105 protein-coding genes and 2 pseudogenes (2 of these 107 only partly in view) are annotated in these 113625 nt (G+C 67.6%); 73 read left to right on the top strand and 34 right to left on the bottom strand.

The annotated features are described in order from the left end of the window. The 13 genes from ABIB26_RS01630 to ABIB26_RS01690 form a co-directional block, all read left to right on the top strand. On the top strand, window positions 1–923 hold the 3' portion of the coding sequence (locus tag ABIB26_RS01630) for an MFS transporter (RefSeq protein ID WP_354238953.1). The gene continues 448 nt to the left of window position 1, outside the view; only the last 923 of its 1371 coding nucleotides appear in the window; the start codon falls outside the window, past its left edge; the stop codon is at window positions 921–923. A 45-nt stretch (window positions 924–968) separates the two neighbouring features. Continuing rightward, window positions 969–2231, top strand: a complete 1263-nt coding sequence (locus tag ABIB26_RS01635) for a M20 family metallo-hydrolase (protein WP_354238955.1) — start codon at window positions 969–971, stop codon at window positions 2229–2231. Continuing rightward, window positions 2228–3670, top strand: a complete 1443-nt coding sequence (locus ABIB26_RS01640; RefSeq protein WP_354238957.1) for an amidase — start codon at window positions 2228–2230, stop codon at window positions 3668–3670. The genes ABIB26_RS01635 and ABIB26_RS01640 overlap by 4 nt, the downstream gene beginning before the upstream one ends. Window positions 3671–3718: 48 nt before the next feature. Beyond that, window positions 3719–5401, top strand: coding sequence for an ABC-F family ATP-binding cassette domain-containing protein (locus tag ABIB26_RS01645; RefSeq protein ID WP_354238959.1), 1683 nt, complete (start codon window positions 3719–3721; stop codon window positions 5399–5401). 296 nt (window positions 5402–5697) lie between these two features. Continuing rightward, on the top strand, window positions 5698–6891 hold the full coding sequence (locus ABIB26_RS01650; protein ID WP_354238961.1) for an MFS transporter: 1194 nt from the start codon (window positions 5698–5700) through the stop codon (window positions 6889–6891). 16 nt (window positions 6892–6907) lie between these two features. Next, a complete protein-coding gene (locus tag ABIB26_RS01655; RefSeq protein ID WP_354238963.1) occupies window positions 6908–8404 on the top strand; it encodes a bifunctional phosphatase PAP2/diacylglycerol kinase family protein in 1497 nt (498 codons plus the stop codon). Between the two features lie 199 nt (window positions 8405–8603). After that, entirely contained in the window at window positions 8604–9548 is a 945-nt protein-coding gene (locus ABIB26_RS01660) for an ABC transporter ATP-binding protein (protein WP_354238965.1), read from the top strand. A 3-nt stretch (window positions 9549–9551) separates the two neighbouring features. Then, complete coding sequence (locus tag ABIB26_RS01665) at window positions 9552–10460, top strand: ABC transporter permease (protein WP_354238966.1); 909 nt, start codon at window positions 9552–9554, stop codon at window positions 10458–10460. Window positions 10461–10506: 46 nt separating this feature from the next. Continuing rightward, entirely contained in the window at window positions 10507–11793 is a 1287-nt protein-coding gene (locus tag ABIB26_RS01670) for a sensor histidine kinase (RefSeq protein WP_354238968.1), read from the top strand. Window positions 11794–11807: 14 nt separating this feature from the next. Beyond that, on the top strand, window positions 11808–12524 hold the full coding sequence (locus tag ABIB26_RS01675; protein ID WP_354238970.1) for a response regulator: 717 nt from the start codon (window positions 11808–11810) through the stop codon (window positions 12522–12524). A gap of 246 nt (window positions 12525–12770) precedes the next feature. Then, the gene (locus ABIB26_RS01680) at window positions 12771–14192 is read left to right on the top strand and encodes an amino acid permease (protein WP_354238972.1); all 1422 of its coding nucleotides are present in this window, start codon (window positions 12771–12773) and stop codon (window positions 14190–14192) included. Window positions 14193–14448: 256 nt separating this feature from the next. Further along, window positions 14449–15363, top strand: a complete 915-nt coding sequence (locus ABIB26_RS01685) for an intradiol ring-cleavage dioxygenase (protein WP_354238974.1) — start codon at window positions 14449–14451, stop codon at window positions 15361–15363. 14 nt (window positions 15364–15377) lie between these two features. Further along, window positions 15378–16691, top strand: a complete 1314-nt coding sequence (locus tag ABIB26_RS01690) for a M18 family aminopeptidase (protein WP_354238976.1) — start codon at window positions 15378–15380, stop codon at window positions 16689–16691. Window positions 16692–16754: 63 nt separating this feature from the next. On the opposite strand, the gene ABIB26_RS01695 is transcribed toward ABIB26_RS01690, so the two are convergent. Further along, complete coding sequence (locus tag ABIB26_RS01695) at window positions 16755–17438, bottom strand: DUF1345 domain-containing protein (RefSeq protein ID WP_354238978.1); 684 nt, start codon at window positions 17436–17438, stop codon at window positions 16755–16757. A gap of 307 nt (window positions 17439–17745) precedes the next feature. Here ABIB26_RS01695 and rpsF point away from each other — a divergent pair, with 307 nt between their 5' ends. The 4 genes from rpsF (at window position 17746) to rplI (ending at window position 19519) form a co-directional block, all read left to right on the top strand. Next, window positions 17746–18051, top strand: coding sequence for a 30S ribosomal protein S6 (gene rpsF / locus ABIB26_RS01700; protein WP_232084085.1), 306 nt, complete (start codon window positions 17746–17748; stop codon window positions 18049–18051). 56 nt (window positions 18052–18107) lie between these two features. Next, the gene (locus ABIB26_RS01705; protein ID WP_354238980.1) at window positions 18108–18683 is read left to right on the top strand and encodes a single-stranded DNA-binding protein; all 576 of its coding nucleotides are present in this window, start codon (window positions 18108–18110) and stop codon (window positions 18681–18683) included. 126 nt (window positions 18684–18809) lie between these two features. Then, window positions 18810–19049 carry a 30S ribosomal protein S18 gene (gene rpsR / locus ABIB26_RS01710; protein ID WP_003800144.1) on the top strand — a complete coding sequence of 80 codons (240 nt, stop codon included), beginning with the start codon at window positions 18810–18812 and terminating at the stop codon, window positions 19047–19049. Between the two features lie 17 nt (window positions 19050–19066). Then, window positions 19067–19519, top strand: a complete 453-nt coding sequence (gene rplI / locus ABIB26_RS01715; RefSeq protein ID WP_354238982.1) for a 50S ribosomal protein L9 — start codon at window positions 19067–19069, stop codon at window positions 19517–19519. A gap of 102 nt (window positions 19520–19621) precedes the next feature. On the opposite strand, the gene ABIB26_RS01720 is transcribed toward rplI, so the two are convergent. After that, complete coding sequence (locus tag ABIB26_RS01720; protein ID WP_354238984.1) at window positions 19622–20044, bottom strand: DUF1801 domain-containing protein; 423 nt, start codon at window positions 20042–20044, stop codon at window positions 19622–19624. Window positions 20045–20180: 136 nt separating this feature from the next. On the opposite strand from ABIB26_RS01720, the gene ABIB26_RS01725 reads away from it, so the two are divergent. After that, window positions 20181–20804: an FMN reductase gene (locus ABIB26_RS01725; RefSeq protein WP_354238986.1), complete on the top strand. Its 624-nt coding sequence runs from the start codon at window positions 20181–20183 to the stop codon at window positions 20802–20804. A 277-nt stretch (window positions 20805–21081) separates the two neighbouring features. On the opposite strand, the gene ABIB26_RS01730 is transcribed toward ABIB26_RS01725, so the two are convergent. Together ABIB26_RS01730 and ABIB26_RS01735 are read right to left on the bottom strand one after the other, a co-directional pair. Further along, window positions 21082–21657 (bottom strand): hypothetical protein, encoded by a 576-nt coding sequence (locus ABIB26_RS01730; protein WP_354238988.1) that lies wholly within the window; start codon window positions 21655–21657, stop codon window positions 21082–21084. A 3-nt stretch (window positions 21658–21660) separates the two neighbouring features. Next, a complete protein-coding gene (locus ABIB26_RS01735; protein WP_354238989.1) occupies window positions 21661–22128 on the bottom strand; it encodes a hypothetical protein in 468 nt (155 codons plus the stop codon). Between the two features lie 701 nt (window positions 22129–22829). On the opposite strand from ABIB26_RS01735, the gene dnaB reads away from it, so the two are divergent. Continuing rightward, a complete protein-coding gene (dnaB, locus tag ABIB26_RS01740) occupies window positions 22830–24209 on the top strand; it encodes a replicative DNA helicase (protein ID WP_354238991.1) in 1380 nt (459 codons plus the stop codon). A gap of 50 nt (window positions 24210–24259) precedes the next feature. On the opposite strand, the gene ABIB26_RS01745 is transcribed toward dnaB, so the two are convergent. Together ABIB26_RS01745 and ABIB26_RS01750 are read right to left on the bottom strand one after the other, a co-directional pair. Next, window positions 24260–25234 carry an acyl-CoA thioesterase gene (locus ABIB26_RS01745; protein WP_354238993.1) on the bottom strand — a complete coding sequence of 325 codons (975 nt, stop codon included), beginning with the start codon at window positions 25232–25234 and terminating at the stop codon, window positions 24260–24262. 141 nt (window positions 25235–25375) lie between these two features. Continuing rightward, on the bottom strand, window positions 25376–25810 hold the full coding sequence (locus ABIB26_RS01750; protein WP_354238995.1) for a DoxX family protein: 435 nt from the start codon (window positions 25808–25810) through the stop codon (window positions 25376–25378). A 190-nt stretch (window positions 25811–26000) separates the two neighbouring features. Between ABIB26_RS01750 and ABIB26_RS01755 the strand changes: the two genes are divergently transcribed. The 3 genes from ABIB26_RS01755 (at window position 26001) to ABIB26_RS01765 (ending at window position 28398) form a co-directional block, all read left to right on the top strand. Next, the gene (locus ABIB26_RS01755) at window positions 26001–27341 is read left to right on the top strand and encodes an MATE family efflux transporter (RefSeq protein ID WP_354239280.1); all 1341 of its coding nucleotides are present in this window, start codon (window positions 26001–26003) and stop codon (window positions 27339–27341) included. Window positions 27342–27350: 9 nt separating this feature from the next. Continuing rightward, the gene (locus ABIB26_RS01760) at window positions 27351–27944 is read left to right on the top strand and encodes a hypothetical protein (protein WP_354238997.1); all 594 of its coding nucleotides are present in this window, start codon (window positions 27351–27353) and stop codon (window positions 27942–27944) included. Between the two features lie 85 nt (window positions 27945–28029). Then, the gene (locus ABIB26_RS01765; protein WP_354238998.1) at window positions 28030–28398 is read left to right on the top strand and encodes a hypothetical protein; all 369 of its coding nucleotides are present in this window, start codon (window positions 28030–28032) and stop codon (window positions 28396–28398) included. 52 nt (window positions 28399–28450) lie between these two features. Here the strand turns inward: ABIB26_RS01765 and ABIB26_RS01770 are convergent, their stop codons facing one another. Beyond that, a complete protein-coding gene (locus ABIB26_RS01770; protein WP_354239000.1) occupies window positions 28451–28993 on the bottom strand; it encodes a CGNR zinc finger domain-containing protein in 543 nt (180 codons plus the stop codon). Between the two features lie 207 nt (window positions 28994–29200). On the opposite strand from ABIB26_RS01770, the gene ABIB26_RS01775 reads away from it, so the two are divergent. Next, entirely contained in the window at window positions 29201–30163 is a 963-nt protein-coding gene (locus tag ABIB26_RS01775; RefSeq protein ID WP_354239281.1) for an EamA family transporter, read from the top strand. 203 nt (window positions 30164–30366) lie between these two features. Beyond that, entirely contained in the window at window positions 30367–30639 is a 273-nt protein-coding gene (locus ABIB26_RS01780; RefSeq protein ID WP_354239002.1) for a DUF2277 domain-containing protein, read from the top strand. 26 nt (window positions 30640–30665) lie between these two features. Here ABIB26_RS01780 and ABIB26_RS01785 read toward each other — a convergent pair whose 3' ends face one another. From ABIB26_RS01785 to ABIB26_RS01820, 8 genes are all read right to left on the bottom strand, one after another. Next, complete coding sequence (locus tag ABIB26_RS01785) at window positions 30666–33071, bottom strand: heavy metal translocating P-type ATPase (RefSeq protein WP_502913605.1); 2406 nt, start codon at window positions 33069–33071, stop codon at window positions 30666–30668. A 121-nt stretch (window positions 33072–33192) separates the two neighbouring features. Next, window positions 33193–33423: a heavy-metal-associated domain-containing protein gene (locus ABIB26_RS01790; RefSeq protein WP_354239006.1), complete on the bottom strand. Its 231-nt coding sequence runs from the start codon at window positions 33421–33423 to the stop codon at window positions 33193–33195. A gap of 64 nt (window positions 33424–33487) precedes the next feature. Further along, on the bottom strand, window positions 33488–33832 hold the full coding sequence (locus ABIB26_RS01795) for a metal-sensitive transcriptional regulator (RefSeq protein WP_354239007.1): 345 nt from the start codon (window positions 33830–33832) through the stop codon (window positions 33488–33490). 306 nt (window positions 33833–34138) lie between these two features. Next, window positions 34139–34651, bottom strand: coding sequence for a universal stress protein (locus tag ABIB26_RS01800; protein WP_354239009.1), 513 nt, complete (start codon window positions 34649–34651; stop codon window positions 34139–34141). A 39-nt stretch (window positions 34652–34690) separates the two neighbouring features. Then, entirely contained in the window at window positions 34691–34933 is a 243-nt protein-coding gene (locus ABIB26_RS01805) for a hypothetical protein (protein WP_354239011.1), read from the bottom strand. Between the two features lie 369 nt (window positions 34934–35302). Then, complete coding sequence (locus ABIB26_RS01810; RefSeq protein WP_354239013.1) at window positions 35303–36595, bottom strand: TrkH family potassium uptake protein; 1293 nt, start codon at window positions 36593–36595, stop codon at window positions 35303–35305. 104 nt (window positions 36596–36699) lie between these two features. Next, a complete protein-coding gene (locus ABIB26_RS01815) occupies window positions 36700–37518 on the bottom strand; it encodes an APC family permease (RefSeq protein WP_354239015.1) in 819 nt (272 codons plus the stop codon). A gap of 102 nt (window positions 37519–37620) precedes the next feature. After that, window positions 37621–38118, bottom strand: a complete 498-nt coding sequence (locus ABIB26_RS01820; RefSeq protein WP_354239017.1) for a hypothetical protein — start codon at window positions 38116–38118, stop codon at window positions 37621–37623. A 362-nt stretch (window positions 38119–38480) separates the two neighbouring features. Here ABIB26_RS01820 and ABIB26_RS01825 point away from each other — a divergent pair, with 362 nt between their 5' ends. From ABIB26_RS01825 to ABIB26_RS01845, 5 genes are all read left to right on the top strand, one after another. Then, entirely contained in the window at window positions 38481–39395 is a 915-nt protein-coding gene (locus ABIB26_RS01825) for an ABC transporter ATP-binding protein (protein WP_354239019.1), read from the top strand. Next, window positions 39395–41014, top strand: a complete 1620-nt coding sequence (locus tag ABIB26_RS01830) for an ABC transporter permease (RefSeq protein ID WP_354239021.1) — start codon at window positions 39395–39397, stop codon at window positions 41012–41014. Before ABIB26_RS01825 ends, ABIB26_RS01830 begins: the two co-directional genes overlap by 1 nt. Before the next feature lie 78 nt (window positions 41015–41092). After that, complete coding sequence (locus tag ABIB26_RS01835; RefSeq protein WP_354239023.1) at window positions 41093–43666, top strand: DUF4118 domain-containing protein; 2574 nt, start codon at window positions 41093–41095, stop codon at window positions 43664–43666. Further along, window positions 43663–44346: a response regulator gene (locus ABIB26_RS01840; protein ID WP_354239024.1), complete on the top strand. Its 684-nt coding sequence runs from the start codon at window positions 43663–43665 to the stop codon at window positions 44344–44346. The genes ABIB26_RS01835 and ABIB26_RS01840 overlap by 4 nt, the downstream gene beginning before the upstream one ends. Before the next feature lie 160 nt (window positions 44347–44506). Further along, window positions 44507–46483, top strand: coding sequence for an APC family permease (locus ABIB26_RS01845; RefSeq protein ID WP_354239026.1), 1977 nt, complete (start codon window positions 44507–44509; stop codon window positions 46481–46483). 621 nt (window positions 46484–47104) lie between these two features. Here the strand turns inward: ABIB26_RS01845 and ABIB26_RS01850 are convergent. Further along, window positions 47105–47296 carry a hypothetical protein gene (locus ABIB26_RS01850; RefSeq protein WP_354239028.1) on the bottom strand — a complete coding sequence of 64 codons (192 nt, stop codon included), beginning with the start codon at window positions 47294–47296 and terminating at the stop codon, window positions 47105–47107. 264 nt (window positions 47297–47560) lie between these two features. Between ABIB26_RS01850 and ABIB26_RS01855 the strand changes: the two genes are divergently transcribed. The 6 genes from ABIB26_RS01855 to ABIB26_RS01880 all read left to right on the top strand — a co-directional run bounded on the left by ABIB26_RS01855 (window position 47561) and on the right by ABIB26_RS01880 (window position 51229). Then, on the top strand, window positions 47561–48241 hold the full coding sequence (locus ABIB26_RS01855; RefSeq protein WP_354239030.1) for a Pr6Pr family membrane protein: 681 nt from the start codon (window positions 47561–47563) through the stop codon (window positions 48239–48241). 412 nt (window positions 48242–48653) lie between these two features. Continuing rightward, complete coding sequence (locus ABIB26_RS01860) at window positions 48654–49010, top strand: YegP family protein (protein WP_354239031.1); 357 nt, start codon at window positions 48654–48656, stop codon at window positions 49008–49010. A 50-nt stretch (window positions 49011–49060) separates the two neighbouring features. Next, complete coding sequence (locus ABIB26_RS01865) at window positions 49061–49390, top strand: TfoX/Sxy family protein (RefSeq protein WP_354239033.1); 330 nt, start codon at window positions 49061–49063, stop codon at window positions 49388–49390. An 88-nt stretch (window positions 49391–49478) separates the two neighbouring features. Beyond that, on the top strand, window positions 49479–49679 hold the full coding sequence (locus ABIB26_RS01870) for a hypothetical protein (protein ID WP_354239034.1): 201 nt from the start codon (window positions 49479–49481) through the stop codon (window positions 49677–49679). 110 nt (window positions 49680–49789) lie between these two features. Beyond that, window positions 49790–50935 carry a WD40/YVTN/BNR-like repeat-containing protein gene (locus tag ABIB26_RS01875; protein ID WP_354239036.1) on the top strand — a complete coding sequence of 382 codons (1146 nt, stop codon included), beginning with the start codon at window positions 49790–49792 and terminating at the stop codon, window positions 50933–50935. Between the two features lie 6 nt (window positions 50936–50941). Next, a complete protein-coding gene (locus tag ABIB26_RS01880) occupies window positions 50942–51229 on the top strand; it encodes a MoaD/ThiS family protein (RefSeq protein WP_354239038.1) in 288 nt (95 codons plus the stop codon). 5 nt (window positions 51230–51234) lie between these two features. Here the strand turns inward: ABIB26_RS01880 and ABIB26_RS01885 are convergent, their stop codons facing one another. Next, entirely contained in the window at window positions 51235–51471 is a 237-nt protein-coding gene (locus ABIB26_RS01885) for a hypothetical protein (RefSeq protein WP_354239040.1), read from the bottom strand. Window positions 51472–51676: 205 nt separating this feature from the next. On the opposite strand from ABIB26_RS01885, the gene ABIB26_RS01890 reads away from it, so the two are divergent. Continuing rightward, the gene (locus ABIB26_RS01890; RefSeq protein WP_354239042.1) at window positions 51677–52834 is read left to right on the top strand and encodes an ATP-dependent DNA ligase; all 1158 of its coding nucleotides are present in this window, start codon (window positions 51677–51679) and stop codon (window positions 52832–52834) included. Between the two features lie 159 nt (window positions 52835–52993). Here the strand turns inward: ABIB26_RS01890 and ABIB26_RS01895 are convergent, their stop codons facing one another. Next, a complete protein-coding gene (locus ABIB26_RS01895; protein ID WP_354239044.1) occupies window positions 52994–54313 on the bottom strand; it encodes an MFS transporter in 1320 nt (439 codons plus the stop codon). Window positions 54314–54538: 225 nt separating this feature from the next. On the opposite strand from ABIB26_RS01895, the gene ABIB26_RS01900 reads away from it, so the two are divergent. The 12 genes from ABIB26_RS01900 (at window position 54539) to ABIB26_RS01955 (ending at window position 66301) form a co-directional block, all read left to right on the top strand. Continuing rightward, window positions 54539–55387 carry an IclR family transcriptional regulator gene (locus tag ABIB26_RS01900; RefSeq protein ID WP_354239046.1) on the top strand — a complete coding sequence of 283 codons (849 nt, stop codon included), beginning with the start codon at window positions 54539–54541 and terminating at the stop codon, window positions 55385–55387. A gap of 155 nt (window positions 55388–55542) precedes the next feature. Further along, a complete protein-coding gene (locus ABIB26_RS01905; protein ID WP_354239048.1) occupies window positions 55543–56424 on the top strand; it encodes a shikimate dehydrogenase in 882 nt (293 codons plus the stop codon). Beyond that, window positions 56424–58370 carry a bifunctional sugar phosphate isomerase/epimerase/4-hydroxyphenylpyruvate dioxygenase family protein gene (locus ABIB26_RS01910; protein WP_354239050.1) on the top strand — a complete coding sequence of 649 codons (1947 nt, stop codon included), beginning with the start codon at window positions 56424–56426 and terminating at the stop codon, window positions 58368–58370. The genes ABIB26_RS01905 and ABIB26_RS01910 overlap by 1 nt, the downstream gene beginning before the upstream one ends. A gap of 42 nt (window positions 58371–58412) precedes the next feature. Continuing rightward, window positions 58413–59309, top strand: coding sequence for a protocatechuate 3,4-dioxygenase subunit beta (pcaH, locus tag ABIB26_RS01915; protein WP_502913600.1), 897 nt, complete (start codon window positions 58413–58415; stop codon window positions 59307–59309). Further along, window positions 59302–59916: a protocatechuate 3,4-dioxygenase subunit alpha gene (gene pcaG, locus ABIB26_RS01920; RefSeq protein WP_354239052.1), complete on the top strand. Its 615-nt coding sequence runs from the start codon at window positions 59302–59304 to the stop codon at window positions 59914–59916. The genes pcaH and pcaG overlap by 8 nt, the downstream gene beginning before the upstream one ends. Next, on the top strand, window positions 59913–61475 hold the full coding sequence (locus tag ABIB26_RS01925) for a lyase family protein (RefSeq protein WP_354239054.1): 1563 nt from the start codon (window positions 59913–59915) through the stop codon (window positions 61473–61475). The genes pcaG and ABIB26_RS01925 overlap by 4 nt, the downstream gene beginning before the upstream one ends. Beyond that, window positions 61468–62286: an alpha/beta fold hydrolase gene (locus ABIB26_RS01930; protein ID WP_354239056.1), complete on the top strand. Its 819-nt coding sequence runs from the start codon at window positions 61468–61470 to the stop codon at window positions 62284–62286. Before ABIB26_RS01925 ends, ABIB26_RS01930 begins: the two co-directional genes overlap by 8 nt. Next, window positions 62283–62750 carry a 4-carboxymuconolactone decarboxylase gene (pcaC, locus tag ABIB26_RS01935; RefSeq protein WP_354239057.1) on the top strand — a complete coding sequence of 156 codons (468 nt, stop codon included), beginning with the start codon at window positions 62283–62285 and terminating at the stop codon, window positions 62748–62750. The genes ABIB26_RS01930 and pcaC overlap by 4 nt, the downstream gene beginning before the upstream one ends. Window positions 62751–62831: 81 nt before the next feature. Next, window positions 62832–64091, top strand: a complete 1260-nt coding sequence (locus tag ABIB26_RS01940) for a thiolase family protein (RefSeq protein ID WP_354239059.1) — start codon at window positions 62832–62834, stop codon at window positions 64089–64091. Next, window positions 64076–64735 (top strand): 3-oxoacid CoA-transferase subunit A, encoded by a 660-nt coding sequence (locus ABIB26_RS01945; protein WP_354239061.1) that lies wholly within the window; start codon window positions 64076–64078, stop codon window positions 64733–64735. Before ABIB26_RS01940 ends, ABIB26_RS01945 begins: the two co-directional genes overlap by 16 nt. A 1-nt stretch (window position 64736) precedes the next feature. Continuing rightward, window positions 64737–65429, top strand: coding sequence for a 3-oxoacid CoA-transferase subunit B (locus ABIB26_RS01950; protein WP_354239063.1), 693 nt, complete (start codon window positions 64737–64739; stop codon window positions 65427–65429). Window positions 65430–65479: 50 nt separating this feature from the next. Beyond that, window positions 65480–66301 carry an IclR family transcriptional regulator domain-containing protein gene (locus ABIB26_RS01955; RefSeq protein WP_354239065.1) on the top strand — a complete coding sequence of 274 codons (822 nt, stop codon included), beginning with the start codon at window positions 65480–65482 and terminating at the stop codon, window positions 66299–66301. A 3-nt stretch (window positions 66302–66304) separates the two neighbouring features. Here the strand turns inward: ABIB26_RS01955 and ABIB26_RS01960 are convergent, their stop codons facing one another. Next, window positions 66305–66544 carry a hypothetical protein gene (locus tag ABIB26_RS01960; RefSeq protein WP_354239067.1) on the bottom strand — a complete coding sequence of 80 codons (240 nt, stop codon included), beginning with the start codon at window positions 66542–66544 and terminating at the stop codon, window positions 66305–66307. Between the two features lie 230 nt (window positions 66545–66774). On the opposite strand from ABIB26_RS01960, the gene ABIB26_RS01965 reads away from it, so the two are divergent. Next, window positions 66775–67713, top strand: coding sequence for a diacylglycerol/lipid kinase family protein (locus ABIB26_RS01965; RefSeq protein ID WP_354239069.1), 939 nt, complete (start codon window positions 66775–66777; stop codon window positions 67711–67713). Here ABIB26_RS01965 and ABIB26_RS01970 read toward each other — a convergent pair. Both ABIB26_RS01970 and mscL read right to left on the bottom strand, forming a co-directional pair. After that, window positions 67710–68576, bottom strand: coding sequence for an ACT domain-containing protein (locus tag ABIB26_RS01970; protein ID WP_354239071.1), 867 nt, complete (start codon window positions 68574–68576; stop codon window positions 67710–67712). The two genes, ABIB26_RS01965 and ABIB26_RS01970, sit on opposite strands and share 4 nt — an antisense overlap. A 53-nt stretch (window positions 68577–68629) precedes the next feature. Then, window positions 68630–69166 (bottom strand): large conductance mechanosensitive channel protein MscL, encoded by a 537-nt coding sequence (mscL, locus tag ABIB26_RS01975; RefSeq protein ID WP_354239073.1) that lies wholly within the window; start codon window positions 69164–69166, stop codon window positions 68630–68632. 223 nt (window positions 69167–69389) lie between these two features. On the opposite strand from mscL, the pseudogene ABIB26_RS01980 reads away from it, so the two are divergent. The 3 genes and pseudogenes from ABIB26_RS01980 to ABIB26_RS01990 all read left to right on the top strand — a co-directional run bounded on the left by ABIB26_RS01980 (window position 69390) and on the right by ABIB26_RS01990 (window position 72624). Beyond that, window positions 69390–70468, top strand: a pseudogene (locus tag ABIB26_RS01980) (FUSC family protein). Between the two features lie 92 nt (window positions 70469–70560). Next, complete coding sequence (locus ABIB26_RS01985) at window positions 70561–71340, top strand: IclR family transcriptional regulator (RefSeq protein ID WP_354239074.1); 780 nt, start codon at window positions 70561–70563, stop codon at window positions 71338–71340. Window positions 71341–71433: 93 nt separating this feature from the next. Next, window positions 71434–72624 carry a 4-hydroxybenzoate 3-monooxygenase gene (locus tag ABIB26_RS01990; protein ID WP_354239076.1) on the top strand — a complete coding sequence of 397 codons (1191 nt, stop codon included), beginning with the start codon at window positions 71434–71436 and terminating at the stop codon, window positions 72622–72624. Window positions 72625–72627: 3 nt separating this feature from the next. Here the strand turns inward: ABIB26_RS01990 and ABIB26_RS01995 are convergent, their stop codons facing one another. The 3 genes from ABIB26_RS01995 to ABIB26_RS02005 form a co-directional block, all read right to left on the bottom strand. After that, on the bottom strand, window positions 72628–74400 hold the full coding sequence (locus ABIB26_RS01995; protein WP_354239284.1) for an ABC transporter permease: 1773 nt from the start codon (window positions 74398–74400) through the stop codon (window positions 72628–72630). Window positions 74401–74447: 47 nt separating this feature from the next. After that, a complete protein-coding gene (locus ABIB26_RS02000) occupies window positions 74448–75515 on the bottom strand; it encodes an ABC transporter ATP-binding protein (protein WP_354239078.1) in 1068 nt (355 codons plus the stop codon). 89 nt (window positions 75516–75604) lie between these two features. Next, entirely contained in the window at window positions 75605–76705 is a 1101-nt protein-coding gene (locus ABIB26_RS02005) for an extracellular solute-binding protein (protein WP_354239080.1), read from the bottom strand. A 264-nt stretch (window positions 76706–76969) separates the two neighbouring features. Between ABIB26_RS02005 and ABIB26_RS02010 the strand changes: the two genes are divergently transcribed. After that, window positions 76970–78013, top strand: coding sequence for an FAD-dependent monooxygenase (locus ABIB26_RS02010; protein ID WP_354239082.1), 1044 nt, complete (start codon window positions 76970–76972; stop codon window positions 78011–78013). 29 nt (window positions 78014–78042) lie between these two features. Here the strand turns inward: ABIB26_RS02010 and ABIB26_RS02015 are convergent, their stop codons facing one another. Next, a complete protein-coding gene (locus ABIB26_RS02015) occupies window positions 78043–78714 on the bottom strand; it encodes a histidine phosphatase family protein (protein ID WP_354239084.1) in 672 nt (223 codons plus the stop codon). After that, complete coding sequence (gene purB, locus ABIB26_RS02020; protein ID WP_354239086.1) at window positions 78711–80153, bottom strand: adenylosuccinate lyase; 1443 nt, start codon at window positions 80151–80153, stop codon at window positions 78711–78713. Before purB ends, ABIB26_RS02015 begins: the two co-directional genes overlap by 4 nt. Before the next feature lie 202 nt (window positions 80154–80355). Here purB and ABIB26_RS02025 point away from each other — a divergent pair, with 202 nt between their 5' ends. Together ABIB26_RS02025 and ABIB26_RS02030 are read left to right on the top strand one after the other, a co-directional pair. Next, entirely contained in the window at window positions 80356–80676 is a 321-nt protein-coding gene (locus tag ABIB26_RS02025; protein ID WP_354239088.1) for a hypothetical protein, read from the top strand. Beyond that, complete coding sequence (locus tag ABIB26_RS02030) at window positions 80676–82169, top strand: alpha/beta hydrolase family protein (protein WP_354239089.1); 1494 nt, start codon at window positions 80676–80678, stop codon at window positions 82167–82169. Before ABIB26_RS02025 ends, ABIB26_RS02030 begins: the two co-directional genes overlap by 1 nt. A gap of 12 nt (window positions 82170–82181) precedes the next feature. Here the strand turns inward: ABIB26_RS02030 and ABIB26_RS02035 are convergent, their stop codons facing one another. Beyond that, window positions 82182–82610 (bottom strand): phage holin family protein, encoded by a 429-nt coding sequence (locus ABIB26_RS02035; protein ID WP_354239091.1) that lies wholly within the window; start codon window positions 82608–82610, stop codon window positions 82182–82184. A 107-nt stretch (window positions 82611–82717) separates the two neighbouring features. Here ABIB26_RS02035 and ABIB26_RS02040 point away from each other — a divergent pair, with 107 nt between their 5' ends. From ABIB26_RS02040 to ABIB26_RS02060, 5 genes are all read left to right on the top strand, one after another. Further along, entirely contained in the window at window positions 82718–83836 is a 1119-nt protein-coding gene (locus ABIB26_RS02040) for a histidinol-phosphate transaminase (RefSeq protein WP_354239093.1), read from the top strand. 147 nt (window positions 83837–83983) lie between these two features. Continuing rightward, complete coding sequence (locus ABIB26_RS02045; protein WP_354239095.1) at window positions 83984–85264, top strand: thiamine pyrophosphate-dependent dehydrogenase E1 component subunit alpha; 1281 nt, start codon at window positions 83984–83986, stop codon at window positions 85262–85264. Continuing rightward, window positions 85264–86244, top strand: coding sequence for an alpha-ketoacid dehydrogenase subunit beta (locus ABIB26_RS02050; RefSeq protein WP_354239097.1), 981 nt, complete (start codon window positions 85264–85266; stop codon window positions 86242–86244). Before ABIB26_RS02045 ends, ABIB26_RS02050 begins: the two co-directional genes overlap by 1 nt. Window positions 86245–86293: 49 nt before the next feature. Next, on the top strand, window positions 86294–87829 hold the full coding sequence (locus ABIB26_RS02055; protein WP_354239099.1) for a dihydrolipoamide acetyltransferase family protein: 1536 nt from the start codon (window positions 86294–86296) through the stop codon (window positions 87827–87829). A 210-nt stretch (window positions 87830–88039) separates the two neighbouring features. Next, window positions 88040–89647, top strand: a complete 1608-nt coding sequence (locus tag ABIB26_RS02060; RefSeq protein ID WP_354239101.1) for an AMP-binding protein — start codon at window positions 88040–88042, stop codon at window positions 89645–89647. A 32-nt stretch (window positions 89648–89679) separates the two neighbouring features. Here the strand turns inward: ABIB26_RS02060 and ABIB26_RS02065 are convergent, their stop codons facing one another. The 3 genes from ABIB26_RS02065 to ABIB26_RS02075 all read right to left on the bottom strand — a co-directional run bounded on the left by ABIB26_RS02065 (window position 89680) and on the right by ABIB26_RS02075 (window position 92167). Then, window positions 89680–90111, bottom strand: coding sequence for a universal stress protein (locus tag ABIB26_RS02065; protein ID WP_354239103.1), 432 nt, complete (start codon window positions 90109–90111; stop codon window positions 89680–89682). Between the two features lie 57 nt (window positions 90112–90168). Further along, on the bottom strand, window positions 90169–91476 hold the full coding sequence (locus ABIB26_RS02070; RefSeq protein WP_354239104.1) for an aminotransferase-like domain-containing protein: 1308 nt from the start codon (window positions 91474–91476) through the stop codon (window positions 90169–90171). 127 nt (window positions 91477–91603) lie between these two features. Further along, complete coding sequence (locus tag ABIB26_RS02075; protein ID WP_354239106.1) at window positions 91604–92167, bottom strand: NAD(P)H-dependent oxidoreductase; 564 nt, start codon at window positions 92165–92167, stop codon at window positions 91604–91606. 123 nt (window positions 92168–92290) lie between these two features. Between ABIB26_RS02075 and ABIB26_RS02080 the strand changes: the two genes are divergently transcribed. From ABIB26_RS02080 to ABIB26_RS02105, 6 genes are all read left to right on the top strand, one after another. Then, entirely contained in the window at window positions 92291–92959 is a 669-nt protein-coding gene (locus ABIB26_RS02080) for a TetR/AcrR family transcriptional regulator (RefSeq protein ID WP_354239108.1), read from the top strand. Between the two features lie 361 nt (window positions 92960–93320). Next, window positions 93321–94307: an ABC transporter permease gene (locus ABIB26_RS02085; RefSeq protein ID WP_354239109.1), complete on the top strand. Its 987-nt coding sequence runs from the start codon at window positions 93321–93323 to the stop codon at window positions 94305–94307. A gap of 2 nt (window positions 94308–94309) precedes the next feature. Next, the gene (locus ABIB26_RS02090) at window positions 94310–95281 is read left to right on the top strand and encodes an ABC transporter permease (RefSeq protein WP_354239110.1); all 972 of its coding nucleotides are present in this window, start codon (window positions 94310–94312) and stop codon (window positions 95279–95281) included. Beyond that, entirely contained in the window at window positions 95278–97566 is a 2289-nt protein-coding gene (locus ABIB26_RS02095; RefSeq protein WP_354239111.1) for a dipeptide ABC transporter ATP-binding protein, read from the top strand. The genes ABIB26_RS02090 and ABIB26_RS02095 overlap by 4 nt, the downstream gene beginning before the upstream one ends. A 68-nt stretch (window positions 97567–97634) precedes the next feature. Next, complete coding sequence (locus tag ABIB26_RS02100; RefSeq protein ID WP_354239112.1) at window positions 97635–99338, top strand: ABC transporter family substrate-binding protein; 1704 nt, start codon at window positions 97635–97637, stop codon at window positions 99336–99338. Between the two features lie 160 nt (window positions 99339–99498). Continuing rightward, on the top strand, window positions 99499–100554 hold the full coding sequence (locus tag ABIB26_RS02105; protein ID WP_354239113.1) for a Gfo/Idh/MocA family protein: 1056 nt from the start codon (window positions 99499–99501) through the stop codon (window positions 100552–100554). A gap of 83 nt (window positions 100555–100637) precedes the next feature. Here ABIB26_RS02105 and ald read toward each other — a convergent pair whose 3' ends face one another. Continuing rightward, window positions 100638–101756, bottom strand: a complete 1119-nt coding sequence (gene ald / locus ABIB26_RS02110) for an alanine dehydrogenase (protein ID WP_354239114.1) — start codon at window positions 101754–101756, stop codon at window positions 100638–100640. A 246-nt stretch (window positions 101757–102002) separates the two neighbouring features. Here ald and ABIB26_RS02115 point away from each other — a divergent pair, with 246 nt between their 5' ends. The 3 genes and pseudogenes from ABIB26_RS02115 to ABIB26_RS02125 all read left to right on the top strand — a co-directional run bounded on the left by ABIB26_RS02115 (window position 102003) and on the right by ABIB26_RS02125 (window position 106298). Next, entirely contained in the window at window positions 102003–103223 is a 1221-nt protein-coding gene (locus ABIB26_RS02115) for a PucR family transcriptional regulator (protein WP_354239115.1), read from the top strand. A gap of 112 nt (window positions 103224–103335) precedes the next feature. Then, a pseudogene (locus ABIB26_RS02120) lies at window positions 103336–104169 on the top strand (PAS domain-containing protein); the annotation flags it as partial. Between the two features lie 71 nt (window positions 104170–104240). Further along, window positions 104241–106298 carry a putative bifunctional diguanylate cyclase/phosphodiesterase gene (locus tag ABIB26_RS02125; RefSeq protein ID WP_354239116.1) on the top strand — a complete coding sequence of 686 codons (2058 nt, stop codon included), beginning with the start codon at window positions 104241–104243 and terminating at the stop codon, window positions 106296–106298. A 65-nt stretch (window positions 106299–106363) separates the two neighbouring features. Here the strand turns inward: ABIB26_RS02125 and ABIB26_RS02130 are convergent, their stop codons facing one another. The 3 genes from ABIB26_RS02130 to ptsP form a co-directional block, all read right to left on the bottom strand. Beyond that, on the bottom strand, window positions 106364–106657 hold the full coding sequence (locus tag ABIB26_RS02130) for a hypothetical protein (protein WP_354239117.1): 294 nt from the start codon (window positions 106655–106657) through the stop codon (window positions 106364–106366). 74 nt (window positions 106658–106731) lie between these two features. Continuing rightward, complete coding sequence (locus ABIB26_RS02135) at window positions 106732–107154, bottom strand: helix-turn-helix domain-containing protein (RefSeq protein WP_354239119.1); 423 nt, start codon at window positions 107152–107154, stop codon at window positions 106732–106734. 57 nt (window positions 107155–107211) lie between these two features. Beyond that, window positions 107212–108897 (bottom strand): phosphoenolpyruvate--protein phosphotransferase, encoded by a 1686-nt coding sequence (ptsP, locus tag ABIB26_RS02140; RefSeq protein WP_354239121.1) that lies wholly within the window; start codon window positions 108895–108897, stop codon window positions 107212–107214. Between the two features lie 173 nt (window positions 108898–109070). On the opposite strand from ptsP, the gene ABIB26_RS02145 reads away from it, so the two are divergent. The 4 genes from ABIB26_RS02145 to ABIB26_RS02160 all read left to right on the top strand — a co-directional run. Continuing rightward, window positions 109071–109799, top strand: a complete 729-nt coding sequence (locus ABIB26_RS02145; protein WP_354239123.1) for a TetR/AcrR family transcriptional regulator — start codon at window positions 109071–109073, stop codon at window positions 109797–109799. A gap of 58 nt (window positions 109800–109857) precedes the next feature. Beyond that, window positions 109858–111909: a PTS mannitol transporter subunit IICBA gene (locus tag ABIB26_RS02150; protein WP_354239125.1), complete on the top strand. Its 2052-nt coding sequence runs from the start codon at window positions 109858–109860 to the stop codon at window positions 111907–111909. Beyond that, window positions 111909–113057 (top strand): mannitol-1-phosphate 5-dehydrogenase, encoded by a 1149-nt coding sequence (locus tag ABIB26_RS02155; protein ID WP_354239127.1) that lies wholly within the window; start codon window positions 111909–111911, stop codon window positions 113055–113057. The genes ABIB26_RS02150 and ABIB26_RS02155 overlap by 1 nt, the downstream gene beginning before the upstream one ends. A gap of 170 nt (window positions 113058–113227) precedes the next feature. Continuing rightward, window positions 113228–113625, top strand: partial view of a GNAT family N-acetyltransferase gene (locus tag ABIB26_RS02160; RefSeq protein WP_354239129.1) — the 5' portion only. 136 nt of this gene lie beyond the right edge of the window; the window shows 398 of its 534 coding nt (coding positions 1–398); the start codon lies at window positions 113228–113230; its stop codon lies beyond the right edge, outside the window.

The raw sequence follows: 113625 nt of genomic DNA on the forward strand, positions 1-113625 counted from the left end.
GGCTCATCCAGGGCTTCTCGGCGGGCGGCGAATCCGTGGGGGCGCCGTCGTTCGTCTTCGAGCATGCCCCCGTCAAAAGCCGCGGGTTCTGGCTCAACATCACCATCGCCGCCACCGCACTGCCCTCGGTGGTTGCCGGTTCGATGATCCTCATCCTGAGCCAGTCCATGTCCAACGAAACCTTCATGGCGTGGGGCTGGCGCCTGCCGTTCCTGCTGGCCCTCCCGCTCGCCCTGTTCGGCGTCTGGATCCGCAGCCGGACGGTGGAAAGCGACGCGTTCAATGAGGCCAAGGCTGCCCGGACCAAGGAATTCAGCCCGGTCCGCGAAGCCTTCCGCGAAAACCGGCTCCGTATGGTCCAGGTCATCTTCGTCATGGGCCTCACCGCCATGGGCTTCTACTTCCTCTCGGCCTATTTCGTCTCCTATGTCCAGACCACGGGCCACCTGAGCCGTGAGCAGTCCCTCCTGGTCAACGCCGCCGCCCTCGCCCTCTACGCCGTCCTGCTTCCCCTTGGCGGCCGGCTGGGCGACCGATTCGGCCGCAAACCAATGCTCATTGCGGGTTCAGCCGCGCTGGCCCTGCTTTCGGTGCCGAGCTTCATGCTGGTGACCAGCGGAAGCCTCCCCCTCGCCCTCCTGGGCCAGTCCCTCTTCGTGGTGGCGCTCTGCATCTACGGCGGCGGCTGCTACACGTTCTTCGTCGAAATCTTCACCACCCGGACGCGCTTCACCTCGGCGGCAATCAGCTACAACGGCGCCTACGCCCTCTTCGGCGGCACCGCACCGTTCATCGGCACCGCCCTCGTCGGCGGCACCGGGGTGCCCCACGCGCCCGGCTTCTACATGGCCGCGGCTGCCGCCGTCGTGCTCCTCCTGGTGCTGTTCACCAAGGTTCCCGAGACGCGCGGCCGCATGGGCTAAGCCCGCCGCCCCACCCTCTCCACCGCAACATACAAAGGACTTCCCATGAACTCAGCAGCTTTCCTCGAAGACTTCCACCACGTGGCCACCATCGGCGCCACGCCCGACAACGGCGTCGACCGCCAGGCGGCAACCCCGGAGGACGCGCAGACCCGCCACTGGTTCGCCGGGTGGGTGCGCGACGCCGGATGGGAACTCCGGGTGGACGGGATCGGCAACATGTTCGGGCTGCTGGAGTGGACGCCGGGGGCGCCCTATGTGCTGATCGGATCCCACCTGGACAGCCAGCCGCTCGGCGGCCGGTTCGACGGCGCCTACGGTGTGGTTGCCGCCCTGCACGCGGCCCGGCGGCTGGACACCGAGGTTGCGGAGGGCGGGGCCGCGCCGCGCTTCAACCTGGCGGTGGTGAACTGGTTCAACGAGGAGGGCGGCCGGTTCGCCCCGAGCATCATGGGAAGTTCGGTGTTTGCGGGACTCCTCCCGCGCGAAAAGATGCTGGAGGTAACGGACCTGCACGGCATCACGGTCCGTGAGGCGCTGGACGGCATCGGGTACCTCGGCACGTGTGAGGGCCCCGAGGCCGCCGGCTACGCGGAGATCCACATCGAGCAGGGCCGGATCCTGGAACGCGAAGGGATCTCGATCGGCCTGGTGGACAGCAGCTGGTACACCCAGAAGCTGGACATCGAGGTGCTGGGCGAACAGTCGCACACGGGAGCGACGGCCATGGCCGACCGGCACGACGCCCTGGTTGCAGCGTCCAAGATCATCCTCATGGTCCACGACGTTACGAAGGATTTCGCCGACGAAGCCCTCGTCTCCTCCGTGGGGCAACTGACCTTGGAGCCGAACTCACCCATTGTGGTGGCCCGAAGGGTTCACCTCGTCGCGGACCTGCGCTCCGGCGATCCGGACATCGTCAAGGCGGCCCGCGCAAAACTCATCGGGGACATCGACGTGCTGGCGCGCGAGCACGACATCAAGGTCAACATCAAGGACTTCGACATCCGGCCCGTCCGCCGCTTCCCCGAAGCCGGCCTGGAACTCGCGGACAAAGCGGCGGCTGACCTGGGGCTTTCCTCGCGTCGGATCCAGACCATGGCCGGCCACGATTCCGTTGCCATGAACACCGTGGCGCCGTCCGTCATGCTCTTCATCCCCAGCGTGGACGGCGTCTCGCACTGCGAACGCGAATTCAGCACCGACGCCGACATGGTTGCCGGCGTGGACATGCTCACCGGTGTGGCCCGGGAGCTGGTTGCCGGTGCCCTGGCCGAAGCCTCCTCCCGGCCGGCGGCCGCGGCATGACCGAGCTGCACTACCTCGACGCAGCCACTGCGCTGCAGCTCTTCCGCTCCCGGGAACTCTCGCCCGTGGAGCTCATGGACGCAGTGATCGCCCGGACCGAGGACGTCAACGGGGGCATCAACGCCCTGACGGAAACCCTGTTCGAAGAGGCGCTGCCTGCTGCCCGGCAGGCAGCTGCCAGGTATGCCCGTGGCCGGGACCTGTCACCCCTGCTGGGACTTCCGGTAGCCGCAAAGGAAAAGCACGGGCTCAAGGGACGCACCCTTTCGCAGGGACTCGTGGCCCGCAAGGGGGAGCTGGCCCAGGCGGACCATCCCGTCGTCGACCGCATCCGGCGCGCCGGCGGAATCATCCACGCACGGACCACCACGCCCGAATACAGCTGTGCAACCGTCACCCACAGTCCTCTGTGGGGGGTCACGCGCAACCCCTGGGACCGGCAGTATTCCCCGGGCGGCTCCTCCGGCGGTTCCGGGGCGGCACTGGCCGCCGGGCTGGCGCCGCTCGCCACCGCCTCCGACATCGCCGGTTCGACCCGCCTGCCGGCGTCGTTCACCGGGACCGTCGGCTATAAGGCACCCTACGGAAGGATTCCCGGCCTGGCCCCGCTCTCCGCGGACCACTACCGCAGCGACGGCCCGATGGCACGGACGGTGGCGGACGCGGCCCTGCTGGCGAACATCATGGCGGGCCGTCATCCAGGCGACCACACCTCCCTCGCCGGGAGTCCGGCGCTGTCCGTCCCGCCGGCAGCCGACGCCGCCTCGTCAGTGGCCGGGCTGCGGATCGCGCTGTGCATCAGGCTGGGGAACTATCCCGTCGCCGCCGACATCGAGGCCAATACGCGCGCCGTGGCAGAAGCGCTGCGTGACGCCGGAGCCGTGGTGGAGGAGATCGAGCTGCCCTGGACCACCGAGCACATCGGCCGGACGATGTTCACCCATTTCGGCTACCTCTTGGGTCCGGCCATGGAGGACGAGACCGCAGAGTCTCCAGAGCTGCTGGCCCCCTACACTCGGCGGTTCATGGCGGACGCGCGGAAAGCCGCCGCGGAGAACCGCTTCATCGATGGCATCCGGGCGGAAACCCGCATCCAGGCCGAGCTTGCCGCGGCGATGTCCGGCTTCGACGCCCTGATCTGCCCCGCTTCGGCCGTCGCCGCGCTGGATGCGGACGGCATGTACCTCGACGGTATCGACGCAGCGGGTGGCGTGCGGCTCGACCACTACTGGCAGGGGCACATGACGGCACCCTTCAACATCACCAACCGCTGCCCCGTCCTTGCCGTGCCGAGCGGCATGGCCGGCTGCGGCATTCCCACGGGCGTGCAGATCGTGGGCCATCCCTTCGATGACGCCGCAGTCTTCACCGTGGGCGCCGCCGTGGAGGCGGTGCGGCCCTGGGCAGGGCGCCGTCCGGCCCTCCTGGTGAACAGCTAGCCGCCCGGCCCCCGGCCGGCACGTCCGTCCGCGTGGGAGGATGGAAACGTGGCTCATATTGACGTTTCCAGCATCGATTACTTCCTGTCCGACGGCACCCAGCTGCTCAACGGCGTGACCTTCAAGGTCCCGGACGGCACCAAAACGGCGCTGATCGGGCCCAATGGAACCGGCAAGACGACGCTGTTCCGGATCATCTCCGGCGACCTCGTCCCGGACGAAGGTGTGATCGGCCGCTCCGGAAACATGGGCATCATGCGCCAGTTCGTCGGCCAGGTCCGGGATGATTCCACGGTCCGTGACCTGCTGGTCTCGGCCGCGCCGCCGGCCCTGGCGGCCGCCGCCCGCGCCGTGGATGAGGCCGAGCTGGCCATGATGGAGCACGACGACGAGCCCACCCAGATGGCCTACGCCCAGGCGATCGTGGACTGGGGCGACGCCGGCGGCTACGACGTCGAGACCGTCTGGGACGAGGTCTGCATGGCCGCGCTGGGCCTGCCGTTTGACCGCGCGCAGCACCGCCCGGCGTCGAGCCTCTCCGGCGGTGAGCAGAAGCGGCTGGTGCTCGAGGCGCTCTTCGCCGGCCCGGACGAACTGCTGCTCCTCGACGAACCGGACAACTACCTCGACGTCCCGGGCAAGCGCTGGCTCGAGGCCAAGCTCAACGAGTCGAAGAAGACCGTGTTCTTCATCAGCCACGACCGGGAACTCCTGAACAACGCCGCCGGCCGGATCGTCACCCTGGAACCGGGCATCAACGGCGCCGGTGCCTGGGTCCACGGCGGCGGCTTCGGCTCCTACGTGGAGGCCCGCGCGGACCGGAATGCCCGGTTCGAGGAGCTCCGCAAGCGCTGGGACGAGGAGCACGTGAAGCTCAAGGAACTCGTCAACATGTACAAGAACAAGGCCGCGTTCCGCTCAGACATGGCCAACCGCTACCACGCCGCGCAGACCCGGCTGGCGAAGTTCCTGGAAGCCGGGCCGCCCGAGGCCCTGCCGATCGAGCAGAACGTGCACATGCGGCTCAAGGGCGGCCGGACCGCCAAACGCGCCATCGTGGCCGAAAAGCTGGAACTGACCGGGCTCATGCGGCCGTTCTCCACCGAGGTGTGGTTCGGCGACCGCGTCGGCGTCCTGGGCTCCAACGGATCCGGGAAGAGCCACTTCCTGCGCCTGCTCGCCACCGGCGGCACCGACCCGGAACGCGAACACCTGCCGGTGTCCGACGTCGAGATCGCGGAGGTGCCGCACGAGGGCACCGTGAAACTCGGCGCCCGGATCCGGCCCGGCTTCTTCGCCCAGACCCACGTCCGGCCCGACCTGCTGGGCAAGACCCTGCTGGAAATCCTGCACCGGGGCGACGAACACCGCTCCGGGATGGGCCGCGAAGCCGCGGCCGGGGCGCTGGACGGCTATGGGCTGGCCGCGCAGTCGGAGCAGAAGTACGAATCCCTCTCCGGCGGCCAGCAGGCGCGGTTCCAGATCCTGCTGCTGCAGCTGTCCGGTGCCACCCTGCTGCTGCTGGACGAGCCCACCGACAACCTGGACCTGCACTCCGCCGAGGCCCTGGAACGGGCGATCGACCACTTCGAGGGCACCGTCCTCGCCGTCACGCACGACCGCTGGTTCGCCCGGACCTTCGACCGCTTCCTGGTCTTCGGCTCCGACGGCAAGGTCTACGAGTCCGCCGAACCCGTCTGGGACGAAAAACGCGTCGAACGCGCCCGGTAGGACACCACCCTCCCTCAGGTCCTGCGGGTTTTTCCGGACCCTCCCTCAGGTCCTGCAGGTTTTTTCCGGACCCTCCCTCAGGTCCTGCGAGGATCCCCCGAACCCTCCCTCACCTCTCGTGAGGGAGCGTCCAGTGTTTCAGGACGGGAGGTGAGGGAGCGTCGGGGGTTTTGACGCGGAAGGTGAGGGAGCGTTGAGTCACTTGTATGTCTGGCGCTTGCTCTCCGTGCCGTCCTGCGCTTAGCTGATCCATTCGCCCCCGCGGGACGGGCGAGGCCCGTCGCTAGAGTGGTGGCATGACTTCGATCCCTGCCGCAGCCCGCACGGCGCAGCTGAAGGCCGCGGCCGCGGCGACGTTCCTGATCTTTGGGATCAACGGGCTCGTGTTCGCGAGTTGGGCCGCCCGCATCCCGGCGGTGACCGAGATCCTGCACATCACGTCCGGACAGATGGGAACGCTGCTGCTGTGCCTGGCGGCCGGTTCGCTGATCGCCCTGCCGACGGCGGGTGCCGTGGTCGGCAGGATCGGGACGGCCAACACCGTTCGCGCTGCCGGACTCCTGGCTGCTGCCGCCGGCGTGGGTGTCGCGCTGTCCCTGGCTGCCGCAGCCGTTCCGGGCACCGCGATCTCGCTGTTTTTCTTCGGCATCGGCATCGGGCTGTGGGATGTATCGCAGAACATTGAAGGGGCCGACGTCGAGCACAAGCTGGGCCGCACGATCATGCCGCAGTTCCACGCCGCCTTCAGTGGCGGCGCCTTCGTCGGCGCCCTGATCGGCGCCGGGCTGTCCAACATCGGCGTCGGGCTTCCGGCTCACCTGCTGGTGATCGTTGCCGTCGTGGCGGCGGCAACCCTGCTGGCGCCGAAGTACTTCCTCGAGCATGTTCCGGCGGCCGAACCGCTGGCCGGGGAAGCCAAGCCCCGGGCCGCGAGTGCCTGGCGGGATGGCCGCACCCTGCTGATCGGCGTCGTGGTCCTCGGCGCCACGCTCACCGAAGGCGCGGGAAACGACTGGATCGCCAAGGCCGCCGTGGACGGGCTCGGCGCCACCGAGTCCACCGGCGCCCTGCTGTTTGCCGCGTTTGTCCTGGCCATGACCGCCATGCGCTTCTTCGGCGGCCGGGCCATCGATGCATACGGCCGGGTGGCCGTGCTCCGGGCCAGCATGGCCGCGGCGGCCCTGGGGCTGGGACTCTTCGTGTTTGCCGGCGATATCTGGCTCGCCACGGCCGGCGCCGCGCTGTGGGGCACCGGGGCGGCCCTCGCGTTCCCGGTCGGAATGTCCGCGGCTGCGGATGATCCCAAGCACGCCGCCGCCCGGGTCTCGGTGGTGTCCACCCTGGGCTACATCGCCTTCCTCGCCGGACCTCCGTTGCTGGGCTACCTGGGCGACGTGACCGGCATCAGGATGGCCCTGCTGGCGATCGGGATCCCGATTCTGGGTGCACTTCTGCTCGCCGGCGCCGCGAAGCCCCTGCGCGCCAGGTGAGCAGTAGGGTGGTCAGATGCGAAGCACACTGAGGAAAGCGCCGGGGCGGCTGGCGAGGTTCGACCGGAAACTGGTGAGGGCCGTGTCTGCCTTCCCGGGCGGCGGCCATGACGAGGTCTTCCGGCAGCTTTCCGCAGCGGCGAACAAGGGAAAACTGTGGTTCGGCATCGCCGCCGTGATGGCACTGTTTCCCGGCACGACCCGGCGCGCCGCCCTCCACGGCCTGCTGGCGCAGGGCGTTGCGTCCGGCATCACCAACCTGGGTTTCAAGACACTGCTGCCGCGGGCCCGGCCGCTTCCCGAGCATCTTCCGGCGTTCCGGTTTGTCCACCCCCAGCCCACCAGTTCCTCCATGCCCTCGGGCCACTCCGCCTCGGCCGTGGCCTTCGCACTCGGTGTGGGACTGGTCCGCCCGGCGCTCGGCGCCGCACTGGCCCCCGTCGCGGCCGGAGTGGCTTACTCCCGGGTCCACACGGGAGCGCACTGGCCATCGGATGTCCTCTTCGGCTCGGCCATCGGCGCTGGAGCAGCCCTGGCCGCGAGGAAGTGGTGGCCGGTCCGGCCACCCTTCCCGGAGACCCGTCGCACACCGGTGAAAGCCGCGGAACTGCCCCAGGGGCGTGGCCTCGGGATCGCCGTGAACACGCTCGGGGGCTCCTATTCCACGGAGACCGCCGCCGCCCTCCAGAATGTATTCCCGGAGGCGTACATAAAGGAAATCGGCCAGAACGAGGACGTCGCCGCAGAAATCACAGCGGTGGCCAGCCGCCCCGGGATCGTGGCGCTGGGCATCTGGGGCGGCGACGGAACGATCGGCACGGCGGCCGCGGTCGCCGTCGAACGTTCCCTTCCGCTGCTGGTACTGCCTGGCGGAACTCTTAATCACTTTGCCCGGGACGCCGGTACGCCGGCACTGGAGGACGCCGTCAAAGCAGCCACCCGGGGCGAGGCCGCAGCGGCCGACGTCGGCCAGGTGGCCGTGGAGCGCGGGCTTTCGGACAGCCCAGAGCGGCTGCAGCTCAGCATGCTGAACACGGCCAGCATCGGGCTCTACCCCAACCTGGTCCGCCGCCGGGAACATCTGCAGCCGGCGCTGGGGAAGCCCCTCGCCGGTGTCGTCGCCATGTTCCGGACCTTCGCCGCGGGGACCCCGACCACGCTGATCGTGAACGGGGTGCGGCACAAGCTCTGGATCCTCTACATCGGCCGCGGCCGGTACTACCCCCGCGACCACGCCCCGATCGTGCGGCCAGTGCTGGACGACGGCGTCTTCGACCTGCGGATGATCACCGCCGACGAGTCGTTCGCGCGGCTGCGCCTGCTGTGGGCGGTGCTGACGGGAACCGTGGCCTCGTCCCGGATCACGCATCTGAGCGAAAGCAGCCGGATCCGGGTCGAAGCGGCGGACACGAACTTGGTAATGGCGGTCGACGGCGAAGTCATGCCGGCCGTCCGTGCCGTCGAATTCACGGTGCAGCCGGCCGCGCTGACGTACTACTCGCCCGCGCCCTGAGCTGCTCTCCCGAAGCGGGACGCGCCCCTGAGCGCCTCTCCCGCAGGCTGCCGTCATCCTCCCGGACTACCCTGATTGGACTCTGAATCATCCCTGAGACCGGCGAAATCCGGTGTCCTCGTCGGTAGCGTGGGGTGTGCACCCGGACCTGGAATGAACGCCCGGTCCTGACAACCCCCGCTACCAAAGGAACGCTTCCATGATCGAAGCACGAGGCCTGACCAAGGTTTACGGCGAAAAGACCGCCGTCGCCGGTGTCAATTTCACTGTCGAAGCCGGCCGGGTCACCGGCTTCCTGGGCCCCAACGGGGCCGGTAAATCCACCACCATGCGCATGATCATGGGACTGGACCGGCCGACGTCGGGCACCGTCACCGTCAACGGCGCCCCGTTCGCCCGTCACGCCGCGCCGCTGCGCGATGTCGGCGCATTGCTCGACGCCAAAGCCGTGCACACCAGCCGCTCGGCCTACAACCACCTCCTCGCGATGGCCGCCACGCACAGCATCGCCAGGAAGCGCGTGCACGAAGTCATCGAGATGACTGGGCTGGCCGACGTCGCCAAGAAGAAGGTCAAGGGCTTCTCGCTCGGCATGGGCCAGCGGCTCGGCATCGCCGCGGCGCTGCTCGGCGATCCGCAGACCATCATCCTGGACGAGCCCGTCAACGGCCTCGACCCGGAAGGCGTCCTCTGGGTCCGGAACCTGGTCAGGTACCTGGCCTCGGAGGGCCGCACCGTGTTCCTCTCCAGCCACCTGATGAGCGAAATGGCCGTCACCGCCGACCACCTGATCGTGATCGGCCGCGGCCGGATCATCGCCGACGCCCCGATCCAGGACATCATCAACGGCAAGGGCCAGAGCCGCACCCGGGTCCGCACCGACCAGCCGGAGCAGCTGATGCACCTGCTGGCCGGCACCGGCATCTCCGTGGAGCTGAAGGAAACCGAACTGCTGGAGGTCACGGGCCTTGACCCGCGGCAGATCGCCCGGGCCGCGCTCGAAAGCCACGTCATCATCTACGAACTCACCCCGCTCCAGGCCAGCCTCGAGGAGGCCTACATGGAACTGACCAAGGATGAGGTCGAATACCACTCGCTGATCACCACGGGCGCACCCGCCCCCGTCCCGTCCGGAGGCAACTAAGCCATGAGCTCAACCACCCTCGAACCCACTCCCGCGCGCCGCGGAGCCCACGCCGGAACCGGCGACACCCCGGCCGGCAAGCTGTCCGGCAACGGCACCAGCACCGGTCCCGGCCCGTCCTTCCTCCGGGTACTGAACTCCGAATTCATCAAGTTCCGCACCCTGCTGTCCACCCTGATCCTGCTCGGCTCCACCGTCCTCGTGGTGGTGGGCTTCGGCGCCCTCTCCGCGTGGGGCACCGGACAGTTCGCCCAGGCCGCATCGACGGACCCGCAGGCGGCCGCAGCGTTCGCCGCCCAGGGCGGGGATCTCGCCATCGGAGTCCCCACCTCCGGCATCGCCTTCGCCCAGCTGATCCTGGGCTCGCTGGGCGTGCTGCTGATGAGCTCGGAGTTCACCACCGGCATGGCCCGCTCCACCTTCGCGGCCGTGCCACGGCGGACACCCGCATTTGCCGCCAAGCTGCTCGTGGTCATGGTGACCGCCTTCGTCCTGACCGCCGTCTCCGTGTTCCTGGCCGGCCTGGTGTCCCTGCCGATCCTGGGCAACTACGACCTCAAGCTGGACCTCGGCAGCTCCCATTCGGTCAAGCTCCTGCTGGTCAACAGCCTCTACATCGCAGCCGTGGCCGCGATCGGCCTGTCCCTCGGTGCCCTCATCCGCAACTCCGCCGGCGGCATCATGAGCCTGGTGGGACTGTTCTTCGTGGCCCCGATCGCGTTCCAGCTGATCCCCAGCGACTTCTTCGTGGAGGCCCGGAAGTACCTCCCCGGCAACACCGTGGAGCCGCTGACCGCCGTGGAGCACCTCCCGGACACCCTCGAAGCCTGGCAGGCCGCCCTGGTGCTGGGCGCCTGGGTGGTCACCCCGGTGGTGCTCGCCGCGGTTCTGCTGAAGAAACGCGACGTCTAGGCCGGCCATCAGGCCCACGGTCAGGCGCACCGTCTAGGCTCAGAGCATGACCGATGCAGTACCCGTGAAGGACGCGCCGGCCGGCCAGGCTGACGCGTCCTTCGCCGAAATCACCGCCCGCCGGCGCGGCCGGCTCCGGCGTTACCTGTTCCAGCACCCCCGCATCATGGACGCCGTCGTGGTGCTGTGCTACCTGGTCCTCGTCACGCCCACCGCGGTGGAATCCGTGGCCGACGGCGTCTGGCCGGCCGCCGTGCTTCTCGCGGCGACGGCCGCGGCCCTGGTCTTCCGGCGGGCCCACCCGGTGCCAGTGGTGGTGGCGGTGGCGGTGCTGGAGGTGGCGGTCACCCTGCTGCACCCGTGGGGCTCCAACGTCTCCGCCGGCCTGTGGTTCTCGCTGTACTCGGTGGCCGTCGTCCGGAGCCGTCGCTTCGCCTTCATCACTCTGGCCGCGGCCACGGCCCCGCTGGCGCTCCTGTACTTCTTCATGGCGGTGGGCCCGCTGGACGGCCGCCTCCCGGACACGGCCCGCAGCACGCCGGAGAACTTCCAGCTCGTCATGAGCATCGCGGCCGGGGTCAGCATCACACTGTCCAACGTCATTGCGACCGGAATCGGCATCTCGGTCCGGCAGCGGCGCGAGCACGAGCACGAGATCGCCGCCTGGGCCGCGCGGACCGCACGGCTCGGTTCCGTCAACGAGCGCAACCGCATCGCCCGGGAAATGCACGACGTGGTGGCGCATTCGCTGACGGTCATGATCAGTCTCTCGGACGGGGCCGCCGTCGTGGTCCGGAAGGACCCGGAGCGGGCCGCCGACGTCCTCGGCGAACTGTCCCGCACGGGGCGCCACGCGCTGGCGGACATGCGGCGCGTGCTCGGGGTGTTGCGCGACGACTCGGCCGCGGGAAAGGCTCCGCGCGAACCGCTCGTGGCCGGTGACAACCTGGCCAAGCTGCTGGAGGGATTCCGGACCGCCGGCCTCCCGCTGCACTACACCCACACCGGCCCGTCGCTGCCGGAGGACGCGGCGTTCCAGCTGACCGTGTACCGGATTGTGCAGGAATCGCTGACCAATGTGCTGCGCTACGGCCGCTCGCTGGGACGCGTGGAGGTGGATATTGTGCGCGACGGCGGCACCGTCAGCATTGACGTGCTCGACGACGGGAAAGGCACCGTGGAGTCCGGCGGGTTCGTGGGCACGGGACAGGGCCTGGCCGGGATGCGGGAACGGGCCCGCATCTACGCGGGCAGTGTGGAGGCCGGGCGCACCCTCGACGGCGGCTGGCGCGTGCACGCCGTCCTGGACTGCAACGGCGGCAACGGGAATTGACACAAAGGAAAATGATGAGCGAAGCCGCACCGATCCGCATCCTGCTGGTCGATGACCAGCCGCTCCTCCGGATGGGCTTCCGCCTGATCCTGGAGGGCGAGGATGACCTGTGCATCGTGGGCGAGGCATCCGACGGCGCCGAGGGGGTGCGCCAGGTCCGGGAGCTCAGCCCCGACGTCGTGCTGATGGACGTGCGGATGCCGGTGCTGGACGGGATCGAGGCGACGCGGGCCGTCACGGCGTCCGGGTCCTGCGCGAAAATCATCATCCTGACCACCTTCGACCTGGACGAGTACGCCTTCGCGGGCCTCCAGGCCGGGGCTTCTGCGTTCCTGCTCAAGGACGTGGCCCCGGCCGAACTGATCAGCGCCGTCCGGGTGGTGGCCAGCGGCGACGCCGTGGTGGCACCGCGGATCACCCAGCGGCTCCTCGAGACCTACGTCCGGGGCGCCGGCCCGGTCCCGGGCAACCAGGCCGCTCCCGCCGCCGTCGCGCGCCCGGCGAGGGACCCGCTGCTGGAGGACCTGACCCCGCGCGAGACCGAAATGCTCGGCGCGATGGCCGAGGGCCTCTCCAACGCCGAGATCGCGCACCGCTACTTCCTCTCCGAGGCGACGGTCAAGACGCATGTGCGGCGGATCCTCACTAAACTCCACCTCCGCGACCGGGTGCAGGCCGTGGTCTACGCCTATGAAACCGGCCTGGTGGTGCCGAGCAACCCGGATTACTGACGCCAGGAGCCTGAAACAGTGGTTTCAGGCACATTCCGGATTTGCCTGTGAGGCAACTTTAATTGCCTGGTGCGCCTCCATGTTGGAGTCCCGCCCGGTCTGGCCCGGCGTCAGCTGTGGGATTGCACAGAACAGACGGGGGACGGCCCGGTCTAGGGTGAAGCGACACTGTGGTCCGTCGCACATCATGCCAGGCATCGCCGGCAAGGGGGCACGGGCCGACACCCCCACGAAGGACGTCGCTTAATGCAGGCTGACCAGCAACTCTCGAAATCCCTTAAACCCAGGCATCTGTCCATGATCGCCATCGCCGGCGTGATCGGCGCCGGACTCTTTGTGGGTTCCGGCGCCGCCATCCAGCAGGCCGGTCCCGGCATCCTCCTTGCCTACACGGCGGCGGGCCTCGTCGTCATCCTTGTCATGCGCATGCTCGGCGAAATGGCCGCGGCCAACCCGGAAACCGGCTCCTTCTCGACCTACGCGGACAAGGCCCTGGGCCGCTGGGCGGGCTTCAGCATCGGCTGGCTTTATGCCTGGTTCTGGATCATCGTGCTCGGCATCGAGGCCACGGCAGGGGCGGCCATCATGCACCGCTGGGTGCCGGGCATCGACCAGTGGGTCTGGGCCCTCATCCTGATGGTGCTGCTCACGCTCACCAACCTGGGGTCCGTGAAGTCCTATGGCGAGTTCGAATTCTGGTTCGCCTCCATCAAGATTGCCGCGATCGCGCTGTTCCTGCTCTTCGGCGCCGCGGCGATCCTCGGCCTGGTCCCCGGTGTCCCCGCCCCGGGACTGAGCAACCTGATCGAAAACGGCGGGTTCCTGCCCAACGGTCCGGGGGCTGTCCTGGCGGGCATCCTGGTGGTGGTGTTCTCCTTCTTCGGCGCCGAAATCGCCACCATTGCCGCCGGTGAATCCGAGAACCCGGTCGATGCCGTGAAGAAGGCCGTGAAGTCCACCGTCTGGCGCATCCTGGTGTTCTACATCGGCTCCATCGCCATCGTGGTCACCCTGCTGCCCTGGAACTCCGCCTCCGTGGCCAAGAGCCCCTATGTCGCCGTGATCGAGCTCTTCGGCATCCCCGGTGCCGGCACCATCATGGACATCGTGGTTCTCACCTCCGTGCTGTCCTGCCTGAACTCCGGCCTGTACACGGCCAGCCGCATGCTGTTCTCGCTCTCCCGCCGCGGCGACGCCCCCAAGTCCTGGATGCGCATCTCCAAGCGCGGCGTCCCGGCCGCCGCGGTCCTGGCCTCCACGGTGGTCGGCTTCATCACCGTAGGCCTGAACTACATCGCCCCGGACACTGTGTTCCTCTTTCTGGTCAACACGTCCGGCGCCATCGCACTGTTCGTCTGGCTCGTCATTGCCGGCTCGCAGCTGATCCTTCGCCGCCGGATGGGCGCCGCTGCCAAGGACCTCCAGCTGAAGATGTGGCTCTTCCCGCACCTGACCTGGGTGGCCATCGTAAGCATCGTCGCCCTGCTGATCGGCATGGTGATCCTGGAATCGACCCGGGAGTCGCTGCTGCTCTCGCTCGCCCTCGCGGCTGTCGTCGTCGGGATTGGCCTCTGGCGATACCGGCCGGCCGGCGGGAAGTCCGCCGTCCACCCCGGCGAGGAAGTGGCCGCAGAGGAAACCGGCGTCGGCGCCGGCACGGGGTCGTAGGCGCCCGGCCCCACCGCCCCCCCGGGACATGCCCAGCCCTAGCGCCCAGGGATGGACATAGCGCCAATATGTCCACTCCCCGCAGCCAGGGGAGGGCATGTCCGGGGCGCACCGGGGGACATGTCCGGTCCTTGGCGCGTGGGGAGGGCATGTCCGGTGGCGGGGTCCTCGATCATCAGACACCTCAAGCACCGGGCACAGCGCCCTCACAGCGAGGCCCTAGCCACGGCATAGCGGGCCGGGGTTCTATGGATCCATGGACACACTGCCCCAGCCCCCGCACGAGCCGCACCCCGATCACGACCGCGGCCTGGAATTCGACCTCTCCACCCTGCTGAGCCGCCGCTCGCTGGGCATGTTCCTCGGGGCCGGCACGGCGGCCGCCGCCCTCGCGGCCTGCACCCCGGGCGGGTCTGCCGGATCCGGAAGCACGACGTCGGCGTCCCCGGCACCGACTCCGGCCGCCGCCGGCAGCGCCGGCACAGCCAGCACGGCGCCGTCGGCCTCCGCCTCGCCCACCCTGACACGGGCGATCGCCGAATGCGGCGTCGAAATCCCGCAGGAAACAGCCGGACCGTTCCCCGGTGACGGCTCCAACGGCCCCAACGCGCTGTCGGCCTCCGGCGTCGTCCGCCAGGACATCACCTCCAGCTTCGGAGCCTCGAGCACCACGGCCGACGGCGTGCCCCTGACCGTCACGCTCACCCTGCTGGATAACTCCAATGGCTGCACGCCGCTGGCCGGTGCCGCGGTCTACGCCTGGCACTGCGACAAGGACGGCAGGTACTCCATGTACGATTCCGGCCTCAAGAACGAGAATTATCTCCGCGGCGTCCAGGAGGCCGACGCGAACGGCCAGGTGACTTTCAAGACCGTCTACCCGGGCGCCTACAGCGGCCGCTGGCCGCACATCCACTTTGAAGTCTTCGAGTCCATGAGCAACGCGACGGCGGCGGGGCAGGTCCTCGCCGTCTCGCAGATCGCGCTGACCGAGGCGGCCTGCAGGGACGTCTATGCCTCCGCCGGCTACGAGACCAGCGCGGCGAACTTCCCGCGCACCACGCTGAAATCGGACAACGTCTTCGGCAACGACGGCGGCATCTACCAGCTGGCCACGATGGCCGGCTCGGTGTCCGCGGGCTACACGGCCGGACTCAATGTCACGGTATAGCTAGACTCGGTGCCATGCCTTCACACCCCAGTGCCGCGGCCCACATCCAGGACCTCGGCGCCTACGTCACCGCCTCGCCCTCCAGCTTCCATGCCGTCCACGAGGCCGCCCGCCGGCTGGACGAGGCGGGCTTCACCCCCCTGGACGAACTGCAGCCCTGGGACGGCGCCGCAGTCAAGACCGGCAAGCATTACATGGTCCGGGACGGTGCCCTCATCGCCTGGGTGGTGCCTGGGACGGCCGGCCCCACCGCCGGCTTCAACATCCTGGGCGCTCACACCGATTCGCCGTCGTTCAAACTCAAGCCCAAACCCACCACCGGCAAGTTCGGCTGGCTGCAGGCCGGCGTCGAGGTCTACGGCGGACCCCTGCTCAACTCCTGGCTGGACCGCGAACTGCAGCTTGCCGGACGCCTCGTGATGCTCGACGGCACCCAGCACCTCACCGCCACCGGACCGCTGCTGCGCTTCCCCCAGCTGGCCATCCACCTGGACCGCTCCGTGAACGAGGGCCTGGCCCTGGACAAGCAGCAGCACATGAACCCCGTTTACGGCCTCGGCGAGCCCGCGGACGGGGACCTCCTGGCACTGCTCGCCGGGCGCGTAAAGGGCAAGAACGTCGATCCGGCGCAGATCGGCGGCTACGACGTCGTCATTGCGGACACGCAGGCGCCCGCCGTCTTCGGGGCGAAGGGCGAGTTCTTCGCCTCCGGCCGGCTGGACAACCTCTCCGCGACGCATGCCGGCCTCGAGGCACTGATCGCGCACGCCAAGGGTCCGCTGCCGGAAGGCACACCGATCGCCGTCCTGGCCGCCTTCGACCACGAGGAAATCGGCTCCGCCTCCCGTTCCGGTGCGTGCGGGCCTGTCCTCGGGGACGTCCTGGTGCGCATCTCCGAGGGGCTGGGCGCCTCGGCGAGCCAGCGGCGGCAGGCTCTGGCAAGGTCGTTCTGCGTCTCGGCCGACGCCGGGCACGCCGTGCACCCCAACTACCCCGAGCGGCACGATCCGGCGAACCGGCCGGCCCTCAACGGCGGCCCGCTGCTCAAGATCAACGCCAACCAGCGCTACGCCACGGACGGCCCCGGCGCCGCCCTCTGGGCACGGCTCTGCACCGACGCCGGCATCCCGTACCAGGAGTTCGTCTCCAACAACGTGATGCCCTGCGGCTCCACGATCGGCCCGCTGACGGCCACCCGGCTCGGGATCAGGACGGTCGACGTCGGCGTGCCCCTGCTCTCGATGCACTCCGCCCGTGAGCTCTGCGGCGTCGAAGACCCCTACCGGCTGGCGAGGGTGACGGAGCTGTTCTTCCGCACGGCGGCGTAGGCCTTCCGGGCTGGTGCCGGGCCAGCCGGCCACGGTCCCCGGTCCCAAAGCCTTCCGTCCGGACTATGCGGCGAGACCGACCACGAGGTTGATGGTGGCAGCCAGGATGACTGTCCCGAAAACGTACGACAGCAGGCTGTGCTTGAGGGCCTCGGCCCTGATGCCATGGTTCTGCAGGGCGGTGTCCGAGACCTGGTAGGTCATGCCGAGGCTTGTGGCCAGGTAGGCGAAATCGGTGTACTGCGGCGGCCGGCTCTGGTTGAAGTCGATGCCGCCCACCTCGGAGCCGGCTTTCCGGCCCGTGCGGTAGTACAGCTGGGCGTAGCGCAGCGTGAATAGCGTCTGGACCAGCATCCAGGACAACGCCACCGAGGCCAGGGCCAGCAGTCCGCCGCCGAGCCGGGACGGAGTGTCGGCAGTGTTGTGGGAGTCCACCACCACGGCTGCCGCCGCCGCCAGGCTGGCGACGTTTGCGGCCAGGATCAGCAGGTCGGTGGTGCCGCGGGACGGATCCTCGGCCGTGGCGTGGGACCGTGTCTCCGCGGGATCCAGCCGCCCGACCACCAGCCAGACCCAGACCACGTACGTCAGCGCGGCGGCGCTCCAGCCGATTGCCGGAGCCTGCACCCAGCGCCCCGCCAGGCCGGCGGCCGTCCCGGCAAGCAGTCCGGCCAGCAGCATGACGACGAAGCGCAGCCGGCTGCGCCGGATGGTGCGGGCGGCGCGGGACGGGGATCCGGTGTTCATTCCCTGATCATGGCATGCCGGCGGCGTCCACCCCGCCTGCGTCCACCCCGTCTGCGTCCACCCCGTCTGCGTCTTCCCCGAACGGGGCGGTTGTCCACATGGCCGCCGGCGCTCTTCCGCCGCCTGCTGCGCGGCCTTATGGTGGGGACACGGAATCGCGAAATCTGGCCCGGATGCACTAAGCTATTGAAGTCTGTGCTGCGACCTGCCTCCGTTCCGGGGGTGTTGCGAGGCACATGGCACCGCAAATGAACCTCCTGTTACGGAAATGCCGTAACCGCTTAGCCCAAAGGAGGTGGGTTCACATATGCGTCCTTATGAATTGATGGTAATCATCGACCCCGAGGTCGAAGAGCGTACCGTTGAGCCAACGCTTCAGAAGTTCCTGAGTGTCATCACCAACGATGGTGGAACCATCGAAAAGGTTGACATCTGGGGCCGTCGTCGCCTGGCTTACGAGATCCAGAAGAAGTCTGAAGGTATCTACGCCGTGGTGAACTTCACCGCCGAGCCGGCTACCGCCAAGGAACTTGACCGCCAGCTGAGTCTCAATGAGACCATCATGCGCACCAAGATCACCCGCCCCGAAGTACAGAAGGTTGTTGCTGAGTAATTTCAGCTCCCGATTTTCACTCTTCATCCCCGCAGGAACGAACAAGGAGGCAGTAGATGGCAGGCGAAACCACTATTACGGTCATCGGTAATCTCACCAATGACCCCGAACTGAGGTTCACACCGTCAGGTTCGGCAGTAGCGAATTTCACCATCGCTTCTACGCCCCGCACCTTCGACCGCCAGTCCAATGAGTGGAAGGACGGGGAAACCCTGTTCCTCCGCGCGTCGGTATGGCGCGAAGCAGCCGAAAACGTCGCCGAATCCCTGACAAAGGGCATGCGCGTGATCGTTTCCGGTCGCCTGAAGAGCCGTTCCTACGAAACAAAAGAAGGCGAGAAGCGCACCGTCATCGAGCTTGACGTCGACGAAATCGGCCCGAGCCTGCGCTACGCCAACGCCAAGGTCAACCGCACCCAGCGCTCCGGCGGTGGGGGTGCCGGCAACGGTGCCCAGGGCGGCTTCGGCGGCGGCAACAGCGGTGGCGGCTCTGGTGCAAGCCAGGGCGGCAACTCCGGCGGAACCTGGGGCGGCAACCAGCCCGCGCAGCAGGATGACCCCTGGGCCACGCCCGGTGTCAGCAATGCGGGCGGAACCTGGGGCAACGGCCCGGATTCCGAACCTCCCTTCTAAACAACATCTAAGGTTCGACGACGGAACCCGCCGGAACGCCGCAAGGCGGACGGGTGCAGACCGACGTCGGATCACCACCATCCCGTGGATCAATATCCACGGGCTCCATCGAATAGGAGCTCCACGATGGCTAAGGCTGAACTCCGTAAGCCCAAACCAAAGTCCAACCCCTTGAAGGCCGCTGACATCACTGTCATCGACTACAAGGACGTAGCATTGCTGCGCAAGTTCATTTCCGACCGCGGAAAGATCCGCGCCCGTCGCGTCACTGGCGTCACGGTGCAGGAACAGCGCAAGATCGCCCAGGCAATCAAGAACGCCCGCGAAGTTGCTCTGCTGCCTTACTCCGGCGCTGGCCGCGGCTAAGGAAGGGATTAACTAACATGGCAAAGCTCATTCTGACCCACGAAGTAACCGGTCTCGGTGCTGCTGGCGATGTTGTCGAGGTCAAGGACGGTTACGCGCGTAACTACCTGCTGCCCCGCAACTTCGCCCTGACCTGGTCCAAGGGCGGCGAGAAGCAGGTTGAGTCCATCAAGACTGCCCGCGCTGCCCGCGAGCACGCTTCCCTGGAAGACGCTCAGAAGCAGGCTGCTGCACTCTCCGCCAAGCCGGTCAAGCTCGTCGTCAAGGCTGGCGAGACCGGACGCCTGTTCGGCACCGTCAAGCAGGGCGACGTAGCCGATGCTGTTGAGGCCGCTGGCCTTGGCAAGATCGACAAGCGCAAGGTTGAACTGCCGGCACACATCAAGTCGGTTGGTTCCTACCAGGCCAACGTCCGTCTGCACGCCGACGTTGCCGCTGTGATCGAACTCGACGTAGTGGCAGGCAAGTAGCCCTTACCGGCTATGCAGTCCTGAACTGTTGGAAGGCCCCCGCCTTCGGATTCCTCTAGGAACCGGAAACGGGGGCCTTCTGCCGTTAACTCCAACGCGGGGTCAGCCCTGGTGCAACAGGGTGGTCACGTGCCCGTAGCCGACGCGGACCAGCTCGGTCAGCACGGCCTCGTCGACGTCGTCGAGCTTGTTGACGTACAGGCAGCCCGCGCCGGTCCTGTGCTTGCCAAGCCTGCCCAGCAGTTGGGCGGAGTCCGGGCCGTATGTGAGGCCGTAGAGCGAGAGGCTTGCCTTCCGGGTGGAGAAGCCGACCGCCGGCGCGTCCCCCTCCCGGCCGCTTTCGTACCTGTAGTGGTACCGGCCGAACCCCACTATGGTCGGCCCCCACATCTGCGCCTGCTGGCCCGTGGCCCCGGTCATGAGGTCCAGGAGCCGGTATCCGTCCTGGCGGCGGACCGGATGCTCCACGGCGGCCAGGAAGTCCTCCACGGAGGCCCCGGTGGCCTGAGTCTTGTTTTCAGTCATGTGGGCAGTGTGCCAGACGGCCGCGTCCCTGTCAGCCACTCGATGGGGAATAAACGGCGCGGCCTGCTGCTTCTAAAGGTAGATGCAAACGCATGCAGTACGGTCTGACAGACCAATCTCACCCAAGGAGCACCCTGTGGAAACCCGCCGCATCACCGTTCTCTCCGCCGGACTCGGCGTCCCCTCATCGAGCCGTCTGCTGGCGGACCAGCTGGCAGCCTCGGCTGAACGGCAGCTCGCGGCCTCAGGCTACGCCGTGACTGTGGACGTCGTGGAACTGCGGGACCTCGCCGTGGACATCGCCAACAACTTCGTGACCGGCTACGCGGCCCCGCGGCTGGCCGAGGTGATCGCCGGCGTCGAGGGCTCTGATGGCATCATTGCCGTCAGCCCCGTCTTCAGTGCGTCCTACAGCGGTCTGTTCAAGTCGTTCATCGACGTGCTGGACCCGAAGTCGCTGGAGGGCAAGGCTGTCCTGCTGGGTGCCACCGCCGGCACGGACCGGCACCAGATGGTCCTGGACTTCGCCATGCGGCCGCTGTTCACCTACCTGCGCACCCGGGTTGCCGCCACCGCGGTCTTCGCGGGTCCCCAGGATTGGGGAACCAACGACGACGGCGGCTCGCCCCTCTCCGCGCGGACCGACCGCGCAGCGGCCGAGTTCGCCCGTCTGCTTCAGGGCACCCAGCCGCAGCAGAAGCCGGCGGCGCTGGAGTCGCTGCCCTTCGAACAGCTGCTCGCGGGGATTTCCCGCGGATAGTAGCCCGGGGGCGCCGAGCGGCCCGCCGGCCCCGGCCCTAACGGCTTGGCCCGGGCATGTTCCGCCGCCGCTCTACAATGTCGACCCGCGCCGGGACGACCGCCGCTACGACGACCGCCGGGACCGGCCCCGTTACGATCAGCCCCAATATGACGGCCGCCGCGCCAAGAAGAAGGAAGGCTGGCTCGGGGAGCTGTTCGACTTCTAGCGGCAGAACCCAGGCCGGCAGACCCCCGGCCGGTGAAAGCCGGCCGTGGTCAAGTCCGCCGTCGGGAAGTCAGTCGTCAAGCAGAGCGATGAACTCGCGGGCCTGCTTCATGGAGATGTCCGAGTGGCGGGTCAGGGCGGTCGCTGCCGCTTCGGCGTCGCCGCTCTTGGCGAGCGTGCGGATCCTGCCGTAGATCTCATCGTTGAGCATGTTGCTGCTGACCTCGCGGGTCACGTCGCCCTTGCTGGCGATCGCCCGGTAGCGGTACGGGAAACGCTGCGGTGTGTCGTCTTCCTCGTCCCCGGGGGCTTGCTGCGAAGCTGCCGGCCGGAACGGCTGGGGGTGGGCTGCAAGGGCCCCGACGGCGTCGCGGGAGGCCCGCAGGCCCTCGCCGGTGCTGTCGAAGTAGAGCTTGATAGCAGCCATGGCCTGACCCTGCGCGATCAGCGCGTACAGGCGGCGGTGCTGTTCCTGGCTCAGCTTGGCCGCTGCCGCGCGGGCCAGCTCGACGGGATCGCGCTCGGGCTGCGGTGCGGCCGACCCGGGGCGGGCGTGGGCCCCGCGCCGGCCGAGCGCGCGGGCCATCAGCAACACGCTGGCCCCGACGATTGCCAGAATCAGAATGGGGATGATCAGGGATTCCATGTACTACAGCCGATCTACATAATTCTTGGCGGTCAAGAGATCTGAATGGGTTGCCTGGCGCAGCAGCCTGATGGCCTGGATCTTCTTGCCGTTCCGGGCCAGCGACTGCAGCTGGAGGGCGAACTGGGGATTCAGCTGTCCGCCCGGCAACACGGACCCTTGGTAGCCAGGCTGTCCCACGGCCGGCGCCGAGCCGGACTGGGCGCGCAGGGCTGCGCGGGCGTGATCGGCCTGCTGAGACTGCTGTTGTTCGTTCTGGCTGGGCCGGGTGACGGCGTCAACCCGTGCCCGCGCTGCGGTGGCGGCCTGGACCTGCGCCGCGTAGTGCGCCTGGGAGCGGACGGCCAGCTCGAGCTGATATCGCTCCGCGTCCGACACGCCGGAATCCCGCGGTTTGAGGGCTGTAACGAACGCCCAGAGGACTGCCGTCAGGATGAGGGCAGGCACTATGACCAGCAATACATCGCCCATGCTTAGAGCTTATGCCAGATTGCGGTTATCCACAGCATATTCCGCACGACGCACACGGTGCGCCGATTAAGGCGTCAATATCCCGTCAACGCCGTGATGCCCCTCACGAAATGCGACTATTTTGCCCCAAATGTGGCACCCGACCCGCGGTGTATCCCCAGCCACAGAGTGCAAGCTGTGGATGAAGCTTGCGGAAATTAGTTTTGTGTCCACAAGGTGAACCGTGTGTTTCCGCAGGTCAGCGGCACATTATCGGGGCAACAAATTTTCTATCCACAGCTGTTCCCACAGGCTGTGCACAAGCAGGCGACGGTAGTGCACAGCTTATCCACAGGGGTGCCGTCCTGCCGGGTTGGTGCCTGCCCGATGGGGGGATAACGTAGCGGGATATCGAGCCGTGGATACGGAAATCCGATGATCGCCGAACGACGCCTTCCGTAAATTCGGAACGGCGCCCCGCCGGCATCGACGCTGTGGATAACGGCAGCGCAGGACGGCAGGCAAACTGTCGGAGCCGGCTGATAGGACTAAACCAGTCGGCATACGCCGGGATGGACGCCACAAGCAGTTGGCGTCACGGGCAGTTGGCGTCACAGAAGTTAACGTCACGTGCAGTTAACGTCACGTGGCATCAAGGCACATGGCTTACGCGTCGCCGGCGAACGGATATCCGCCGCGGCACACAATGGAGGACGGCAGTTTTGTCAGTTACGCATCTGGACTCATTCGAGGGCACGCGGGGATCCGAAGGAAGCCGCAAGCCGCCGCAGGACATACCCGCGGAGCAGTCCGTCCTGGGTGGCATGATGCTGTCCAAGGATGCCATTGCCGACGTCGTCGAAATCCTGCGTGGCCAGGACTTCTACCGCCCCGCGCACGAGACGATTTACGAGGCCGTCATCGACCTCTACGGCCGCGGCGAACCCGCCGACGCCGTCACCGTCTCGGATGAGCTGACGAAGCGCGGAGAGATCAACCGCATCGGCGGTCCCGCCTACCTGCACGAGCTGATCCAGACCGTCCCGACCGCGGCCAACGCCGGCTACTACGCCGAGATCGTCGCCGAACGCGCGGTCCTGCGCCGCCTGGTCAATGCGGGCACCAAGATCGTCCAGCTCGGCTACGGCGCGGACGGCGAGGTCGAGGACCTGGTTAACCAGGCGCAGGCCGAGATCTATGCCGTCGCCGAGCGCCGGACCGCCGAGGACTACGTCGTCCTCAAGGACGTCATGGAATCCACGGTCGACGAGATCGAGGCCTCCGGCCACCGCGGAGAAGGACTGACCGGCGTGCCCACCGGCTTCTACGAACTGGACGAACTGACCCACGGCCTGCACCCGGGCCAGATGATCGTCATCGCGGCCCGCCCGGCCGTGGGTAAGTCCACCTTCGCGCTGGACTTCGCCCGTTCCGCCGCCATCAAGAACAACCTCGCCACCGTCATGTTCTCCCTGGAAATGGGCCGGAACGAGATCGCGATGCGCCTGCTGTCGGCCGAGGCCACCATCGGCCTTCAGGACCTCCGCAAGGGGACCATCAAGGACGAGCAGTGGTCCAAGATCGCCACCACCATGGGACGGATGAACGATGCCCCGCTGTTCATCGATGACAGCCCCAACATGTCGCTGATGGAAATCCGCGCCAAATGCCGCCGCCTGAAGCAGCAGCATGACCTCAAACTCGTGATCCTCGACTACCTGCAGCTCATGAGCTCTGGCAAGAAAGTGGAGTCACGCCAGCAGGAGGTCTCCGAGTTCTCGCGTGCGCTGAAGCTGCTCGCCAAGGAACTCCAGGTGCCCGTGATCGCGCTCTCGCAGCTGAACCGCGGCTCCGAGCAGCGCCAGGACAAACGGCCCATGGTCTCGGACCTCCGTGAGTCCGGTTCCATCGAGCAGGACGCCGACATGGTCATCCTGCTGCACCGCGAAGACGTCTACGACAAGGAATCCCCGCGCGCCGGCGAAGCGGACATCCTCATCGCCAAGCACCGTAACGGCCCGACCAAGGACATCGTGGTGGCGTTCCAGGGCCACTACTCGCGGTTTGCTAACATGGCGGCCGACGCCGGAGGCGGATTCTAGCCGGCCGCCAGCGGCAGGCCGCCCGGGCGTAGAGGGCCAGCGTTGGCCCGCTACGGGCCGCCGGCCGGGAGCAGATGGTTGGGCAGCCGGTTTCCGGGTGCCATCCCCCGGATCTCCAGCAGCTCGCGGGCGTGGGCGTGCAGCCGCTTGTCTTCCTCTGACACCGGCACCCATTGCGGGATCCGGACCGAGGTGCCGTGCTCGTCGCGGGCCACCATAACGGTCAGGCAGTAGGTCGTGAGGTTCAGTTCGCGTCCCCTAGGATCCCCCGAGCGGACATGAACGGCGATGTGCATGCCCTTGGTGCCGGTGTAGACCAGCCGGGCCTCCACCTCCACCAAGTGGCCGATCAGCAGCGGCCGGTAAAACCGCACGCCGCCGGAGAAGACGGCCACCGTGTCCTTCCCGCAGTAGCGGGAGGCGCAGACGTAGGCCGCCTCGTCGATCCACTTCATGACGATGCCGCCGTGGACCTTGCCGCCCCAGTTCACATCCGTGGGTGCGGCCATGAACCGCAGGACCACGCGGTCGGCGGTGCCGGCGTCGGTATATTCCTGGGCGCTCATGGCCTGGACGATGTCCTCGCGGACCTTGATCCGCGCCAGCGCGTGGTCGCGCTGCTCGATCTGTTCCGCCGTCACCGGTTCAAACTGCGGCACCGGAATGGGTTTGCCGTCCACGCCCACTGCCACAAAGATCACCATGCACTGGCTGCGCATCGTCGCGACCCCGCCCTTCGGGTCGCCCGAGGACACGACGGTGCGGATGTGCATGGAGGAACGCCCCGTGTAGACGATGGTGGCCTCCACTTCCACCATGTCGCCGCTGTTGACCGGATCTGCGAAATGGATGTTACCCACATACGCCGTCACGCAATAGGACTTCGCCCAGCCGACGGCGGCGGCATAGGCCGCCTTGTCCACCCACTCCAGCACGGTGCCGGCGTCGACCGAGCCGCTGTGGCCCACATCGGTCGGGGCCGCAAGGAAGCGCAGGGTCACGGAATTGGCGGCAGTCTCACTCATGCTGTGAGTTTACTGACCGGCCGCGGAAGCGTCCCGGGCCCCGACACAAATGCCGTCCGGGACGGCATAAGGGGGCAGGAACGACGGCGGGCGGCCACCTGAGGTGACCGCCCGCCGTCGCGCGCTTTTCCGGATTGGCGACTAGGCCAGGACGCGGAGCTTCGAGTTGGCGCGGCCGAACAGCACCTTGTCCACGGAAACTTTGCCCGCGCCGACGAGGGCCACAGCCAGGGCCGCGGCGGCCAGCAGCAGCACCAGTTCGTAGCCGCCGTTGGTGGCAAAGACGCCCGCCGGGGCGTGGACCAGGAACAGGGCGCCCAGCATGTCCACGGCGAGGACGACGGCGAACACGCGGGTCAGCACGCCCAGGATCAGGGCGACGCCGCCGACCAGTTCCAGGGTCGCGATCACCGGGGCGGCAACTTGCGCCGCCGGAACACCCATCTGGGCGAAGGAAGCCTGAGTGCCGGCGATGGTGAATTCATTGAATTTCTGCCAGCCGTGGGCGGCGAAAAGGAAGCCGACGACGATGCGCAGGATGGTGCGGGCCGAGGTGGTCAGGGCGGGCTGGTTCATGGGATCTACCGTTTCGTAAGGGGGAGCTGCGCGGCTGTCGGTGCTGACGCTGCAGCGGTTGGGTTCAAGATCAAGTCTGCCCGAAATTACTTGAAATGTCAACTAATTACGCACCGACCGCCTCCCGCCCCGCCTCCCGCCTCCCGGTTAGGGTTGTTCCGTGCCAGCCTCGTCCCCGACTCCCGCCGCCCTGCCCGCCGCGCTGCCGTCCGCGACAAGCCGGAAGCGGGAAATCCTCCGCCTTGCCGTCCCCGCCTTCGGCGCCCTGATCGCGGAACCGCTGTTCCTGCTTGCCGATTCGGCAATTGTCGGCCACCTCGGCGTGGCCCAGCTCGCCGGCGTCGGACTGGCCTCGGCGGTGCTGCATACGGCGGTGGGCCTGATGGTTTTCCTGGCCTACTCGACCACCCCGGCCGTGGCGCGGGCGATCGGTAACGGCCAGCTGGCCAAGGCCCTCGCGGCCGGGCGCGACGGCGTCTGGCTGGCCCTGCTGCTGGGGAGCATCCTCGCCCTGGCCGGATTCCTAGCCGCCGGACCGCTCCTGGAGCTGATGGGGGCCCGTGGCGAGGTGCTGACCTTCGCCGTGGACTACCTGCGCTGGTCGATGCCCGGACTCGTCGCGATGCTGCTGATTTTCGCGGGCACCGGAGTCCTCCGGGGGCTGCAGGACACCCGGACCCCGCTCGCGGTCGCCGCCGCCGGGTTCACGCTGAACATCGGGCTGAATCTCTTCCTGGTCTACGGGCTGCAGCTCTCCGTCGCCGGCTCCGCGATCGGCACCAGTATTGCGCAGTGGGCCATGGCGCTGGTCTACGTGCTGATGGTCCGGCGCAACGCCCGTAGCCACGGCGTGCCGCTGCTGCCGGACTGGCGCGGCATCCGTGCCATGACCCGGGTGGGCTCGTGGCTGATGCTGCGGACGCTTAGCCTGCGCATCGCGATCCTGGCCACTGTCGTTGTGGCCACAGCCCAGGGGCCGGTCAATCTGGCCGCCCACCAGCTTGCGATGACGGTCTTCACCTTCCTGGCGTTCGCCCTGGACGCCCTGGCCATCGCGGCGCAGGCCCTGATCGGCAAGGAGCTCGGCGCGGCCCATCCGGAGGCGGCGCGCGAACTCACCCGCACCATGGTCCGCTGGGGACTCGGCTTCGGGGTTCTCACCGGCGTGCTGCTGGCCGCCGCCGCCCCCTGGGCGGGGTTCCTGTTCACCTCCGACCCGGACGTCCGGGCCGCGCTCACGCTCGCCCTGTGGGTGCTGGCGGCCAGCCAACCCGTCGCCGGCTACGTCTTCGTGCTGGACGGGGTGCTGATCGGGGCGGGGGACGCGAAATACCTGGCGATCGCCGGCGTCGTGAATCTGGCCCTCTACCTGCCGCTCTTGTTCGCGGTCCGGTTGTCCGGGGCCGACGGCGGAGCGGGGCTGCTCTGGCTGTGGGCGGCGTTCTCGCTGGGCTACATGCTGGCCCGGGCGCTCACGCTGGGCCTGCGCGCGCGGACGGACCGGTGGATGGTGCTCGGCGCTTCGCACTAAACTGGACGCGTGACTCTCCCCGCAAGCCCTGACGCGTCCACCGCCCTGCCCGCCGCCGCGGACCTCTGGAAGCCAGTGCTCGTCCGGGCCGCCGTCGCGCTCGGCTTCGGTGCGCTGACCGTCTTCTGGGCCTCCCCCTCCGACGTCGGAATGGGCTGGGCCGGCGGACTCTACCTGCTGGCCACCGGGGCGGTGCTGATCTGGAGCGTCAAGAAGACGGGACTACGGGGCGGCACCGGCTCCGCCAAAGTCCTGTCCGCCGCGGGGTCGGTGCTGGCCGGAACCGGCGCCGCCGTCGGGCTGATCTCCGGAAGCCTCGTGTTCGCAGTCATCGCGACGCTCGGGCTCGGCCTGGCCGGCGCCGCGGAACTCTACCTCGGCCTCACCGGGCGGGGCCACACCGTGCTGGCCCGGGACTGGATCGCCTCCGGCGTGATCGGGCTCGGCACGGCGGCGGCACTTCCCTTCTTCATCGAGCTGGGGCCGCACGCGCTCCTGGGCGTCGCCGGCGGCGGGGCAATCATCAGCGGCGTGCTGTGGATGCTGGCCGGCCTGACGCTGCGGCACGATGCGCGGGGCGATTCGACGGAGGCCGTAAACTAGTACGGACAGGTTCTACCGTGCGTAGAACAATTGCGGTAATAAAACTGCCACGCCGGCCCGGCGTCGGCTGCAGGAGGAAAGCACCTTGGCACAGCAGAAATCCGGCGAACCGCGCAGCCTGCGGACCTCGGTCAAGGGACCCCTCATGTTCTCCGCATTCTGGGCAGTGCTGGCCTTCTTCGCCGTCCTGATCTTCGCCTCCGGCGGCAGCGCCAAAACACCCCGGTTTGATCTGGCCTTCACGGGCGCCGGCATCGCCTTCATCGTCACCCTGGTCCTGGCCGCCATGCTTTCGATGAGCCACAAGGAGAACGCCGAGGACCTCGGCAAGGGATCCGGCGTGAACCTCAGCTCCAGGAAGTCCCCTTCCGGCCACGGCGGCCACCCGGCACAACCGGGTTCCGACGACCCGGACGAAAACTCCGGCGGCACGCCCCGGGACGACCTCCGTTAGCCAGCCCGTCACGCCCGGCGTCCTGAGCCGGTCTAGGTTCAGGACGCACGGTTCAGGACGCTGCTTTGCGTGCCCGGTAGGCAGCCACGTGCGCCCGGTTGGCACAGTTTCCGGTGTCGCAGTACCGCTTTGAGCGGTTCCGGCTGAGGTCCAGCACGACGGCGTCGCAGTCCTCGGCGGCGCAGACCAGCAGCCGGTCCATCTCCTTGCTGCGGATCACGTCGACCAGGGCCATCGCCGCCTCTGTGCTCATCCGGTCCGCCAGCGGAGCCTCCGGCGTGGTGGCGTGCAGGTGCCAGTCCCACTGATCGTGCCTGACCAGCTGGGGGAGCGCCCGGGCCTCCCGCAGGAGCCTGTTCAGCGTCTCCACGGCCGCGGACTCGCCGGCGAGCCAGAGCTCGGCGAGTTCCCCGCGGAGCCGGTGCACACTGGCCAGTTCGGCGGCGTCCCGGGTCCGGGAGCCCGTGAAGCCCTCGGCTGCCAGGAAGCGGTCCAGGTCCGCAGGCGTGGCCAGCTGCTCGTCGCCGTTGGCGCAGGTGTTGATGAGGTCGACCACGGAACGCAGCGCAACCTCCGTGTCAGGGGCAAAAACCATCTTGACTCCTTACGGCCGCTTGGCGTACTGTCATGACCATAACCCTACTTTACTCCTGACAGGAGGCAGCCCGTGTCTGCCGCACGCCGTTCCGCCGATGCACCGGTCCAGAATCCCGCGGATATCCACGGTGCCGGAACACGCAGCCCCGGACAAAGTACCCCCGGAAAAAGCGGTCTGCGGGCGACCGGCGCAGCGTCAGGGTTCATGGCCTCGGGACTGGGGGTTGCACTGTTTTCCTCTGCCGTGTTCGGACTCTCCGGATCGTTCGCAAAGGCGCTCCTGGAAACGGGCTGGACCCCCGGCGCCGCGGTCACGGCCCGCCTCACGGGGGCGGCGCTGATCCTGGCAATCCCCGCCATTCCCGCCCTCCGCGGACGCTGGCACCAGCTCCGGGACAACTGGCTGACCATCGTGCTGTTCGGCCTCATCGGCGTCGCCGCCTGCCAGCTGTTCTACTTCAACGCCGTGTCCAGGCTCTCGGTCGGCGTCGCCCTGCTGCTGGAATACCTGGCCCCCGTGCTCATTGTGCTCTGGATCTGGGCTGCCAGCCGGAAACGGCCGAGCCCGCTGACCATCGCCGGTACGCTGCTGTCCCTGGGTGGCCTGGGCCTGGTCCTGGATCTCACCGGAGCCGTCAAAATCGACCTCATCGGCGTGCTGTGGGGGATCGCGGCCGCCGTCTGCCTGGCAATCTACTTCTTCATCACGGCGAAGGAGAACGACACCCTGCCGCCGATCGTCCTGGCCTCCGGCGGGCTCATGGTGGGTGCAGTTGTCATGTGGCTCGCCGCGGCAACCGGTCTGCTGCCGATGGCTTTCAGCACCGCCGACACCCGGCTGGGCCCTTGGGTCACGCCCTGGTGGGTGGCGCTGGGCGGTCTCGTGGTGATGGCCACCGTTCTGGCCTATGTCGCGGGCATCGTCGCCGCGCGGGCGCTCGGATCCAAGGTGGCGTCTTTTGTCTCGCTCACGGAGGTGCTGTTCGCCGTCATCTGGGCGTGGCTGTTGCTCGGAGAACTGCCCGGGCCCATCCAGCTCCTGGGCGGGCTGCTGATTGTCGGCGGCGTGCTGCTGGTCAGGCTGGACGAGCTGAAGACCCCGTCCATCGCCGGTGCGGCGCTGCAGGCGGCGCTGGTCCACGCGAACGACGTCGAACCGGTCCCCTGAGCTTACGGGCGCTCCGCCGAAACCTGTCGATGGGCACCCCTCCCATCCCCACGCCGATGCCCTATCAGTTGCGGTCCGTATCATGGCCCGGAAGCAACCACAACTGATAAGGCAACGGGTTTGGTTCCGGTTCCGCTCCTCGGGCAGTGAAATTCGCACCCGGGGCCCTCGATCCCGGGCGCGGAGGCACCTAGCATGGAGATATGTGCCGAAATATCCGGACCCTCCACAATTTTGAACCCCACGCCACCAGCGCCGAGGTGGAGGCTGCCGCACTGCAATACGTGCGCAAGATAAGCGGCAGCACCACGCCGTCCAAGGCCAACGAAGAGGCCTTCAAGCGGGCTGTGCATGAGATTGCCCACGCCACGCAGCACCTGCTCGACTCCCTGGTGACCCACGCCCCGGCAAAGGACCGCGCGGAGGAAGCCGCCAAGGCCAAAGCCCGGGCTGCGGTCCGCTTCGGCACGGTCTGAGGGAGGGCGCCGGCGCGAAGGCCGCCCTACTTGCCGAAGCTGCGCAGCCGCAGCGAGTTGGCCACCACCAGCACGGAACTGGCGGCCATCGCGGCGCCCGCGATCATCGGATTCAGCAGCCCCAGGGCCGCCACCGGGATGCCGACCGCGTTGTAGAAGAAGGCCCAGAAAAGGTTGGTCTTGATGGTGGCGAGGGTCCGGCGGGACAGCTCGATGGCCTGGGCCACCTGCCCGAGGTCGTTGCCCATCACGGTGAGGTCCGCGGCCTCGATGGCGACGTCGGTGCCCGAGCCCATCGCGATGCCCAGGTCCGCCTGTGCCAGCGCCGCGGCGTCGTTCACGCCGTCTCCGGCCATGGCCACGGTGGCGCCTCCTGCCTGCAGCTTCCGCACCGCCTCGACCTTGCCTTCGGGCAGCACGCCCGCAAAGACGTCTTCCGGGCTGATCCCGACGGCGGCCGCCACCTGGGCAGCCACCGCGGCGTTGTCTCCGGTCAGCAGGATCGGCCGCAGCCCCAGCTCCCGGAGCCTGGCGATCGCCGCCGCGGAGCCGTGCCGGAGCGTATCGCGCAGGCTGATGATGCCGGCCGCTTCGCCGTCCACGGCGAGCCAGATGGCGGTGGCGCCTGATTCCTCGGCCTCGCGGAGGAGGTCCTGCTGCCCGGGCGTGATGGTGACCCCGTTTTCCTGCAGCCAGCCCGTCCGGCCGGCGGTGATCAGCCGGCCGTTGACGGTGCCCTGGACACCGCCGCCGGGGGCGGAGCGGAAGCCGACGACGGCGGGCAGCCGGCCGCCGTCGTCGGCGTCATTCTGCTGTTCCGCCGCAAGCGCCGCTGCCGCAATGGCACGGGCGATGGGGTGTTCGGACGCGGCCTCGACGGCCCCGGCAACGCGCAGGACCTCGGCCCGGCTGAAGGGGGCAAACGGCAGGGTGCGGTCCACGGCGAGGCGGCCGGTGGTCACGGTGCCGGTCTTGTCCAGCACGATGGTGTCCACGGTCCGCGTGTCCTCCAGAACCTGCGGGCCCTTGATGAGGATCCCCAGCTGGGCGCCCCGGCCGGTGCCGGTGAGGAGTCCGACGGGCGTGGCGAGGCCCAGGGCGCAGGGGCAGGCGATGACCAGTACTGCAACAGCTGCCGTGAAGGCGGCGCGGAGCTCGGCGCCGCTGATGACCGGTCCGGCGCTGAGCAGCCACGCGGCGAAGGTGGCGGCGGCGATGGCCAGGACGACGGGCACGAACACGGAGCTGATACGGTCCGCGAGGCGCGCGATCGGAGCCTTCCCGGTCTGTGCCTGGGAGACCAGCCGGCCCATCTGGGCCAGGGTTGTCTCCGCGCCGACCCGGGTGGCGCGGACCAGGATCCGGCCGGAGGTGTTGATGGTGGCGCCGGTGACGGGGCTGTCCGGGCCGACTTCCACCGGTACCGATTCGCCGGTCACGAGGGAGGCGTCCACGGCCGAGGAGCCGCCGACGACGACGCCGTCGGTGGCGATCTTCTCGCCGGGGCGGACCACGATCACGTCGCCCACCTCAAGTTGGTCCGCCGGGATCTTGTGTTCGCTGCCGTCGCGGAGGACCGTGGCGTCCTTCGCGCCCAGATTCAGCAGGGCCTTCAGCGCGTCGCCGGCCTTGCTCTTGGCGTTGGCCTCCAGATAGCGGCCCAGCAGCAGGAACGTGGTGACAACGGATGCGACCTCGAAGTAGAGCCCGCCGGCCATGCCCTCCATGCTGGCGTGCTCCGTCATCCGCGGGTCCGCAAGCAGCTGCCAGGCCGAAAAGATGTACGCGGCGGTCACCCCGATGGACACCAGGGTGTCCATCGTGGACGCAAAGTGCCGGGCGTTGACGGCGGCGGCCCGGTGGAACGGCCACGCAGCCCAGCTGACCACCGGCAGGGCGAGGGCACCGGCGGCCCAGCCCCAGTTCGCGAACTGGAACGCCGGGAACATCGACATCAGGAAGACCGGGATGGTGAGGACGGCGGCGACGATGACCCGCGGGCGGATGCGGTTGGCTGCTGCGTTCGACGGCGTTCGGTCGCCGGGGTGTGCCCCCGTGTGGTCACCAGCCGCGACGCGACCGGCCACATGCTCCGCGTGCTCGGTCGTTCCTCCCTTAGACGCACGCTTCCGCGTGTCCCCGGCGCCGCCGCTCGCGGGTATGTCACCCTTGTTTCCGCCGGTGGTGGGGTTTGTCGACACCCCAGCGCCGTCCGGGGCTTCGGCCGGCTCAGTCAGTCTGCTTGGATACCTTGGTGGGCGGACTGTGGCCTTGTAGCCGGCGGCGGCTACTGTGGCCGTGATTTGTTCGTCGGTGACGCCGGCGGGGACGCTGACGTGGGCGGACTCCAGGGGAAGGTTGACCGAGGCTTCGACGCCGCCGAGCTTTCCGAGCTTGCGTTCGACCCTGCTGACGCAGGACGCGCAGGTCATGCCCTCGATATCGAGTTCGATCACCCGGCCTCCGGGCTGGTCCAGCAGTTGCTCGTTACTCACGGTTTTCCTTGTCCTGGTGGCGTGCCCGGTGGAGTTCCGGCTGGTGGCGGGGTGCTGTTCAGGCTTCGTTGGCCACCACCATGTAGCCCGCCTCGGCAACGGCCTCGCCGATCTCGGAGGCGGACAGCGCCGCGGTGGAGGTGATGGTGACGGTGGAGACGCCGCCGGCGTTGAGGTCGACGTCGACCTTCTCGACGCCGGCCAGCGCCTCCAGCTCTTCGCTGACGGAGGACACGCAGTGGCCGCAGGTCATGCCGGAAACGCTGACGCTGGTGGAAACGGTGCTCATGGCTGCTCCTTGTTGGTGGACTGCCTGGTGAGGCAGGCCGATCGTGTGGTGAGTGGTGTTGCCGCTACCGCAGCAGGCGCCCGATGGCATCGGTGGCCTCCTTGACCTTGAAGTCGATCGCTTCCGCCCGAAGACCCGGATCCGGCTCGGACGCTGCTCCGATGACGCAGTGGCCGATGTGTTCTTCGACCAGTCCCAGGCTGACGGCGTGCAGGGCCTTGGTGACGGCGGCGACCTGGGTGAGGATGTCGATGCAGTACTTGTCCTCGTCGACCATCCGGGCGATGCCGCGCACCTGGCCTTCGATCCGCTTGAGCCGCCGGAGGTACGCGTCCTTGTTGGAGGTGTAGCCGTGCTGCGGGTGTTCGGCATCGGCAGCTGCCAGGACGGGGAGCTCAGACTCGTTCATGAACTCAACATATACCCCCTAGGGGTATAGCGCAAGTACCCTGTGGGGGTATGGGCGGTCCGGACTGCGGAACCTGTCCGGGCGTTAAAGAGCTCCGGAGTGCGTTATTGGGGGATACGCACTCCGGAGCAGCTATGGGGTAGGCCCTCCATCGGGCTACGGCATTAAGCTTACTCGGCGGCAGTCCAAGAAAGCGAGCACCCCGGATAAGTACTTTCGCTTTACTTTCCCCGCGGCGGTTTTCCCCGCAATCCACCGGCCGGCCAGGATCGGACTGCGGTCCACGGGAAGGTCCACGGGGCCCCGTCAGGAGCCGCGCGGCGGGCGGCCAGGTTTCGCGACGGGGGCCGGGACGATCAGGATCGGATGCTCCTGATGGTGGCTGAGCCACGCGGCGACCGAACCGTTGAGCGCGGCGGAAAGGCGGTGCCCCAGCCCGCGTTCGGGGGTGCCCACGATGATCATTGCCGCGCCGGCCTCCGCCGCCAGCCGGCCGAGCGCCCGGGCCGGGTCGCCGGCGAGGGTCCGCAGGGCCCAGTTGACCCCGAGCTTGTCGCAGGCTGCCCCGACGACGGACCGCAGCTCCTGGGTCACGGCCCGGATGTCGGCGTCGTCCGCGTCCGGATGCAGGGACAGGCGGTGCGCCGACCGTGCCGGATCCCACTCCACCAGGTAGCTTGCCTCGTCCACGTAAGCGCAGATCAGGGGCGCGGAAAGAGCGTCCGCCAGCGACGCGGCGGTCTGCAGCACTTCCGGGTACTGTCCCGGCAGGACGCCGAGCAGGAGGGGCGCAGGACCGGTGAAGGGCTCGTCGGACATACTCAATTGTTGCCCCGGCGCGCCGGCCTGAACAGGGCACTACTCCCCGGACCTTCCGCCGGGCCTTCCGCCGGGCCTTCCGGCGGTTCTGCCGGCGGGTCTGCCTGCGAGGGACGCCGCCGCGATCAGGGCTGCGAGGCCGGCGGCCGCCGCCACGTCGAAGCCCATCGCCGTGTAGCTGGCGAGCCAGGCGGCGAGCAATGGCCCGGCAGCAGGTGCCAGGGCAGTCACCGCGGTCAGTGGCGAGGCGAAGGTCTCCTGCAGGGCTCCAAGGTTGGACATGCCCCAGCGCCCGGCCACGATGGTGGCCTGCAGCAGCGTTTGGCAGTCACGCCGCAGACGATCAGCAGTCCCGGAGGTCCCTGCACGACGGCGAGCGAGAGGACCGCGCCGGCCGCTGCCCGGTGATCGTGGCCAAGCGGGCTGCGGCAAAGATCGCGGCAAAGAGCAGGCGTCCCGCGACCTGCCCCGCGCCCCCAGGCCCAGGCCCAGCAACACCAAGAGCGCCTGGAGACCCAGGAATTCCGGGCTGTGGCTGATCGCCCGCACCCGGATCCGGGCACCGGCGGCCCGCCCCGGGTGCGTTCCCGGCGGCCACGTGCCGTCGAGGAAGTGGGCTGAGTCCATCAGCTCGCGGAACCGATCACCGCGTCAGCCGATGATGGGTCTTTCCTCGGGCAGCTGGTACAGCCTCGGCCGCGACGAAAGGGCAAGCGATGAGGCCACGGTGATGGTGCCGATGCGGCCGGTGAACATGAGGGCCATCAGTACCCACTGGGCGCCGGGTGCAAGGTTGTAGGTGATCCCGGTGCTGAGGCCGACGGTGCCGAAGGCGGAAATGGATTCGAAGAGCACTTTTTCAAGGCTGTAGTGGGTGAACATGAGGAGCAGCAGGGTGCCGCTGATCACCGCGGCTACGCCGAGCAGGGCGACTGTGAGGGCCTGCCGCTGTGAGGAGGAGCTGATGGAGCGGTGTGCGATGGTGACTTGATCGCGGCCGCGGATTTCGTTCCAGATCGCAAAGAACAGGACCAGGAACGTGGTGATCTTGATGCCGCCGGCGGTGCCGGCACTGCCGCCGCCGATGAACATCAGAATGTTGGTGACCATCAGGGTGTCCGGGGACGCGGCACCGTAGTCGATGCTGTTGAACCCGGCGGTGCGCGGGAAGACACCGCCGGCCAGGGATGCCACCACTTTTCCTCCGAGGCTCAGAGGACCGAGGGTTTCGGGGCGGTTCCACTCGAACGCTGCGAACAGCGATATACCGACCACCAGTAGCAGGATGGTGCCGTAGATTGTCAGTCGGAGGTGGACGCTCCAGTTTTTGATTCTGGTATTGCGTCTGAAGAGCTGGATGAGGACCGGGAAGCCGAGGCCTCCGGCGATCACGGCGCCGCAGATGGGGACGATGATCCAGGGGTCGTCGGCGAAGCCGATCAGGTTGTCGCTGTAGAGGCCGAAGCCGGCGTTATTGAACGCGGAGACAGCGTGGAATGCCCCGTGCCAGAGTGCGGTCGCCAGGTTGTCGTCGTAGGCGATCCAGAAGCGGGCTGTCAGGACCAGGGCGGTGGCTGCCTCGAACGCTGCCATGATTCTCGCAACCCGAAACAGCACTGCCCTGACGTCGCCGAAGTTCAGGGTGTGGGTTTCTGATTGCGCGACGAGCTGGCCGCGCAGGCCGATGCTTTTGCGGACGAGTAGCGCCAGCAGGGTTGCCAGGGTCATGATGCCGAATCCGCCGACCTGGACGAGCCCGAGGATTATCCCTTGGCCGAACGGCGTCCAGAACGTGGCGGTGTCAACGGTGACCAGGCCCGTGACGCAGACGGCGGAGACCGACGTGAAGAACGCGGTGATGACCGTGTCGGCCCCGGTGCCGGTCCGTGAGGCCGGGAGCATCAGCAGCCCGGCACCGAGAATAATGACCGCCAGAAATGCCAAGGGAACTGACCGGACGGGGTGCAGTAGCCCGTCTCTTATCCGCCGGCTTCCGCCTTCTTTGGCTTTGGTCCGCAAAGGGTTCCGGTGAACGATCCGGCGCTCGATCACGCCCCACCGCCTTCCAAGGTTTCCGGTTCTGTTTCTGCTTCTGCTGCGACGTTGCGGATGCCGCGGGGCCGCCCGGCTCTGGACCACGCCCGATAGAGGATGCCGGCGATGGCGAGGGAAGCGGCCAGGCTGACGATGGGAAGGCCGCGGGACAGGTTGGCGATCAGGGTGAACGCGACGACCACCGCGCCTGCGATGTTCATGATGAGGTAGCCGCGGCGGCGGTCGCGGTGGGAGAACACGGCCATGGATACCAACCCGGCGAGGAAGCTGAGGAACACCGAGACGGCGTAGAACAGGACGAGCTCCTGGTCGTTGCCGCCGGCGGCGGCCGTGACGGCTCCGGCGAGGAGGATGAACAGGGCGACGCCCCAGTAAGGCGTGTGATGGGTGTTGGTGTGGCCGAGCCGGCGGGAGAGGATGCCGATGGTTTCCCCGTGACGGCTGGTGCGCCGGGCGAGGGCCTTGAGCAGGCCCGGGCCGGCCTGGAAAGAGGAGCTCGCCGCGGCGAGGAGCAGCAGGGCCGTGACGAGCTGGAACGCGGCAAAAACCGGTTCGGGGGCGGCCAGACGTGCGAGCTCGGCGATCTGGGTGCTGTCTTCCGGGGGGACGCCTACCCGCAGGTGGGCCGCTTCCACAGCCAGGCCAAGCGTAATGGCTCCGACGATGGCGAGCGTGAGCCAGAGAGTGACCCGCCCGAAGCGGCTCCGGCCCGCGTTGTCCAGCTGGCCCAGCTGCGCGATCGCCGAGGACGGGGCCTCGACACCTGTGGCCAGGGCCATCGCGACAGGAAAGGCCAGGACCACGGCAAGCACCGGCGGCTGCCCGGGCGCGTCAGTGACGGTCCCGATCTGCTGGGGGGGTGGCGCCCAGGCCGTAGAGCAGGACGACGGCGGCGACGAGGATGAACGCAACGGTCATCGCGGCGAAGACCAGCCGTCCCAGGTGCCCGAACCACGTGATTGCCCCGACGAGGACGACCAGCCCGAGCGCGAGCGGCAGCCGCCACGGCGCCAGGCCGGGAAGTACGCGATGGCCGCGGACGCTCCAGCGGAGACGCTGATGGCGATGGTGAGGACGAAATCGACCACAAGTGCGCCGATGGGAATGAAGGACCAGCGGTCGCCGAACGCCTCGCCGGTGGCTGCGGAGGCACCGCCGCCTTGCGGGTAGCGGATGACCAGCTGCCGGTAGTTCAGGATCACTAGGGCGATGATCGCGACGACGAGGATCATCGTGGGGATCAGCAGCGCGAGGTCACCGTTCAGGGCACGGAGGGCCGCTTCGATGGCGTAGGCGACGGAGGAGACGGGGTCGGCCATCACCGCAAATGCGAAGGCCAGCAGCAGGGCGGTGCGGGACCGAAGTGCCCCGGCGAGGCCGCGGCGCGGGTCGGCCCTGTCAGTTGCCGGCATCAGATTTTCCTTCCATTTTGTCTTCTCCCAAGGTCGGTCTTTCCGAAACGTGCCCGGGTCCGCCCGGTAGGAGCGCACGCGAGCCTAACACCGGACATCCGGCATATCAGGGAGTGAAGGCTGGTCTTAACGAATTCTTTACGCCCTCGGATCTTGACCCGAGACGATGTCCGGGTGACAGAATGCGTGGCTCGCTGTGCACGCATGCCACCCGGGGACGCGGCTCTTCCTCGCGGGTGCGGGCGCTTGTATGCTGTGGATCGGAGAGCCGGGAAGCCTGGTCGGCCCGCGGGTGATTGCCCGCGGAACGCCCCGGCGACCGCCTCGGGCGTTCACGTGACGACCTGAGGAACTGGCAGACCATGAACGCAGCATCACATCCGGTGATTGAGACGACCCGGCTGGTGAAGGATTTCGGCAGGACCCGGGCCCTGGACGGCCTGGAGCTGAGAGTCGCCGCCGGTGAAGTCCACGGATTCCTTGGCCCCAACGGTGCGGGAAAGTCCACCACCCTACGGGTCCTGCTGGGACTCATCCGCCCCACGTCCGGTATGGCCCGGGTATTCGGATTCGACCCGTGGGCGGATCCGGCAAGGACGCACCGGGACATGGCGTATGTCCCGGGAGATGTGAGTCTGTGGCCGAACCTCAGCGGCGGGGAAGTCATTGACCTGCTCACCGGCCTGCGCGGCGGTGCGGACGAGGGCCTGCGCCGCGACCTCATTGAGCAATTTGAATTCGACCCGCGGCGGAAGTCCCGGACCTATTCCAAAGGCAACCGGCAGAAGGCGGCCCTGATCGCCGCGTTCGCCCGCCCGGCCCGCCTGTATCTTCTGGACGAACCCAGCGCGGGACTGGATCCGGTGATGGATTCCGTGTTCCGCCGCCAGATCCAGCGCGTCCGCCGGGATGGGGCGACGGTCCTGCTCTCCAGCCATATCCTCAGCGAAGTCGAACAGCTGTGCGACCGGGTCACTATTATCCGTTCCGGAACGGCCGTCGAAACGGGAACGATGGCCGAACTCCGGCACCTGAAACGTACGCATTTCCGGGTCATCGGACTGGCCGAGCCCGCACGGCTGGCTGCGCTGCCGGGCGCACACGCGGTCAGCATCGACGGGGCAGCCGCCGAGTTCGACGCGGATCCCGCTGACTTGGGCGCTGTCCTGGCCGGCATCGCCGAGCCGGGGCTCAGCGGTCTCACGGTGGCTCCGCCCTCCCTGGAGTCCTTGTTCCTGAGCCACTACAGCGACGGCAGCGGCAGTGAGGTGAAGTGATGCGTGGCGTGCTGCGCCTGGCACTGTTCCAGGCCGGGCGGGACCGGGTGACGCTGCCCGTCTGGATCCTGGGCATTGCCCTGCTCGGCTACGCGACCTCCAATGCAGTCGTTACTCATTTCGGGGACGAGACGGCGCGGACCGCGATCATCACCCTGGCGGCGTCGAACCCGGCGTTCCTCTTCGTCCGCGGCCTGCCCGACGGCACCGGCACCGGCGCCGTCGTGTTCTTCCAGGGCTACGCGTTCACGGCGGTGCTGGCCGGGCTGATGAGCACCTTCCTGGTCGTGCGGCATACCCGTGCCGATGAGGAGCTCGGACGGGCCGAACTCCTCGGCTCCGTCCCGCTCCCGCGGGCAGCATCCCTCGGGGCGACCCTTCTGCTGGGCGCGGCGGCGAACCTGGTCCTGGCCGTGTCCGTTGCCGCAGGTTTCACCGTGGCCGGGCTGCCCATTTCCGGGGCGGTGGGGGCCGGGGCGGCCGTCGGCGCTGTCGGTGTGTTCTTTGTGGCCACAGCGGCGGCCGTTGCCCAGATCATGCCGTCGGGCGGGAGCGCGAACGGTGCCGCTGCCGGCCTCGTTGGGGCCGCCTATCTCATTCGGGGTACCGGCGATGCCTTGGGGACGCCGGCGGCGGACCTGCTGCACGTGACCAATGCGTGGCCGTCGCTGCTGTCACCCATCGGCTGGGGCCAGCGGTCCCGGCCGTTCACCAGCCCCGACCCGGCCCCGTTGCTGGCGCTTCTGGCAGCTGCGCTCATCCTAGCAACGGCTGCCGTGCTGATCCGGGAACGGCGGGACCTAGGGGCCAGCCTGCTGCCCCAGCGCGAGGGCCGGGAGCGCGCCGGAGCGTTCGGCACGTCGTTCGTGGGCCTGGCTTGGCGGCTGCAGCGCTCCACTCTGGCCGGATGGTGCGTCGGGGCCGCGACCCTGGGAGCCGTGGCCGGGTTGCTGGGGCCTCTGGTCACGGAGACGGTCTCAGGTGTCGCGTCGCTAAAGGAGCTCATCACCCGGCTCGTGCCGGGTGGGCGGGCGGAGCTGATCGACGTGTTCATCACTGCCCTGCTCGGCATGGCCGGTGTTTTCGCCGCGGCCGCGGGCATTCAGGCGGTGCTTCGGCTGCGCGCTGAGGAGGTCGAGGGCCGGGCCGAACTCCTTCTCGCCGTACCGAGGTCCCGGGCGCGCTGGCTCGGCGCGAACCTGTTCATCGCCGCGGGCTCCGCGGTCGTGATCTCCGGAACCGCCGGCGCCGCGGCCGCCATCGGCCTGGGCATCTCGGGGGCGGCCAACGGCCCCGCCGGAATGTTGGTGCCGGCCGCACTGGCACACGTCCCTGCCGCTCTGGTGTTCCTGACAGCGACGTCGCTTGTTTTCGGGGCGGCCCCGCGGCTGAGCATTCCGCTGGGCTGGGGGATGCTGGCTGTCGGGCTTATCCTGGGCGAATTCGGGGACTTGTTCGGCCTGCCGGTGTGGCTGCAGGACCTGAGCCCGTTCCGGCACTCTTCTGCCATGCCCGTTGAGCCCTTCGACCCGGCCGGGGCCTTGGCGATGTCCGTTGTCGCAGTCGGCCTGGCCGCGCTGGCGAGCTTCTGTCTGCGGAGACGCGAGCTCACGGCGTGACGGCAACCGGAGTAGGCCGGCAAGTACGCTGAGGAACCCGGCGGGCTGGACGGGGTTGTGAGCTGACAGACTGTGGATATGACAAGGGGAACTCTTCGCATATTTCTGGGCGCGGCGCCGGGAGTGGGCATGACTTTTGGCATGCTGCAGGAGGCCCACCAGTTGCGGGGCAGCGGCCGGGATGTTGCTGTCGGCATTGCCTTGGACCATGGCCGGTTGGAAACGCGGCAACTCATGACAGGGCTGGAGGTAATTACCCCGCGACTCGTGGAGCCCCACGGCTTCGATGTGCAGGAGATGGACGTCGATGCCGTGTTGGCCCGGCATCCCCAGGTCGCCGTCGTTGATGAGTATGCGCACGCCAACGCACCCGGGAGCCGGAATCGTCAGCGGTGGCAGGACATCGAGGAGCTCCTCGGCGCAGGCATTGATGTGCTCTCCACCGTCAGCGTCCAGCACCTTGCCTCTTTGGAAGACGTCGTGTCCGCCATCACCCAGGTGCCCCAGAAGGAAACGGTGCCCGATGAGATCGTGCGCCGGGCAGATCAGATCGAACTCGTGGACATTTCTCCGGAACTGCTGCGCCAGCGGCTCTCTGATGGAAACATCTATCCCAGAGACAGGGTTGACGCTGCCCTGGCAAATGAATTCCGGCTCGGCAACCTCTTCGCACTGCGGGAGGTCGCCCTGATCTGGCTGGCAGACAGAGTCGACGAAGGGCTGGCGAAATACCGGGCCAGCCAGGGCATCACAGCGAACTGGCCGGCACGGGAACGCGTGGTCGTCGGCCTCACCGGAGGCCCTGAGGGCGAAGTGCTCATCCGGAGAGCATCGAGGATTCTGTCGAGGGTCAATGGCGGGGATCTTTTGGCTGTTCATGTCCGCCTTTTTGACATCCGGCCTGGGGAGTCGCCGCTGGCTCTGGAGGCTCAGCGCCAGCTTGTCACCGATCTGGGCGGCAGCTACCACACGGTGTCCGGCGGCGACGCAGCAGAGACTTTGCTGGAGTTTGCCCGTAACGTCAACGCAACCCAGATCGTCGTGGGAGTCTCCCGGGGCCGACTTACCAGCCGGCTGCTGGGCAGCGGCGTCGGGTCCAAGGTCGTCCGGGGATCCGGCGACATTGACGTTCACATGGTTTCCCACCCCCTGGGCAGTCGCGGACTGCCCAGGGCCACCTCCGGGGGACTGGGCCGCGCCAGGACAACCGCGGGCTTTGTCCTGGCGGTACTCATCCCCGTCCTCGCCACCGGGATACTGTCGCTTGCCCCGGAGCTGAACTTCGCCACCCATGTGCTGGTCCATCTGACCGGAGTAATGGCGGTGGCGTTCATCGGAGGTCTCTGGCCCGCTGTGCTCGCCGCGATTCTGGACTCGTTGCTGCTCAACTACTTCGAGACAGACCCCGTGGGGACCTTCAGCATCAATGACCCGCAGAATCTCTTCGCCTTGCTCGTGTTCCTGGGTGCCGCGATTGCGGTGTCCCTCCTCGTGGGCCTCTCGGCCAAGCGGGCACAGGAGGCTGCCCGTGCCCGCGCGGAGGCGGCGACCCTGGCGGATCTGGCCAGGGACGCCCTGATCGCAGACGACACCATTGCGGCATTTCTGGATAAGGTCCGTGAGACCTTCCAGGTCCGCTCCGCGGGACTGTTTACCAGAGCAGACACCGGCGGCGGATGGGAACTTCAGGCCCACTCAGGAAAAGCGCCGCCTCCGGCCCCGGGGGCGGATGAAGCCGGCACCGATGCTTATGAAATGGCAGATCCGCAGACCGCTCTGGTGGTCTCCGGCAGAACCCTCACAGCCGGGGACCGGCGGCTGCTAACAGCGCACGGGGCCCATCTGCTCTTACTCCGGCAGCGTCATGCACTCCAGCTCAGGCTCAAGAACACCACGAAACTGGCTGAGGGCAACAGCATCCGGACATCCATTCTGCGTGCCGTCAGCCATGACCTTCGGACGCCGCTGGCCGGAATCAAGCTTGCGGTCACCGCCCTGCAGCGCCGGAAGCGACGGCTTCCCGACGAGATACAGGATGAAATGCTCGACACCATCGACTCCTACGCTGACCGCCTCGACTCCTTGATCGGCAATCTCTTGGACATGTCCCGAATATCCAGTGGATCCACCGCCCCGCTCACATCTCCGGTGACCTGGCGCGATGCCATCGAAGACGCGCTACGGGGACTACCCGGAGCAGTTATCCGGATCGATCTGGCCCCCAACATGCCGGCCATCGATGCCGACCTGGGCATGCTGGAACGCGTTATCGCCAACATCGTCGAGAACGCCCTGAAATACGCTCCCGGCTCGGACATCGTCATCGTCGGACCCTCCAGCGGATCAGCGGTCGCCACCATCAACGGACGCCCCTGCGGAGAACTCCGGATCGTGGACCACGGCCATGGCGTGCCCGCGGCGGACGTGATCGCCATGTTTCAGCCGTTCCAACGGCTCGATGACGCGCCGGAAGGCCTCGGCATAGGACTGGGGCTGGCCGTCGCGAAAGGCTTCACCGAAGCGATGGGCGGGCAGTTGACGGCAGAACCGACGCCAGGAGGTGGGCTGACGATCATGATTCGGCTCCCTCTTTCCGCCGGCCCTCAGCTCACGCGCCCTGAAACGCGTGATGCGGACCGTAGCGCGCCATGAGAACCGTACTTGTCGTGGATGATGAGCCCCAGCTCCTGCGCGCGTTGCAGGTAAACCTGCACGCTGAGGGGTACCAGGTGCTGACAGCCCTGGACGGGACGACGGCCCTCCAGCACGCCGCGAGCAACCATCCCGATCTCATCGTTCTGGATCTGGGACTGCCGGACATCAATGGCGTGGACGTCATCACCAAGATCCGCCGCACCAGCAGCACGCCCATCATCGTCCTCTCAGCCCGGCACGGGTCCGTGGACAAAGTCCGGGCCCTCGACGCTGGGGCCGATGACTATGTCACCAAACCCTTTGGACTGGACGAGCTCCTGGCGCGGTTGCGCGTCGCCGAACGCCGCCTTGGCACGTCCGACGGAGGCGAACAAGCCCTGACTATCGACGTCGGGGACTTCGAAGTGGACCTCGCAAACCGTAAAGTGACCCGCGACGGCGCCCCCGTGCGGCTCACCCCGCGGGAATGGGCAATCCTGCAACTGCTGGTCCGCAACCCGGGACGGCTCATCACCCAGCAACAAATGCTGGCCAAGATCTGGGGCCCGGGTTACGACGGCGAAACCCATTACCTGCGCGTCTACATGGGACAGCTGCGCCGCAAACTCGAAGCCGACCCGGCCCGGCCCCGGCACCTGCTCACTGAAGCCGGAATGGGGTACCGCTTCGAGCCTTAGCCCACGCCGGACCGCACTCCGGCAAAGGGGTCGGACGGGTCATTCCGGTGCGCGGGCGTAAATGATTCGTCAAGAAAAACGCCTTTCACGGTTCACGGCTTTTCGCCGGTGTTAGTTTCGGCTGTGACCGCGGTGCGCTGTGCCGCGCGGAAAGGAACCCATGACCACGTTGAGCAGGCCGCCGGCTGACCCCTCGGCCCCCAAGCCGGCCGGTAAAGCAGCCCTGAAAAACTGGCTGCTGTTCGGGCTCCAGGACAGCAAGGGCACCCACCAGGGCCCCGGCGCGGTGAGCGACGCACACCTGAAGAAGCATTCGTGGTGGCAGGTGATGTGCCTGACCGGTGTCGATTACTTCTCCACCCTGGGTTACCAGCCCGCCATCGCAGCCCTCGCGGCCGGCGCGATTTCCCCGCTGGCCACCCTGGTGCTGGTCATCGTGACCCTCCTCGGCGCCCTGCCGGTCTACCGGCGTGTGGCCGGTGAAAGCCACCGCGGCGAGGGCTCCATCGCCATGCTCGAACGCCTGCTGCCGAAATGGGGCGGCAAGCTGCTCGTACTCGTCCTGCTCGGGTTCGCGGCAACTGACTTCATGATCACCATGACCCTCTCAGCCGCGGACGCCACAGCGCACGTCATCCAGAACCCGCTGGTCTCCGGGTCGCTGGAGGGACAGAACGTCCCGGTCACGCTGTTCCTGCTGGCCCTGCTGGCAGCCGTGTTCCTGCGCGGGTTCAAGGAAGCCATCGGCGTTGCCGTGACCCTGGTCGCCCTGTATCTGACCCTGAACGTGGTCGTCGTGGTCACCTCGCTGTTCCAGGTGTTCACCCACCCCCTCGCCGTCGGCGACTGGTGGCAGGCCCTGTCCACCTCGCACGGCAACCCGCTCATGGCGGTCGGTTTCGCGCTGCTCGTCTTCCCCAAACTTGCACTTGGACTGTCCGGCTTCGAGACCGGGGTGGCCGTGATGCCCCAGATCCGCGGCAACGCTGACGACACCGAGGACAACCCAGTCGGCCGCATTCAGGGAACACGGCGGCTGCTGACCACTGCCGCCGTGATCATGAGCAGCTTCCTGATCACCTCCAGCTTCACCACCGTCGTCCTCATCCCGGAACAGGAATTCCAGCCCGGCGGCCAGGCCAACGGCCGTGCCCTGGCCTTTCTGGCCCACGAATACCTCGGCGTCGGCTTCGGAACCGTCTACGACATCAGCACCATCGCCATCCTGTGGTTCGCCGGTGCCTCGGCGATGGCAGGACTGCTGAACCTCGTCCCGCGATACCTGCCCCGCTACGGAATGGCCCCAGGCTGGGCCAAAGCCGTCCGCCCCCTGGTCCTTGTGTTTACCCTGGTCGGTTTCCTTATCACCTACCTTTTCGAGGCTGATGTGGATGCACAGGGCGGCGCGTACGCCACCGGTGTCCTGGTGCTGATGACCTCGGCAGCCGTTGCTGTCACCCTCTCGGCCCGCCGCCGGAAGCAGCGCAAACGGACCGTCGGATTCGGGGTGATCGCCGTGGTGTTCACCTACACCACCATCGCCAACATCTTTGAGCGCCCCGAAGGCATCAGGATCGCCGCAGTCTTCATCCTGGGCATCATCGTGATCTCCCTGCTCTCCCGTGTACGCCGCTCCTTTGAATTGCACGCCACCCACGTCCACCTGGACCGGCAGGCGCTGGAGTTCATGTCCTCCACCCTCGATGGACCCATCGCGATCATCGCCCACGAGCCGCTTCGGCTCAGCGCCGACGCGTACCGGGAGAAGCTCACCTCCGCGATCGAGGTCAGCCACCTGCCCGTGGATTACCAGGCGTTGTTCCTGGAAGTCATCGTGGACGACTCCTCCGATTTTGAGACCGAGCTTGAGGTGCGCGGCGTGAACCGCCACGGGTACCAGATCCTGGAAGTACACGGCCCTGTCGTCCCGAACACCATTGCCTCCGTGCTCTTCCATATCCGTGACGTGACCGGTCTGATGCCGCACATCTACTTCCGCTGGACTGAAGGGAACCCGGTCATCAACCTCCTTAAGTTCCTGTTCCTCGGCGAAGGCGAGATCGCCCCCGTCACCCGGGAAGTGCTGCGCGAAGCCGAACCCGACGTCACCAAACGCCCCTGGGTCCACGTCGGCTGACCATGGAGCACCACGTTCGATCACCCTTGACCTGGGCAGCTTCAGGGGCGCTGTCCTGTTTTCCGGGGGAACGACCGCCTTGGCGATCTGGCTTGTGGTTCCCCTCATTCGTTCAACCAAGTAGAGGCGGAGCTTGCGGATGAGCTGGCATCAAGGAGATGCAGAGGGCGGGGTCAGGTTTGCTGCGCCGCCAGGCGCGGTGGAGGGTTACGGTGGCCGCGGAGTGGAGGGCGCTGCATATTGCCCGCCGGCAGGCTACCTCTTCAGGGACGAGGCCGGTGACACCTGGTGGTTTATTTTCCAGATAGCTCCTGACACGGTTTCTCACGGATCCCAAGTTCGCGGAGATGTCCTGGGCTGCAGCGCATCGTACGACGAGCTTGTTCACGTGCGAGTGCTGGCCTCCGGCGTGCTCCGTGTCGACGCTGACGCTGCCTTCCGGCAGAGCGCGCCATTCAGCTATGAGGAAGCTGTTGAGGTTGCCTCCCGGATCCCCCGAGCTGGAATGTAGTCCCCGTTTCCGTGAGGACGAAAGGCAGCGCGGCCCCAACAAGGACGCTCCAGTCCAACTTTTTGGGAATCGTTCAGTACCGTCGTCATTGCAGCGTCAGCTGGTTAGTTTCAGGAGTTTGGATCCAGGTACAGCGAGAAGCCTATGATCTCGTCGTTCTCGTTCATTTCGATGTTCAGCTCGTCGTCGTCTGCGCTACCGCCAGCTTCTGCGCGGGCCACAAAGCGCTTGAGATCCCCGAACGTGGCACGTTGCCCGTCAGGTCCAGCGAACTCGATATCTAGTTTCAGTCCGATAGCCATGGCAGACAGTATGTCAGTCAGTCAGATCAACAGTCCGTACCTCAGAGTTGCGTCTGTGGATGAGTTGAGGCCCGCAGGCTCTTCGCACGGCACCCCATTAGGACTAAGGCATAAACGGCCGTTCATAAGACACCTTCGAATCTGTCCGCCCTGTGACCGTCAACTTCGTTTGGCGGCTAAAAAGTCGGCACCCCTGCACGTTGACCCGGCGCCGACACTGCCAACCTCACGACCCCGACGTTCCCGGCCCCATAGGATCCCTATATGACACCCAATCGAGGGCTCGCGATCTTCAGGTTCTGGTTTGCCCTGCTCGGATTTATGGCCATACTTTTCCAGCTGACACACCTGCTCCAGAACGTTCCCGGCGCCTCCGCGGGGAACTTCTTCAGCTACTTCACCATCGAATCAAACGTCATCGCCGTCATCGCCCTGGCGATCGCCGGCCGGTACGCCTGGAAAGGCGAAAGCCCACGCTGGCTTGAACTCCTGCGCGGAGCTGCGACCATCTACATGACCATCACCGGGATCGTTTACAACGTTCTGCTGAGCGACATCGACGTCAACACTCCAATCCCCTGGATCAACGTCGTGCTGCACTACACCATCCCGACGATCATGGTGATCGACTGGCTTGTTGACCTGCCCAAAACCAGGGTCCCTGTCCGCACCTCGCTGATCTGGCTCGCGTTCCCCCTGCTTTACCTGATCTACAGCCTGATCCGCGGTCCCATCGCCGACTGGTACCCCTACCCGTTCCTGGACCCCCGGGTCAGCGGCTACGGAACCGTCGCCGCCATGGCGCTGGCCATCGCGGCAGCAGCCTTCCTCTTCGCCCTCATCGCCGCGTTCTCCACGCGACTTCACATCGCCCCGACACCTGCGGGAGTCACCTCCGGCGCCACCGAGGCACCCCTTCAATCAGACCCCACCACCATCAGCTGAGCACCGGTCAGTCAGAAGAGACCCGGCTGTTTCCGCCGGGTCTCTTCTGTCTCTCAGGACGTGACCCGAACGGACCGGGTGGCGTTCCTGGCGAGCCGATGTCCCGCACGGCTGGCGGGCGGCGGTGCACTTCGGGGATTCCCGTTGATGACCGTGCAAAAGCCCGAATCGAACGGCCAAGCGGGCCGAATCCGCTCCCGGCGACCGTTGATGGACTCGCCAGCAGACGGTCTTTCCGCGTATGTTGGTGAGGGCGCCGTGTGGCGCGCTTCACGTATCAAATGACGCGCTTCATATATCAAATGAAGAAATGGTCCTTTGCAAATCGGCAAAACCTGGATGCAGTGCCGCATCCAGGACCCGACGAGAGAATGTCGAACGCGGCCTGGTACCCGCGTTCAGGAGGATAACAATGACCGGTCAATTTGAACTTTTCACCGACGAGAAGATGTATTTCAGATTCAGGCTGAAAGCCCCCGACGGAACCGTGGTGGCCATCTCCAGGCCGTTTTCGGACAAGTCGGCCGCTGTCTCCGGCATCAGCGCGGTGCGCGAGTATGCCGGGCTGGGCCTCATCACCGATCTCTGCCCCGAAGTCCCCGCCAGCGGATCATCAACATGGCCTCCTGCCCTCGACACCGCGCCGGCGCCCACAGTTAGCCATGTCTCCGACCGGCCGCAGCCCACGGCGGGAACCCGCCCGCCCGCAACATGCCCGCCCGCAGCTCGCCGGCGCGGTTCCGCCGCCAGACCAAACAAGGCTGCCTGAACACCGCGCGCATAGGGGCCGTGGAAATAGATTGGCGGGAGGATGTTCCCATGCTGCCTGAGGAGCGGTTCAACGCACTGGTCGACGAATTCAGGGCCAGCCCGGGCGTCAGCGTGCCGGGTGAACCGGGACGGCGCCGGTTCGGTTCGTCCGCGCTGAAGGTCGACGGCTCGATTTTTGCGATGATCGCCGGAGGCAGGCTTGTTGTGAAGCTGCCCCATGATCGGGTCGACACGCTGATCGCGACCGGAGCCGGCACTCCGTTCGACGCCGGAAAGGGCCGTGCGAAGAAGGAGTGGCTCACCGTCACGGCCGACGATGAGGAGTGGCTGGCCCTGGCCCGTGAGGCCCTGGACTTCGTGAGGTCTGCGCACCATTGACCCGCGGCGTGCCCGGCGTGGTTGGGTGGCTCTTGAACACCTTCGCTACGGGGCCTACGGTTGAAGAAATAGGGAAAGGGTGACCGCGGTGGAAATCTTCATGTGGTGGCTGGATCTGGATCTGGCGAGCAAGGAGTGGCTGCGGGAAAACCTGCGCGCCGCCGAAATGCCCTTGCCGGTATTGAAGGGCATCGCGGAGGCCGGCGGCCCCCACTCCGACAAAGCGGCGGTCGTTCTCACCGCCGCCGACTGGGACTTCATCGAAACCCAGTCCGAATTCGTGGACTGATTTCCGGCGGCAACAATCCGGCAACAGGCCGGGGAACGGCGGGCGGCAACACGCCGGCGTCGTCCGTTGACTGGAAATAACCATTGCGGCCGCCCGGCCGGAGTGGTTGCATGGGGGGCATGGCTACCGAAGAGAGTTATGTCCTGGCGATCGGCACGAAAAAAGGGCTCTGGCTCGCGACCAGTCCCGACCGCAAGGACTGGTCCCTGTCCGGTCCGCATTTCCTGATGAGCGAGGTGCCCAGCATCGCCATCGACACGCGTGAGGGCCGGACCCGGATCCTGGTCGGCGTCAGGTCGGAACACTGGGGTCCCACCGTTTTTCACTCCGATGACCTGGGCGGGACCTGGAGCGAGCCGGAGCAGGGCGCCATCCGTTTCCCCGAAGACACCGATGCCGCCCTCGAACGCGTCTGGCAGATCCACCCGGATGCCGAGTCCCGCCCCGGCGTCGTCTGGGCCGGCTGCGAGCCGATCTCCGTCTGGAAGTCCACCGACGGCGGCGAACACTTCGAACTGAACCGGGGACTCTGGGACCACCCGCACCGCACGGAATGGGGTGCCGGCTACGGCGGCGCCGCGGCGCACTCGATCGTCGTGGACCCCACGGGAGAGAGGGTCCATGTTGCCATGAGCACCGGCGGGGTCTACCGCTCGCTCGACGGCGGCACGTCCTGGGAGCCCCGGAACAAGGGGATTTCGGCGTACTTCATGCCCGATCCCAACCCGGAATTCGGCCAGTGCGTTCACAAGATTGCCGCCGACGCCGCCGTCGACGGCCGCCTCTACGCGCAGAACCACCACGGCGTCTACCGCAGCGACGACGACGCCGAGCACTGGCAGTCGATCGCGGAAGGGCTGCCGGCGGACTTCGGCTTCGTGATGCTCACCCATCCGCGCCGGGCAGGCACCGCCTGGGTGATCCCGCTGAAAGCTGACGGTGAAAGGATCCCGCCGGAAGGCAAACTTGCCGTCCACCGGACCGACGACGCCGGCGCGAGCTGGAAACGGCTCGACTCCGGCCTTCCGCGGGCTGAGTTCAACGCCGTCCTCCGGGACGCCGCGTGCGTCGATGCGGCGGAGCCGGCCGGCGTGTACTTCGGGACACGCGGCGGGAGCGTCTACGCCAGCGCCGACGAGGGCGAACACTTCACCGAAGTGGCCTCCCACCTGCCGGACGTGCTGTGCGTGCGGGCCGCGGCCGTGTCCTCCGCACCCGTACCCGTTGCCGCGCCCGGCGTCGCCGTGAACGCCTGAGCGTCCATGACTGAGATCAGCGTCCTGCTTCCCAGCGTGCTCCAGCCGCTCGCCGGCGGGCAGTCCGTCCTGACTGCGCCCGCCGGCGCGGCGGTGACTGTTGCGGCGGTGCTGGACTCGGTGACCGGGGGCTACCCGGCGCTTTCCAGGCGTTTGCGGGATGAAACCGGGGCGGTCCGGCGCTACGTGAATATCTACGTCAACGGGAATGAGATCCGCCGGCTGCAGGGCCTGGCCACCGAGGTCTCCCCAGGGCAGGAACTGCTGATCATCCAGTCGGTCGCGGGAGGCTAGCGGTCTCAGGCGACCCGCCAGAGGCTGCACTCGTCCGTGTTGATGGCCTTGCGTGTACCGGACTGCCGGTCCATGATCCAGACGACGCCGATTCCTGGCGCGGTTTCCTGCACGCTGCCGCGGCGGATCACGACGTCGTCGTAGTTCGGGCCGATCCGCAGGCGGGCCTCGATCTCGTCGCCGCGGTGCAGCTGATCCACGGCGCGGACGCGGGTCACATGGGCTTTGGCTTCCTTCAACATGGCGGGGCCTCCTGGACTGGAGCTGGTGCCTGCTCTTGCCGGCACTTCCAGTGTGACGCGCCTATGTTGCGGCGGCGTTTCGGCCCGGTAAGCGGTGGGTAAGCTCTGGGTGCCCGCCCGGCAAAGCTGTCCTCAGGGCCTGTGTAGAGGAATACCTGCCGGCGGGGGCTGGCGGCGAGCGGACCGCCGGGTAAGAATGGGGCCTATGCGACTGCCCCTGATGCCCCCGATCGCGCCGATGCTGGCGAAGGCCGCGAGTGCCCTGCCCGGCGAACCCGGGAAAACTGCGGAAGCCGGAAAAGCCGGAAAAGCCGGAAAAACCGGGGGAACCGGGGACTCGGGCTCCGGGGGCTCCGGGCCGGGGTGGAGCTTTGAGCCGAAGTGGGACGGTTTCCGGTCCATCATCTTCCGCGACGGCGAGGAGGTGGAGATCGGCAGCCGCAACGGCAAACCCCTGACCCGCTACTTCCCCGAACTGGTTGAGGCGCTCAAGGCGAACCTGCCACCACGCTGTGTGGTCGACGGCGAAATCATCCTGGTGGTCGCTTCCGGGGACCGGCTCGACTTCGATGCGCTCCAGCAGCGCATCCACCCGGCCGCGAGCCGGGTCCGGCTGCTCGCCGAACAGACTCCGGCGAGCTTTGTCGCGTTTGATCTGCTGGCGCTGGCTGAGGAGGACTTCACCGCGCGGCCCTTTTCCGAGCGGCGCGGCGCGCTGGAACGGGCGCTGGCCGGGAGTGCCGCGCCCGTCCATCTGACGCCCGCGACCCGGGATCGGGAGACCGCCGGGCAGTGGTTCAGCCAGTTTGAGGGGGCCGGCCTGGACGGGATCGTGGCCAAAGCCCTGGACGGCACGTACCAGCCGGACAAACGCGCCATGGTCAAGATCAAGCATGAACGCACCGCGGACTGCGTCCTCGCCGGATACCGGGTGCACACGTCCGGGCCGGACCGGATCGGTTCGTTGCTGCTGGGACTTTACGACGACGACGGCGTCCTCGCCAATGTGGGTGTGGTGGGCGCCTTCCCGATGCAGCGCCGCAAGGAACTCTTCGAGGAGCTCCAGCCCCTCGTCACCGGCGTCGAGGACCACCCGTGGACCCCGGCCCGGCAGGAGGAGGGCGCCCGGACGCCGCGGAATGCGGAGGGCAGCCGGTGGAGCGGGGGCAAGGACCTGTCCTTCACACCGCTCCGCCCCGAACGCGTCGTGGAAGTGAAATACGACCACATGGAAGGCCAGCGGTTCCGCCACACGGCGCAGTTCGTGCGCTGGCGCCCGGACCGGGAACCGCGCTCCTGCACCTATGAACAGCTCGAGGAGCCGGTCAAGTACGATCTCGCCGCCGTTCTGCAGACCACCTGAAGCTCCAGCCCGGCCCCGACGGGCGGCTCCTGACGCTCCTGCCCAGTCGCTTCCGGCGAGGCCTGGCCCCGGACACGGAAAAGCCCGGCGTGTCCAGTGAACACGCCGGGCTTTCGGTGGTGCGGCCCGGAGTAACTGGGCAGGAGCGCCGCGGCCGGGCTACTTGAGGCCGAGTTCCCTGGTGGGGACCTTGAACGTTTCTTTGGCGGTCAGTGCCGAGACGGCGGAGATGACGCAGATGACCGCGGTGAAGATGCTGATCTGCACCCAGCCGCCGGGCTTGATGCCGCCCATGGCTGCCACGATCGCGGGGGCAAAGCCGGCCATCAGGAAGCCGAGCTGGGTGCCGATCGCTAGGCCGGAGAAGCGGACCCTGGTGCTGAACATTTCGGCGTAGAAGGACGGCCAGACGGCGTTGGAGGCCGCGTAGCCGAAGGAGAAGAAGCCGATCGCGGCGAGGAACATCAGCGGGACGCTGCCGGACTCCAGGCTCAGCAGGAACACCGGGGTCAGGACCGCGCTGGACAGGGCGCCGTAGATGAACACCGGCTTGCGGCCGATCCGGTCCGCCAGCTTGCCGAACAGCGGCTGGGTGCCCAGGGCGACCAGGTTGGCGCCGACGACGAGCCACAGCGTGGTGGTGCCGTCCACACCGGCGACGTTCTTGGCGTAGCTGATGGCCAATGTGCCGAACACGGTGGAGACTGCGGCGATGAAGGCGCAGGCGACCACGCGGAGGACATCGCGCCAGTGGTCCTTGAGGAGGTCGGCGACGGGGAGCTTGGAGATCTGCGCGGACTTTTGGGCTGCCTCGAAGGCCGGCGGCTCGTGCAGCGTCCGGCGGATGAAGAACGCAACCAGCACAACGACGGCGCTGAGCCAGAACGGGATGCGCCAGCCGATGCCGTATTTGATCTCGTCCGGCAGGGCCAGCACCGGAATGAAGACGAGGGCCGCGAGGATCTGGCCGCCCTGGGTGCCGGTGAGCGTCCAGGAGGTGAAGAAGGAGCGGCGGTTATCCGGGGCATGCTCCAGCGTCATGGAGGAGGCGCCGGCCTGCTCGCCGGCGGCGGAGAGGCCCTGGCAGAGACGCGCCAGCACCAGCAGGGCCGGAGCCCACCAGCCGACGGTGTTGAAGTCCGGCAGGCAGCCGATCAGGAAGGTGGAGGCGCCCATGAGCAGCAGCGTGAACATCAGGACCTTGCGGCGGCCCACCCGGTCACCGAAGTGGCCCAGGATGACGGCGCCGACCGGCCGGGCGACGTAGGCGAAGCCGAAGGTCGCGAAGGACATGATCGCCGCGTTCGTGCCGGCGTCGGGGAAGAAGACCGTGGGGAAGATCAGTGCGGCGGCGGATCCGAAGATGAAGAAGTCGTAGTACTCGACGGCGCTGCCCAGGAAGCTGGCGAGGGCCGCCTTCTTCGGCGTCCCGGCCGGTGCGTCGGTGCCCGGCGTCGTGGACGGGAGTGTCTGGCTCATGGTGTTCCTTTGTGTGACGACATTGTCGCGGATGGATCAGGAAGGTCTCGGCCGCCGCTGGCTTTAAGTGTGCGGCAGCCGGAGGTTCGTGGAAAGACCCGGACTAGTAGCCACATTGTGGGAGCTACTTGTGCGATGTAGCAATCATGGCCGTGAGCGGGGTCACTTGTCAAGCAAAATGATCACCATCTAGAAATAGCTCTCACTATGTGAGAGCATTGAGCCATGAGTGTGAACCAAGACACAGAAGCAGCCGAGGCTGACGCTGCCCCCCAGGCCCCCGCCGGCAACGGTGCCAAGGCACCCAAGGCTCCGAAAGAAGATGCCCGGACGGACATGGTGGGCAAAGCCCTGGGCCTGCTGGTCCTGCTGGGTGACGAGCCCCGCGGGGCCAGCGCTGCCGAGCTGTCCCGCCGGGCAGATCTGCCGTTCAGCACCACCTACCGCCTGCTGGGCTCCCTGACCAGGGACGGTTTTGTGGACTACGAACCGGACGGCCGCCGCTACCACCTGGGCCTGCGCGTCTTTCAGCTCGGACAGCGCGTTTCCAACCACCACGGCTTTGCCGGCACGGCGCTGCCCATCCTGCGCCGCGTCACGGAGGAGACGGGGGAGGCCACCATCCTGTCCGTGCGCGACGGGGTCCACCATCTCACCGTCAACAAAGTGGACGGGCCGCAGACCTTCCGGGTCACCAGCGATCCCGGCCACCTCGGCGCCCTGCACACCACCTCGGTGGGCAAGGCGCTGGTGGCCTTTGCCGATGACGCCGCCCGCGCCGAGCTCGTGGAAGGCCTGGAGCTGGAGCCGCTGACCGAGTTTTCGATCACGGACCGCGAAGCCTTCCGGGCAGAGATCGAGCTGGTCCGGCGCCGCGGCTACGCCACCATGGACGAGGAGAACGAGCTGGGCATGCGGGCCGTCGCGGTCCCGGTCTTCAACTCGCAGGGCCAGGCCTTTGCATCCCTGGCCACCGCCGTACCGGTCTTCCGGATGGGCATGGAGGCCCTCGTGGCTCTTGTGCCGCTGCTGCAGGCGGCGGCGGCGGAGCTGTCCGCCCGGCTGCCCCAGTAAGAAGCCCGGCTATGACTCAAAAACAACTTGTTCGTCAGTAGAACAACAGTGCAGTATGTGAACAATTGCGGTAATGTAATCCCCATCACCCGGCCCGCGGCCGCCGCCCAGTGCGTCTCCGCCCGCCGAGTGCCGTTGTCAAAGGAGCTATCCGGATGAGCAGTCGAGCAGAGTCCTTCCTCGTGGGCCTGATAGGCGATGGCGTGATGCCGTCGCTCACTCCCTATATGCACGAACGCGAAGGCGACCACCAGGGCCTCCGGTACCTTTACCGCCCCATCGACCTCCTGGAGCTGGGGCTCCCCGGCGCGGCCGTGGGCGAGCTCCTGACCGGCGCCCAGCGGCTCGGCTTCAACGGGCTGAACATCACCCACCCGTGCAAGCAGCTGGTCCTGGAGTACCTGGATGAGGTCACTCCCGACGCCCGGCGCCTCGGCGCGGTCAACACGGTGACCATCCGGGACGGCCGTTTCGTCGGCCACAACACCGACTTCTCCGGTTTCGCCGCGGCCCTGGCCTCGGGCCTGCCCGGCGCAAAACTGGGCCGCGTGGTGCAGCTGGGCGCGGGCGGAGCCGGGTCCGCCGTCGCCTACGCCCTGCTCACCGCCGGGGTCCGCGAACTCGAGCTCGTGGACACCGACGCCGGGCGCTGCGCGGCGCGCGCCGCCGAACTCGCCGGGTTCTTTCCGGACCAGAAAGTCACGGCCCGGACGACGGCGGCGCTGCCGCGGCTGATGCCGCAGGCCGACGGCCTGGTGCACTGCACCCCGATGGGCATGGCCGCCCACCCGGGCGTTCCGCTGGACATGTCCCACGTGGAGTCCCGGCACTGGGTCGCGGACATCGTCTACCGCCCGATCGAGACCGAACTGGTCCGCGAGGCCCGGGCGAAGGGCTGCGAGGTGCTCGACGGCGGACGGATGGCCGTGGGCCAGGCCGCCGACGCCTTCCGGATCTTCACCGGCCTCGAGCCGGATGCGGAGCGCATGCGGGCCCACTTCCTGGAGCTCGTCGCCGCGGAAGAGGTGGCCGCCTGATGCGCACCGGAATCGCCACGGTCTGCCTCTCCGGCACGCTGCGGGAGAAATTGCAGGCCTGCGCCGTCGCCGGCTTCGACGGGATCGAGATCTTCGAGCAGGACCTGGTCACGTCCCCGCTGAGCCCGGAGGACGTCCGGAAGATGGCGGCGGACCTGGGTCTGAGCCTGGATCTCTACCAGCCGTTCCGCGACTTCGACAGCGTCCCGGAGGAGCTGCTCGCCGCCAACCTGCGCCGCGCGGAGGCCAAGTTCCGGCTGATGTCCCGCCTCGGCATGGACACCGTCCTGGTCTGCTCCAACGTGGGCACCGCGAGCATCGACGACGACGACCTCCGCGCCGCCCAGCTGTCCCGGCTGGCCGGGCTCGCCGCAGACCACGGCGTCAAGGTGGCCTACGAGGCACTGGCCTGGGGCAGGTACGTCAATGACTACGAGCATGCCCACCGGCTGGTGCAAACGGTGGACCACCCCAATCTGGGCACCTGCCTGGATTCCTTCCACATCCTGTCCCGCGACTGGGACACCGCACCGATCGAGTCCTTCAATCCGGACAAGATCTTCTTCGTGCAGGTCGCCGATGCGCCGAAGCTGTCCCTGGACGTGCTGTCCTGGAGCCGGCACTACCGCGTGTTCCCGGGCGAGGGGCAGTTCGACCTCGCCAAATTCCTGGGCCACGTGGTCCGGGCCGGCTACTCCGGTCCGGTCTCCTTGGAGGTCTTCAACGACGTCTTCCGCCAGTCCGACGTCGAACGCACCGCCGTGGATGCCATGCGTTCGCTGATCTGGCTGGAGGAACAAAGCGCCAAGTGGCTCGACGCGAACCCAACTGCCGCCGGCCCGGACGGCCGGTCCGCCGGCCCCGCCCCGGGTACCCGCCGCCGGTACCCGATGGAACTGGCCACGCTCCCGCAGGTGGCCGAACCCGCCGGATTCAACTTCGCCGAGGTCCGGGCTGCGGACACCGCCGCGCTGGAGACCCTGCTGGGCCAGCTCGGCTTCGCGTTCAACGGCCGGCACCGGACCAAGAACGTGCAATTGTGGACCATGGGTCACGCCCGCGTCATCATCAACGAAGAGTCGGCGGGTGCCGAGAGTTCCGGGACGGCCACAGCCCCTGCCATTTCCGCTGTGGGGTTCGACGTCGATTCCCCGGTGATTGCCGCCGCCCGCGCCCAGCAGCTCAAGGCCCCGGCCGTGCCGCGCAAGAGCCAGGCCGACGAGGAGATCTTCCAGGGATTCGCGGCCCCGGACTCCACCGAGATCTTCCTCTGCCAGGGCAGCCCCGATGGTACCGCCGCGTGGACTCGGGAATTCGGCGAGGGACTGGAACTCCCCGCCGCGGGCCGGGCCGGGGCTCCGGGCGCCGTGATCGACCACGTCAACCTCGCCCAGCCGTGGCAGCACTTCGACGAAGCCGTGCTCTTCTACACGAGCGCCCTCGCGCTGGAACCGCAGCCGTACGCCGAAGTCGCCAGCCCCACCGGGCTGGTCCGCTCCCAGGTGATGCTGACCCGGGACCGCGGCGTCCGCCTGGTGCTGAACCTGGCCCCGCTGCTCCAGCAGGAAGGCGCGGCGGCCGGCCCCGGCCAGCGCCGGAGCTACCAGGAACACATTGCCTTCGCGGTGGATGACCTCGTGGCGACGGCCCGCGCCGCCCAGGCCCGCGGCCTGGACTTCCTGCGGATCCCGGAAAACTACTACGAGGATCTTGAAGCGCGGTTCGATCTGGAGCCGGCTTTCCTGGCCACCCTCCGGGAGCTCAACCTGCTCTACGACCGCGATGCCGACGGCGAATTCCTGCACTTCTATACCGCCACCGTGGGCAGCGTGTTCTTTGAAATGGTGGAACGCCGCGGCGCCTACGACGGCTACGGGGCACCGAACGCCCCGGTGCGTCACGCCGTCCAGTACGACCACCTGCACCAGCTGAAGCCCACCCCCTGAGCCAAACCGACCAACACCAACACCCAACGAAAGGAGGCCGCTGTGCCTGAAGAAATCAACGTCGAGATCTACAACGCCGATCCGCTCACCGAGGACGTGTCCGACGAAGCCGCGGAGGCCGCACCGACGACGTATGCAGCGCTGGATGCCGCCGCGGAGTCGCAGGCGGACCTCAGCGCCGAGATGAAGGCCATCGGCGAGGCCTACGCCCGGGCGCTCAAGAACGGCGCCCCGGCCGAGGTCCAGCCCCGGCGGGACTATGCCCCGTACCGCAGCAGCGTCCTGCGCCACCCGACCAAGGACCTGCACCACGCGGATCCGGAAACCATCGAGCTGTACTCCCCGGCGTTCGGGCACATGGACGTGCACGCGCTGGAATCGGACCTCACCATCGCGCACAGCGGGGAACCGCTGGGCGAACGCATCGTCGTCTCCGGCCGGGTGCTCGACGGCGACGGCCGCCCCGTGGCCGGGCAGCTCGTGGAGATCTGGCAGGCCAACTCCGCAGGCCGCTACATCCACAAGCGGGACCAGCACCCGGCACCGCTGGACCCGAACTTCACCGGCGTCGGCCGCTGCATCACCGGGGCCGACGGCTCCTACAGCTTCACCACCGTCAAGCCCGGCGCCTACCCCTGGAAGAACCACCTCAACGCGTGGCGCCCGGCGCACATCCACTTCTCCCTGTTCGGCCAGGAATTCACCCAGCGGATCGTCACCCAGATGTACTTCCCCGGCGACCAGCTCTTCCCGCTGGACCCGATCTACCAGTCGATTGTGGACCAGGACGCGAGGGACCGGCTCGTGGCCACCTACAACCACGAACAGACCAAGCCCGAGTGGGCACTGGCGTACAACTGGGACATCGTCCTGACCGGGTCCAAGCGGACCTGGACCGAGAACGAGGCCCTGGGAGCAGAAGGAGACGACCATGAATAAGCTCACCCCCACCCCCGGACAGACCGTGGGACCGTTCTACGGCTACGCGCTGCCCTACCCGAAGGACCGCGAGCTGCTGGCTCCCGGCTCCCCGGGCTCCATCCGGCTGCAGGGCACTGTCTACGACGGCGCCGGCCACCCGATCCCGGACGCGATCCTGGAAATCTGGCAGGCCGACGCCGACGGCAATGTCCCGCAGCACACGGGTTCGCTGGTGCGGGACGGCTACACCTTCACCGGCTTCGGCCGCAGCGCGGTGGGCAACACGGGGGCCTTCACCTTCACCACGGTGAACCCGGGCCCCACAGAAGAAGGCGCGGCGCCGTTCATCGCCGTCGCGGTCTTCGCCCGCGGCCTGATGAACCGGCTCTTCACCCGGATCTACCTGCCGGACAACGAGGAGGCCCTGGCCGCGGACGCGCTGCTGTCCTCCCTCGAGCCGGAACGCCGCCGGACGCTGATCGCACGCCGGGACGCCGACGGCGGGCTGACCTGGGACCTCCGGCTCCAGGGCGAGGGCGAGACCGTGTTCCTAGACTTCCATGGAACAGAACCGGGCGCCCCGAAAACAGAGGCCGCCTCGAAAACACGGGGCGCCTCGAAGTGACCTCCTTCGAATCCGACGGCGGCGCCGGCCTGCACGGCGATTTTGGCCTGCACGGTGACTTTGGCCTGCTGAGTCCCGTGTCGGCGTCGCCCTTTGTGGCGGCGCTGACCGGGGACCGGGCCGTCCTGGCCGCCATCCTGCAGGTCGAGGCCGCCTGGGCCCAGGTCCTGGAAGGGGCGTCCCTCGCCCCGGCGGGTTCCGCCGCCGTGGTGGCAGCAGCAGCCGACGTGAGCCGATACGACGTCGCGGACATCGCCGTGCGCGCCCAGGGCGGCGGCAACCCGGTGATCCCGCTGCTGGCGGATCTCCGGGTGCAGGTCAAGGCCCTGGACACGACCGGAATCGGCGCCGACGGTATTGGTGCACTCAGTGCAGTTCACGCCTCGCTGACCAGCCAGGACGTGCTCGACTCAGCCCTCATGCTGCTGGCCCGGGACGCCCTCCGCGGGCTCTTCACCGAGCTCACGGCAGCGACGGCGGCGCTGTCCGCCCTCGCCGAACAGCACGCGGACACCCTGTGCGTGGGCCGCAGCCTGACCCAGCATTCGCTGCCGTACACCTTCGGGCTCAAGGCAGCGCAATGGTTCGCCGGACTGGCCGCCGCGGCGCGCCGGCTGGGGGCCCTTGAACTGCCGGTACAGGCCGGGGGAGCGGCCGGAACCCTGGCCGCGGGCACCGTGCTGACCGCCGGCACCGCAGTCACGCCCTTTGACCTGGCCGACCGTCTGGCCGCCGGACTGGGCCTCGCGCCCGTCTCCGCGCCGTGGCACACCAACCGGCTCGCCGTCACTGCGCTGGGCGATGCCCTGGCCGCGGTGACCGACGCCGCCGGCAAGATCGCTGCCGATGTGCTCTTCCTGGGCCGCCCGGAAGTCGCCGAGCTTGCCGAGCCGCGCGCCGCCGGCCGGGGAGGCTCCTCGGCCATGCCGCAGAAACAAAACCCCGTGCTGTCCGTGCTGATCCGCAGTGCCGCCCTGCAGGCACCCGAGCAGGCCGCCCAGCTGCACCTCGCCGCCGCCAACTTCAACGACGAACGCCCCGACGGCGCCTGGCACAGCGAATGGCCGGCGCTCCGCCGGCTGCTCCGGCTCGCCCTCGGTGCCGCCGGGCAGCTCCGCGAACTCACCGGAGGCCTCCAGGTCTTCCCCGACGCCATGCGCCGCAACCTCGACCTCTCCGGACCGCTGCTGCTGTCCGAAGCCGTGTCCGCTGCCGTCGCTCCGCTGCTCGGGGCGGACGAATCCGGGCGGACCGGCAAGCAGCAATTGCAGTCCTTCGTGGACCAGGCGCTCCGGGCACCGGCTTCGGAACGGGCGGGCACCTACCGCCGCCTCCTCCGCGCCGCGGTCCCGGCCGGCAAACTCTCCGACGCCCGGTTTCAGGAACTGCTGGATCCGGCCAACTACCTCGGCCAGGCCGCCGAAATTTCCCGCCGCATCCTCGCGGCCTACCCGGAGTACACCAATTCCGGCGCCAACGCCACCGGCGCCAACGCTACCGGCGCCGGCGCCCCCGACGCATCACCGACCCCCGACCTGAACGGAGCCTCCCGTGGCTAGACCAACCGTCAAAGCAGTCCTGCTTTCGCCCCAGCGCCCGCTGGGAGACAAGCCCCTCCTCGTGCTGGGACCCTCCCTGGGAACGTCCACCCTGCTCTGGGCCCAGGCCGGCGCCCTGCTCGGGGAGGACGTCGACGTCGTCGCGTGGGACCTGCCCGGCCACGGCATCTCGCCCGCCGCGACGGAAACCTTCAGCGTCGCGGAACTGGCCGACGCCGTCGTCGAACTGGTCGATTCGATCGCGCCGGGTGCGCGCTTCCACTACGCCGGCGTCTCCCTCGGCGGCGCCACCGGGCTGCAGCTGGGGATCAAGCACGGCGAACGGCTCAAGAGCCTGTCCGTGCAGTGTTCCGGGGCGAAGATCGGCACCCCGGAGGGCTGGCTGGAACGCGCCGAAACGGTGCGCACCGAGGGCACCCCGGTGATGATCCAGGGCTCGGCGCAGCGCTGGTTCGGCCCCGGCTTCATGGACCGCGAACCGGAGCTCAGCAGCCGCCTTTTGCACGCCCTGCGCGACGCCGACCGCTTCAGCTACGCCTTCTGCTGCGAAGCCCTCGCCGGCTTCGACGTCCGGAACCACCTCGGCAGCATCAGCGTCCCCACCCAGGCCGTCGCCGGCGCGGAGGACACCGTCGCCACGCCGGCGTTCGCCGAGGAGATCGCAGAAGGCATCACCGCAGGCGGCGGCACCGCGAGTGCCGTGACACTCGAGGGCGTGGCACACCTGGCTCCGTTCGAGGCACCCGCCCACGTTGCCGAACTGCTGCGGAGCCTCATCGCCTGGACCGAAACCCGCGGAGCCGGCAAATGACCGGCCCCCAGCTCAACGGCCCCGAGCGAAACGGCGCAGTCCAGCCCCACGCCACCAGCCAGGAGATCTACGACGGCGGCATGGCCGTCCGCCGGGAGGTGCTCGGCGCCGCGCACGTGGACCGCGCCAACGCCAAGAAGGACGCCTTCACCGAGGACTTCCAGGACATGATCACCCGGATCGCCTGGGGCGGCATCTGGACCCGGCCCGGCCTGACCCGGCAGATGCGCTCCGCTGTCACCATCACCGCGATGGTGGCCCACGGGCACTGGGAAGAACTGGCCATGCACATCCGCGCCGCCCTCACCAACGGCCTGAGCAGGGACGAGATCAAGGAAATCCTGCTGCAGACCGCCATCTACTGCGGGGTCCCTTCCGCCAATACCGCCTTCAAGACCGCCCAGCAGGTCTTCCATGCAATGGACAACCCAGCGCTCGACGCAACCGCCACTCCACCCAACTAGGTCGCAGTAGTTGTCGTTTTGGGCCCTCAGAACGACATTAACTGCGAGCTAGTTGGGCCAAGACAGAATCAGAGGAGCAAAATGAACCAGGCTTTTATTTACGACGCCGTGCGGACCCCGTTCGGCAAGTTCGGCGGCGGCCTCGCCGGCGTCCGCCCGGACGACCTCGCCGCGCACGTGATCAAGGAAGCAGTCAACCGCGCCCCGAAGCTCGACGTCGAGCAGATCGAGGAGGTGGTGTTCGGCAACGCCAACGGCGCCGGGGAGGAAAACCGCAACGTCGCCCGGATGGGCACGCTGCTCGCGGGCCTGCCGGTCTCGCTGCCCGGCACCACCGTCAACCGGCTTTGCGGCTCCTCGCTGGACGCGGCCATCATCGCGTCCCGCCAGATCAACACCGGCGACGCGGAGCTGATGCTGATCGGCGGGGTTGAATCCATGAGCCGCGCCCCGTGGGTGCTGCCGAAGACCGAGAAGCCGTACCCGGCCGGTGACATGACCCTGGTCTCCACCACGCTGGGCTGGCGGCTGGTCAACAAGGCCATGCGCCCGGACTGGACCGTCTCCCTGGGCGAGGCCACGGAGCGGCTGCGCGAAAAGTACGGCGTGACCCGCGAACAGCAGGACGAATTCTCCGCCAACTCGCACAACCTCGCCGCCGCGGCGTGGGATGCAGGTTTCTATGACAACCTCGTCACCGTGGTGCCGGGCACCGACCTCACCCGCGACGAGGGCATCCGCGCCGGTTCCTCGGCCGAGAAGCTTGCCGGGCTCAAGACCGTGTTCCGCACCGAGCACGGCACCGTCACCGCCGGCAACGCTTCCCCGCTGTCCGACGGCGCCTCCGCGGCCTGGATTGGCAGCGAGAACGCCGCCGGGCTGCTCGGCCTGGAACCGCTGGCCCGCATCGCCGGCCGCGGCGCGCACGCCAACGATCCCCAGTTCTTCGGCTACGCCCCCGTGGAGGCCGCCAACAAGGCCCTCGCCAAGGCCGGCATCGGCTGGGACCAGGTGGGCGCCGTCGAACTCAACGAGGCGTTCGCCGCGCAGTCCCTGGCCTGCATCAACGCCTGGGGCATCGACCCCGCAATCGTGAACCGGCACGGCGGCGCCATCGCCATGGGCCACCCGCTCGGCGCCTCGGGCGGCCGCATCCTCGGCACCCTGGCCCGCAGCCTGCAGGCCTCCGGTGAGCGCTGGGGCGTCGCCGCGATCTGCATCGGCGTCGGCCAGGGCCTGGCCGTCGTGCTCGAAAACGTCACCGCTTCCACCGCACTGTCGGCACAGCACCGTCGGCAAAAACAGTCACAGCAAGGGGCTAAGACATGCTGCACTTCGTAGACAGCGTCGGCGAGGCAGTCGCCGGCATCAAGGACGGCTCCACCGTGATGATAGGCGGCTTCGGCAACGCCGGCCAGCCGTTCGAACTCATCGACGCCCTGATGGACTGCGGCGCCACGGACCTGACCGTGGTCAACAACAACGCCGGCCAGGGCGACCTGGGCCTGGCGCTGCTGATCAAGGAAGGCCGGGTGAAGAAGATGATCTGCTCCTTCCCGCGGCAGTCCGACTCCTGGCATTTCGACGCGAAGTACCATGCCGTCGAGATCGAGCTGGAACTGGTGCCGCAGGGCAACCTGGCCGAGCGGATCCGCGCCGCGGGCGCCGGGATCGGCGGCTTCTTCACCCCCACCGGCTACGGCACCACGCTGGCCGAGGGCAAGGAAACCCGCATCCTCGACGGCCGCGGCCAGGTCTTCGAGACCCCCATCCACGCCGACGTCGCCCTGATCAAGGCGCTCACGGCGGACGGGAAGGGCAACCTCGTGTACCGCAAGACCGCCCGGAACTTCGGCCCCATCATGGCCGCCGCCGCGGAGCACACCGTGGTCCAGGTGTCCGAGATCGTGCCCACGGGCGCCCTGGACCCGGAGATCATCGTGACCCCCGGAATCTACGTCAACAGCATTGTGAAGGTGGCCTGAGATGAGCGTCCAGACGAGTATCCAGACCTCCGGCAAGCCGCTGGGGCGCGATGACCTGGCGCGCCTGGTGGCCCGGGACATCAAGCCCGGCTCCTTCGTGAACCTCGGGATCGGCCAGCCCACGCTGGTCTCCAACTACCTCGCGCCGGAGCAGAACATCACGCTCCACACCGAGAACGGCATGCTGGGCATGGGCCCGGAAGCCACCGGGGACCAGATCGACGGCGACCTCATCAACGCCGGCAAGATCCCGGTGACCGAACTGCCCGGGGCGTCCTACTTCCACCACGCCGACTCCTTCGCGATCATGCGTGGCGGACACCTGGACATCTGCGTCCTCGGGGCCTTCCAGGTCTCCGCCACCGGGGATCTCGCCAACTGGCACACCGGGGCGCCGGACGCGATCCCGGCCGTCGGCGGCGCGATGGACCTCGCCACCGGGGCCAAGGATGTCTTCGTGATGATGACGCTCCTGACCCGCGAAGGGGTGTCCAAGCTGGTGGAGACGTGCACCTACCCGCTGACCGGCATCGGCTGCGTCACCCGCGTGTACACGGACAAGGCGGTCTTCCTCACCGGCCCCGACGGCGTGCAGGTCCGGGAAACCTTCGGCTGCACGCTCGAGGAGCTCCAGGCGATGGTGCCGGTGCCGCTCAAAGCCGCGGCCGCCGTCGGAAGCGCCGTCGGAAGCTGAGCAAAAGGCTGTCCCGCGTATAAAGTGTTGCCAGAGCATGAGGGGCAGAAATGATTGAGGCAGCAAACGGCGCCAGGAGCGGTGGCGCGCCCGCGCCCGCGGCCAGCGACCAGTACGTGCAGTCGCTGGCGCGCGGGCTCGCGGTGATCCGGGCCTTCGACACGGACCACCCGACGATGACGCTGACCGAGGTGGCCGCCCGGACGGACCTGACCCGGGCCACCGCCCGGCGGTTCCTGCACACCCTGCTGGAGCTGGGCTACGTCCGCACCGACGGCAAGGTCTTCGCGCTGACCGCCAAAGTGCTGCAGCTGGGCTATGCCTACCTGTCCGGACTATCCCTGCCGCAGCTCGCACAGCCGCATCTCGAGGCGCTTTCGCTCCAGCTGGGCGAATCGACGTCGGCCGCCGTGCTGGACGGGACGGACATCGCCTACATCGCCCGGGTGGCCACCCGCCGGATCATGACCGTCGGCATCACGGTGGGCACCCGGTTTCCGGCCTACGCGACGTCGATGGGCCGGGTCCTGCTCGCGGCGCTTCCGCCCGCCGAGCTCGCGCAATACCTCGCCGCCGCCGAGATCCGCCCCCTGACGCCGCGGGCGATCGGCACCGGAGAGGCGCTGCAGGCTGAGCTGGCTGTGGTGCGATCGCAGGGCTGGTGCCTGCTGGACCAGGAACTCGAACTGGGGCTGATGTCCGTCGCGGCGCCGGTCCATGACGGGCCCAAGGTGGTCGCCGCGATCAATGTCTCGCTGCAGGCCCAGTCCGTGGCCGCGCAGCCGGACCCGGAGGCCTACCTGGACCGGGTGCGGAAGGCAACCGTGGCCACCGCGGCCCTCGTCTCCGCGGACCTGTCCGGCGGGCGTTAGCCGTCAGCTCTCGGGGTCTTTGACCGGCGCCGTGGACACGGTGATGGTGACCCCTGAGGCGTCGTCACGGATCTTGAGGTGCAGTTCCCTGCCCACGAGCGTGGAGTGGATGTCCTCGCTGTCCTTGGGTGCGAGTTGCTCAGCCAGCCGCGTGACCGCCAGTGCCATCGCCCGTCCCCAGTCATGGGGGTCCGTGCTGGACGCCTCAGCCTCGGCTGAATAGTTTTCCTGTGGTTCGGTCATGTGCCCCCCGCTTCCCGCCCCTGGAGCGCGGCCCGTCCGGCTGATCCGGACAGGCGGGCGGCCCGGCAGATGGCTTAGGCCGGCGGGCTCCAGTACTTGAGCATGGCCAGTCTAGTGACCCCGGCGCCGAAACGTCCACGATCGGTGGCCCGGCTGCCTAAGTTACGGGGGGAAATCCCGCTAGGATTTCACTTCGGGACACTTCATGCCACTTGCCTTCGAAGGACGCCATGCCAGAGAACAACCCCGCGCTTGAGAACACAACACAGTCCAGGCGCGCCGCCGTGATCATCAACCCCTTGAAGTCCCCGGGCGAGAATTTCAAGGCGGCCTTCCACCGGCTGTGCGAGACGCAGGGCTGGGCGGAGCCGCTCTGGCTGGAAACCACCGCGGAGGACACCGGCCCGGGCCAGGCCCGCGAGGCACTGGAGGCGGAGGTCGACGTCGTCATTGTCGCCGGCGGCGACGGCACCGTCCGCTGCGTGGCGGAGATCCTGGCCGGCACCGGAACGCCGATGGGACTCGTCCCGATGGGAACGGGCAACCTGCTGGCCCGCAACCTCGGGATCGACATCGCCGATCCCGTCGCCGCCAGCCATGACATCCTGACCGGCACGGACGCTGCGGTGGACGTGATCAAGGCAAGCCTGGACCACGCGGAGGACGAACAGCTCTTCCTCGTCATGGCCGGGCTCGGCTACGACGCCGCGATCATGGCGAACACGGTGAGTGAACTCAAGGACCGCGTGGGCTGGCTCGCCTACGTCGAGGCCGGCGTCCGCCACCTGCCCGGCAAGCCCGTCAAGGCGAAGATCAGCATCGACGGACAGCACCCGGTCCGCCGCCGGATCCGCAGTGTCATGGTCGGCAACTGCGGCAAGCTCATGGGCGGCATCGAGATTTTCCCCGACGCCAAGCCGGATGATGGCATCCTCGACGTCGTCATCCTGGCGCCCGCAGGGAAGCTTGGCTGGCTCACCGTGCTCGCCGGAATTTTCGGCCGGAAGAACAGCAAGAACACGTCCGTGGAGTACTTCACGGGCAAGTCCGCGGAGATCGAGCTTGATCACGAGCAGGAATTCCAGCTCGACGGCGACCACCTCGGCAAGGCCAAGCACCTCAAGGTCACGGTGGGGCATGAAGCGCTGAAGATCCGGATGACGGTCTAGGCCGGATCTGCCGGCGCGGCCGTACTGTACGCGAGGATCTCGGCGAGCTCGGCCAGGCGGTGGGCGCGTGCGGACTCCGCCGGTGTGAACGGTTCGCCGGGCCGGGAGAACGTGATCGGTCCGTGCCAGGCGGTCGGGATCCTCAGGATGGTGCCGTCATTGGCTGTGTTGTCCCTTGCTGGGGTTGTTCCCGCAGCTGCCGTGTCCGCGTCCGGTGCCGGCTCGATCCGGGCGTGCAGCAGTTCCGCCACCGCCAGCGGCAGTTCCTCGGGGTTCGCCGCGATCCGGGCGGCCAGGCTCAGTGCGCCGGTCTGCCCGTCGGCCATGGCCAGGGCGGTGGTGGGCCACACCTGCGGTTCGCTGCCGCCGCCGTCGAGCAGGGCACGGAGCAATTCGCCTTCGCGCAGTTCACCGGGCGCCGAGAGCACGAACTCGTCCAGCACGCCGCCGGCCACCGGGTGGACGTGGATGCTCAGGATGTTGGCGTCCAGCCGGGCCAGTGCATGCGTCACTTTCTGCAGGGCGCCGGGCCTGTCCTTCAGCACCGTGCGGGCCCGCCACAGGGCCGGTGCCGCGCCCAGCTTCCTGCGGTGGCGCAGGGCCGGGGCATGCAGCCAGCTCCGCAGGATCCGGGCCGCGGAGGGCTCCGCGACCCAGATCACGAGGATGGTGGCGGTCAGGGTGAGGACCAGGACTTTGGCCAGGTAGGGCAGATGGGTTTCCACCACCGCGGCGTGCACCAGCAGTTCGATCGGCAGCATCACGGCGATATTGGCCAGGGTCAGCCGGGCCTTGGTCGGTTCGGGCAGCTGGCCGCACACTTCGCAGCTCAGCTCGGAGGTTGCATGGGCTGTGGGCTTCATGGCTCCATGATGTCCGGCTGCTGTTACGGCCCTATTGCCGGGCGGTGACTTTTTCAGTCGGTCCAGCGGCTGCGTCCGCCCGCGTGCTCGGCCGTGTGCTCACCGGCGTGTTCACCGGCGTGGCTGGCCGTGTGCTCGCCGGTGTAGTCGGCCATGTGGCCGGTGGGGTGTTCGCGGGTCCGTTCCGGGGCCGCGAGCCGGGCCAGCAGGTCGCGGATTTCGACGAGCAGGGCCGTGTCCGCGGGCACTGACTCCTCTTCGGGTTCCATGGTGGCGAGGCGCCTCTTGACGATCGTGTTGATCCGGTTCATGGGCGCCACGAAGATGAAGTACACCACCGCCGCGGTGATCAGGAAGGTGACAAAGGCCGTGATGACCGCACCGAAATTAACGAACGTTTTCTGGTTGCCCGGCCAGATAGGAAAGCCCAGCCCCTCGGTCTCGACGCCGCCGGCCGCGGCGATGATGGGGTTGACGATGTTCGAGGTGAATGCGCTGACGAGGGCGGTGAAGGCGGTGCCGACCACCACCGCGATGGACAGTTCGATCACGTTGCCGCGCAGGATGAAATCCTTGAATCCTTTGAGCATGGGGGTCCTCCGGGGTGCCTTGGCGTACGTCGTCCAGTGGTGACTCCGCTGGCGGGAATCAACCGGTAGACGCTACCACTTCCCGGCCTGTTTCCGCGGACCGTGACGGGTTCTGCTGAACGGAGCGCGGTGCTGCAACTGCACCGTTCCGGCGTAGAATCCAGTCTGGATGCCAGTGCCGCCGTCGTAATCATCGGACCGCAACGAAAGGCGCAGACCACCCGTGAAGCTGTTCGCTGAGATGTTCACCATGGCACCCGGCCACAAGGACTATCAGGTCGCCATCCGCTGCGCCGTCGGCGTCTTTGTCCGCTGATCACCCTGGTGCTGCTGGACCGCCTGGATCTGGCCATCTTCGCCTCCTTCGGCGCCTTCACCGGGATCTACGGCCGCAATGAGCCGCACGCCAAACGCTTCGTCCTCCAGTTCGGCGCCGGGACGCTGATGCTGCTGGTGATGCTGCTGGCCGCCCTCACAGCACGCGCGGGCGGTGCCCAGGGTCTCTCCACGGCGGACACCATCTGGGTGCAGGTCGTCGCGACCACTCTGGTGGCGGGAGGCTGTTCGCTGATCGTCGCCTGGTGGCGGCTCCGCCCGGCGGGATCGCTCTTCCACATCTTCGCTTTCGCGGCCATCGCCTCCATCCCCAACCAGCCGCCGCTCTTGCAAGCCATGCTCGTGGCCGCGCTGACGGTCGCCTTCTCCCTGCTGATCGGTATGTCCTCCCGCGTGGCCCGGAGCCGCCGGAGCCCCTGGGTCTGGCCCCGGCCCGCCCGCCTGACCCTGGCGGAGAAGCGTGCCGCACGGCTCGAAAGCCTCGGCTACCTCGTGGCCGCCGGACTGGCCGGAACGCTCGGGACCCTGGCCGGTGAATGGCTCGGCTTCGGCCACAACTACTGGGCCATGGTGGCAGCCGTCGTGCCGCTCGTGGGGCACTCCACCCGGCACCGGGTGAGCCGCGGGATCCAGCGGATCGTCGGCACGGCCGTGGGGCTGGTGCTGCTCGCGGGGATCCTGCTGCTGCAGCCGGCCCCTTGGCAGACCGTGCTGGTGATCGCCGCCTTCCAATTCGGCGCCGAGATGTTCATCGCCCGGCAGTATGTGCTCGCCCAGATTTTCGTTACGCCGCTGGCCTTGATCTCGACCCTGCTGGTGGCGCCCTCGGCGCCCGGGCTGCTGCTGCGGGACAGGATCCTGGAGACCGTCATCGGTGCCGCCGTCGGCATCGCCGTCGTGCTGGCTCCGACCGCGTGGCGCCAGCTGCGCGCCCGGCAGGGAACTCCTGGCTGCGGCGCAGCCTGAACCGGCGCTGTAGCGGCGGGTGCTGCCGGGACCGGCGCCAATCCCGGCCAGCGTAAAGTGAAAGCAGTATCCATTCAACGGAAGTGACAGCCATGGCCAATTCCGACGCCGGCGACTCCGTCGTGGACCGCGTGGTGCGGGTCATCGAGGCGTTTCCCGAGGGCGTCACGGTGCTGCAGCTCTCGGAGCTCGCGGCCAGGGCGCAGCTGCCCGTGACCACTGCCCACCGCCTGGTCCGGCAGCTCGCCGGGCACGGGCTCCTGGAGCTGGGCGGCGGCGGCTCGGTCCGGCTGGGACTGCGGCTGTGGGAGCTGGTGAACCGGAATTCCCCCACCCTGGCCCTCCGCCAGGCCGCCATGCCGTTCATGGAGGACATCCAGCAGGTGCTGAACCAGAACGTGAACCTGGCGGTGCTGGACGGCTGGGAAGCGCTCTTTGTCGAACGGCTGTCCCGCCGCGGATCGGTGGCGAACCGGGCGCAGATCGCCGGCCGGATGCCGGTGCACGTGTCCTCTGCCGGGTTGGCGCTGATGGCCAACCAGCCGCCCGCGGTCCAGGCGGAGTATCTGCGGCAGTTCCAGGATCCCGCCGGCAAGGTGACGCCGGACGAAGTGCGGGTCCTGCTGCAGGAAACAGCCGGCCACGGCTTTGCCCAGCTGGCCGGCGTCGTGGACCCGGACACCTGGGGGATCGCCGTTCCCGTGCGGGACGCGAGGAGCCGTACGGTGGCGGCGTTCGGCGTCGTCGTTCCATTGCGCGAAATGCGGCTCCAGGCGCTGGTCCCGGCCCTGCAGACCGCCGCACGCGGAATCGGGCGGCAGCTGCATGACGCGAAAAGCATCGAGGTATTCCATTCAGCGGAATTGCTGTAACGCCGCTCACGGGTCCGGGCGCACACTGTAGCCAGAGAATCCACCCGACCCGGACCAGCAACAGTCCGGGCCCCGCAACGAAGCGAGGACACCATGGCAAACCGTAAAGTCATCACCACCCAAGTCGCCATCCTGGGCGCCGGTCCCGCAGGGCTGATGCTCTCGCACCTGCTGGCCAAGCAGGGGATCGAATCCACTGTGATCGAGATCCGTAGCCACCAGGAAATCTCCGAAACCGTCCGCGCCGGCATCCTGGAACACGGTTCGGTGAACCTGCTGGTGGACAGCGGCGTCTCGGACCGGGTGCTGCGGGACGGCGACCGGCATGACGGAATCGAACTGCGCTTCAACGGCGAAAGCCACCGGATCGATTTCCAGGACCTCGTCGGCGAGTCCGTCTGGCTCTACCCCCAGACCGACGTCTTCCTCGACCTCGCCGCCCGCCGCCAGGAAGACGGCGGCGACGTCCGCTACAGCGTCACCGACACCACGATCCACGACCTCGAAGGCAAGCCCAAGGTCTGGTTCACCGACGCCGAGGGCGTGGAATGGGAGGTGCAGGCGGACTTCATCACCGGCGCGGACGGTTCACGCAGCCACTGCCGCTTCCAGATCCCGGAGGCCAGCCGCAAGTGGTACTTCCACGAGTATCCCTTCGCCTGGTTCGGCATCCTGGCCGAGGCGCCGCGCAGCTCCGATGAACTGATCTACGCCAACTCCGAGAACGGCTTCGCCCTGATCAGCCAGCGGACCGAGACCGTCCAGCGGATGTACTTCCAGTGCGATCCCAATGAAGACGTCAACAACTGGAGCGAAGACCGCATCTGGGACGCCTTCCGCAACCGCGTCAACGGCAACGGATTCGAACTCAAGGAAGGCCCGGTCATCGACAAGATGGTCCTGAAGTTCCGCAGCTTCGTGCACGCCCCGATGCGGCACGGAAATCTTTTCCTGGCCGGGGATGCGGCCCACACCGTCCCGCCGACCGGGGCCAAGGGCCTGAACCTGGCGCTCCACGACGTCAAGGTGCTCTTCGAGGGGTTCGACAGTTTCTACAAGACCGGCAACACCGTGCTGCTGGATGCCTACAGCGACCGGGCCCTGGACCGGGTCTGGAAGGCCCAGCAGTTCTCCTACTGGATGACATCCATGCTGCACACCCCGGCCGACGGCGACGACTTTGCCCGTGCCCGCCAGCTCGGCGAGCTCAACACGGTGGTGTCGTCCCGTCACGGCCGCGCCTACCTCGCCGAGGCGTACACCGGCTGGCCCGGGGCGCACTAGAAACTAGGGGACGCGCACGGAGTCGGCCGGCGCGGCTTCCGCCGGGGCCGGCGTCGTGGTGTCCTTCGTGCCCGAGCCGGCCTTTGCCGCCCGGGAAGGTTTCCGGCCCGATCTGCCGTAGACCAGATACATCGTCACGCCCGTGATGACCATGAGCAGCACCGTGTAGACGAAGGTGTTGGACACCCCGTCCACGCCCTCGGCGCCGTCCGTGTTCGCCTTGATGACCAGGCCGAGGGGCTGGAACAGGGGGTGGGCCAGGAAGATCGCGGTGTCGTAGTCATCCAGCAGGCTGTTGAAGTTCAGTGCCGTGATCGCCGCCGCCCCCGGGAGCACGATCGGCAGCAGGATCCGGCGGAAGATGTACAGCGTCTTGGCGCCCATGATGCTGGCGGCTTCCTCGAGCGAGGAGTTGACCGAGGCAAAGGAGGCCTTGAGCATCCGCAGCGTGAACGGGATCTTGACGGTCACGAAGGCGATCAGCAGGATCACGGTAGTCCCTGTCAGCACCGCGCCGCCGACCAGCGGATTCGGGTGGTCGTAGCTCAGGATCAGGCCCAGGGCGAGCAGCGCCGAGGGCAGGATCCAGGGAATGTGGAGCAGGTACTCGAAGACGCTGGTGACCCAGTTGCGGTATTTCTGCAGCAGCCGGGCCACGAACAACAGCCCTCCGACGGCGATCACCGCGGCCAGGGCACTGTAGACGATGCTGATGATGAAGGGCCGCAGGCCCGACGGCTGGGTGAGCACGCGGACGTAGTTGTCCAGGGTCAGGCTGCCCGCGGCGAGCTGCCCGGTCTGGATGGCGGCGCCGTCGGCGAACGAGTAGATCACGATCAGCACCACCGGCAGCGTGTAGACGGCAAACAGCAGGTACGCGACGATGTGGACGACGGCGTTGGCCACAGGATTGCTGATGCGCTGCTTCTGCAGCCCGGCGGAGACCTTGGAGACCGAGAAGTAGGTTCCGCCCTTTTCCAGCCGCGTCATCACGGCCAGCATCACGATGGTGGCCAGGCCAAGGATGACCGCCAGCAGCGCCGCGAGGTCCCGCGACGTCGGGCTGTTCGTGAAGGTCAGAATCATGGGCGTGATGGTCTGGAAATCCCGTCCGCCGAGCACCTGCGGTGCGGAAAGGGCGCCCAGGCCGGTCAGGAAGGACAGCACGGTCACGGCGAACAGGGTCGGTTTCAGCATCGGCAGGACGATGCGCCGCAGGATGGTCCAGTCCGAGGCCCCCATGTTCCTGGCCGCTTCAATGGTCTGGAAGTCCACGCCTTTGAGGGCGTTGGTGACGAAGAGCATGTGGTTTGTGGTGGTGGCGAACGTCATGACAACCAGCACGGCGAAGAATCCGGAGAACCAGCCCGGGTCCATCCCGGGAAACAAGGACAGCAGGTACCCGGTGACGATGCCCTTGTCGCCGTAGATGAACTTGTAACCGGCGGCCAGCACAATCCCGCCGTAGATGAAGGTGGTCGCATAGCCGAGGAACAGGATCCTGGAGCCGCGGATCTTGAAGTACTGGGTGACCAGCACGATGAAGATGCCCACCACGTTGACCGTGATGGACAACGCGAGGGCCAGCAGGAAGCTGTTGCCCAGTGACTTCATCGCCCGCTGGGAGGAGAAGAGCTTCTCGGCGGCGCGGCCGGAGAAGCTTCCGTCCGGGAAGAACGTCTGGATCAGCACGTTCGCGTTGGGCCAGACCAGGAAGGCCGCGATGAACCAGGTCAGCACCACCCCGACGATCAGGAACGCCGGCGAGCGGAGCATGCCCCGGATGCCGGCGCCGTTGGAATTGCCCGGCCGGCCCGCGCTGCTCACGGGCGGGCCGCTTCCGGCAGCCGGGCGCCGAGCGAGACGCCGGTTTCCGGGTGGTACTGGAGGACGTGGGACGGCTGGACGTACACCGTTGCCTGGCTGCCCGTCTCGGGGTGGGCGCCGCCGTCTTCCTTGACCAGGAGCCGGATGTCGGAGCCGTGGCAGCGCACGACGTACCGGCTGTGCAGGCCGTGATAAGTCTTCGAGACCACGGTTCCGTTCACCGGGACGGCCCGGCCGTCCCCGCCGGCGGCGTCCAGGGACACTTTCTCCACCCGCAGATAGGAGTTGGCCGTGGGATCGAGGATGTGGCGCGACTGCCGGTTCAGTTCGGCGACGAATTCGGCGGTGAGCCGGGAGCTGTCGCCGATGAAGTTGCAGACGAATTCGGTGGCGGACTCGTCATAGATGCTCTGCGGGGTACCGATCTGTTCCACCGCTCCCTTGTTGAAGACAGCCACCCGGTCACTCATCGCCAGCGCCTCATCCTGATCGTGGGTGACGTAGACGGTGGTGATGCCAAACTCGCTCTGGAGGTCCTTGAGCTGCTGGCGCAGCTGGTGCCGGAGCTTGGCATCCAGATTGGAGAGCGGTTCGTCGAGCAGCAGGATCTTGGGCTGCAGCACCAGCGCCCGGGCGACGGCGACGCGCTGCTGCTGCCCGCCGGAAAGCTCCGCGACGTTTTTGCGCAGCTGGTCCTCGGACAGGTCAACGCGCTTGGCGATATCGCGGACCAGCCGGTCGATCTCCGCGGGCTTCTCCTTGCGGACCCGCAGGCCGAAGGCGATGTTCTCCCACACGCTCATGCTGGGGAAGAGGGCATAGTTCTGGAACACCATGCCGACCTGCCGCTTGTCGCTGGGGAGCCGGGTGACCGCCTTGCCGTCGACGTAGACGTCGCCGGCGGACGGTTCAATGAACCCGGCCAGGGTGCGCAGCGCCGTCGTCTTTCCGCAACCGGATGGCCCCAGCAGCGTGAAGAATTCGCCCGGTCCTACCTGCAGGTTCAGTTCAGGGATGGCTATGAAATCACCGAACGTGACCTCGATGTTCTCGAAACGGATCATGGCAACCTGTCTTGTTCTGGCGGCGGGGCATCGAACGGAGGCGTGTCGCTGCAGCGGGCATCACCGCCCGCTGCAGCCACCGGTCCCGGTCAGCTCATGTACTCGAGTTCGATCTTTTCGACCCACTTGCCCATGTTCTCCTGCACGAAGTTCCAGTCGATGTCCTGCTGCTTGAGGGTGTTGAAGAACTCGACCACCTCGGGCTTGGCCTGGGCGACGGCCGCCTTGTTGACCGGCATGGAGTTGAACTGCTGCGCCCATTCGCCCTGGGTCTGTGCGCTGCCGAACCAGTTGATGAACTTCAGGGCCTCATCCTTTTTGTCCGTCCCCTTGACGAGGGCCACCTGCTCGATGGCCAGCGGTACGCCAACGGACGGCATGACGGTCTCGACGTTGACGTTGAACGACTTCTCGCGTTCGGCAATGATCGAGGAAGGCATCTGGCCCATGTCCGTCTCGCCCGAGGCAATGCGGGCGAAGAGGTCGGTCTTGGCGACCGCCGGGGTGCCGTTCTTGAAGTAGCCTTCGATCTGCTTCCAGCCCTCGTCCGAGATCCCCAGGTCGCCGGCGTCGTCCTTGTACCGGGTCAGGATGCTGGCGAAGACCAGCTGCGCGGTGGCCGTGCCGACGCCGGTGACGCGCTCGTAGCGGGACTTGAATTCGTCCTTGGTCCACAGGTCGGTCCAGTCCGTGGGGGCCTGTTCCTTACTGAACTTCCCGGAATTGTAGCCGAGGAGGATCGCCTGCTGGACCAGGGGCCAGTAGGCCTTGCTGTCGCTGTTGTCGCCTTTGGCGGTGTCCACTTCGCCCGACCAGGCGGGCGTGAACGGTTCGATCGCACCGGCGGCCTTGACCTGCTCGAAGTACATGTTGTTCAGGCCGAACGCGACGTCGGCGATCGGGTTGTTCTTTTCCGCGATCAGCTTGTTGGTGGCGTCTGCGCCGGCGGCGCCCACGATTTCGATCTTGAAGCCGGCCTCCGCGGCCTTCGTCGTGAGCCACTCGCCGCGGCCTTCGCCGTTGGAGTTGGTGTAGACGATGAGGGTTTCGCCGGAGGGCGGTCCCGAGGGGGCTGCGGCGGCGGGTCCGGGGGCCGTCCCGGACGGTGCGGGGGCTGCGGCGCCCGCACCACAGCCGGCGAGTAGGGTGACGGCGACGACGGCGGCAGCCAGGGTTTTCGGTATGCGCACGGGTGAGACTCATTTCTGAACGGGACCAGAGGGCGTTTGTCCGGCCAGCCTATAGCGGCAGAAGTCGGATCGGGCCCATTATGGCTATCGATTCGATGAAAATGCCGGGCCCGGGCACTTCAGTCTGGTGTGGCCCCGGGAACGGATCCGGTCGGTTGTATTAACCTGCAGTGAACATCCGCAGGCGGTGGCAGCTCGCCCTGGACCGCGGAGCTGCTGACGAAGTTGACTTCGGAGAGGTAAGACCGGTCGTAGAATCTGTCCATGGACGCGCTATCCGTCGTCGGCGGCGGCATCGCCGGGCTGGCACTGGCCGCGCACCTTGACCCCGGCCGCTTTCACGTGACCGTCCACGAGCGGCGGGAAGGACCGCCGCCGGTGGAGACGTCGCTGGCCATGTGGCCGGAAGCCCAGCTGGCACTGGATGCGCTGGGTATTCTTCCGGCGGTCCGTGCGGCCGGCTCCGGTTTTGGCGGTATGGCCCTCAGGGACGGGTCCGGGAACGTGTTCTTTCAGGCCCAGGCGCCAGGCGTGATCGGGGTATCACGCGCCGACCTACTCCGCCTGCTGGACGCAGCCGTGCCCGGTTCGGTGGTCCGGGCATACGGACCCGTGGCATCGCTGCCGCAATCGGGCCTCGTTGTCGGTGCCGACGGTGTGCACAGCGTGGTCCACCGGGCCGTCTGGGGCGAACGCTCGCGGGCAAGGCTCAGCCCGTACCTAGCCCTCCGCGGCATCATTGACGAGCCGGTGCCTCCGGGGGCCGGCGGTGAGTACTGGGGCCGCGGGCAGTTGTTCGGCATCACGCCCGCATCCCGCGGCCGGACCTACTGGTACGCCTCATTCCGGTCAGAGCTGGGCCCGGGCGGCATCGACGTCGACGAGGCCCTGGCGGCCACCCGCGCGCGGTTTTCGAGCCAGATCGCCGGCGTCGACCGCGTCCTTGCGGCGGCGACGCCGGGGGAGACGCTGGCGCAGCGGATCTGGACCGTCCCATACCCGGGGCGGTACGCCCGGGACGGTGCGGTGCTGGTGGGGGACGCGGCGCACGGGATGACCCCCAACCTGGGGCGCGGCGCCTGCGAGGCACTGATCGACGCCGTCACCCTCGCGGATCTGCTCAATTCCCGCCCGCTCCCGGAGGCCCTGCAGGCCTACAACAGGCGGAGACTGCTGCGCAGCCAGGCCATGCGCGTGGCGTCGTCCGCAATGACACGGCTGGCACTCGCGGATAGGGCCCAGCCGCTGCGGGACGGGCTGCTGAGGCTGGCCGGACGGTGCAGGCAAAGTGCCGCCGTCGGACACTGAGCTCGGATACAGTCTCTTGCTTCGCCTGGCTACACCGAGCGGCCGGTGGGGTCCTCCGCCGTCGGGTCCGCGAGGCTGAGTCCGCCCACCGGACTGTCGTCCCAGTGGATGAGCCGCCAGCCGTCGTCGGGGTCCCCTTCCAGGGCCACGATCCCGGTGTTGGCCAGCACGTGCCGGGCGGCGAAGTCCGGTTCCATGTCGGAGGCCCGCAGGCCGGCCCAGACGCGGATCGCGGCGCCGTGGCTGACCACGGCCACCGTCCCGGCGTTGCCCGCTCCTGCGGCCGCGGCCGCAATCCGCTCGATGGACGCGTCGTAGCGTTCAAAGAATTCGTGCCCGCTGGGGCCGGCCGGCATCCGGCGGTCCAGCTCGCCGGCAGCCCAGCCGAACACCGTCCCGAGGTAGCGCAGATGCGATTCCCGGTCAGTCAGCTTTTCCAGCGCCCCGGCTTCAATCTCCCGCAGGCCCGGGAGCACCTCGACCCCGAGCCCCCGCACGGTGGCCAGCGGCGCCGCGGTGATCTGGGTGCGGATCAGGGTGGACGCAAAGATGAGATCGATCTGCTCATTCGCCAGCGCCCGGGCCAGCGCGGCGGCCTGCCGCTCACCGAGTTCGGTCAGCCCGGGCCCGGGATGGGCGGTATCCAGCTGGCCCAGGACATTGCCGGGCGTCTGGCCGTGACGGATGAGCAGAAGCCTCATTTGAGGTGGTCCACGAGCTGGTCCGCGATGCCGGTGTACTTGCCGGGGGTGAGCGCCAGCAGCCGGGCTTCGGCGGCGGGGGAGAGGCCGAGGCTCTGGACGAACTCCTGCATCCGGGCGGCGTCGACGCGCTGGCCGCGGGTGAGATCCTTGAGCCGCTCGTAGGGATTCTCCATGCCGTCGACGCCGGCGATGGCCTCGGCGCGCATGACCATCTGGATCGCCTCGCCCAGGACCTCCCAGTTGGTGTCCAGGTCAGCGGCCAGCACCTCTTCGGCGACGTCCAGCCGGTCCAGGCCTTTGGCCACGTTGGAGATGGCGAGCAGCGAGTGTCCGAAGGCGACGCCGATATTGCGCTGCGAGGAAGAGTCGGTGAGGTCGCGCTGCCAGCGGGAGGTGACCAGGGTGGAGCCCAGCACGTCCAGCAGACCGGAGGAGATCTCCAGGTTGGCCTCGGCGTTCTCGAAGCGGATCGGGTTGACCTTGTGCGGCATGGTGGAAGAGCCGGTGGCGCCCGCCACCGGGATCTGCACGAAATAGCCGATGGAGATGTAGCTCCAGACGTCCGTGCAGACGTTGTGCAGGATCCGGTTGAAGCGCGCGACGTCGGCGTACAGCTCCGCCTGCCAGTCGTGGCTTTCGATTTGCGTGGTCAGCGGGTTCCAGCCCAGGCCCAGGCCCTCGACAAAGGACTTTGACACCTGCTGCCAGTCGGCGCCGGGGACGGAGGTGACGTGGGCGGCGTAGGTGCCGGTGGCGCCGTTGATCTTACCGAGGTATTCGGTCCGGGCGATGCGGTCCAGCTGGCGGGTCAGCCGGTGTGCCATGACGGCCAGCTCCTTGCCCAGGGTGGTGGGCGTGGCGGGCTGGCCGTGCGTGCGGGAGAGCATCGGCACGGCGCGGTTGGCCTCGGCCATGGCGCTGATCTGGGCGACGAGCTTCCGGGCGGCCGGCAGCCACACGTCCTCGACGGCGCCCTTGATGCCCAGGGCGTAAGAGAGGTTGTTGATGTCCTCGGAGGTGCAGCCGAAGTGGACCATGGCGGTCAGGTGCTCGATCCCGATGCCGTTCAGGCGGCGGCCGATGTAGTACTCGACGGCCTTGACGTCGTGCACCGTGACGGCCTCGATGTCGGCCAGTTCACTGACGGAGTCAGCGTCGAATTCGGTGACAACGGCGCGCAGCTTCTCCTGCTGCTCCGCGGTCAGCGGTCCGGCGCCGGGCAGCACGTTGTTGCCGGTCAGGTGGATGAGCCATTCCACTTCCACGCCCACGCGGTCGCGGTTCAGCGCGGCTTCGGAGAGGTAGTCGACCAGCGGCGCGACGGCGGACTGGTAGCGGCCGTCCAGCGGGCCGAGCGCGATCTGGTGTGAGGACGCGGCGAGGGCACGGCGTCCGGACGGCGTGCGGATATCAGCTGGGGCGGCAGTTTCAGGCATGTCCCGATTCTTTCACGAAGTGGCACTGTGCCTTAAGCGCGGCCTAAAGTGCGCTGTTCCGTGTGACTCAGGTGTTGTCGACCCGGGCTCCCGGAGCGGGCCTGGCCGCCGGTGTTGTGCACATAGCAGTTGTGCACATAGCCGGGCGGGGAGCTTCAGCACGGCGTCCGGCCGCTCTAGCGTCAGTGTCATGACCACGGGGATGACCGGCACAGCTACCGGCACAGTGAGCGGCAGTCTGACGGCAGCTGATGCCCTGGCGTGCGCCTCGCGCAGCTACGAAGTCCAGCAGCTCGCGGCCCGGCTGGCTGCCTGTGCAGACCAGGCGGATGCTGTGCTCTCCCAGCTGGTGCGGCTGGAGCTGCAGGGCTGGCAGTCGCCGGCCGGACGCGCCTACCGGACTGCGCTGTCCCTGCAGGCTGCCTCCCTGCGCCGCAGCCGTAATGCCCTGCAGGACGCCGTCGCCGTCGTGCTCCGGCACGCCCAGAACGTGGTGCTGTCCTCCGGCCGGCGGGGGTCCTGATGGCCGAGGCGACGCCGGCGGGGTCCGGGGGAGCGCCCCGGCCCGCCGCTCCCGCAGCCGACGGGTTTCTCCGGATCCGCGGCGGGGTCGGTGGGCTCAGCTTCCAGTTCGAGGAGCTGCTCGCCGGAGCCGGGGCGCTCGACGCGCTGGTGGGCCGGCTCGGGTCCCTTGAGGCGGAGGCCGACGCGGTGCGGCGGGCGCTGTTCCCCTATCAGGACGATTCCTACACCAGCGGCAGCAACGCCATCATCGCGGCCGGGGACGGAGCCCGTGCCCTGGGGCGGATCCGGGATGATCTCGAGAAACTCTGCCGGGATGTCAGGGCGAGCCACCGGGAGTATGAATTCACCGAAGCACGGAACAGCCTGCTGCTGCGGATCGGCCGGTTCGGCCCGGGCTACGGGCCGTTGTGGGGCCTGTTCGGCCTGCCGGCGCTGACCGTTCGTGACGTCGTGGAGGATGAGGCATCCCTGGCGTCCGGGAGGCTGGCGATCCTGCTGGGAGTGCCGGCCGACGTTGCCCGTGGCATGGGGGCGCCCGGCGGTTCTCCCGGTGTCCGTGATGCCGTTCATGCGCTGGGGTTGGCGCCGGGGCTGGACTTCCTCCGGCCCCGTCCGGTCCGGATCGCAGGGTCGGAAACGAGGATTGAGGACGTCGATGCTTCGCCGGCAGGGCTGCTGTTCCGGGCCGGGACCGTGGGCGGCAGGAGCGGCGAGATTGAAGTCTTGCGGTTCGATGCGGGCAGCCGGCCCGCCTGGGTGGTCATCCTCCCGGGGACGCAGCTGGACGGACTGCCCGCCGGCACCAACCCCTTCGATACCCTTGGCATCGCGGAGGGGCTGGGGTATGGATCGGCGGAGACCGCGGCGGCCGTCCGGCAGGCCCTGCGGGAGGCGGGCGCGGAGGCAGGGGAGCCCCTTGCTGCCGTGGGCTACAGCCAGGGCGGTATCCATGCCATGAACCTCAGCCAGGACAAGGCATTCCTGGCCGAATATGATCTGAAATTTGTCTTGACGGCGGGTTCCCCAGTGGGCGGCATCAGCCCGGGGCCAGGGATCAGCAGCCTGCATCTGGAGCACGAACAGGATTGGGTGCCGGGGGCCGACGGGCTGGCAAACCCTGACACCAGGGACCGGGTGACCGTGACACTGGCCAACCCGCTGGACATCCCGCCGTTGACGGATATCGGCCTTGGCCCCGGGCACCGGCTCGGCAACTATGCAGCCGGAGCGGAAGCCATCGCCGCGAGCAAGGACCCCTCCCTGCAGTCCTCCACGGCAGCGCTCGCGGCCGTGGTGGGGGGTGGGGGTGCGGCCATGGTCACCCGGTTCGCACTCCGGCGCGACCCGATGCCCGCGCAGCAGGGCGGCCGCAGGGTGGAGGTTCAGCGCGGCGGGCCGGACGGGAAGCCCGACGGAAAACCCGACAGGACACATGACGGGAAGCGGGGACGGAAACCGGCGGGGTACCGCGCGCGGAAAGCTGAGGTCTGACCGGGGCGGCCCTCAGCGCCTCCCGGCGCCCGCCAGCCGACCGGCCACGAGGGAGATCACCGTGATGAGGATGGCCGCGAACACCGCGGTCCAGAAGAAGGTGTCGATGGTGAAGTGCACCGGGGTGTAGCCGCTCAGCCAGGACGTCAGATAGAGCATCGCGGCGTTGATGACAATCGTGAAAAGGCCCAGGGTGAGGATGGTGATCGGGAGGGACAGCAGGCTGACCACGGGCTTGACGAGGGCATTGACCACGCCGAAGATCAAGCCGATGAACAGGTACGCCAGGACGATCCCGATGGTGTCCGTGCCCTGCGTGACGCCGCTGTTCCCCACCGCAGCGGTGGTGGCCGAGGTGGAGATGTCCAGGCCGGGAAGGAGCCAGCCCGCGACTCCCAGGGCCAGCCCGTTGACGATGACCCGAATAATGAATGAGAGCATGCGCCCATGCTGTCATACCCCACCGGCGGCCACACCCCATGGGCGGTGGCACCCCACCGGCGGCCACTCCACCGGCGGCGGCAGGGACGCGAAGTAGGCTAGTTGGCATGACTTCATCAGAGAACACGGCCGGGGGAGTCCGGCCCCGGCCGGTGGTAGACCTCCTTCCCCGCTACGCGGCCGGCAAACCGCCCGTCCCCGTCGAGGGCGTGGTCAGCTACAAGCTTTCCTCCAACGAAAACCCGCTTCCCCCGATCCCTGCAGTGCAGCAGGCCATCGCGGCGCAGACCGACTTCAACCGCTACCCGGATCCGCTGAGCAGCAAGCTGCGCGGCGCGCTCGCGGAGTTCCTGGATGTTCCCGCCGAGGACATCGTCACCGGCGCCGGAAGCCTCGGAGCGTTGAACCAGCTGCTGGCCACCTTCGCCGGCCAGAATGACGACGGCAAGCCGGACGAGGTCATCTACGCCTGGCGCTCGTTCGAGGCGTACCCGATCTGCGTCGGAGTCGCCGGCGCCGAGAGTGTCCGGATCCCGCTGACCGCCGACGGCCGCCATGATCTGGACGCCATGGCGGCAGCGGTGACGGCCCGCACCAGGATGATCCTCCTGTGCACCCCCAACAACCCGACCGGGCCCATCCTCACCACGGCGGAAACCGAGCGCTTCCTCAAGACGGTTCCCTCCGACGTCGTGGTCGTCATCGACGAGGCCTACCAGGAGTTCGTCCGGGCAGAAGACGCCGTTGACGGCATCGACATGTACCGCAAGTACCCGAACGTGGTGGTACTCCGGACCTTTTCCAAGGCCCACGGCCTGGCCGGCCTGCGCGTGGGCTACAGCGTGTCCAACCCGGACCTCACCCAGCACCTGCGCGTCACCGCCACCCCGTTCGCGGTGTCCCAGATCGCCGAAATCGCCGCTGTCACTTCGCTGCAGCATTTCGAAGAGGTTGTAGAAAGGGTACAAAGCTTGGTGGACGAACGGGACCGCGTCACGGCCGGGCTCCGCCAGCTTGGCTGGTTTGTCCCGGAGGCGCAGGGCAACTTTGTCTGGCTCAGCCTGGGTTCCAACAGTGCGGAATTCGCCGCCCTTGCGGGGGAGCGCGCGCTCTCGGTACGCGCCTTCGGGGACGAAGGGGTTCGGGTCAGCATCGGTGAGACCGAGGCCAACACCCGTTTCCTGGAACTCTGTGCGATCTATACAAAACCGCCACGGCGTTCCTAGCGCTTAACATGACGGCCGCGGGCGAGAGCCTGCGGATAAAGTAAGGATGAGTAAGCCAAAATATATGCCGGATCCGGAATGCATTACCGGTTCGGCATATATCCCAGCGATTGCGACGCATCCGGATGCGGCAGGCAAGGAGACGGTATGGGCGACACACATCTGCCCTCTACCGAGTTCGACGGAACCGACATGGATGACCAGCGCGAGGCGGCGGCCGAAGCCCAGCTCGGCGACCCGGCCAGGCCGATGGTGCAGCTGCTGGCCCCCGACGGGACGCTGGGCACCGACCCGGTCTTCTCGGAATACGCGGCGCGGCTGGAGCCGGAAATGCTGCGCGGCTTCTATGCCGACATGGCTAAGATCCGCCGCTTCGACGTCGAGGCCACGGCTCTGCAACGGCAGGGGCAGCTTGCGCTGTGGGTCCCGCTGACCGGCCAGGAAGCCGCGCAGATCGGCTCCGGCCGGGCCAGCCAGCCGCAGGACTACATCTTCCCCACCTACCGCGAGCACGGTGTGGCGCTGACCCGCAACGTGGACCTCGCGGAGCTCCTGCGCCAGTTCCGCGGCGTTTCCAACGGCGGCTGGAACCCCAAGGACACCAACTTCCACCTCTACACGCTGGTCCTCGCGGCGCAGACCCCGCACGCCGTCGGCTACGCGATGGGCATCCAGCGGGACCAGAAGCTCGCGGCCGCCGCTGCGGCCGCTGCCGCTACCCCGGATGACGCCGCGGGCCAGGCTCCGGAGCCCAAGGCCGCGGTCGTGGTGTACTTCGGGGACGGCGCCAGTTCCGAAGGCGACGTCCACGAATCCATGGTGTTCGCCTCCTCCTACAATGCGCCCGTCGTGTTCTTCTGCCAGAACAACCATTGGGCCATCTCCGTGCCCAGCTCGGTGCAGACCCGCATCCCGCTGGCCAACCGCGCCAAGGGCTATGGCTTCCCCGGTATCCGGGTGGACGGCAATGACGTGATCGCCGTCCACGCCGTCACCGAATGGGCGCTGGAGCATGCCCGCGAGGGCAACGGCCCCGTGCTGATCGAGGCCTTCACCTACCGCGTCGGCGCCCACACCACGGCGGATGACCCCACCAAGTACCGGGAATCCGCCGAGGAGGCCCGGTGGCGGGCCAAGGATCCGCTGGACCGGCTGGAGAAGTATCTCCGCGCCGGAGGCCTGGCGGACGACGCCTTCTTTGAGCAGGTCAAGGCCGACGGCGACGAACTCGCCGCCTACGTCCGCAAGACCACCCACGACCTGGAAACCCCGGACATCCGGACCGCGTTCGCCAACGCCTATGTGGAGGCGCACCCGCTGGTGGCCGAGGAACTGGCCTGGTTCGAGGAGTACAGCGCGGGGTTCGCCGACCACGCGGAACCCGCCCCGGCGGAACCCGCCCAGGCAGAGACAGGGGCGGCCCACTGATGACCACCATGACCATAGCCAAGGCCATCAACGAGGGCCTCCGCGCGACGCTGGGGAATAACCCCCGGGCCCTGCTCATGGGCGAGGACATCGGAGCCCTGGGCGGCGTCTACCGGGTTACCGACGGACTCATCGCCGAGTTCGGCGCGGACCGCGTGGTAGACACCCCGCTCGCGGAATCCGGCATCATCGGCACCGCGATCGGCCTGGCCCTGCGCGGCTACCTGCCCGTCTGCGAGATCCAGTTCGACGGCTTCGTCTTCCCCGGGTTCAACCAGATCACCACGCAGCTGGCCAAGATGCACTCGCGCAGCAACGGCAACCTGACCGTGCCGGTGGTCATCCGGATCCCCTACGGCGGCGGCATCGGCTCGATCGAGCACCACTCGGAGTCGCCGGAGGCGCTGTTCGCCCATACGGCAGGCCTGCGCATCATCACCCCGTCCAACCCGCACGATGCCTACTGGATGATCCAGCAGGCCGTCGACTGCCAGGACCCCGTGATCGTCTTCGAACCCAAGCGCCGCTACTGGCTCAAGGGCGACGTGGACACCCAATCCCCCGGAGGGTCCGCGGACCCCTTCAAGGCGCACGTGCTGCGCGAGGGAAGGGATGCCACCGTGGTGGTCTACGGTCCGCTGGTGCCGGTGGCCCTCGCCGCGGCCAACGCCGCCGCCGAGGACGGCCGCAGCGTCGAGGTGATCGACCTGCGCTCCATCTCGCCGATCGACTTCGACACCGTCACGGCCTCCGTCAAGAAGACCGGCCGGCTGATCGTGGCCCACGAGGCCCCCACCTTCGGCGGCATCGGCGGCGAAATCGCGGCCCGGGTCAGCGAGCGGGCCTTCCACTCGCTCGAGGCGCCGGTCATCCGCGTGGGCGGGTTCCACATGCCCTACCCCGTGGCCAAGGTGGAGGAAGACTACCTGCCGGACATCGACCGCATCCTTGAGGCACTCGAGCGTGCCCTTTCCTACTGATTCCTGCCGGCGCCCTTGCACTGAGACGCCTTCCCAAACCAAGGACAACATGACTCTCCACAAGTTCAACCTCCCCGACGTGGGCGAAGGGCTGACCGAGGCCGAAATCGTCTCCTGGAAGGTCAAGGCCGGCGACACCGTGGCCGTCAATGACGTCATCTGCGAGATCGAGACCGCCAAGTCCCTCGTCGAGCTGCCCTCGCCGTTCGCCGGCACCGTGACCGAACTGCTGGTCCAGGAGGGTGTAACGGTCGACGTCGGGACCCCCATCATCAGCGTGTCCGACGCCGCGGCCCCGGACGACACAGCCCCGGGAGCCGCGCCTGCCGCCGCAGCCCCGTCTGCTGCCGCTCCGGCGGCCCCCGCGGCTCCTGCCGCTAAGGCGCCTACCGTTGACGCGCCCCTGGTTGACGCGCCCATGTACGGGAAACTTGAAGAGGATGCGTCCGACGACGGCGGGTCAGCCGGGCGCCCGGCCGGCGGTCCGCTGGTAGGTTCCGGCCCCAAGGCCGACGCCGTAAAGCGCCGCCGCCGGGTTGCCGGCCCGGCGATCAAGCCGGCGGTTTCGACAAGCTCAGTCACCCCCGTCCCGGTGGCCGAGCCCGGAGCCGTGCCGGAACGCCCCGTCCCCGCTGCAGGCATCGACCAGCGGCCCACCCTCGGCGGCGCCATCACCGGCCTCGTGAGCAGGGTGCTGGCCAAGCCGCCGGTGCGCAAGATTGCACGCGACCTCGGCATCGACCTGTCCGATGTGGTCCCCACCGGCGCCGGCGGCGAAGTGACCCGCGAGGACCTGGTCAGCTACCAGGCCCAGCGAGACGCCGAGGTGGACAAGGCGGACACCTTCTGGGGCAAGACCGGCGCTCCGCAGGAACAGCGGATCGAACGGATCCCGGTCAAAGGCGTCCGCAAGGCCACCGCCAAGGCCATGGTCGAGTCGGCCTTCGCCGCCCCGCACGTCAGCATCTTCGTGGACGTCGACGCGAGCCGCACCATGGAATTCGTGAAGCGGCTCAAGGCCTCCCGGGACTTCGAGGGCATCAAGGTGTCGCCGCTGCTGATCCTGGCCAAAGCCGTCATCTGGGCCGCGGCCCGCAACCCCAGCGTTAACGCCACCTGGGTGGACAACCCGGACGGCAGCGATTCCGCGGAGATCCATGTCAAGCACTTCATGAACCTCGGCATCGCCGCTGCCACGCCCCGCGGCCTGATGGTGCCGAACATCAAGAACGCCCAGGACCTCTCGCTCAAGGAGCTCGCCCTGGCCCTGAACGAGCTGGCCACCACAGCACGCGCCGGCAAGACCCAGCCCGCCCAGATGCAGGGCGGAACCCTCACCGTCACCAACATCGGCGCGCTGGGGATCGACACCGGCACGCCGATCATCAACCCCGGCGAGGTGGCCATCGTTGCCTTCGGCACCATCAAGCAGAAGCCCTGGGTGCTCGACGGCGAAGTCATTCCGCGCTGGATCACCACCCTGGGTGGCTCCTTCGACCACCGCGTGGTGGACGGGGACCTCTCGGCCCGCTTCATGGCCGACGTCGCGTCCATCCTGGAAGAACCCGCCCTGCTGCTGGACTGACGTTGGCAGGACTCGGGCGCGGAGCGACGCTCCCGCCCGGTTGCTTCGGATCCCGCTCGTGGTTTCCCGCGGAATTCCGCCCCGCGCCGGGGCTGCGTGAGGCTCCCGGGGCGGGCAACCGGGACGGAGCGTAGGCCCAGCCCGCCGGACGGCATTAGAGTGGCACCAGCCGCCGCCGGCCCGGCGGACGCGGATCAAAGGAGATGTTGCGTGTTTTCGAGCCCGTTCCCCGACGTCGATATTCCCAATGTCAGCCTTTACGACTACCTCTTTGGCGGCCTGCAGGAGGAGGACCTGGACCGGATCGCCGTCGTGGACGGCACGAGCGGCGCGGAAACCACGTACCGCACGCTGCTGGGGCAGATCGATGCCGTGGCCGGGGCCGTCGCGGCCCGGGGGCTCGGCGTCCATGGCGTGGCGGCACTTCTGTGCCCCAATGTCCCGGCCTTCGCGGCCGTGTTCCATGGCCTGCTGCGGGCCGGCGCTACGGTGACCACGGTCAACTCGCTTTACACGGCGGATGAGATCGCCCTGCAGCTCGCCGATGCCGGGGCGCAGTGGCTATTCACCGTATCGGCATTGCTGCCCGCCGCCCGGGAGGCCGCCGCCCGGGCCGGGATCCCCGCCGAGCGGCTCGTGGTGCTCGACGGCGCCGAGGGCCACCCCTCGCTGCGGGACCTGCTCAGCGCGGGCGCACCGCCCCCCGAGGTCGGCTTTGATCCCGCCACGCACGTGGCCGTGCTGCCTTATTCCTCCGGGACCACCGGCCGGCCCAAAGGCGTGATGCTCAGCCACCGGAACCTCGTCGCGAACGCGGAGCAGTCGCGCGGCCTGCTGAAGGTCGCCCCCGAAGACCGGCTGCTGGCACTGCTGCCCTTCTTCCACATCTACGGATTGACCGTGCTGCTGAACCTGGCGCTGCGGCAGCGCGCCTGCCTGGTCACGATGCCCAGGTTCGAGCTGTCCGAGTTCCTGCGGGTCATCCAGGACCACAAGTGCAGCTACCTCTTCATCGCGCCGCCCGTGGCCGTCGCGCTGTCCAAGCACCCGCTCGTCGCCGACTACGACCTAAGCTCCGTGCACACCACCCTGTCCGGCGCGGCCCCGCTCGACGGCGAGCTCGGCGCCAGCCTTGCCCGGCGCCTGGGCTGCCGGGTGCTGCAGGGCTACGGCATGACCGAGATGAGCCCCGTCTCGCACCTGATCCCGGTGGACGCCGGGGACGTGCCGGTCAGCTCGGTGGGCTACACAATCCCGAACATGGACTGCCGCCTCGTGGACCCGGCCACGGGGGAGGAGATCGAGGTCCCCGCCGAGGGAGCCAGCGCCCCGGGTCACCTGCTGTGCCGGGGGCCCAACGTGATGCTCGGCTACCTCAACCGGCCCGAGGAAACGGTGGACACGCTCGACGCCGACGGCTTCCTGCACACCGGTGACATCGCAACGGTGCGGGCCGACGGCGTCGTGACAATCGTGGACCGGCTCAAGGAGCTCATCAAGTACAAGGGCTACCAGATCGCCCCCGCGGAGCTTGAAGCGCTGCTGCTCACGAACCCCGGCATCGCCGATGCCGCGGTGATCGGGACCATCGACGCCGACGGCCAGGAAGTGCCGATGGCCTTTGTGGTGCGCCAGCCCGGAGACGACGGCGAGCGGCTCGACGAGGCCGCCGTGATGGACTTCGTGGCGGCCAAAGTGGCGCCGTTCAAGAAGATCCGCCGGGTGGAATTCATCGATGCCGTGCCGAAATCCCCCTCGGGCAAGATCCTGCGCCGGATGTTGAAGACGGCCGAGCCGTCGGTTACCGGGAAGGCCTGACGGCTCCTGACGCTACGCTGTCCAGTCGGCGCCTAATCGCCGGAGTCGGTCTTGGCGATGTAGACGTCGCAGGGGGCGTTGTGGGCCACGCTGTTCGCAACGCTGCCGAGCACCCTGCCGATCCCGCGCATCCGCCGGTTCCCGACCACGATCATCCGGGCACCGGAACGCTCGGCCTCCTTGATCAGGGCTTCGGCGGGCTTGCCCCGGGCCGCGGCATAGGTAACGTGGACCGCCGGCGTGCGGAGGCTGTCCGCGACGCTCCTCGCGACCCTTTCCGCCTCACCGGCATCGGAGACAATCCACTTGTCACTGCCGCTGCCGAAGACTTCGGTCCTGTCGCTGTCGAAGGCGCTGACCACGTGGAGGGTAGCGCCGAGGGTGGCGGCCAGATCCATTGCGGTCTGCGCCGCCTTCAGCGCTGTTTCGCTGCCATCGACGCCGACAACAATAATTCCGGTCATGAAAATGCTCCTTGAGGTCAACGATCGTCATCGGCAATGCTTCGGTGATGCTTCAGGCTACAACGCTTCACCCTGCAACGCTGCGACGGCTTCCCGCAGGACCGGCGCCAGCCGGCGGACACCCTCGCGGATGGATTCCGGCGGAACGGCGCTGAAAGCCAGACGGATCTTGTTGGACGGTTCATCCGAATGCGTGAATGCCGCACCGGGAATGAACACCACGCCGGCGTCGATCGCCTTCGCCAGGAGGGGATAGGTGTCCACACCCTGGGGCATGGTCACCCAGACAAAGAATCCTCCCCCGGGACGGGTCCAGCTCAGGCCCTCGGGCATATATTCCTCGAGGGCCGCGAGCATCGCATCGCAGCGTTCCTTGTAAAGGCCGCGGTACGTTTCAATCTGGCCGCGCCAGTCGTAGTCCCGCAGGTAGGCGGAGACGAGCATCTGGTTCAGCGTCGGCGGGCAGAGAGTCACGGCCTCCGAGGCGAGGTAGTAGCGGCGCTGGAGATGGGCCGGCACCAGGGCCCAGCCGATCCGAAGCCCCGGGGCGAAGATCTTGGAGAAGGAGCCCATGTAAATGACGTCGTCCGGGTTGGCGGCGCGGAGGGGAGTCAACGGCTTGCCGTCGAAGCGGAGCAGGCCGTAGGGGTTGTCCTCCAGGACCAAGATATTCGCACTGCGGCATATGTCGACGACCTGCTGCCGCCGTTCCTGGGAGAGGGTGATGCCGGAGGGGTTGTTGAAGCTCGGGATCGTGTAGAGGAACTTGATGTTTTTACCGGCGGTCTGCAGCGCGGCGATCTTGGCCGCCAGCAGGTCCGGGATGATGCCATCCCCATCCATCGGGACCGTCGCCACCTCCACCTGGTAGGCCTCGAAGGTGTTCAGCGCGCCCACGTAGGTGGGGTCCTCGACCAGGACCACATCGCCCGGGTCGCAGAACACTTTGGCGGCGACGTCCTGGGCGGACTGCGACCCGGCTGTGATCACCACGTTTTCGGGCCTGGCGTCGAGGATCCCTTCGGCGGCCATGACCTCGCAGACCTGGGTCCGGAGTTCTGCCGTCCCCTGGCCGCTGCCGTACTGCAGGGCGGTCATTCCCTGTTCGGCGATGATCTTCGCCGCGGTCTGTCCCAGCCGCTCTAGCGGGAGCGACTGCAGGTACGGGCTCCCGCCGGCGAGCGAGACGAGTCCGGGCCGCATCGAGATGTCAAAGACATCGCGGACCGCTGACTGCTTGATGTTTGCTGCGCGCTCCGAGAAAAGCTCCTCGTGGCGGTGGGCGGACGTAGCCGCACGTTCGATTGCGTCAATTGCCTCGGCCGGAAGTACTTCTGCGGCGGCATCAAGTGTTTCGTGGGTCACAATTTCCAGAATACAACCCTTGTTGCCGCACAGGAAACGTTTGTTCACAAAATAGCCGCCGGACGCAAAACGCCCCCGCCAACCTGAGGCTGCCGGGGGCGTCGAACGATGAAGCGGGGGCCGCGGACTAGGCCGCGGAAACGGTGCGGGAGACTTCCAGCGCTGCGAAGACGCCCTTGATCTGCTCGACAACCTCGGCGTCGTCCTTCGGGTGGACCTCGGCGAAGCGCACCATCGAACCCGGCACTGCGAGCTTGACGTCCGCCAGGACCTGGGCGCCGGCGATGCCGACAGCCTTGCGGGCCTCATCCTGCGCCCACACGCCGCCGAACTGGCCGAAGGCGGTGCCGACGACGGCGGTCGGCTTGCCGCTGAGGGCGGCGGCACCGTAAGGGCGGGACAGCCAGTCGATGGCGTTCTTGAGCGAGGCGGGCACGGTGCCGTTGTGCTCCGGGGTGACCAGGAGCAGGGTGTCGGCGTCGTTGGCTGCGGCGCGCAGGGCGGCTGCCGCGGCGGGCACCTGGCCCTCGACGTCAATGTCCTCGTTGTAGAGCGGGATGTTGCCGAGGCTGTCGTGGATGAGGACCTCAACCTGCTCCGGCGCGTTCAGCTGGATGGCCTCGGCGAGCTTCTGGTTGGTGGAGCCGGCGCGGAGGCTGCCGACCAGGGTAAGAACAGTGTTCTTGGACATGTTAACTCCTGAGTATCGCGCCGCGGTGTTCCTGCGGCTGGCTGATCATGCGAGGCTTTGGGCCTTCACTGATGCTAAACGGACTGCGGTCCGGTTAATATTCCCGGGACTACAATGAGCGGTGTGAGCTTAATCCCACTGCGGCCCGGCGCCCGGCCCGGCACCGGGCCCGGCGCCCGGCCCGGCACCGGGCCCGACGCCCGGCCCGGCGCGGTTCCGCTCGGCGAATCCGAACGCAGCGACGCCGCGCGGAACCGCGAACTGTTGCTCCGTGCCGCCCGGGAGTTCATCGAGGAATGCGGAGTCGATGGCCTCACGATGGGCACGCTCGCGCAGCGTGCCGGCGTCGGCAAGGGCACCGTGTTCCGGCGCTTCGGCAGCCGCGCCGGGCTCATGATGACACTGCTCAGCGATGCTGAAGCCGGTTTCCAGGGCAGGTTCATGTTCGGCCCGCCGCCGCTGGGCCCCGGCGCACCACCGCTGGAACGGCTCGTCGCGTTCGGCGTCGAACGCATCGCCTGGGTGCTGGAATTCGGCGAACTGGCACGGGCCGCCGATGTCTCCGCCTACAACCGCTTTGACGTGCCGGCCGCCGTGCTCTGGCATCGGCATCTCGAAATGCTGCTGCGCGAAGCAGGCGTGACTGCGGACCCCTGGCTTATGGCCACTTCCTTGAGTGCAACCCTGGAGCCGGAGCGCCTCCTGCACGCCGTGCGGGTGCATGGGATAGCACCTGAGCGCCTTGCCGAGTCCTGGCGCGAGCTTGTTTCGCGCGTGGTCGGCAAGGCGTAAACTAGCCGGGATTCCCGGCACTGCCAGTCAATCCAGTGCCGGGAATGATTCATAACGATCTGGTGGTAGACCTGCGGTTCTGCCGTCAAAGCGAGCATGGCGGCCGTGTCCATGTGGTAGTTTCCTCTGGAATGTGACCCGCAACATAGTCCACCAGGACTATTGTCGGAAGGCGTGCGGGCGGCCAGACACCCGCTGGCCAAGATCCCTGATCGGCAGCGGAAACCCCCTGCTGAAGGGGGACTAGGAAGGACCAACGTCGTGAATCTTGTGAGGAATCCGGCGCGCAGGCAGGCCGTTGCAGGCAGCCCCGCAGCCTCCGGCCCCGCGCGGACAACGGCGATTCAGAACTAGAGGCGCCATGCTCCGATATCTCGCAAAACGCGCCGTCACGTACGTTTTCATGATCTTCCTGACCACCACGGCCGGGTACTTCCTGGCGGTCAGCACGCTGCAGCCGGCGCTGCTGGAACAGGAACGCATCCCGCGGCCCACTCCCGAGCAGGTGACCAATTCCTTCCGGCTCAAGGGCCTCGATCCGACGCTCAGCCCCTGGGAGCGCTACGTGGACTGGCTGACCGGGATCGTCACCCGCTGGGACTGGGGGCGCAGCCCCAACGGCGCCTTTATCAATGCCGAGTTCGGTGACCGGGTCTGGATCTCAACCCGGCTCTTCCTGGCCTCGATCATCCTGACCCTGATCATCGGCGTCGCCCTGGGGGTCTATACCGCGGCACGGCAGTACAAGTTCTCGGACCGCGTCATCACCTCGTACAGCTACCTTGTGTACATCGTGCCCGCGCCGATCGCTTACTTCCTGGTCCAGCTGGGCGCCATCAACGTTAACGAGACAGTGGGCGAACGGATATTTTTCGTCACCGGCATCTCCACCCCGGGGCTGGACGGGAACGGGTGGGTCCAGTTCCTGGACATGCTTGCCCACTACGCGGTGCCGACCTTCGCCATCACGATCGTCGGCTGGGGCACCTACCAGATAGCCCAGCGCCAGTACCTGCTGGACAACGTCAATGCGGACTTTGTCCGCACGGCCCGGGCCAAGGGCCTGACCCGCAACCAGGCCATCACCCGGCACGCCCTGCGGGTTTCCTTCATCCCCGTGGCCCAGAGCATCGCGTTCACCATCCCGGCCATCTTCGCCGGCGGTTTCTTCGCGGAAAAGATCTTCGCCTGGCACGGCGTCGGAGCCTGGTCCATCGACTCGATCGCCCTGCAGGACGTCAACGCCGCCACGGCCACCCTCGCGTACGGCTCCGTGATCTTCGCGATCGGCGCCATTCTGGCGGACTTTGCCACCACTCTTGTCGACCCGAGAGTGCGGGTGCAGTAACCATGACCAACCTGAACGCCATCGACCCGGTTGCCATCGCCAACGAAGCAAAAATCGAGAATGACGACGTCGTCATCGCGAAGTCCCGGATCATCCTGCGGCGCTTCCTGCGCAACAGGACCGCCGTCGCGGGCCTGGTCATGTTCGTGGCACTGACGCTCTTCTCCTTTGTCGGCGGCTTCTTCTCCGGCTGGGACAAGGAGACCATCGACCCCTTCAACATCGGCATGCCGCCGTCGGGGGAGCACCTGCTGGGCACTTCCCAGGCCGGGATCGACCTCTATGCCCTGACCGTGGAGGGCACCCGGATCTCGATCCTGATCGGTCTCACCGTCGGCCTCGTCTCGGTGCTGATCGCCGCCGTCTATGGCTGCACCATGGCCTACTTCGGCGGCAGGGTGGACAAGGTCATGCTGTTCGTCCTCGAAGCCCTGATCATGATGCCCGCCCTGCTCGTCGTGGCTGTGGCCACAAGCGGCGGCGGAATCGGCCTGCGGGAAAGGCTTCCCAGCTGGCTGCTGCTGATCGTGGTGCTGCTGGTCTTCAGCTGGATGGGCACCGCCCGCCTCATCCGCTCCCTCTCGATGTCCCTCATGCAGCGTGACTTCGTCAAGGCTGCCCAGTACATGGGCATCCCGCCGCGCCGCATCGTCTGGCGGCACCTCGTCCCCAACGTCGGTTCGCTGCTGGTCCTGGACATCACCCGCGGCGTGACCGGCGCCATCCTGGCGGAAGTCGCGTTCTCCTTCATCGGCATCGGCATCAAGGTCCCGGACGTCAGTCTGGGCGTACTGATCGGCCAGGCCACGTCCCAGGTGTCTACGTTCCCGTGGATGTTCTGGGTTCCGCTGGCCGTCATGTTCTTGCTGACCGGTTCCCTGGCCATGATGAACGACGGACTGCGCGACGCCTTCGATCCCAGCTCCAGCTCCGTTGGCCGCGCCAAGAAGAGCGTAAAGAAGAAAATCACATGAGCCGCGACATCACCGCCAACACCGAACCGGCCAACACCGAACCGGCCCACGCCCGCCCGGCCGACACCAAACTGAACCCCGCCGAACGGCTGCACGTGGCCGGACTGCATGCCCCTACGGATGCGGTGCTTTCCGTCCGCGACTTGAACGTCCGCTTCAACACGGAGAACGGTGTGGTGCACGCCGTCCGCGGCATTGACTTTGACCTGCTGCCCGGCAAGACGCTCGGGATCGTGGGCGAATCCGGCTCGGGCAAGTCGGTCACCGCGATGGCCGTCATGGGCCTGCTGCCCCCGACGGCGGAGATCACCGGCTCGGTCCGGCTCCAGGGCAAGGAACTGCTGGGACTCAGCGACAAGGCCATGTGCCAGTTCCGCGGCAAGGACATTGCCATGGTCTTCCAGGACCCGCTGTCCTCCCTGACCCCGGTCTACACGGTCGGCAACCAGATCATCGAGGCGCTCACGGTCCACAACCCCGCCATGAGCAAGCAGGCCAAGGAGGCCCGCGCCGTCGAACTGCTCGCCATGGTGGGCATCCCCAGCCCGAAGGACCGGCTGCGGGCCTTCCCGCACGAGTTCTCCGGCGGCATGCGCCAGCGCGTCATGATCGCCATCGCGATCGCCAACAACCCGCGCGTGCTCATCGCCGATGAACCGACGACGGCGCTCGACGTCACCATCCAGGCCCAGGTCCTCGAGGTGCTGCACACCGCGCAGGAGGAAACCGGCGCCGCCGTCGTAATGATCACGCACGACCTCGGCGTGGTCGCCGGCATGGCGGACGACATCATGGTGATGTACGCGGGCAAGCCGGTGGAGACCGGTACCGTGGACGACATCTACTACAACCCGCGGATGCCGTACACCATGGGCCTGCTGGGCGCGGTGCCCCGCGTGGACACGGCGGAGAAGTCCTCGCTGGTGCCGATCGAGGGCATCCCGCCAAACCTGGTCCACACTCCCACCGGGTGCTCCTTTGCGCCGCGGTGCCCCCTCGCCAGCGACGCCTGCCTGCAGGGCGAGCCGGAACTCTGGCCGGTCGGCGGAAGCGGCGAAATCGGCGCGATGGAGCACAAGGCCGCCTGCATCAAGACCGATTCCCTCGGCGCCGAAGCGGACGTCCATGAGATCTTCCGGGCCCCGGCCGTTCCGGTCTCGCGCTTCGACGCCATCCCCCGCGAAGAGCGCAAGGCGGTCCTGGAGCTCAGAGACGTCAAGAAGCACTTCCCGCTGATGAAGGGCGCCCTCATCAAGCGGCGGATCGGCACGGTCAAGGCCGTGGACGGGCTCAGCTTCGACATCCGCGAGGGCGAGTGCTTCTCGATCGTGGGCGAGTCCGGCTGCGGCAAGACCACCGCGCTGCTGGAAATCATGGAATTCCACCGGGACCAGGACGGCGAGGTGATCATCGGCGGACTCAGCAACAAGGCCGCCTCCGACGCCAGGACCAGGAGCGCCATGCGCAAGGAACTCCAGATGGTGTTCCAAGACCCCACCGGCGCCCTCGACCCGCGCTTCACCGTCTACGAAGCCCTGGCCGAGCCGCTGGAGAACGCCGGGATGACCAGGCAGGCCGTCCGGAAGCGGATCATGGCGCTGATGGAGCTCGTGGGACTCCAGCCGGACCACGTCAACCGCTTCCCCAACCAGTTCTCCGGCGGCCAGCGCCAGCGCATCGGCATAGCCCGCGCCCTGGCCGTGAACCCCAGGCTGGTGGTGCTGGACGAACCGGTGTCCGCCCTGGACGTGTCGGTGCAGGCCGGCGTGATCAACCTCCTGGACCAGCTCCGCGCCGAGCTCGGGCTGAGCTACCTGATGGTGGCCCACGACCTGTCCGTGGTGCGCCACATCTCCAACCGCGTGGCCGTGATGTACCTGGGCAAGATCGTGGAGATCGGGGATGTGGACAGGGTCTTCGACAACCCGCGCCACCCGTACACGCGGGCACTGCTCTCGGCGATCCCGGTCCCGGACCCGCAGCTGGAGCGCACCCGCGAACGCATCATCCTGCGGGGTGACCTGCCGTCGCCGCTGGATGCGCCCAGGGGCTGCAACTTCGCCTCCCGCTGCCCGGTATTTGCCGCGCTGCCTCCCGCGAAGCAGGAGAAGTGCCTGACCATCGAGCCGCAGCTGGAAACGGCAGCGGCGTCTTTGGTCACCGGCCGACCGGCCTCCACCGGCCGCAGGGCGGCACCGGCAGCCCCCCCAGACCAGCAATTCGCCTGCTTCTACCCGGACGGCGAACTGGACGCGGACATGCTTGTTGTCCACGAAACCACCTGAGCCACCGGACCATGTACGCATCACAACTTGCACCAAAAATGACTCGCACCAAAATTGAAGGGAACACCATGAAGAAACTGACCAAGATCGGCAGAGTTACCGCCGTCGTGGCAGCTCTCGCACTGACCGCTTGCGGCAGCGGGGGCGGCGGCGCCACGGGCCCGGAGTCCGGCAAGGGCCAGGACGCCGGAAGCGATCTGGCCAAGCTCATCAGCATCAACGCGAAGGATGCCAAGGACCTGCAGCAGGGCGGCACCGTCACCCTGCCGCTGGGCGACATCGGGCCGGACTTCAACGGGTTCTCCAACAACGGCAACAGCGCGGACAACACCGCGTTGCACGGCCCGATGGACCAAGCCGGCTGCTGGAACTACGACTTCGACGGCACCGCGTCCGTGGACAAGGACTTCTGCGAAGACTTCAAGAGCGAGGTCAAGGACGGCAAGCAGACCATCACCATCAAGGTGAATGACAAGGCCACCTACAACGACGGCACGCCGATCGACGTCAAGACCTTCCAGAACACCTGGAACATGCTCAAGGGCGAAAACAAGGACATCGACATCGTCAGCTCCGGCGCCTACGAGTTCGTGGACTCCGTCAAGGCAGGGGCGAACGACAAGGAAGTCATCGTCACCACCACCCAGCCGGTCTACCCGCTGGACTCGCTCTTCACCGGCTTCGTGCACCCGAAGGTGAACACCCCGGAGATCTTCAACACCGGCTTCGTCGGCGAGTTGCACCCGGAGTGGATGGCCGGCCCGTTCAAGCTGGATCAGTACGACAGCGCCGCCAAGACGGTCACCCTGGCCCAGAACGAGAAGTGGTGGGGGACCAAGCCGGTCCTGGACAAGGTCATCTTCCGCCAGCTCGAGACCAGCGCCCAGATCGCCGCTTTTAAGAATGGCGAAATCGACGGTGTCTCCGCCAACTCCATCACCCCGTACAAGCAGCTCGAGGGCACCAAGAACTCCGAGGTCCGCCGCGGCCAGCGCCTCTTCGCCGGCGGCGTGAACATCAACGCCCAGAAGGCTCCGCTGACCGACGTCGCGATCCGCAAGGCGATCTTTACGGCCATGGACCGCGAAGCGCTGCGCAAGATCCGCTTCAACGGCCTGAACTGGGACGAAACAAGCCCCGGATCGATGATGCTGCTGCCGTTCTCCAAGTACTACCAGGACAACTACCCCGTGAAGGACACCGGGCCCGACGCCGCCAAGAGAGTCCTGACCGACGCCGGCTACAAGCCCAACGCAGCAGGCATTATGGAGAAGGACGGCGTTCCCGCCGCTTTCAAGATCAGCAACTTCGGCGACGACCCGACCATTCTGGCGTTCACCCAGACCCTGCAGAAGCAGCTCCAGGCCGGCGGCATGGACGTCGGAATCGACCAGCGCGCCAACGCCGACTTCGGCAAGATCATGGGTAGCCGCGACTTCTTCCTGAGCACATCCGGCTACACGGTGGGCGCTGACGCGACGGAGACCGTCAAGCAGTTCTACGATTCCACCACGAACCAGAACAAGCTGGGCGACGCCGAGCTGGACGCCGATATCAAGAAGCTCTCCTCCATTGCCGACAACGCCGAGCGCAACAAGGCAGCGATGGAAGTTGAAAGGAAGCACATGGCGAAGTACTTCTCCCTGGGCCCCGTGACGAACGGTCCGCAGATCTCCTTCGTCCGCACCGGCCTGGCCAACTACGGCCCGTCCCTGTTCAAGAGCCTGTCCCAGGTTCCGGACTGGACCACCCTCGGCTGGGAAAAGAAGTAACGCTCCCGTTTGATCCGACGCTCCCTCACCTTTCGCAGCTTTTTCAGTGACGCTCCCTCACCTTTCGCAGGTTTTTGAGGGACGCTTCCGCAGCGAGTGAGGGAGCGTCCGGTCAATTGCCGCGGTACGTGAGGGAGCGTCCGGGGGTAGCGTGTGAGCCATGACAACAGATCCTTCCCGGACCATCCGTGTGGCCGTCGCCGGCTTCGGCCTCTCCGGCAGCGTCTTCCACGCGCCGCTGATCGCGGCCGTCCCCGCCTTCTCCCTCGACGTCATCTCCACCTCCGACGCCGGCCGGAAGTCCGCGGCATCGGCCAGCTACCCCGGGGCCAGGATCGTGGACACCCCGGCGGCGATCCTCGAGCTTGCCGGGGACCTGGACCTCCTGGTGCTGGGGACACCGCCGGCCACGCACTACCCGCTCGCGAAGGCCGCGCTGGAAGCCGGACTCGACGTCGTCGTGGATAAACCCTTCACGGTGCGCAGCGCCGAGGGCGAGGAACTCATCCAGCTCGCAGCGAGGCTGGGCCGGGTCCTCACGGTTTTCCAGAACCGGCGCTGGGACGGTGACTACCTGACCGTCCGCGGCCTGGTGGACAGCGGCGTGCTCGGCGCCGTGACCCGGTTTGAATCGCGCTTTGAACGCTGGTCGCCCGCGGTCGCCAAGGCCTGGAAGGCGGCCGCCACGGCGGACGACGGCGGCGGGGTCCTGTTCGATCTCGGCACCCACCTGCTGGACCAGGCCCTCGAGCTTTTCGGCCCCGCCACGGTGGTCCACGCGGACCTGGCCGCCCGGCGGCCGGGGGAGAGGGCCGACGACGACGTGTTCCTGGTTCTGCGGCATGATTCCGGCGTCACCAGCCACCTGTGGATGAACATGCTCTGCGCCCAGCAGGGGCCGCGCTACCGGCTGCTCGGCAGCGAGGGCGGCTACACCAAGCACGGCGTGGACCCGCAGGAGCCTTTCATCGTGGCCGGCGGCAGCCCGCTGGATCCGGACTACGGCGTCGAGGACCGTGACTGGGCCGGAATGCTGGGCCGGGACGGCCACCTGGACCGGCTGCCCACCGCGCGTGGCGCCTACCCGGAGTTCTACCGGCTCCTGGCGGAAAAGATCAACGACGGCGGCGCCGCCTCCGCGCTGCCCGTCCCCGTGGATCCCGCCGGCCCGGTCGAAGTCCTGCGGCTGATCGAACAGGCCCGGGCGCTGGCTTAAAAAGCAATCGACTGCTCCGCAACCGCCGTTCTGAGCCTTCAGAAGGGCGGTTACGGAGCAGCCGATGCTGACTCCGGCAGGGGTTACGCGGAGACCAGCATGTGCCAGTCGGTCACGAGGGGCAGGTCGTGCGCCTCGGAGACCGAGCGGTGGGCCACCTTGCCGCCGGCGATGTTCAGGCCGGCGGCCAGGGCGGGGTCGCGCTCGAATGCGGCCTTGACGCCCAGGTTGGCCAGCGACACGGCGTAGCGCAGGGTGACGTTGGTCAGGGCGTAGGTGGACGTGTTCGGCACGGCGCCGGGCATGTTGGCGACGCAGTAGAAGATCGTGTTGTGGACCTTGTACGTGGGTTCCTGGTGTGTGGTGGGGTGGGTGTCCTCGAAGCAGCCGCCCTGGTCCACCGCGATGTCCACCAGCACGGAGCCGGGCTTCATCCGGGAGACGAGTTCGTTGGTGACGAGCTTGGGGGCCTTGGCGCCCGGGATCAGCACGGAGCCGATCACGAGGTCGGCGTCGACCACGGACTTCTCGATCTCGTAGGCGTTGGAGGCGACCGTCTTCAGGCGGCCCTGGTACTGGGCATCGAGTTCGCGCAGGCGGTTGATGTTGATGTCCAGGATGGTGACGTCGGCGCCGAGTCCCAGCGCCATCGCGGCGGCGTTGGTGCCGGCCACGCCGGCGCCCAGGACGACCACCTTGGCCGGGCGGACGCCGGGGACGCCGCCGAGCAGCACGCCCTTGCCGCCGGCCGGAGCCATCAGCGAGGTCGCGCCGACCTGGACGGACAGGCGGCCGGCCACCTCGGACATCGGGGCCAGCAGCGGCAGCGTGCGGCCCTCCTGGACGGTCTCGTAGGCGATGGCGGTGACGCCGGTGTTGATGAGTTCCTGCGTCAGTTCCGGCTCGGCGGCCAGGTGCAGGTAGGTGAAGAGGATCAGGCCCTTGCGGAAGCGGTGGTATTCGGCCTTGACCGGCTCCTTGACCTTCATGACCATGTCCGCGCGGGCCCAGACGTCGTCGGCTTCGGCGACGATTTCGGCGCCGGCGATGGCGTATTCCTCGTCCGTGATGCCCGAGCCCAGGCCTGCGCCGCGCTCCACCAGGACCGCGTGGCCGTGGGTGCGGAACTCGTGGACGCCGGCAGCGGTGATGGCGACGCGGAATTCGTTGTTCTTGATCTCTTTGGGGACACCGATGATCATTTTTTTGGCTCCAATGCTGGTGGCCTTGCAGGCCGGGATGTGCGGGGAAGTCGTACTTCCAGAATAAATCCCGCTGTGAGGCAGGCTACATGCGCGGATACGAGCCGTCGGGAGTTGCCCGCGGATTTCCGCGGATCTCGAAAGGCCGAGGTCGACATGTGTCGAAGCTGCGGGCGTCAGGTGTCGCCTGCTGTCCGCTCGCTGTGGCGTTCGCTCCAAGGGAGAACCGCGCAGTAGTCTGGCAGCATGCAGCAGCCGGACGTGGAACAGCTCGTGGAACAGGTGGCGCTCAGGCTGGGCCGCGGCCTCTCGCTCGAAGACCTCGACGGGCTCCTGCTCGCCTACAGCTCCAACCAATCGCACGCAGACCGGGTCCGGGTGAACTTCCTGCTCAGCAAGCGGGTGCCGGTGGACGTCAGCGCCTGGCAGCTTTCGCACGGGATCGCGACGGCGGTGCGGCCCGTCGTCGTGCCGGCGAACGAGGAGCTGGGCATGCTGGGCCGGGTCTGTGTGCCCCTGCTGGTGCGTGGATTCCGGGTGGGATACCTATGGGTCCAGCTGGACGCCGAAGAGCCCAATGCGACGTCGGTCCTCGCCCAGTTGCCGGAGGTGGCCCGCGAAGTGGAGCAGCTGTCCGCCCTGTTGCTGGATTCCAACACCGCCGAATCGGAGTTCCGCCGACACCGCGAGCAGGAGTTCCTGGCCGCCTGCCGGGGCGAGTCCAACGCCGTGGCTGCCGTGGCGGGCTGGAAGGAGGTGCAGGGGCGCGGGCCGTGGCAGCTGGTGACCGTGCTCGACGCCGACGGCTGGGCCGAGGCTTCGGACCCGATCGCCGCCACCCTGATCCACCGCTCCGCCGCGCTGCAGGCCACGATCGGTGTCGATGCGGCCCTGTTCAGTGCCGGCACTGAAACGCACGCCGTTGTCCTGTTCAGGGAATCCACCGGCCGGGCCGACCACGCCCAGGTCCTGGTCCACTACCAGCTGGAACTGGCCAAACGTTCCGGCCGTCCCGTCCGCCGGATCATCCTGGGCACTTCCGAGGGCTTCGCGAAACCGCGGGAACTGGCCGAGGCCTACCGGCAGTCCCGGCAGGCAGCGCAGGCCGCGGCGGTGGACCCCCAGCTGGGCGAACTGGTCGACTCCCGCGCCACCGGCCCCTACCAGCTGCTGGCCTCGGCCGGCGGGGGCGCCGGGGCCTGGGCGGATTCCGGCTCGGTCTATTTCCGCATCCTCGAGGACCACGACCGGAACGGCGAACTGCTGCCCGTGCTTGAGCTCTTTTACGACAATGACGGCTCGGTCCAGGAAGTGGCCAACAAGCTGCACCTGCATCGGAGCAGCATCTACAACCGGCTGGGCCGGATCCGCCAGCTCCTGGGCGTGGATCCGCTCAAGGGGATGGTGCGCCTGGAACTCCATGCGGCGCTCAAGGCGCGGCGCTGGGCAGGGCGGCCCAGAATCTAGCCTGGGTGGTTCCGGCTTTCGGCCGGGCACGATGGCCCGTGAGGCCGGTGAGGTGAAACCTATGTGACGTGTGTTACTAAAGTGACTTGCGAAAGGGTAGGATTCCGGCATTATGCATCGTCAACCACCTTGTAGCTCGGACCCGGTCTTCGATGACGCGTGGGCCGGTGACGCCGCAATACTCAGCAACGGAGAAAGCGCAACAGCTGTCTCTGATCCGGGCACCGCACGCGGTGATGCTCTTGGCCTCCTGGTGCGAACTGTGGACGGGGTGGAAGGCCAATCTGATGAACGTGAAGCCCTCGATGCCTTGCAGCTCGCGGTGGCGGTCATCGGGTCGGACGGATTGATCCGCTCGACCAACCGGACCTGGGACACGGAGGAGCACCCCTTCAACTTAGCCGAGCATCCCAAGGTCGGCGATTCGTACCTTGACTTGTGTACCGACGCGGCGCCGCATGAGGAAGGGGGCGCATCGGTATCCGATTCCTTGCGCCGGGTGCTGAGTGGGGCCGAGCTTAATACCGTCGTCAGATATTCCAGCGGAACCGGTGCGGAGGCGAGGAGGACTCGCACCAGGGTGCGCCGCAGTAGCGCCGAGGGGGTTCTGGTAACGCATTTCGACATCACTGAAAGTGTGCGCAACCAGGAGCAGCTCGCCTTTCAGGCCTCCTTGCTGGACGCTGTTGGGCAATCAGTCGTGGCGGTCAACCGCTTCGGGACTGTCACATACTGGAATGACGCCGCCGCGCGGATGCTCGGGTGGAGTTCAGCGGAGGCCGTCGGGGCGCACTTCCTTGACCTGTGTGTCATTGAGGACGCCGCCTATGCGGGCGCGATCACTGCATGTGTCAGCGCGGGCAAAAACTGGTCCGGGGAGCGCGATACCCAGCATCGGGACGGGCGCCGGATTTCCGTGTACTCGACGATTACCCCGCTTCGAAACGACGACGGTGAATCATCGCCATCATCGATGTCTCGACGGACATCTCCGAACTCCGCCGCACTGAAGCGGAGGTGCACCGGCTGTCTGCGTTGGTCGAATCCTCGAACGATGCGATTAACGGGGCCACGCTGGATGGCATCATCACCAGCTGGAACATCGGTGCGGAGCTCATGTACGGATACACCGCCGCGGAAGCAACCGGCCGCAGCGTGTCAATGCTCACGCCGCCGGACGCCGCTGGTGCCGACGTCGCGCTGCGGGACCGGTTGAGGACAGGGGAGCCCGTTATTGCACAGGAGGTGCCTGCGGTGCGCAAGGACGGCACCATCTTTGACGTCGCGCTGACCTTCTCTCCGGTCTACGACGCAGGCGGCACAATGATCGGATCCTGTGCGATTGCCAGGGACATTACCGAAGTCAGGAGGCTGCGTGCGGCGGCAGAACTGGACCGTGATCGGCTGATTGCAGCCCAGGAAATGGCCCATGTGGGGTCGGCCGAGATCAACATGGTCACGGGTCACCGCTGGTGGTCAGATGAGTACTTCCGCATCAACGGTCTGCCGCTGGATACCGTCCCGACCGAAGAGCTATGGCTTTCACTGATTCATCCCCAGGACCGCCAACGCGTAGAGCAACACTGGCGTCAACTCGAAAGCGGTGGTCCCCCAGTGGAGGTCATCCACCGGATCATCCGGCCCGACGGTGAACTCCGATGGGTGCACCTTCGGGCAACTGCCGAGCATGATGCGGACAACAAGGTGCTCAAGCTGGTTGAAACCGGCGTTGACATCACTGACCGCAAAGTAGCCGAAGAAGCGCTGGAAAGACTGGCCTATCAAGATCCACTTACCGGGCTGGCCAACCGCGCACGCCTGACTGAGCGTATTGATGAGGCACTGGGCGAAGTTGAGCGCTACGGTGGCCAGGTGGCCGTGCTGTTCCTCGACGTCGACCGCTTCAAACTCATCAACGACGCGATGGGACACGCGGCGGGGGACAGCCTCCTGGTGCAGTTGGCGGACCGTCTGCGCGGCACCGTTCGACCCGGCGATGTACTTGCCCGGTTCGCGGGCGACGAGTTCGTCATCGTGTGCTGCGACATCTCCGAGGAGGGTGCGCAGCAGTTGGGCAAGCGCATCCAGCGAAGCATGCAAGCGCCATTCACCCTCTTGGGGCGGGAGGTGTTCGCTAATGTCAGCGTCGGAATTTCACTGTCCAGGGTGGGGGACGCCGCGGAGTCGCTGCTGCATAATGCGGATGCTGCGATGTACCGGTCCAAAGAGGGCCTGCTCAGCGCACCGGTGGTCTTCGATGAGGCGATGCACCAGCGAGCCCAGATGCGGCTCAATGTGGAGTCGCTGCTGCCGCGCGCTATTGAGCGGAACGAGCTGCGGGTGTTCTACCAACCCATTCTGGATGTGCAGAGCATGCGTCCTGTCGGTTTTGAGGCACTGGTGCGCTGGCAACATCCGGAGTACGGCCTGATATTACCCAACGACTTCATCCCGGTGGCTGAAGAAACCGGGCTCATCGTGCCGATTGGCGCCTGGGTTCTCGCCGAAGCAATCCAGCAGGCACAACACTGGCGGAGCAACATACCGGGGGCGCAGGATTGGCGTATTTCGGTCAATCTTTCGGCGCGGCAGCTGCAGGACCCTGGATTGCTGGCAACGGTGCGTGAGGCCATCGTCGCCGCCGGTATCGCCCCGAGCGCGGTTGAACTCGAGATTACTGAATCCGTGTTGATGCGGGATGCCGACCATTCACTGGCGACCCTTACTCGGCTTCGAGACCTGGGCGTGGGCCTGTCCATCGATGACTTCGGCACTGGGTACTCATCACTGGGGTACCTGCGGCGGTTTCCGGTGACCGCCCTCAAGATCGATCAATCCTTCATTGACGGATTGGGCGGCGGCGATGTGCACGCGGATTCAATCGTGGAAGCGATCACCGGCCTCGCACGTGCCCTGGATTTGGATGTCGTGGCCGAAGGCGTTGAAACAACGGAGCAGATGAGGCAGCTGTTCCGGCTTGATGCCACACCGGCGCAAGGTTACTTGTGGGCAAAACCCCTGCCGGCGGACGAGGTACCGGATTGGCTGGCCGGTCACCCTCGAACTGGCATGTAGGTTCGTTTGATCTTGGCCGCCAGTCTGACAATAAGTCAGACCCAAAGGAACCAACCACAGGCTAACTAGCCGCCATGACCGTCCTGCTTGGGGCGGTCGGCGTCGAACGGCAGCTCCGTGTCCGCGGCACCGGAGTCCGGCCGCGCCGCCCCCCGCGCTGTCCCCCGCGCTACCTCTCGCGCTGTCTTCCGCCGGTGGCGCGTGATCCTGCTGTCAATCCACATGGCGACTGCCACGAACGCGACACAGCTGGACATGAAGGTGGCCGTGTTGTTCAGCCCCATCGCGGTTCCGAGGATGCCGCTGAGCACCATGGCGGCTATGCCGGCCACGATGTGCCACCCTCTGAACTTACCCACGATTCAAGCGTAACCCCGGCCTTCTCCGCGTTTCCGCGCAGGGCCGTGATCGTTGCTTGATCCTTATCACGGCTTCACGAAGCATCCGGGGGACCGTCATGCTCGGGACCGGCGGCTCCGTCGGCAGTACTGTTCTTCTTCTGTGTTTCAAGCCAGGCCATGATGTCCGCCAGCCTGATCCGGCGGTGCGTGCCGCGGTATTCCACCGGGATCTCGCCCCGGTCCGTCATGTTCCGCAGGTACGTGTGCGAGATGCCGGCCAGCTCCGCCGCCTTCGAGGTGGTGAGCATTTCCTCGACGCTGCTGACCGTGACCGCCTCGCCCCGGCTGAACCGGCCCAGCAGATCGACGACGGCGTCCCGCGCCTCCGGCGGCAGCCGGTGCACGGTGCCGTCCACGAACACCGTGATGTCGTGGCTGCCGTTCAGGGCGTACTTGAGTTTCTGCGCGTCCTCGGCAGGAAGGCCGGCCGTCACCCGGGGAGCCATCAGTGCCATGGAGTGCATCCTAGCGCCCCGGGCGGAGGCTCACACCGCCTCCGGCTGACTGCGGTGCTACAGGCCCAGCTCCTCCAGTACCGGCAGCTTCGCCCGGACCCAGGCCCGCGCCTCGGTGGCGCTCGGCGCCGAGAGCGCCAGCGTGGCAAGCTCCTGCGCTTCGGCGAGGGTGACGGTCTTGAGCACGGCGGCCACGGCCGCGAGCGAACGCGCCGTCATGGACAGCGTGGAGACGCCGAGCCCGGTGAGGACGACGGCGAGGGCCGGGTCCGCCGCGGCCTCGCCGCAGACTCCCACCGGCTTGTGGTGGCCCTCCGCGGTGGAACCTTCGACTGTCAGGCTCACGAGCCGGAGCACGGCGGGCTGCCAGGGGGTGTTCAGGGCCGCGAGCGGACCGAGCTGGCGGTCCGCGGCCATGGCGTACTGGGTGAGGTCGTTGGTGCCCAGGCTGGCGAAGCCAACTTCCCGGAGGATGGCCTCGGCCGTGAGGGCAGCGGAGGGGACCTCCACCATGACGCCCGGGGTCTTGATCCCGGCCTCGGCGCACAGGGCGGCGAAACGGGCGGCCTCCTCCGCCGTCGAAATCATCGGCGCCATCACCCAGACGTCCGCCCCGGATTCCTGCTCGGCGCGGGCGATGGCCTGCAGCTGGCGCTCCAGCACGCCCGGCGTGGTGAAGTCGGTCCGGTAGCCGCGGACACCCAGGGCAGGGTTGGGCTCGGTGGCGTCGGTCAGGAAGGGCAGGGGCTTGTCCGCTCCGGCGTCGAGTGTCCGGAGCACCACCTTCTTGCCGGGGAAGGCATCGAAGACGCCCTTGTAGGCGGCGGCCTGCTCGTCCACGGTGGGCTCGGTGTCGCGTTCCAGGAAGCAGAACTCGGTCCGGAACAGGCCCACGCCCTGGGCATTCAGCTTGGCGGCGGCCACGGCGTCCTTGGCCCCGCCAACATTGGCGAGGAGCGGCACGAGGTGACCGTCCGCCGTCGCGCCCGTACCGTCAAAGTCCGCCAGCAGCGAGGCGGTGGCGGCCCAGTGTTCGGCGGCGGCGCGCTGGGATTCGTCCGGATCGACGGTGATGAGGCCGGCGGCGCCGTCGACGTAGACCTCCGTGCCGTCCGGGAGCTGGTCGACGCCGGCCGCCGCCACGACGGCGGGCAGGCCGAGCGAGCGGGCAATGATGGCGGTGTGGGACTGCGGACCGCCGCCGGCCGTGAGCAGCGCCAGGACCTTTTCCGGGTCCAGGGTGGCGGTGTCCGCGGGGGCCAGGTCCTCGGCGATGAGGATGAACGGGGAAGCTGAGGTGGGGATGCCCGGGGCGGGCACGCCGCGCAGTTCCGCCACGATCCGGGCGCGGACGTCCAGGACGTCGGTGGCGCGCTCGGCCATGTAGCCGCCCAGGTTGTGCAGCATTTCCGAGACCGAGGCGCCGGCCTCCCAGATGGCCCGCTGGCCGGAGGTGCCGCGGCCGATCAGCTTGGCGGCACTCTTCAACAGCATGGTGTCCGTGGCCATCAGTGCGGTGGCCTCCAGGACCGCTTTCCCGTCGCCGCTGACGGTCACGGACCGGGCCTTGAGCTCGTCGTGGACCGCCCTGGCCGCGGCCTTCAGCGCCGCCGTGGCCTCTTCCACCGTGACACCGGCCGGCAGTTGCTCGCCGGCCGGGGGTTCGCTGATCGGTTTGGGCATCTGCCGGATGGTGCCGATGATGCGGCCGGGGCTGACGCCTACGCCTGGGAAGTTCTGCACTGAAGGTCCTCATTCTCTGCCGTGGCCGGGGGCCGGTTCAGGTGCCGCCGCTGATCCGGCGAATCCTCCGCGCAAGCGGCTGACGGCTACGTCAACCCCGGGATCGCGGCACCTGAAAAAATTGTATGTGATGCACTTCATATAGCGTTGCTATAGGTGCTAGGGTAGCGGTTATGAGTTTCGATGGCCAGCTTCCCCCCAAAACACGGCTGCTTCGTGCAGCCGCCGAGCTGCTGGCCAACTCCGCCGGGGCGGCGGTCTCCACCCGCCAGATCACCAAGCTCGCGGGGGTGACGGCCCCCACCCTTTACCACCACTTCGGTGACAAGGAAGGGCTGTTCGATGCCGTCGTCGCGGCCGGTTTTGAAGAATACGTGGCGGACGAACGCGACTTCGCCCCGTCCGGACAGCCGCTGGAGGATATCCGGCGGATGTGGGACAAGCACGTGCAGTTCGGCCTCAAGCAGCCGGAACTGTACCTGGTCATGTTCGGCAATATCCGCCCTGGGAGCCGCCCGGTCATCGTCGCCGATGCCGAGGCGCTCATGGAGGAGCTGCTGAACAAGGCCGCCGTCGCCGGCCAACTCAACGTCCCGCCCCGGGAGGCGGCCAGGAGCATCCTGGCCGCCAACGTGGGCGTGACGCTCATGCTGATCGCGGAAAAGGCGCCAGAGCGGAACCTTGAACTCTCCGCCATGACCCGCGACGCCATGATCTTTGCGGTTTCCACGGAGCAGGCCCGGGACAACGGCGCTGAAGATTCCGGGAAATCCTCAGTGGTGGTGGCGGCCATCGCATTGAACGCAGCTCTCCAGTCGTCGCACTCGGACCAGCTCTCCAGCTCGGAACTCAAGCTGTTCCTCGAATGGCTCCACCGAATCTCCACCAGCTCCACCAGCTAGCTCGTCGAAATCATCGGATCATCCTGCGAGGCAGCAGGAATCACGGTTAGGAAATCACATGGCAACAGAGACAGTTGCGAAACCCCGTACCAGCATGCGGGTGGGTGTCCAGAAGTTCGGGACGTTCCTGTCCGGAATGATCATGCCCAACATCGGAGCGTTCATCGCCTGGGGCCTCATCACGGCACTCTTCATCGAGAAGGGCTGGATACCCGTTCCCCAACTTGGCGGCTTCGGCACCAACGCCGCGGGCGTGCCGAATGTGGGCCTCGTCGGCCCCATGATCACGTACCTGCTGCCGCTCCTCATTGGCTACACCGGAGGCAAGATGGTCCACGGCCACCGCGGCGGCGTGGTTGGCGCCATCGGCACTATGGGCGTGATCGTCGGTGCCGGCATCCCGATGTTCATCGGCGCCATGATCATGGGTCCCCTCGGCGGCTGGACCATGAAAAAGATCGATTCGATCTGGGACGGGAAGATCCGGCCCGGCTTCGAGATGCTGGTGAACAACTTCTCCGCCGGCATCTGGGGCGCCCTGCTGGCCATGCTCGGCTTCTACGGCATCTCTCCGCTGGTCCAGGCCTTCAGCACAGCTGCGGGCAACGTGGTCCAGTTCCTGGTCCACAACGGCCTGCTGCCGCTGACCAGCATCTTCATTGAACCCGCCAAGGTGCTGTTCCTGAACAACGCCATCAACCACGGGGTGCTGACCCCGCTGGGCATCCAGCAGTCGCTTGAACAGGGCAAGTCCATCCTGTTCCTGCTCGAGGCCAATCCCGGCCCGGGCCTGGGTATTCTGCTTGCCTACATGTTCTTCGGCAAGGGCCTGGCCAAGGCATCGGCGCCGGGAGCGGCCATTATCCAGTTTCTCGGTGGCATCCACGAGATCTACTTCCCCTACGTGCTGATGAAGCCGATCCTTATCCTCGCCGCGATCGGAGGAGGCATGACGGGGATCGCGACGCTCGCCGTCACCAACTCCGGCCTGGTGGCGCCGGCCGCCCCGGGATCCATCATCGCCGTGCTCGCCCAGACCGCACGGGACAGCTACTTCGGCGTGATCCTCGCCGTGCTGCTCGCCGCAACGGTCTCCTTCCTGATCGCCTCGGTGATCCTGAAGTCCAGCAAGACACCGGTGGGTGAAACCGAGGAGGACAGCCTCGGCGCCGCCACGTCCCGGATGGAAGAAATGAAGGGCAAGAAGAGCTCCATCTCCTCAGCCCTCACGGGCGCGGGTGCGGGTACCGCCGCCGGTGCCGCTGCCGGAAACGTTGCGGTGCTGGCCGGCCCGGTCAAGAACATCGTTTTTGCGTGCGACGCCGGAATGGGCTCCAGCGCGATGGGCGCCTCGGTGCTGCGGAACAAGATCAGGGCGGCCGGCTTCCCGGATGTCAAGGTCACCAATTCCGCGATCGCCAACCTCAGTGACACCTACGACATCGTCATCACGCACCAGGACCTGACCGAACGGGCCCAGCCCGTGACCGCCGGCGCCGTGCACGTGTCCGTGGACAACTTCATGAACAGCCCGCGGTACGACGAGATCGTGGAGCTGGTCAAGAGCAGCAACACGGAATCGCCGGCAACAGGCCACGGCGCGCACGTTGCCGCAGCCGCCGCAGACACCGCATCGGACGCCGGCGCGGAAGACCGGCCGGAAGCCGAGTCCGGCCCCGCCGGGATCCTGGTGGCCGAAAGCGTGGTCCTCAACGGCACGGCAACCAGCCGCGACGCCGCCATCGACGAGGCCGGCCGGCTCCTGCTGGACCGCGGCGCCGTCGACACCGGCTACCTGGATGCCATGCACGAACGCGAGGAATCCGTGTCCACCTACATGGGCAGCTACCTCGCCATCCCGCACGGCACCAATGCCGCCAAGGACCACATCATGAAGTCCGCGGTCTCCGTGGTCCGCTACCCGGACGGCATCGACTGGAACGGCAAGGAAGTGAAGTTTGTGGTCGGCGTCGCAGGCATCAACAACGAACACCTGCACATCCTGTCCTCGATCGCGAAGGTTTTCACCAACAAGGCGCAGGTGGCACAGCTTGAGGCAGCCACCACGGTCGAGGAAGTCCTGGACCTGTTCGGAAAGGTCAATTCCTAGTGAAGGCTGTTCATTTCGGAGCCGGAAACATCGGGCGCGGATTCGTGGGCCTGCTGCTGCACGAGGCGGCGTATGAGGTGGTGTTCGCGGATGTTGCGGACGCCCTGATCGCCCAGCTGGCGGCCGCGGACAGCTACCAGGTACACGAGGTGGGTGAGCACCCCACCGTCCGCACCGTGGGGAACTTCCGCGCGCTGAACTCCAGCAGCCAGGAGGCGGACGTCATCGCGGAGATCGCGACGGCGGATGTCGTCACCACCGCGGTGGGGGCGCACATCCTCAAGTTCGTGGCCCCCGTGATCGCCAAGGGGATCGCCGCCCGGCCGGCAGGACTGGCCCCGCTGCAGGTGATGGCGTGTGAAAACGCCATCAACGCCACGGACATCCTCAAGGACGAAGTGGCGGCCCAGTGGGATCCGGCATGTGGTTCCCTGGAGGCCGCCGCCGTGTTCGCGAACACGGCGGTGGACCGGATCGTGCCCAACCAGGAGGCAGGGCAGGGGCTGGACGTCACCGTGGAGACGTTCTACGAATGGGTCATCGACCGGACCCCGTTCGCGGGCAAGGAGCCGGTGATTCCGGGTGCGACCTTTGTGGACAACCTGGAGCCGTACATCGAACGGAAGCTGTTCACCGTGAACACCGGGCATGCCGCGGCAGCCTACTTCGGCTTCGAGGCCGGCCTCGAGAGGATATCCGAGGCCATGGCCGATCAGGATGTCGCCGCGGATGTGCGCGCGGTCCTGGACGAGACCAAAGAGCTGCTCGTGGCCAAGCACGGCTTCAACCGTGACGAGCAGGAGGCCTACGTCCAGAAGATCCTGGGCCGCTTCTCCAGCCCGCACCTGCCGGACACCGTGAACCGGGTGGGCCGGGCGCCGTTGCGCAAGCTCGGCCGGCACGAACGCTTCATCGGCCCGGCGGCGGAGCTGGCCGAACGCGGGATCGTCCCGGAGGCCCTGCTCGGTGCGATCGCCGCGGCGCTGCGCTTCAACGATCCGGCCGACGCCGAGGCGGTGGAGCTGGCGAAGATCCTCGCCGTCTCCTCGCCGGAGGAGGCAACGGAAAAGATCACCGGACTGGAGCCGAACCACCCGCTCTTCCCGGCCGTGTCTGCCCTGGTCGAAGAGGCCAAGGCAAGCGTCTAGGTCGTCCCCAGGCAGACGCTCCCTCAGGTCCTGCGGCAAACAGCGAAACCCTCCCTCACATCAAGTGCGGGAGGGTTCGTCGTTTTCGTGGGAAGGTGCGGGAGCGTCAGGGGCGGCCGAAGAGTTTGGGGGCGCCGCCGTCGTTCGCCAGGCCATGGCAGGCTGGTCAGGTGACTTCAAATTCAAGTGACTGGCCCGCCCTGCTAGCATTCGGCCCGCTCGTGGACGCCGACGGCGGAACGTTCCGCCTCCGCACCGCGGAACGGGAGGACCTGCCGGCCATTCTCCGGCTGCTGGCGGATGACCCCTTGGGGTCGGGCCGCGAGGACCCGTCCGATCTCACCCCGTACGTGGCCGCGTTCGAGGCGATCGACGCCGATCCGGCCCACCTGCTGATGGTGGGGGAGTGGACGCCCGGGGACGGGACCGTCAGCCGCGTGGCCGCCACGTTCCAGCTCAGCTTCCTGCCGGGTCTGTCCCGGCAGGGCTCGTGGCGCGCCCAGCTGGAGGCCGTCCGGGTTGCGGGGGAGCTGCGGAGCCACGGCGTGGGCGCCGCGATGGTGCAGTG

The organism is Arthrobacter sp. UYEF20 (assembly GCF_040546335.1).
Classification (GTDB): domain Bacteria; phylum Actinomycetota; class Actinomycetes; order Actinomycetales; family Micrococcaceae; genus Arthrobacter.

Bases quoted from the DNA above. Each gene is read 5' to 3' on its own strand.
- ABIB26_RS01895 (WP_354239044.1), bottom strand. From the start codon at position 54,313: ATGAGCCAGACACTCCCGTCCACGACGCCGGGCACCGACGCACCGGCC.
- ABIB26_RS01850 (WP_354239028.1), bottom strand. From the start codon at position 47,296: ATGGCTATCGGACTGAAACTAGATATCGAGTTCGCTGGACCTGACGGG.
- ABIB26_RS01955 (WP_354239065.1), top strand. From the start codon at position 65,480: ATGATTGAGGCAGCAAACGGCGCCAGGAGCGGTGGCGCGCCCGCGCCC.
- ABIB26_RS01705 (WP_354238980.1), top strand. From the start codon at position 18,108: ATGGCAGGCGAAACCACTATTACGGTCATCGGTAATCTCACCAATGAC.
- ABIB26_RS02115 (WP_354239115.1), top strand. From the start codon at position 102,003: ATGCAGCAGCCGGACGTGGAACAGCTCGTGGAACAGGTGGCGCTCAGG.
- ABIB26_RS01885 (WP_354239040.1), bottom strand. From the start codon at position 51,471: ATGTTGAAGGAAGCCAAAGCCCATGTGACCCGCGTCCGCGCCGTGGAT.
- ABIB26_RS01690 (WP_354238976.1), top strand. From the start codon at position 15,378: ATGCCTTCACACCCCAGTGCCGCGGCCCACATCCAGGACCTCGGCGCC.
- ABIB26_RS01775 (WP_354239281.1), top strand. From the start codon at position 29,201: ATGGCCTCGGGACTGGGGGTTGCACTGTTTTCCTCTGCCGTGTTCGGA.
- ABIB26_RS01940 (WP_354239059.1), top strand. From the start codon at position 62,832: ATGAACCAGGCTTTTATTTACGACGCCGTGCGGACCCCGTTCGGCAAG.
- ABIB26_RS01970 (WP_354239071.1), bottom strand. From the start codon at position 68,576: ATGAAGCCCACAGCCCATGCAACCTCCGAGCTGAGCTGCGAAGTGTGC.
- ABIB26_RS01640 (WP_354238957.1), top strand. From the start codon at position 2,228: ATGACCGAGCTGCACTACCTCGACGCAGCCACTGCGCTGCAGCTCTTC.
- ABIB26_RS02075 (WP_354239106.1), bottom strand. From the start codon at position 92,167: ATGTCCAAGAACACTGTTCTTACCCTGGTCGGCAGCCTCCGCGCCGGC.
- ABIB26_RS01875 (WP_354239036.1), top strand. From the start codon at position 49,790: ATGGGGGGCATGGCTACCGAAGAGAGTTATGTCCTGGCGATCGGCACG.
- ABIB26_RS01650 (WP_354238961.1), top strand. From the start codon at position 5,698: ATGACTTCGATCCCTGCCGCAGCCCGCACGGCGCAGCTGAAGGCCGCG.
- ABIB26_RS01835 (WP_354239023.1), top strand. From the start codon at position 41,093: ATGACAAGGGGAACTCTTCGCATATTTCTGGGCGCGGCGCCGGGAGTG.
- ABIB26_RS01770 (WP_354239000.1), bottom strand. From the start codon at position 28,993: ATGGTTTTTGCCCCTGACACGGAGGTTGCGCTGCGTTCCGTGGTCGAC.
- rpsF (WP_232084085.1), top strand. From the start codon at position 17,746: ATGCGTCCTTATGAATTGATGGTAATCATCGACCCCGAGGTCGAAGAG.
- ABIB26_RS01685 (WP_354238974.1), top strand. From the start codon at position 14,449: ATGGACACACTGCCCCAGCCCCCGCACGAGCCGCACCCCGATCACGAC.
- ABIB26_RS01830 (WP_354239021.1), top strand. From the start codon at position 39,395: ATGCGTGGCGTGCTGCGCCTGGCACTGTTCCAGGCCGGGCGGGACCGG.
- ABIB26_RS01880 (WP_354239038.1), top strand. From the start codon at position 50,942: ATGACTGAGATCAGCGTCCTGCTTCCCAGCGTGCTCCAGCCGCTCGCC.
- ABIB26_RS01785 (WP_502913605.1), bottom strand. From the start codon at position 33,071: ATGACCTGCGCGTCCTGCGTCAGCAGGGTCGAACGCAAGCTCGGAAAG.
- ABIB26_RS01695 (WP_354238978.1), bottom strand. From the start codon at position 17,438: ATGAACACCGGATCCCCGTCCCGCGCCGCCCGCACCATCCGGCGCAGC.
- ABIB26_RS02145 (WP_354239123.1), top strand. From the start codon at position 109,071: ATGAGTTTCGATGGCCAGCTTCCCCCCAAAACACGGCTGCTTCGTGCA.
- ABIB26_RS01780 (WP_354239002.1), top strand. From the start codon at position 30,367: ATGTGCCGAAATATCCGGACCCTCCACAATTTTGAACCCCACGCCACC.
- ald (WP_354239114.1), bottom strand. From the start codon at position 101,756: ATGATCATCGGTGTCCCCAAAGAGATCAAGAACAACGAATTCCGCGTC.
- ABIB26_RS01950 (WP_354239063.1), top strand. From the start codon at position 64,737: ATGAGCGTCCAGACGAGTATCCAGACCTCCGGCAAGCCGCTGGGGCGC.
- ABIB26_RS01680 (WP_354238972.1), top strand. From the start codon at position 12,771: ATGCAGGCTGACCAGCAACTCTCGAAATCCCTTAAACCCAGGCATCTG.
- ABIB26_RS01745 (WP_354238993.1), bottom strand. From the start codon at position 25,234: ATGAGTGAGACTGCCGCCAATTCCGTGACCCTGCGCTTCCTTGCGGCC.
- ABIB26_RS01985 (WP_354239074.1), top strand. From the start codon at position 70,561: ATGGCCAATTCCGACGCCGGCGACTCCGTCGTGGACCGCGTGGTGCGG.
- ABIB26_RS01720 (WP_354238984.1), bottom strand. From the start codon at position 20,044: ATGACTGAAAACAAGACTCAGGCCACCGGGGCCTCCGTGGAGGACTTC.
- ABIB26_RS02050 (WP_354239097.1), top strand. From the start codon at position 85,264: ATGACCACCATGACCATAGCCAAGGCCATCAACGAGGGCCTCCGCGCG.
- ABIB26_RS02100 (WP_354239112.1), top strand. From the start codon at position 97,635: ATGAAGAAACTGACCAAGATCGGCAGAGTTACCGCCGTCGTGGCAGCT.
- ABIB26_RS01750 (WP_354238995.1), bottom strand. From the start codon at position 25,810: ATGAACCAGCCCGCCCTGACCACCTCGGCCCGCACCATCCTGCGCATC.
- rplI (WP_354238982.1), top strand. From the start codon at position 19,067: ATGGCAAAGCTCATTCTGACCCACGAAGTAACCGGTCTCGGTGCTGCT.
- ABIB26_RS01660 (WP_354238965.1), top strand. From the start codon at position 8,604: ATGATCGAAGCACGAGGCCTGACCAAGGTTTACGGCGAAAAGACCGCC.
- ABIB26_RS01790 (WP_354239006.1), bottom strand. From the start codon at position 33,423: ATGAGCACCGTTTCCACCAGCGTCAGCGTTTCCGGCATGACCTGCGGC.
- ABIB26_RS01860 (WP_354239031.1), top strand. From the start codon at position 48,654: ATGACCGGTCAATTTGAACTTTTCACCGACGAGAAGATGTATTTCAGA.
- ABIB26_RS02010 (WP_354239082.1), top strand. From the start codon at position 76,970: ATGGACGCGCTATCCGTCGTCGGCGGCGGCATCGCCGGGCTGGCACTG.
- ABIB26_RS01965 (WP_354239069.1), top strand. From the start codon at position 66,775: ATGCCAGAGAACAACCCCGCGCTTGAGAACACAACACAGTCCAGGCGC.
- ABIB26_RS01945 (WP_354239061.1), top strand. From the start codon at position 64,076: ATGCTGCACTTCGTAGACAGCGTCGGCGAGGCAGTCGCCGGCATCAAG.
- ABIB26_RS01665 (WP_354238966.1), top strand. From the start codon at position 9,552: ATGAGCTCAACCACCCTCGAACCCACTCCCGCGCGCCGCGGAGCCCAC.
- ABIB26_RS01905 (WP_354239048.1), top strand. From the start codon at position 55,543: ATGAGCAGTCGAGCAGAGTCCTTCCTCGTGGGCCTGATAGGCGATGGC.
- ABIB26_RS02000 (WP_354239078.1), bottom strand. From the start codon at position 75,515: ATGATCCGTTTCGAGAACATCGAGGTCACGTTCGGTGATTTCATAGCC.
- ABIB26_RS02025 (WP_354239088.1), top strand. From the start codon at position 80,356: ATGACCGGCACAGCTACCGGCACAGTGAGCGGCAGTCTGACGGCAGCT.
- ABIB26_RS02085 (WP_354239109.1), top strand. From the start codon at position 93,321: ATGCTCCGATATCTCGCAAAACGCGCCGTCACGTACGTTTTCATGATC.
- ABIB26_RS02030 (WP_354239089.1), top strand. From the start codon at position 80,676: ATGGCCGAGGCGACGCCGGCGGGGTCCGGGGGAGCGCCCCGGCCCGCC.
- ABIB26_RS02150 (WP_354239125.1), top strand. From the start codon at position 109,858: ATGGCAACAGAGACAGTTGCGAAACCCCGTACCAGCATGCGGGTGGGT.
- ABIB26_RS01845 (WP_354239026.1), top strand. From the start codon at position 44,507: ATGACCACGTTGAGCAGGCCGCCGGCTGACCCCTCGGCCCCCAAGCCG.
- ABIB26_RS01805 (WP_354239011.1), bottom strand. From the start codon at position 34,933: ATGTCCAACCTTGGAGCCCTGCAGGAGACCTTCGCCTCGCCACTGACC.
- ABIB26_RS01635 (WP_354238955.1), top strand. From the start codon at position 969: ATGAACTCAGCAGCTTTCCTCGAAGACTTCCACCACGTGGCCACCATC.
- ABIB26_RS01840 (WP_354239024.1), top strand. From the start codon at position 43,663: ATGAGAACCGTACTTGTCGTGGATGATGAGCCCCAGCTCCTGCGCGCG.
- rpsR (WP_003800144.1), top strand. From the start codon at position 18,810: ATGGCTAAGGCTGAACTCCGTAAGCCCAAACCAAAGTCCAACCCCTTG.
- ABIB26_RS01890 (WP_354239042.1), top strand. From the start codon at position 51,677: ATGCGACTGCCCCTGATGCCCCCGATCGCGCCGATGCTGGCGAAGGCC.
- ABIB26_RS01820 (WP_354239017.1), bottom strand. From the start codon at position 38,118: ATGCCGGCAACTGACAGGGCCGACCCGCGCCGCGGCCTCGCCGGGGCA.
- purB (WP_354239086.1), bottom strand. From the start codon at position 80,153: ATGCCTGAAACTGCCGCCCCAGCTGATATCCGCACGCCGTCCGGACGC.
- ABIB26_RS02135 (WP_354239119.1), bottom strand. From the start codon at position 107,154: ATGGCACTGATGGCTCCCCGGGTGACGGCCGGCCTTCCTGCCGAGGAC.
- pcaG (WP_354239052.1), top strand. From the start codon at position 59,302: ATGAATAAGCTCACCCCCACCCCCGGACAGACCGTGGGACCGTTCTAC.
- ABIB26_RS01670 (WP_354238968.1), top strand. From the start codon at position 10,507: ATGACCGATGCAGTACCCGTGAAGGACGCGCCGGCCGGCCAGGCTGAC.
- ABIB26_RS01825 (WP_354239019.1), top strand. From the start codon at position 38,481: ATGAACGCAGCATCACATCCGGTGATTGAGACGACCCGGCTGGTGAAG.
- ABIB26_RS02040 (WP_354239093.1), top strand. From the start codon at position 82,718: ATGACTTCATCAGAGAACACGGCCGGGGGAGTCCGGCCCCGGCCGGTG.
- ABIB26_RS01800 (WP_354239009.1), bottom strand. From the start codon at position 34,651: ATGTCCGACGAGCCCTTCACCGGTCCTGCGCCCCTCCTGCTCGGCGTC.
- ABIB26_RS02095 (WP_354239111.1), top strand. From the start codon at position 95,278: ATGAGCCGCGACATCACCGCCAACACCGAACCGGCCAACACCGAACCG.
- ABIB26_RS01990 (WP_354239076.1), top strand. From the start codon at position 71,434: ATGGCAAACCGTAAAGTCATCACCACCCAAGTCGCCATCCTGGGCGCC.
- ABIB26_RS02035 (WP_354239091.1), bottom strand. From the start codon at position 82,610: ATGCTCTCATTCATTATTCGGGTCATCGTCAACGGGCTGGCCCTGGGA.
- ABIB26_RS02045 (WP_354239095.1), top strand. From the start codon at position 83,984: ATGGGCGACACACATCTGCCCTCTACCGAGTTCGACGGAACCGACATG.
- ABIB26_RS01735 (WP_354238989.1), bottom strand. From the start codon at position 22,128: ATGGGCGATGTATTGCTGGTCATAGTGCCTGCCCTCATCCTGACGGCA.
- ABIB26_RS02065 (WP_354239103.1), bottom strand. From the start codon at position 90,111: ATGACCGGAATTATTGTTGTCGGCGTCGATGGCAGCGAAACAGCGCTG.
- ABIB26_RS01675 (WP_354238970.1), top strand. From the start codon at position 11,808: ATGAGCGAAGCCGCACCGATCCGCATCCTGCTGGTCGATGACCAGCCG.
- ABIB26_RS01655 (WP_354238963.1), top strand. From the start codon at position 6,908: ATGCGAAGCACACTGAGGAAAGCGCCGGGGCGGCTGGCGAGGTTCGAC.
- ABIB26_RS01900 (WP_354239046.1), top strand. From the start codon at position 54,539: ATGAGTGTGAACCAAGACACAGAAGCAGCCGAGGCTGACGCTGCCCCC.
- ABIB26_RS01865 (WP_354239033.1), top strand. From the start codon at position 49,061: ATGCTGCCTGAGGAGCGGTTCAACGCACTGGTCGACGAATTCAGGGCC.
- ABIB26_RS01730 (WP_354238988.1), bottom strand. From the start codon at position 21,657: ATGGAATCCCTGATCATCCCCATTCTGATTCTGGCAATCGTCGGGGCC.
- ABIB26_RS01910 (WP_354239050.1), top strand. From the start codon at position 56,424: ATGCGCACCGGAATCGCCACGGTCTGCCTCTCCGGCACGCTGCGGGAG.
- ABIB26_RS01995 (WP_354239284.1), bottom strand. From the start codon at position 74,400: ATGCTCCGCTCGCCGGCGTTCCTGATCGTCGGGGTGGTGCTGACCTGG.
- ABIB26_RS01795 (WP_354239007.1), bottom strand. From the start codon at position 33,832: ATGAACGAGTCTGAGCTCCCCGTCCTGGCAGCTGCCGATGCCGAACAC.
- mscL (WP_354239073.1), bottom strand. From the start codon at position 69,166: ATGCTCAAAGGATTCAAGGATTTCATCCTGCGCGGCAACGTGATCGAA.
- ABIB26_RS01855 (WP_354239030.1), top strand. From the start codon at position 47,561: ATGACACCCAATCGAGGGCTCGCGATCTTCAGGTTCTGGTTTGCCCTG.
- ABIB26_RS02105 (WP_354239113.1), top strand. From the start codon at position 99,499: ATGACAACAGATCCTTCCCGGACCATCCGTGTGGCCGTCGCCGGCTTC.
- pcaC (WP_354239057.1), top strand. From the start codon at position 62,283: ATGACCGGCCCCCAGCTCAACGGCCCCGAGCGAAACGGCGCAGTCCAG.
- ABIB26_RS01960 (WP_354239067.1), bottom strand. From the start codon at position 66,544: ATGACCGAACCACAGGAAAACTATTCAGCCGAGGCTGAGGCGTCCAGC.
- ABIB26_RS02090 (WP_354239110.1), top strand. From the start codon at position 94,310: ATGACCAACCTGAACGCCATCGACCCGGTTGCCATCGCCAACGAAGCA.
- ABIB26_RS02055 (WP_354239099.1), top strand. From the start codon at position 86,294: ATGACTCTCCACAAGTTCAACCTCCCCGACGTGGGCGAAGGGCTGACC.
- ABIB26_RS02015 (WP_354239084.1), bottom strand. From the start codon at position 78,714: ATGAGGCTTCTGCTCATCCGTCACGGCCAGACGCCCGGCAATGTCCTG.